This is a genomic window from Bacillus sp. NPDC077027 (assembly GCF_050269555.1).
Taxonomy (GTDB): Bacteria; Bacillota; Bacilli; order Bacillales; family Bacillaceae; genus Bacillus.
Genome location: NZ_JBNNIO010000007.1, coordinates 1 through 115,343, shown reverse-complemented (window position 1 = coordinate 115,343; position 115,343 = coordinate 1). Strand labels below are relative to the sequence as shown.

Here is a 115,343-nt window from a genome sequence, read left to right as displayed (position 1 = left end):
TCCTTTGAAGCAAAGCTTCTTTAATGTGATTAGAATTCTCAGTAATGACGGTTTGTTCAATCGGAATTCTTGCTTTCAGTTCATCAAGAGTGAGGTGCGCCTCCTTTGATTGACGAAGGACCACTCATTAAAGAACGATGGAAAAAAAGTCGAACGAGATAGTTCATTTATACAATCGGATAAAGTGGATAACTTGAAATACTGGAGAAGAATCATAGACAGTTTTTTCTTATTTCTTTTCACCAATAGGCTCAGCTCCTTTCACAATATATGGCTCTATTATCCAACGTTTCCACTGAATGCATGTAAAAGAAGCGTCCAGAACAATTAACTGGACGCTTCTTTTACATGGGTTGCTGCTTCTAATAGCAACTCAGCAATATGGACAGCTCTGACGTTTGAGGTGAGACCTTCTCGTTCTATGCCTGCTTTCATTTGCAGATGGCAACCGGGATTTGAAGTCACAATGGTTGTACACGCTGTTTTTTTCACTTCTGTCATTTTATGATCAAGGATTTGTGTAGACATTTCAGGCTGCGTCAGGTTGTAAATGCCAGCAGATCCGCAGCAGCGATCAGCATCTTTCATTTCTTGAAAATGAACCCCTTCAATGGCACTAATTAATTGTCTTGGCTCTTGATGAACGCCCATTCCATTCCGCAGATGACAAGAATCCTGATATGTCACAATTTGATCTGGTAATGATAAAGTAGTACGGTTGAGAAAATCAAGCTCAACTAGCACTTCAGATATATCCTTTAGTTTCGCTGTGAAGGTTTTACTTCGCTCACTAAAATCAGGATCATCTTTTAATAAATGATCATAATCAAGTAAGAATGCGCCACAGCCACCTGCATTGATCACAAATGTGTCTGCCTCTATTTGCTCAAATGCCGCAATATTTCGTTTGGCTAATTCTCTTGCCCCATCTTTTTCGCCACTATGACCATGGAGTGCTCCGCAGCAAGTTTGAAGAGGAGGGGCAACCACATCACAGCCGGCAAGCTGAAGCAATTTAATTGTCGCTTGATTTGTCCTTAAAAAGACGGTATCCATTAAACAACCGGAAAAAAAGGCGACCCGTTTTCTCTTGACACCAATGGCTTCGTATTCGCTCGGTTTATTTTTCATCTCCTTTATACTTGGCACTTGCGGGAGTACGCGTTCCATCACTTGAAGATGGGAGGGGAGCAGTTTGAGCATCCCTGTTTTTTGAGCTGCTTTTTGTATTCCGGATCGCTGATAAAAGCGAAGGAAACCAGTTGCCGTTCTCATTCGGCTTTGAGAAGGAAATAAACCGTTAAAGACGATTTTACGCACCATTTTAACGGGAAAAGAATGTTTTTTGTTTTGGTGAATGATGTCTCTTGCATCTTCAAGCAATCTGCCATATTTCACGCCAGATGGGCAAACTGGTTCACATGCACGGCAGCCAAGACATAAATTCAAAGAATGCTCGACATCTTCATCTGGTTCAATGACACCGTCTACTACAGCTTTCATTAAAGCAATTCGCCCTCTTGGAGAGTGTGTCTCTTGATGACCTGATTCAATGTAAGTGGGACAGGAGGGGAGACAAAAACCGCAGCGCATACAATTGAGTAACTCTTTCTCATCCATGTGCTTTTGAAATTGCTTTTGGATTTGTTGTTTTTCTTGTGCGGATGTCATGAGATCACCACTCGCTTCCTAGATTCGTTTGCAAAAATCTTCCCTGGATTCATGATGTTGGCTGGATCGAGTGCATTTTTCACTGCCTTCATTGCAGCAATTCCCTCTTTTTTTAGTTTCAGCTCTAAATAAGGTGCCTTCATCACACCAACTCCATGCTCACCCGTAATTGTGCCTCCAAGCGCAACAGCTTTTTCAAAAATAGCAGCAAATGCTTGCTCGACTCGTTCCATTTCTTCTGCATTTCTTGCGTCTGTCGCACACGTTGGGTGTAAATTCCCATCTCCTGCATGACCAAACGTACAGATTTTCACTTGATACTCGTCGGCAATCTTTTCAATAGCTCGCACCATATTGGCGATTTCTGATCTTGGTACTGTGGCATCCTCTAATATCGTCGTCGGGCTTAAACGCGCGAGGGCAGAGAGCGCCGAACGTCTTGCACTTAACAAATCTTCTGCTTTTTTCTCAGATTGTGCGATCTCGACACTTTTTGCGCCATGGGCTTTGCAAATTTCAGCCATCTCATATATGTCACGTTTGACCGCTTCAGGCACACCATCTTGCTCAATTAACAAAACGGCCTTCACATCAGTGGGGAGTCCAATTTTCGCAAAATCCTCGACGACTTCTAATGTGGGCTGATCCATAAACTCAAGGGTCGCTGGAATGATGCGCTTTGCGATAATGGCTGACACAGATGTAGCTGCTTCCTCTAAACTTTCATATAAACAAAGCATCGTTTGTTTTGTTTGAGGAAGCGGAACGAGCTTCAAGATTGCTTCTGTGATGATGCCAAGTGTTCCTTCTGAGCCAACAAATAAGCGTGTCATATCATAGCCTGCGACATCTTTGGCAAGTTTTCCGCCAGTTTTGATCATATCGCCATTCGGCAAAACAACCTCAAGTCCGAGAACGTAATCTCTTGTCACACCATACTTTAATCCTCTTAATCCACCTGAATTCTCATTGATATTCCCGCCAATTGTCGAGATTTTCATTGAGCTAGGGTCAGGGGGATAGAAGAGCCCTCTTTCCTCAACGAGTTTGATTAATTCCTGTGTGATAATGCCCGGTTCAACAGTGACAGTTAAGTTCTCTTCATCGATTTCAATCACCTGATTCATGCGTTTAAATAGCAACACGATGCCACCTTCAGTCGGGCATGTACCTGCACATAAATTTGTACCAGACCCTCTAGGAATGATTGGCACCTTATATTCAGCACATACACGGACGATTTTTTGTATCTCATCTTTGTTTCCTGGGCTTACAACAGCATCTGGCATCGCCTGAAAATTTGGTGTGGCATCATAGGAGTAAGCGAGTCTATCCGCCTTACTTTCTTGCACATACTGACTGCCAACAATTTCTTTTAATTTGTTTAAACATATAGATTTCCCCATCCAGATCAACTCCATCTATCAAGACATTTAACTACCTTTAGTATAAAAAAAGAATCGCCCTGGTTCCTACGGACGATTCTCTAAAAATTCATGTTGTTCTGTGATTTTTTTTGTATCTTCATCTAAAATCAGGAAAGCCAAAAAGAATAACACAGCATCTTGCATCTGCTTCGGATCTAATCCAGTTAACTCCTCTACACGTTTCAGCCGATAGTGGAGGGTATTGATATGAATATGCATGACCTCTGCGGTTTGTTTGAGCGAATGATTTTGTTTTATGAACATGCAAATCGTTTTCATTAATTCCTGGTGGGGCAGAAGATGTGAAATGGTCCTTTCCAAAAATGAATGCTTCGCCTCATCACTTAAATCTTCTATTAAAAGCTCAAGCATCAAATCCTCATCAAAAAGAATAGGTGTGACATGATCGGCCTGCTTTAATGCTCGTTCAGCCTGAAAAAAGGAAGTCTTTATCTTTGCACAAGAAGTTGCCTGTCCGGCACCCATTAAAATGTCTGCCTGTAAATATCGAGAAAGGAGGGTATGCATTTCAACAAGTCGACACTCAAGGGAATGACGTTTTTCTCCATCTGTTTCAAGAATCAGTAGTAGGCGTGAACGTCCCCACCTTACTATGACATCATGTTTTCTTAAATGAAGCATGGATTGAACAGCTTTGAATTGATCTCGCTTCATCAGCTTTTCCCCTCGGCAGTCAACAAGGATAATCATGCGATCCTTCGTCACATCTAACTGAAGGAGCTCGGCTTTTTCATGAAAATCTTTGGTCGCTTGCGGCATATGAAGCCAGTCAAAAACAAAAGCCTCAAGCTGCCTGTCATGACTTTCTGTTTCTTGTGAAAATTCATTCTCTTTAATCAATAGCTCTGTCATTTTTCTAAGGATTTCTCCAAAGGGGGAGACATGCTCTGGGTCGCCTGTCATGCCAATAACGCCAATGACATCTTGCTGAAAATAAATCGGCAAGTTAATGCCTGCCTTCACACCTTTCAAACGCTGCTCATCTTCCTTTGTCAACACACGTTTTTGACCTTGAGAGGAGGTTAAAAATGCGCCTTCATGAAATCGACCAATACGTGATGTATCTGTTCCTGCAATGATTGTACCGTTTGTCTGGGTGATGATGATTTCTTCTTTTAGAACTTTTTTTACCTCATCTACAATTTTTTCTGCTAGTGCCAACGTCAGCAAGAGCATCCCCTCCGTGACCAATTGCTTTTTTTCATATCATACCATCCTCTTATCAAAAGTGGCACCCATCTTATCTTTCTTTTCACATTCGTTATGTTAAAATAAAAACGCATGTTGATCAGAAAAAGGAGGCATCTACATGTTGATGCAGCGATTAAATGACTTAGTGAAAAAAGGATATACGCTCACAGATTTTGAACATGAACAGGCACTTGCATGCGACTGGACATTAGAAGGAGAGAGGGCAGAGGAGAAGGACCGCTTTCGAGATGTCTATATCGAACGAGTTGAAAAGGAAGCAGAAGCATTCATACAATCAGAAGAGCCTCCATTCTTACAGGAACCTCTTACGTATGTCAAAAACCACAAGAATGAGTTTATCTATATTGAATCTCCGTGGTTTGACATTGTACAAATAGATGGTGTCGCAATCGAATGGGATGATGTATTCCAAACTTATACCGCCCTTTTTGGTTTCATGAGACGGAAAAAAGAAACAGGGAAGCTGAAAGAGATTCTTTCAGATGTAAAAGGTGCACAGCTCCAATTTAACGGGCAGGATGGTCTATTTGAGATGAACCTTCAGCTACTTGAAATCGGGGAAATAAAAGAAGAGATGGCACTAGCTGAAGTGCTTTCACATCTTTATCAATTTTTGTTTCAAGTCGTTTTAAAGCTTGAATCAGATAAATAAAGAAAATGGCTCTGTCCATAGAGCCATTCAGATTGTTGACTCACTGCACTGATGCCAATCTATCAACTGTTTTGATAAGTTTAGGTGGTTGGTGTGACGAAGCGGACATCATGATTTTCACCGTATTCGAGATAAGCTTGTGGTGGCTGTTGATTTGTGACAACAACATCAATTTCTTTTAATTCACAAAAGGTCGTGAGGGCGTATTGATCAAATTTGCTATCATCCACCATTAAAAATGTCATCGCACTTTTGGTCACAACCGTTCGTTTAATATCGGTTTCAAGTGGTGAGGAATTGGTGAGGCCGTTTTCTATTGAAATCCCTGTAGAAGCAATAAATGCCTTGTTCATATTATACGTTTTGAGCCGTTCAACACTTTGAAAGCCAACAAATGAATTTGTTTTTCTTTCGAGCATTCCACCCGTGGAAAAAATCGTTAAGTTTGGATGAGATATGGCTTGGTTAATAAAATCAACATTGTTTGTGACAACAGTCAACTGTTTATCAGTAATAAATGGGAGGATCTCTAATGTGGTTGTCCCAGAATCAACAAAAATGACATCGCCATCTTCGACAAAACGAGCAGCAGCCTGTCCGATTTCTTGCTTCTTGTTTAAATTTCGCGTTTTTCGATCTTGGTAGACAACAAGTGTTGAATGGTTTACAGCAACGCCGCCATACACCTTATTGAGTACACCTGATTCAACCAATGACTGGACATCTCGCCTGATGGTGTTTTTTGACACGCCGAAGTGTTCAACAAGTTCATCCAGAGAGGCTGATTCCTGATCAAAAACATATTCTTTCATAAGCTGAATTCGTTTCGTTTTTAGCATAAGATTTTCTCCAATCAACTCGTTTATCACGAATTCTTTCTGCTGACTTTATTATACCAATAATGAGTTAGTAATCCATGTGAAGGTGATAAAATGATCGTTAAGTTGTAAAACTTCCAGATGATGATATTTCTTTTCTCCTTTTTTAAAAAGGCGTATGATGAAGGAAAAGATAGTGAAAAAAGAGAGGATTACAGCTCGATGAATAGACAACATATACATTTTTCAAAGCTTGCAAATTTCAGAGAAGTAGGCGGGCTCAATACAGAAGAAGGGAAGTTGCTGAAGCCTGGAATGATTTTTAGATCGGCAAATTTATCTCGTTTAACAAAAGACGATATTCATACATTCTCACAATTAGGGATTCAGCTTATTTGTGATCTTCGAACAGCCTCTGAGCGAAAATCGCATCCATCAAAAATGCAACATGATGACAAGGTCAAACTTATGCATATTTCTATGCAGCCAGATAGTAAAATACCGAGTAAGTTCAGCATGTTTCGAATGCTTACAACACAAGCAAAATCGCTGTCATTTATACCAATCATGAAAGACATGTATGCCAGTATGGTCAATGAACGTCATAAAGAAATTCAGCAGTTTTTCAATTTGCTATCAGATGAGAGGCACTATCCCGTTCTAATCCATTGCACGAGCGGAAAGGATCGAACTGGATTTTTATCAGCACTTGTCCAGTTACTAGTAGGTGTGCCGAAGAACAAGGTTTTATCACAATATATGCTCTCGAATGATGGAGTCAAAATACTCATCAAACAACAGGAACGCTTAATTCGTATGATGAGTTTATACCGAGTTTCAAAACTACAGACAAAGCCTTTACTTGAGGTGCAACAAGATTATCTAGAAGATGCTTTAAATCAGATCATTGATACATATGGAACTGTCGAACAGTTTCTCATAGAAGCATGTCATATCCCTAAAGAACAAATTGAAAAAATAAAAGATATTTTGCTCAAGCCCTAAACTGGCATTCCATATTTAGCAATTGAATAGGCTGATATGGGGTGAGATACCGATGAGATTTTACAAAAGGAAGTGTTTGATAATCTGTACAACCGTTTTTATGCTAAGTTTTCTTTCAATTCCATCAAGCGGACTGGCCCGTCCTGTCCAGCTAAACCTTGATGGGAATAGGGAAATGCGTGCCGTGTGGATTGCATCTGTGCTAAACCTTGATTGGCCATCGAAGAAAGGTCGATCTGTTAAGGAACAAAAAGATGAATTGATTCAGCGTCTTGACGAAGTGAAAGACATGAACATGAACGCAGTCGTTGTACAAATTAAACCAACAGCTGATGCATTTTATCCGTCACAATACGGACCTTGGTCAGAATATTTAACGGGCATTCAAGGTAAAGATCCTGGCTATGATCCGCTTGAATTTATGATCAATGAAGCGCATAAACGGAATCTTGAATTTCATGCTTGGTTTAACCCTTATCGCATCACAATGAACCATACAGATTTGAACCGCTTGTCCTCAGATCATCCTGCAAGAAAACATCCTGAATGGACCTTAGCATACGGTCATCAGCTTTATTACAACCCTGGAATTCCAAAAGTACGTACGTTCATTGTGGAAGGAATTGAAGAGGTTGTGAAGCAATATGATATTGATGCGGTTCATATGGATGATTATTTTTATCCGTATAAAATAGCAGGCGTCGAATTTCCTGATCAAGATACTTATAAAGAATATGGAAAGGATCGGTTTTCAAAAATTGCTGATTGGCGTAGACACAATGTGAACGAATTAGTTAAACAAATCAAACAAATGATTCAAGCTGAAAAACCGTTCGTTAAGTTTGGAATTAGTCCCTTTGGTGTATGGCGCAATATGAAGGATGATCCAACCGGCTCTAACACAACGGCTGGCATGACAAATTATGATGATCTTTATGCAGATACAAGAGAATGGATCAAACAGCATTGGATTGATTATGTCACACCACAAATTTATTGGAGTATTGGATTTCAAGCAGCTGCCTATGACGTTCTAATCAATTGGTGGTCAAATGAAGTAAGGGAGCACCCAGTTCACTTCTATGTAGGGCAGGCCACATATAAAATCAATCAAAACAGTGATCCCGCTTGGTCTGATCCTGAAGAATATATAAGACAAATCACACTAAACCGAGGATCACCGCTCGTACAAGGAAGCATGCATTTCAGCCTAAAAGACGTAAACCGTAATCCCCTTCAAATAAAGGATCGTTTGATAAATGAACTCTATCAAAAGCCAGCCCTTATTCCTGATATGCCGTGGCTTCATCAAAACGTGCCCCAAAAACCCATCATCAGCCATCTAAAAAGGACAAAAGAGGGCATGTCTCTTCATATCAAAAATAATCCACACTCTTCAGCTACTTATTATGCCATCTATCGGTCAGAGAATAAGCAAAAACCACAACTCATTGATACTGTTCGCCAAGTAAAAGGACCTACAACAGCATTTATTGACCAAACAACGAACATAAATAAAAGCTATACGTATCAAGTTACTGCACTCAATCGACTACATGCAGAAAGTAAGCCTTCACCCAAACATTATGTCAAATAAGGAATTGAAAAAGCATGAACAGAGAAGTCTCTGATTTCATGCTTTTTTGATGTGATTCTATTTCGCTTGATATAACGACTAGAAATGAGCAGGAATTCCCTTTGTTCATAGACGACTACCTATACTCTCAATCTATTTTTAAATTTTCTGAATTTATTCAGGTGGCATGAAGCTGCTTGATAATTAATAAATATGATAGAAAGCAAGTAAAGGGGGCAACAACATGCATTTTGAATTAACAAAGGAACAACAGATGATTCGAGACATGGCAAAAGATTTTGCAAAAACGGAAATCGCACCACATGCAAGAAAAATTGATGAAACGGCACAGTTTCCTTTACACACCTTCCAGAAGATGGGCGAACTTGGTTTTATGGGAATTCCTTTTCCTGAAAAATATGGGGGCTCTGGTGGAGATACGATATCTTATGCGCTTGCCGTAGAAGAAATCGGCAAAAAATGTGCGAGTACAGGCCTTAGCTATGCAGCTGCTGTGTCACTCGGTGCAAGTCCCCTATATTATTTCGGAACTGAACAACAAAAAGAAGAGTACCTCATTCCGCTTGCCTCTGGGAAAGCACTTGGCTCCTTCGGTTTAACTGAATCTAATGCCGGCTCAGATGCTGGTGGTACTAGAACAAAAGCTGTCAAAGACGGACAAGAGTATGTGATCAGTGGTGAGAAGTGCTGGATTACAAATGCGAATTTTGCCCGTACTATTATCGTCACTGCCGTCACAGATCAAGATGCACAAGGAAAACCCATCATATCAGCCTTTATTGTAGAAAAAGAGCAGGAAGGGCTCACCATCACTAACCCTTACGACAAAATGGGGGTGCGTGGTTCTGATACAGCCGAAATTATTTTAGACTGTGTCCGCGTTCCATCATCCAATCTGTTAGGTGATCCAGCAAAAGGCTTTAAACAATTTTTATATACACTTGACGGAGGAAGAATTTCAATTGCTGCACTTTCTGTAGGAATTGCTCAGGCAGCACTGGATGCTGCAATAGCGTATGCAAAAGAGAGAAAGCAATTCGGAAAAACGATCTCCTCCTTTCAAGCCATCCAGTTCAAATTAGCCGACATGGCCATGCAAATTGAATTAGCTAGACAAATGGTCTGGAAGGCAGCATGGCTGAAAGACCAAGGGAAACCTTTTACAAAAGAAGCTGCCTACGCCAAGCTTTTCGCCTCTGAAATGGCGACAAAAGTGAGCCTTGATGCCGTACAAATTCATGGGGGATCAGGATATATGAAGGAGTATGGGATAGAGCGCCTCGTTCGTGATGCAAAGCTCATGGAAATTGGAGAAGGCACATCAGAAATTCAAAGAATGGTCATCGCAAGACAGCTTTTACAATAAATGAAAACGCTTACTCATTTTTTGTGTAAGGAGGGGGAAAATGACACAAGTTCCACCACAAACAATCGGCTTTATGTTAAAGGAAAAGGCAGCAAAGCTTCCGAACCATGAGGCCATTGTCTATTCAGACCGACATCTGCGTTATTCTTATGAACAATTTTATTTCCGTGTAAAAGAAATAGGCAAAGGCTTAATGGCGCTTGGTATTCAAAAAGGGGATCATATTGCCATCATGGCACCAAATGTTCCTGAGTGGCTCATCCTTCAGTTTGCATGCGCCACAATCGGAGCGGTACTTGTGACGGTGAATACAAATTTTCAATCACAGGAGCTTGCCTATTTGCTGAAGCATTCAGATAGTAAAATGTTCTTTTTAGTCAAAGGGGTAAAAGGGACTTCTTATGTCAATATGCTGAATGAATTACTACCAGAGCTCCGCACTTCTACACCTGGGATGCTTGTGTCACAGCAGTTTCCTTATTTGAAAGGGTGTGTATACATCGGAGATCATGCGCCGCTAGGTATGCTTAGCTGGGATCGTATCAAAAGCCTTGCCAAGGATGTAACTGATGACAAGTGGCAAGAGCGAATGAATCAGCTCTCACCTGATGATGTCGTGAATATGCAGTACACATCTGGCACGACGGGCTATCCAAAAGGAGTCATGCTCACTCATACGAATATTGCCGGAAATGCGAAACAAATTGCCGATTGTATGAAATTAACCCATCACGACCGAATGTGTATTCCTGTCCCTTTTTTTCATTGCTTCGGTTCAGTGCTTGGTGTTTTAGCCTGTGTGTCAAAAGGGGGGACCATTGTCCCACTTGAATCCTTTCATCCAGAACGAGTACTTCAAACAGTCGAAAAAGAAAAATGCACTGTCTTGCACGGGGTACCAACGATGTTTATTGCTGAGCTCGCTCATCCACATTTCAGTCAATATTCTTTGTCCACATTGCGTACAGGAATTATGGCTGGTTCTAACTGTCCTGCCCACGTGATGAAAGCAGTCATCGAACAAATGGGATTAAAGGAGATGACGATTGCATATGGTCAAACAGAAACCTCACCTGTCATTACCCAAACAAGAACAGATGATTCTTTTGAACGAAGAGTGAAAACGGTGGGGCGAGCACTTCCGAATATCGAAGTGAAAATTGTCGAACCAGGAACGACAAATGAGCTAAAAAGCGGGATGCAGGGCGAGCTATGTACACGAGGCTATCATGTGATGAAGGGCTACTACAAAAACGAGGAAGCCACCAAAGAAGTGATTGACAAAGACGGATGGCTTCATACAGGAGATTTAGCTGAAATGGATCAAGATGGATATATCACCATTACTGGTCGCTTAAAGGATATGGTCATCAGGGGTGGTGAAAATATATATCCAAAGGAAATAGAGGACGTACTTTATGAGCATCCTTTCATTCTTGATGCCCAGGTAGTTGGCGTCCCAGATCAGAAATACGGGGAAGAAACTGCTGCTTTTGTTCGCTTAAAAAATAGCGCCAAGATCACGATTGATGAACTGACAGACTATTGTTTAAAGAAAATGGCTCGCTACAAGGTACCGCGATATTTTTTCATCATAGAGGATTATCCGATGACCGCTTCTGGGAAAATCCAAAAATTTAAACTAAGAAAACAAGCGCTTGATTTGATAAAGGAGTGACTCACCATATGTTTCAGAAAGTGCTCATTGCCAATCGGGGAGAAATTGCCCTCAGAATCATTCGAACGTGTAAACGCCTCGACATACAAACAGTTGCTGTTTATTCAGAGGCAGATCAGGAAGCGCTTCATGTCAAAGCAGCGGATGAAGCTTACAAGATTGGGAAGTCAAGAGTATCTGAAAGTTACTTAAATATCGACACCATCATCGAAGTAGCGAAAAAAACGAAGGTAGATGCCATTCATCCAGGGTATGGATTATTATCTGAGAATCCTGCATTTGCCGAGCGTTGCCAAGAAGAAGGGATTACATTTATCGGACCGTCCCCACAGGTGATTGCACAAATGGGAAATAAAATCACAGCGAGAAAAGCGATGTATCAAGCTGGTATTTCAGTAGTTCCTGGCATTTTCACAGCACTTCATGACGTAAATGAGGCAGCCAAACAGGCAGAAAAACTCGGATACCCTGTCATGCTCAAGGCATCAAGTGGTGGTGGTGGCATTGGCATGCAGATTGTCCAAAATAAGGAAGATTTATGTAAAGCGTTTGAAGGAAATAAAAAAAGAGCACAAAGTTTTTTCAAAGATGACACCTTGTATATGGAAAAAGTCATTGAAAATGCTCGCCATATCGAAATTCAAGTTCTTTGTGATTCATACGGGAATGGTGTTCATTTATTTGAACGAGATTGTTCTCTCCAGCGCAGACATCAAAAAATCATTGAGGAAGCACCGGCATCGTTTCTCGATGAACCGCTTAGAAAGAAAATGGGAGAAACCGCAATTTTGGCAGCGGGGGCTATTGGTTATGAGAATGCAGGGACGATTGAATGCTTAGTAGATGAGCATAAACAATTTTATTTCCTCGAAATGAATACAAGATTACAAGTTGAGCATCCAGTCACAGAAGAAATCACCGGTTTAGATTTAGTTGAACAGCAACTATGCATCGCAGCTGGTAAAAGTCTCTCGTTTCAGCAAAAAGACATCACAAAACAAGGTCATGCCATTGAAGTCAGAATTTACGCAGAGGACCCTGCCACATTTTTCCCATCACCAGGTACGATCACACATTTATCCTATTTGGAACAGCCCTATATTCGGCATGAATGCAGTGTCGAAGCAGGCAGTGTCGTTACACCGTTTTATGACCCGATGATTGCCAAAATGATTGTACGAGGTGAAACGAGAGACATCACGATTGAAAGATTAAAAGAAGCACTGAACGCATATGAAATCAAAGGCATCAAAACCAATGTACCGCTTTTACGAAAAATTGTTGCTTCAACAGCCTTTTTACAAGGAGACATCACAACTGATTTTCTCATCAAACAGAAGGAGGGAAACCATTCATGAAAACAGTCACCATTCAAATGGCAGGCAACCTATGGAAAGTACTAGTGAAACAAGGGGACAACGTGCAAAAGGGGCAGGAAGTTGCCATTTTAGAATCAATGAAAATGGAGATTCCAATACTTGCTGAAGACGATGGAACAGTCGCACATATTCATAAACAGGAAGGAGAATTTGTCGATGAAGGAGAGATCCTTTTAGAGCTATCAGAATAGGGGGAGAGATCATTGGCATTACCAAAAAAGGTGCAAATTCGAGAAGTCGGACCAAGAGATGGTCTACAAAATGAACCGATTTGGGTTGAGACGGCAGATAAAAAGCAATGGATCGACATGCTAAGAGAGGCGCACCTTTCTTATATTGAAGTCACATCCTTTGTCCATCCAGCATGGGTGCCAGCATTAAAGGACGCCAAAAAACTTGCGGCTTCTTTAAAGAAAAATCAAGAATTGACCTATGCCGCCCTGATCCCAAACGAAAAAGGCATGGAAGATTTTCTTGAATCAAATCTCGATGAAGGCGCCATGTTTATCTCTGCCAGTGAAACACATAACCAGAAAAATATGAATCAATCAATTGACGACACACTCCCTGTCATCAAACGCATCACCTCTCAACTAAAAGCGCAAAAAATCCGAACACGAGCTTATATCTCAACCGTCTTTGGTTGCCCATATGAAAAACATATATCAATTGATCGAGTCATCCGTTTAACAGATACTTTATTTGCCTATGACGTGGATGAAATTTCCCTCGGAGATACGATTGGCGAAGCGCACCCACTGCAAGTGGAAAGACTTTTGGACATTCTACTTGCACGATTCCCTGCTGATAAGATTGCCCTTCATTTTCATGATACAAAAGGGCTGGCACTTGCCAATTTATACACTGCTTTAAAAATGGGAATCACCATATTTGATTCGTCAACGGGCGGACTAGGCGGCTGTCCTTATGCGCCCGGTTCAAGCGGAAATGTGGCAACAGAAGATGTGGTTCATATGCTTCAAAAAACAGGCATTGAGACAGGTATTGACCAACCGGCATTATTAAAGGCTGCTCACTGGATCGAATCAAAGGTTAAACGGACACTACCAAGCCATTGTTTACGTGCCTCTGCACACCAACAATTTAACGAAGGATGAGCTTATATGGAACAAACCATTCAATTTTCAATGCTAGAAAAGCACATTGCGATGATGACGCTGAATCGTCCTGAAAAAGCAAACTCGTTATCAGCCAAGCTACTTAGTGACATTCAGTGTACCATTCGTAGCATCACACAAGATGAGCGCATTCGTTGTCTTCTTGTGACCGGTGCAGGAACCAACGTATTTTGTGCGGGGGCTGACTTAAAAGAAAGGTTATCAATGACTGAAATCGAAGCAAAAGAAGCCGTACTCACCATTCAGCAAACTTTCACAGCGATTGAGCACCTGTCTATACCAACTCTCGCTGTGATCAATGGTCATGCCCTTGGAGGCGGTCTTGAACTTGCCCTAGCCTGTGACATCCGAATCGCCAAAGAAGAAGCAAAGCTTGGTCTTCCAGAAACAGGACTAGCTATCATCCCTGGTGCTGGTGGTACTCAACGACTGCCACGATTAATCGGATCTGGAAAAGCGAAAGAGTTAATTTACACAGGCGCAACCATTACAGCAAAAGAAGCCAAAACAATTGGGCTCATTGAGCATGTCTCATCAAGCGATGCTCTTTTAAATGATGCACTGCAACTAGCTGAAAAAATCGCAGTGAACGGACCAATTGCACTAAGAGAAGCCAAAAAAGCAATCAATTCAGGTAGAGATCAAGACATTCAATCAGGGTTAGCACTTGAGTATGATTCGTATCTCCGTCTGTTTAGTACAGAAGATAGGATTGAGGGGTTAAAAGCTTTTCAAGAAAAACGCTCTCCTCAATATAAAGGCAAATAAAAAGGGGGCTTTACATGATGAAAGAAGAACAAGAAGACAAAAGAAGAAAACAGCGCATCTTAACAGGTGGTGCTGAAAAATACCATGTGAAAAATCAAGAAAAAGGAAAGTTATTCGTGCGTGACAGGCTAGCACTTTTGCTTGATGAAGCCTCCTTCATTGAGGATGCACTATTTGCAGAATGTATGGACGATACCCTTCCTTGTGACGGTGTCGTGACAGGCACTGGGATGATGAATGGACAAACGGTGTGTGTGATGGCAAACGATTCGACTGTAAAAGCAGGATCGTGGGGCGTAAAAACCGTAGAAAAAATCATTAGAATACAAGAAACGGCTGAAAAACTCAACTGCCCTATGCTGTATCTCGTGGATTCAGCGGGCGCAAGAATTACAGATCAAGTCGCCATGTTTCCTGGCAGAAGAGGAGCAGGACGTATCTTTTATCAGCAAGTGAAACTTTCGGGCCGCATCCCCCAAATATGTCTTTTATTCGGACCTTCCGCAGCTGGAGGTGCGTACATTCCTGCTTTTTGTGATGTTGTTGTAATGGTGGAAGGAAATGCATCAATGTATTTAGGCTCTCCACGAATGGCAGAGATGGTCATCGGGGAAAAGGTATCACTTGAAGAGATGGGTGGTGCACGCATGCATTGTACCGTCTCAGGTTGTGGTGATATTTTAGCTAAAAGTGAAGAAGAGGCCATCCGAATTGCACGTAGTTATTTAGGCTATATGCCTGCAAATTATACAGAAAAACCGCCTGTCACAGCCGCAAGAGAACCTAAGACCTCTGACCTTCCAATACAAGAACTCATTCCAGCAGGACAAAACGCTCCATTTAATATGTATGACCTCATTGATCAGCTTATAGATGAAGGCTCTTTTTTTGAAATCAAAAAACTCTTTGCCCCCGAATTAATAACAGGTTTCTGTCGGTTGAACGGACAGCCTGTCGGAATCATTGCCAATCAACCAAAGGTAAAGGGCGGTGTACTATTTCATGACTCCGCTGATAAAGCAGCCAAATTCATTCAGCTTTGCGACGCTTTCCACATCCCACTCTTATTCCTTGCTGATATTCCAGGCTTTATGATTGGTACAAAAGTCGAACAAGCGGGCATTATTCGTCATGGTGCGAAAATGATTTCCGCCATGGCAGAAGCAACCGTTCCAAAAATGTCAGTCATCGTCAGAAAAGCTTATGGGGCTGGATTATATGCCATGGCAGGACCTGCCTTTGAGCCTGATTGCTGCCTTGCACTTCCTACTGCTCAAATCGCAGTGATGGGCCCAGAAGCGGCGATTAATGCCGTATATGCCAATAAAATTGCCGAACTTTCGACTGAAGAAAGAAGTGCATTTATTCAGGCAAAACGTCAGGAATATCAAGAAGATATCAATATTTATCGCCTAGCATCAGAAATGATCATAGATGCTGTTGTTCCGGCTGACCTTTTAAGAACAGAGCTTTGTGCAAGATTACGTGCATACACGTCAAAAGAGATGACATTTACGAAAAGAAAACATCCGGTTTATCCGGTATAAGGAGGCACATAAGGTGAAGCAAAAGCCATCATGGGTGCCAGATGAAAAGATGATCAAACAAACTCGCCTTTACAAGTGGATGCGTTCACTTGGATTTAGCTCCTACGATGATTTTTACGATGCCAGTATTCAAAAGATCGACTGGTTTTGGAAAGTAGCAGAACAAGCAGTTGGCATACAGTGGGAAACCCCGTATGACAAAGTGTTAAATGATCATCGTCACTTCATGTGGCCACAATGGTTCCAAGGAGCAAAACTGAATATCGTTCAAAGTGCCGTTGAAAAATGGGCATTACGAGAAGATACAAAAAATCAACCAGCCATCATTTGGGAGAATGAGGCAGGAGAAAAACAGGAAGTGACTTTTGCCGATTTACATGATCAAGTGAACCGGCTAGCATCAGGACTGATCAAAGAAGGCTTAAAAAAAGGGGACATCGCCATCCTGTATATGCCCATGCTCCCCGAGACAGTGATGACCATGCTCGCTTTTGCTAAGATTGGCGTGATCTTTAGTCCTGTTTTTTCTGGTTACGGAAGTGAAGCGCTCTCCGTACGTTTGCGCGCGTCAGGTGCACGCATTTTGGTTACATGTGATGTGATGAAAAGAAGAGGCACAACGATTGATATGAGAGCTGAAGCTCAGCAGGCACTAAACAAAATAACTTCTATTGAAAAAGTCATTGTTCATTCACCAACCGAAGCCACGTATGAAGGCGATATTTTATTTCATTCACTTTTAAAAGAAAAGCCATCTACTCAAACAACATATCTCACAAGCGAAGAACCTCTCATGCTTTTGTATACGTCTGGCACAACAGGCATTCCAAAGGGCGCTGTTCATACACATGCAGGTTTTCCGATAAAGGCCGCCTTTGACGCAGGGCTATGTATGGATGTAAAGCAAGGGGATCGGCTCTTTTGGCTAACGGATATGGGCTGGATGATGGGGCCATTTCTTGTCTTTGGCGGACTCATCAATGGAGCAACGATCGTCTTATATGATGGTGCACCTGATTATCCGAGCAAAAATCGGATATGGACGTTCATCTCAGATCATCAGGTGACACACTTTGGCCTATCGCCATCATTTGTTCGATCCGCTATGCGTCACCATCAGAAAGAGGATGCCATAGATATATCACACGTCAAAGTTATCATTTCAACTGGTGAGCCCTGGAATGATGAGCCATGGAATTGGCTTTTTGAGACAATAGGCAAGAAACAAATTCCCATCTTAAACTATTCTGGTGGGACAGAGGTATCTGGCGGTATTTTAGGAAGTACATTGCTTCGTCCAATATATCCAGTTCATTTTAATGCAGCTATTCTGGGAATGGATGTAGCCGTTTATGATGAAAAGGGGGAAGAAGTGAGAGATACAGTAGGCGAACTTGTAGTCGAAAAACCATGGGTAGGTATGACTAGAGGTTTTTGGCAAGATCCATTGCGCTATGAAGCCACATATTTCAAACGATTTCCGCAAGTCTGGACCCATGGGGATTGGGCGATTCATGGTAGAAAAGAAGATTTTCAGATCACCGGGAGATCTGATGATGTGATGAATATAGCCGGCAAACGGGTAGGTCCTGCTGAGATTGAATCAATCCTTGTCAGCCACCCGCTCGTTCATGAAGCAGCTGTCATCGGCACAACAGATGATGTAAAAGGAGAGGCGATCATTTGCTTTGTTGTTCTAAAGGAAAAACAGCCACATCTATCTGAATCACTGCTTATTCAACAACTAACAGGACATGTAGCGAATAAAGCAGGGAAAGCACTCTCGCCAAAAGAAATTCATTTGACGAAAGCATTGCCAAAAACACGAAATGGTAAAATTGTTCGCCGCCTCTTAAAAGATGCCTATGAAAATAAACCAGCGAACGATCTTTCGGCTTTAGAAAACCCCGCTATTTATACAGACATAGCAAAAATGATCGAAAAAAATGAAGCACACAAAAAAGACAGGAAATGACCCTGTCTTTTTTCGTTATTGCACATGAAAATTTGTACCATCCGTTGTTTCTTTCACAATACCTGCTCGAATGACAAAATCACCGAAATGTTCATTTTCTTCGCGCTCTTTTGCATAGCGAGGTAGAATGATGTTTAGCTCATTTAAAATGTCTGCCTCACCGACATTTTCACGGTATATTTTACTTAAGCGGCTGCCATCAAAGGCGGCGCCTAAATACATATTATATTTGCCAGGTGATTTACCGATAAAGCCAATTTCACCTAATGCATGTCTTGCACACCCGTTTGGACAGCCTGTCATGCGAATCGTGATTTCTTTATCACTTAATCCATTTTCTTCAACGATGTCCTCAATTTTATCGATCAGGCGAGGGAGGTAACGTTCAGCCTCTGCCATTGCCAATCCACAAGTTGGCAGGGAAACACATGACATTGAGCTACGTCGCAGTGCAGAATGTTGTTTTCCATCCGAAAGTCCAAACTGCTCGATCAACTGTTCGATTTTTTTCTTCTTTTGCGTTGTGACATTACCAATAATTAAATTTTGGTTAGCTGTTAAACGAAAATCACCAGTATGAATGTTGGCGATCTCACGAATGCCTGACATTAATTGATAATCGTCATAATCTGTCACACGTCCGCCTTCAACAAACATGGTGAAATGCCATTTTCCATTGATGCCTTTCACCCAGCCATAGCGATCGCCATTATGGTCAAAGTGATACTCTCTTGCTTCAGCAAGCGTATAGCCGAGTCTATGCTCAAGCTCCTGTTTCACATTCTCAAGACCGAGTCGATCCACTGTATATTTGAATCTTGCATTTTTTCGAACAGAGCGATTACCATAATCTCGCTGGATGGTGATGATATTTTTGGCAATATCAATGACTTGTTCAGGTGGACAAAAGCCAATAACCTTCGCAAGCTGTGGATATGTTGCAACATCTCCATGAGTCATACCCATTCCACCGCCAATCGCAACGTTAAAGCCAATCAGCTTATCGTCTTCAAGAATGGCAATAAAGCCAAGATCCTGAGAAAAAACATCAATATCGTTAGAAGGGGGGACAGCTACACCGATTTTAAATTTTCTTGGTAAATAAAGCGGGCCGTACATAGGCTCTACTTCCGTATCAGGCGTGCTAGCGACTTTTTCCTCATCAAGCCAAATTTCATGATACGCTCTCGTTTGAGGAAGCAGATCATCACTTAGTCTTTTTGCCCATTCGTATACCTCACTATGAATCTTTGACTGATAAGGATTTGATGTACACATCACATTACGGTTGACGTCTCCACATGCAGCGATTGTATCAAGCATCGTCGCATTAATGTCTTTGATCGTCTTTTTCATGTTCCATTTTAATATGCCATGAAGCTGAAAAGTTTCGCGCGTCGTCAGCTTTAAGGTGCCATTCCCATATTTTTGGGCAAGATCATCCATGACAAGCCATTGTTTCGGTGTCGCAACCCCTCCAGGAAGGCGAACACGAAGCATAAATTGATATGCAGGTTCTAGCTTTTGTTTTTGGCGTTCGTTTCGAAGATCACGGTCATCCTGCAAGTAACTGCCATGATGCTTCATTAAACGGTTATCATCATCTGGAATACCTGCTGAAATAGGGTCTAGCATGACTTCCTTTAATGTTCCGCGTAAATAATCACTTTTTTCCTTAATTTCTTCCACATCGCTCGGAGGTCCGTCCGGCGCTTTTAACGCTGTCTTCAACATGTGGTCAAAACTCCTTTCTTTCGGGCATCAATATACGTCACGCTGATAGCGTTTTTGCTGCTGCAGGTTCGCAACATAACTCTCTGCTTGTTCTTTGCTCATGCTACCTTCGTCTTGAATAATAGAGAGGAGGGTCTCGTGGACATCATGTGCCATATGTTTTTCATCACCACAAACATAAACATATGCTCCTTGCTCAAGCCATTGAAACAGCTCATTGCTATTTTCCTTCATGCGATGCTGCACGTACACTTTTTCCTCTGTATCGCGAGAGAAGGCGACATCCATTTTTGTTAAAATGCCATCTTTTAACCATTTTTGCCATTCAGTTTGATATAAGAAATCTGTGACAAAATGCTGATCGCCAAAGAATAGCCACGATTTACCACTTACGCCTGTTTCCTCACGTTCTTGTATAAATGAACGGAACGGCGCAATACCAGTGCCAGGTCCGACCATAATGATCGGGACATCTGGGTTACTTGGCAACTTAAAGTTTTGGTTGTGTTGAATATACACAGGGATTTGATCACCTGGCTTTAATCGTTCTGCACAAAGAATAGAGCACACACCACTTCGTTTTCTGCCATGCGCTTCATATCTCACCGCACCAATCGTAAGATGGACCTCTTCAGGATTGGCTTCAAGACTACTCGCAATTGAATAAAGACGTGCAGGCATTTTTCTTAGAATGGATGTGAAATCAGAGGCAGATGCCTCAAAAGGACCGAAATCACGCACAAGATCTAATAAATCGCGACCTTCTAAATAGGCTTTGGCACTTTCCTCATTGCCTTCTTGTAAAAGCGTATGAAGTGCTTCATTTTTCGTAAACTGAAGTACTTTTTGAAGAAACGGTTTTGTTATCACCGTTATTTCAAAATGAGATGTCAGTGCTTCTTTTAACGATAGGGTATCGCCATTCTTATGAATAACAATGGATTCGCTTGCGTCCCATTTGCATTCACTGATTAATTCATCAACCAACTCTGAATCATTTGTTGGATAAATCCCTAGACTATCGCCCGGCTCATATATAAGCCCAGATCCTTCGAGAGATAATTCTAAATGGCGTGTTTCCTTATTAGAACCGCGACCATTTAGGTTTAAGTTTTCAAGTACCTCTGCGTAAAATGGGTTGGTTCTCGAGTAAACAGATTCAGTCAAGCTTGAAGCTTCTGGTGCAGTGACCCCAGTACTAGTAGAAGTACCTGTTTCACCGAGCCCAGCGGTCACTGCACCTAGCCAATCTGAGAACGGCTCATCATAATCAAGATCACAATCTACACGATCAGCAAGACGTTTCCCACCAAGCTCTTCAAGACGCTGGTCAAACTCTTTACCCGTTTGACAGAAGAATTCATATGAACTATCTCCAAGCGATAGCACTGAAAACCGAAGATGATCAAGATTAGGTGCACGTCTTCCGTGTAAATATTCATGGAAAGAGATCGCGTTATCTGGTGGATCTCCTTCGCCATGTGTACTCACGATCACAAGTAAATTGTCTATTTTTTTCAGACTATTCGGTTTAAACTCTGGCATTGAAGATAGGGTAACATGAAAGCCTTTCTCTTCAAGGGTACTTGCTGTCTTTTTTGCCAATCCTTCTGAGTTACCGGTTTGTGAACCATATAAAACGGTCACTTCTTTAGAAACTGGTTGTTCAGGTGCTGCCGTAGAAGAGGCTTGCACCGATGTATTCGGATTTAAGACTGTAGCTTGAGTAGCTGCTAGATAGCCGCTTAACCAAACTTTTTGTTGATCTGTCAGTGTTGGCAACAGTTGATTTAATTGCTCTGCCTGCTCCTGACTAAACGGACTGTTCAATACATGAAGTTGCAACGATATCCACCTCACAAGGAATATAAACATAGATTAATTCGATAGGAATTATATATATAGGTTCAATTTGAACTTTACCGAAAGTTTGCCATTAAGTAAAATATATAATGTTGATCATAACGATTAAGATTTCTAATGACTTTACAATATGCTTGTCAATTTCCGATGGAATATAATGAAATACTTAACTTTAATTTCATCACAGATGAAAGAGCTATCATTTCATATTTTAAAGGTAAAGGAGTTGTAAAAAATCAAAAATATTAAAATTTTAGTCGTCCTCTTTACCGTTCTACTAGTAGGTTGCAATCATATCAATGAAAATAAAACCGATACTGAAACTAATAAAGAAAAAAAGGAAATATCTTTTTCAGAAAAAGGGATACTGTTATATAAAGACGAAAAATTTGGTTTACTTCTTATCAATAATAAAATCCCTGAAAAAAGCGATTATTTTTTGCAATCTGATATTCTTGTTGATCAGTACAATCTTGATCTCATCGTGATCGATCTCTCAAAAGTAAATGATAAAGAATTGATACAGGGACAAAAGATAGAAATATGGTTTGATGCACTAAAAGAGTCTAAACCGCCTAAAGCAACAGTTAAAAAATACGAAATCATCTCTATTCTTCAAGTGAACACGGGGACCTAGGTTTTTTTCTATACGAAAAAGGGAGAAAACGACTCTCGCTTTCTCCCTTTCAAAATTATGCAGTTGGAAGGCCCATCACAGCTTTGACTTCTAAATACTCCTCAATACCGAAATCTCCCCATTCTCTTCCAAGACCTGATTGCTTAAAGCTTCCAAACGGGGCAAAGTAATCTGTTTCTGCATTGTTGATGGTCATTTGTCCGGCACGAATGTTTTCGGCAACATATTTCAGTGTTTTTGCATCATTTCCCACACCTGCAAGACCATAGATCGTATCATTAGCAATTTGTAATGCATGATCGAGGTCTTGATAAGTGATAACAGACATCACAGGGCCAAAAATTTCCTCCTGTGCGATGACCATATCATTTTTCACGTTCGTAAAGATCGTATGCTGAGCAAAGTAGCCCTTATCAAGTCCATCAGGTTTGCCAGTTCCGCCTGCAAGTAGAGTCGCACCCTCTTCCATTCCTTTTTTCATATAAGATTGAACAGTGTCCTATTGCGTTTTCGATACGAGTGGCCCAGTGTCATGGTCTTCCTGGGGATCACCAACTGTGAAAGAAGGGAGGGCCTTCAGTAATGCATCTTCAAACGACTTTTTCATTGGTGCAGGAATGAGCACTCTTGTTGCCGCTGAACAAACCTGACCTGTATTCATGGCATTATGAGAAATAGCGATTTTCGCAGCTTCCTCCACATTGGCATCATCAAGAATAATGAGCGGCGATTTTCCACCAAGTTCAAGCGCCATTTTCTTTATGTTGTTTGCTGCATTTTTCATAATTTTAGATCCGACCGCACCAGAACCAGTAAAGGAGACAAAGTCAATATCAGGATGTGAGCTAATTCCATCACCTATCACATCTCCCGTCCCATTTACTAAATTAAAAGCACTTTTTGGAACACCAGCTTCATCTATAATTTCAGCTAAAATCATCGCAGCAAACGGTGTGATTAAACCACTTGCACCAATTGCTTCTTTGATAATTGTGTGCCCGCCACGATCTTCTGTAAATGTGTATGTCTTCAGTGCCTCGGCTGCTTTTGAGAAATGCTCATGCCCCATTGTAAAATGAACTTCCTCTGACACCTTAAGTGGCGCACCCAATTCTAACGTCAAGACCTCAACAAGCTCATCTTTTCACTTCGCATAACCATGCACAATTTTTTCTAGCAATTCAATCCGCTCTTCACGTGATGTTTTTGAGAATGAAGGGAAGGTAGCACGTGCCGCTTTCACTGCTTTATTTAAGTCTTCCTTTGTCCCCAGACTAATTGTGCCAATTACTTCTTCAGTTGCAGGGTTGATGACCTCTGCTGTGTCATGACCTGTAGATGTTACCCATTCTCCATTCATAAAATGCTTTTCTTGGTTTCTCATAAAACATGTCTCCTTTATTCAATCAATTTAGTCGGCTATTCTATTTTTAGTTGACACTAAACTGATATCCAGAGTGAAAAATCTAAAACAAAGAAACTGTAAATGAAGCATGAGACATTTCATCAAGAGAGTGAACATTTTTGATATAATACGCAAAGTGGGACATATGTCCTTTTCAATACGGGTCATTTATCATTTAATCTAATTACACAAACATGAGAAGGAGCATATGGACGATGAAGGGAGTTATTTTTGCCTTTTTAGGAGGCGCCTGCATTACAATACAAGGGGTTGCCAATGCAAGAATTAGTGAAGACATTGGCACTTGGCAGGCTGCAACCATTACACAGTTGACAGGATTTATACTAGCACTGTCAATCTTACTGATTGTCAAAGACGGCCACATTCGCGACGTGAAAAAAGTTCATCCTCTTTATGTAATAGGTGGGGCATTTGCAGCCATCATTATTTTCAATGAAGTCACTGCTATTCAAACAATAGGCGTGACACTGACGATTGCAGCATTATTAATTGCACAACTCGTATTCACCTTTGTGATTGATGCAAAAGGGTGGTTTGGTGTGAAAAAGAAGAAAATGAAATGGCCACATTATTTAGGCATCGCACTAATGATCCTTGGTGTTGTCATCTTGAAATTTTAAAAAAGGGGGAACCATGATGGACGAGCTTCATGATCCAAAGCTTTTTTCCTCTTATTTAAGAGACTTTCAATTAAATGACGTGTTTCATGGCCACATATTGACCCATTTATCACTTTGGCACTGCCAACAAGGGGAGGTCATTTGTTCAAAAGGAGATAATAGAAAATATCTCTATCTACTCGTAAAAGGAAAGTTGAAAATATTTACGACCACAAAAGAAGGGAAAACTTTTATTCTCTGCTTTAAAAATCCGCTAGAAGCGATCGGAGATATTGAGTACGTTCAAAAGACAGAAATGGTCAATACAGTAGAGGCTGTGACAGACGTTCACATGCTTCGTATTTCTCACGATGCACTTTCAGCACATGCAAGCGATGATCCTGCATTTTTAATGTTTTTACTAAAGGGCATAACAAATAAGTTTTACATCAAATCAAATGACTTAAGCTTTCATCTTTTATATCCTGTCGAGGTGAGACTCGCCAGTTATCTACTATCTGTCTTTTTTGACGAAAAGAACGTTTCTTATAAAATGACGACAAATACATTCCGTTTAACCGATGCAGCGAGTTTAATTGGCACGAGTTACCGTCATATCAATCGGGTCATTCAGCAGTTTTGTGATAAAGGTCTGATTGAACGAAAAAAAGGGGAGATCATAATTAAAGATCGGGAAGGGTTGATGCAAATTGCAGAACACAATATTTATGAATAATAAAAAAGAGGGGATTTGTGCATGATATTTGGCTTATTGTTAGCAACAGCAGCAGGAGCACTTGTCAGTTTACAAACGATCTTTAACAGTAAGGTGAATGAGCGGACAGGTTCATGGGCAACGACCACTCTCGTTCTTGGAATGGGCTTTCTTGCATCCTTCACCATGAGTTTACTGCTTGAAGGGGCGGATACCTTTCAAATCAGACATGTACAGGCATGGTACTGGGTAAGTGGCATCATTGGCGTTGGTGTTGTCATCTGTCTCGTTCAAGGCATCAAACGGCTTGGGCCGACTTTCGGCATATCAATCGTCCTGACATCCCAGCTTGGATTCGCTTTACTTTTCGACTCGTTTGGTTGGTTAGGTCTTGAGAAGGTACATTTTTCGTTGACGAAATTACTCGGCGTTCTCATTATTATTGTCGGCATCTTAGTCTTTAAATTAACGAAGATGGAAAGTGAAGAAAAGGCTACTAACACATAGACAGCCTTTTTTTAAATAAATCTTCGCCAAAGTACGGTGATCATCGATAACCCATTAAGAAGCACACGCTTTACATAAGGTTGCTTTTTTTGACCATATGCTTCATCGTTCATCTGTTTTCCGTCTTTTGCAACGAGATAGCTATAAGCCATTTTTCGTTCAATCGCATTTGTCAGCTCTAAAGCAAACGGTGCACTGTCAATCACTAAAATAGATTCCGTATTTAAAAAACTTGACCTAGCATCAAGATTATACGTGCCAATCACACTTAAGTAATCATCAATGACCATCGATTTTGCATGAATGGAGTACCGGCCTTCATATTCATATAAGTGCACACCTGTTTCAATCAGCTCACGTTTTGTACTCAAATATCCCGCAAATGCTAGTGGATTAGGAGTGGAGATTAAAGAATTGGTGACAATGGTCGTTTGAATTTTTTTAGATAGCGGTGTGACATCACCCTTCATCGGCCTTGTTGGAATCACATAAGGCGTTTGAATGAGCAGTGATCGTTTGGATCTGTGTGCCAACTCATTCAACTTCTTTAAAACCACCGGTCGTTTATTAAAGCGTTCGATTGGATTCGTAAAAAACGAGATTTGCCTCACATTTATTGTATCTTCAGACCAGCGAAATCTTGGACACGTAAAAGCTTCACGAGTTCGTATTGCCTCTTCATAAGAACGAATCAAGGTTGCATTTAGTTTTTTTCCTTTCCTCGCTTTTTGTTTCGAGAGCACATCTTTTGTTTTTTGTGTGAATGGATGTTTCCATAAATAAACAAAATATTGTTCCATCTCATCTAAAACTTTTCCTTTTTTAGGATTGTACAGAAAAATATCTCGATCATAGGCAAAATCCTTCGGAGGTTTGTCTGCAAAATACTTATCTCCAATGTTACGTCCGCCCATGACTGCAAATTTGCCATCTGTGATGATTAGCTTATCGTGAAGGCGATTGTGCCATGTCCATGGTTTTAAAAAACGAAACGGTTCATAAAACCTAATCGCCATATTTGGATGAAGGGCAACCGCATAACGTAAATCACGTAAAGGTCCTCGTAAGCTATGGCAAATTCCATCTAATAAAATTTGCACTTTCACCCCGCGATCTGCGGCTTGAAATAATGCGCCTAACATCCATTCAGCCGTTTTTCCTTTTTGAATGGAGTAATAGCTTAAACGAATCATTTTTTGTGCTTCTTGAATCATTTGCATACGCACTTGCCCTGATTCAAAACCATCATCTAGCAAAAGCACTTTGTTCATTCCTTGGTCTTCTCCAGAAATAGATGAGGCTTTATAAATACATTGTTCCTTGCATTTTTTTCCAATGGGCAAATAAAATAGGACAACTGCTGTAAGTACGGCATACATCACATAAAGTAACAACAGGAAAACAATGAGATGAAGCATTCTGTAAGCTCCCTTCCAAGCATTGGTTTACTTTATCTTATGTCAAAATAAAAATTTCACTCATAAAACAGGAGAATGTCATACCATCATAAATTTCATAAATACAGGACGAAAGAATCACCTTGTTTTTATGAGCCATTTAATTATAGTATGAAACAAAGAGGGGGAATCAATTTGAATGAACCGCTATTTAACATTCCAAGTGATGTATATCAATCATTAAGTGAAACAGAACGATATTTACTCAACTATATCCATCAGCATTTAGAGGACATCTCCACCTTATCAATCGTCACATTAAGCGAACGAGCAAATGTTTCAACAGCCACAATTGTCAGGTTGATGAAAAAGATCGGATACAATGGCTATACATCGTTCAAATATCGCTTAAAGCAAGAAAAGAAAATGGTCGATTATAGCGATCAATTGCAAAACATTGATGAAGACATTAAACAAGCCATCCGAAAAAATGAAGAAGAGGTTCTAAAAACAATACAACTGCAAAGTATCGGTCAAATTGAAGATGCCGTTCAAAAAATACATGACGCAGATAAGATTTATATTTTTGGCAGGGGCTTCTCAGAGATGATTGCAAAAGAAATGACCATTAAATTACAGCTCATTGGAAAAACGTGTGAAGTCCATGACGATCCCAACATCATTCGACTAAAATCTCGTGAAATAGGTAAAAATGAGCTAGCCATCTTTGTTTCATTAAATGGCGAAACAGCGGAACTCGTAGAAGCTTGCCAAAATTTGAGTATGAAACAAGTCAGTACAATTACAATTACAACAAGAATTGATTCATCATTAAGTAAACGCTCCGATATGACGTTAGTCGGGTATAAAGGAGAACAATCCTTCTTCCCAGAATACGAAGTAAGATCCCGCCTTTCACTTCATGTCATTGCTCGTATTTTGCTAGATGCCTACGTCATTCGAATGAAATAATTTCATGCTGAAGCCTTCCAGTCTATCTATTGGAAGGCTTTTTTGATGAAAACCTTTACACAATCTGAAAACATTTTACCTGATTCGTATGAGATACTTTCTATAGAGAAAAGAAAGTAGGTGAAACCAATTGATCTATACTTGCACCTTAAATCCTGCTATAGACCTATATATTGCTGTGAAAGAGATGCGGGCGAATACCGTAAACCGCACAGAGGATGAAGATTATCAGCCAAACGGGAAAGGCGTCAATGTCTCGATTATGCTAAAAAAATATGGCTTTGATAGTACCGCACTTGGATTTATTGCTGGGTTTTCTGGTTCTTATATTGAGCAATCCCTAAAAGACCTTGCCATTCATACAGATTTCATCCCAGTAAACGGAATCACACGCATTAATGTATTCATTAATACAACAGAGGAATACAAGTTAGTCAATCAAGGACCTGCAATTAAAGAGGATGTGCTTCAGGCATTCCGGCAAAAAATTAATGCGATTCCGGCAGATGGAATCTTGATTATGTCCGGGAGTCTGCCAAGAGGTGTACCTACTAGCATTTTTGCTGAAGTGGCTGCTATTTGTCACAACAACAACGTCAAGTTTATTTTAGATACTAGCTCAGAAGCAGTTCTCGATACACTTGCGTACAAGCCATATTTATTAAAACCAAATGAAGAAGAAATCGCCGCCTTCTTTGGTAAAACACATCCTTTATCAGAAAAAGAGTTAATTCACTCTGGACAAAAGCTGGTGCAAATGGGGGCAAAGCAAGTACTCATTTCTCGTGGAGAGCAAGGGGCGATGTTGATTACAGCTCAATCCGTTCTAAAAGGTAATGCACCGTCAGGGACGGTTGTGAATACAGCTTGTTCTGGAGATGCAATGCTTGCAGCGTTTATCAGTAAACAGCTTGAGGGAGAAAATGCCGAAAATTGTTTACGCTACGGCATTGCAACTGGGGCATCAACTGCATTTTCTAAAGGCTTAAGCGATTTAAAAGACATCAAGCAACTGATCAATCAAATACACATTGATACGATATAAGGGGGATCTAGAGATGAGTCGTAAAAAAATAGTAGCCGCAACTGGTTGTCCAACCGGCATTGCTCATACATTTATGGCAGCAGAGGCATTAAAAATAGCTGCTGAAAAATTAGGTGTTGATATAAAAGTAGAAACGCATGGTCAGGTAGGAATTGAAAACGCTTTAACAAATGAGGATATTATGAATGCAGATGGTGTCATCGTCGCAGCTGATAAGGATGTTCAAACAGAGCGTTTTCACGGAAAACCATTGATTGAAGTACCCGTTTCAAAAGGAATTAGAACACCCGATGAACTGATCCAAACTATTTTAAACGGTCATGCTCCTATTCACCAAGTAAAAGGAAAATCAGCTGTTAAGGATGCGGAACAAGCGCCATCTCAAGCAACTCAGCCAAATAAATGGATTCATACAATTTATAAGCACTTGATGAATGGTGTATCACATATGTTGCCATTTGTTGTGGGTGGCGGGGTTCTGATTGCGATTTCCTTCCTATTTGGAATCTATTCAGCTGACCCTGAACATGAAACCTATAATGCTTTTGCTGCCTTTTTGAAAAATATCGGGGCGTTAGGCTTTAGCTTAATGGTTCCAATTCTAGCAGCGTTTATAGCTGATTCCATTGCGAAACGGCCGGGCCTAGTCGTAGGGTTTATCGGTGGATTGCTTGCAAACGATGGTGGAGCAGGATTTTTAGGAGGCATCCTCGCTGGTTTTGCGGCAGGATATATCATCCTTTTGCTTCAATTGATCCTGCAAAAATTACCTGCATCACTTGATGGATTAAAGTCCATTTTCATCTATCCAGTTTTCGGAATTTTCTTGATAGGTGCAGTCATGACACCACTTGTAGTACCAATAACAGGTTTAAATAATTCATTAATGGATTTTCTCTCTTCAGTTCAATCAACTAGTCCGCTGCTCTTAGGGCTCATTGTTGGGGCAATGTGCGGATTTGATATGGGTGGTCCTTTTAATAAAGCAGCATATGTGACAGGTACTGCTTTACTAGCAGAAGGAAATCTTTATTTCATGGCTGGTGTATCAGCAGCATGTATTACACCTCCCTTAATTATTGCGATTGCGACAACCATTTTCCGTAAATATTTCACGCCTCAGGAACGAAATGCAGGTGCGATTAACTACATTTTAGGTGCAACACACATTACAGAAGGGGCGATTCCATTTGCTGCAAAGAATCCAGTCGTTGTTTTACCGATTATCATGTTCGGTTCAGCCATCTCTGCGATTCTGACTTATATGTTTGGCGTTCAAGTTCCAGCACCACATGGCGGATTCCTCGTTCTTCCAGTCGTAACAGGAGCATTTCAATGGGTGTTATCCATCCTTATTGGTTCAGTGACTGGCGCTATTTTATACGGACTATATCGCAAAAAATCAGCCGAAACCGCAATCTAACAGGGGGAATGACAATTGATTAAACATATCTATATGAACCTTAATGAAACAGCGTCATCACAAGCAGGCGTTTTTGCCGCCATCTCTGACATTGCACATCAAGCAGGCATTTGTACATCACCAAGTGATGTCAGTCAAGGATTAGCTGAAAGAGAATCCCTAAGCACAACTGGCTTTCAGGATGGATTTGCGATTCCGCATACACAGACAGATGCCATTACAAAGCCAGCGCTTGTCATCATTCGCACAGAAACGGGAATTGAATGGGATGCTTTTGATGGAAAGCCTTGCTTTTTCTTCTTATCTTTACTTATTCCAAAAAATGAGGCTGGCACAACTCATTTACAAGCACTCTCTACACTTTCAAGAGGATTAATGGATGAAGCGAAACGACAAAAGCTCCTTGAAGCACGAACAAATGAAGAGATGCTAGCTGTACTGACAAATGAAATTTTTAGCAGAGAGGATGTTTAAACATGGCTTTACTTTCAACAACACCGATGCTTCAAGTCGCAAAAGAAGAAAAATACGGAATTGTCGCATTTAATGTGCACTCCTTTGATAGCATCTATTGGGTGCTCGAAGCAGCGGCTGAACTGAAGTCGCCTGTTATTTTACAAACAACGGTTGGAACGGTTCACTCTCTTGGGGCCAAAGCCATAGCAGATACAGTAAAAGCAGCAGCAGATCAATACCAAATTCCAATCGGACTTCATCTTGACCATTGCACTGACTTTGATGTCATTCTCACTTGTATTAGAGCTGGTTATACATCAGTAATGATTGATGCGTCAATGCATTCGTATGAAGAAAATGTGCGCAGAACAAAAGAAGTAGTCGATCTCGCATTAAAAATAGGAGTGAATGTAGAGGCTGAATTAGGAAAGGTTGGCGGAGTAGAAGACGACATTGTTGTTGACGAAAAGGATGCCCAAAAAGCCATTCCAGCAGAATGCCGTCAATTTGTAGAAGAAACAGGCGTTCCAACATTAGCACCAGCAATCGGAACAGCCCACGGCATATATAAAGGGGTACCAGATATTGATTTTGAACGTATCGAACAAATTGCCAATCTCGTTGACGTTCCACTTGTACTTCATGGTGGATCAGCCGTACCTGATCAGGATGTAAAGAGATGTGTAGCACTTGGTATGGCAAAGGTAAATGTCTCAACTGAATTGAAAAATGCCTATTCAGAAGCCATTCGTGATCATTTTTCTGACGAACCAGAAAGCTTGGATCCGCGCATGTACTTACAGAAAGCAAAGAAAGCAGCAAAGGACATGGTCAAATCCAAAATCCGTATGGTTGGCAGTGAAGGAAAGGCCAACGTTTTATATCAATTATAAACAAAAAAGCAGAGCCACTTATCGCTCTGCTTTCTTTTATTGTTCCTTTTCTTTTGTTTCATGTGACATGCGAACACGAGCATTGCCCATAAATAAAACAGTGATCGCTGCTAGGACAATTGGAAATAGTGCAAGCATAAACACATACGTAATACTTTGAGACATGGCATCAATGATCTTAGTTAAGATGTCATGTGGAATTTGAGCCCTCGCTCCTGCTTGGAAAATTTCCTGAGGATTACCGAGCTGATTAGCAGCACCTTTCATACCACTAAAAGCATCTTCTAAACGGTTTGAGAGAACATTCGTTTGAATCGTTCCAAATATGGTCACGCCAAGCGTCATCCCAAGTGATCTCATAAATGAATTCGTTGAGTTGGCACTCCCGCGAAATCGAGGTTCCAAATCGTTCATAGAAGCTGATGGCAGAAGTGAGAAGCTAAAGCCAACACCAAAGCCAGTTACCATCATAAATAAGGTCAGCCACATTCTTTTTGTTTCAGGTGTCATATTAGCAAGTAGTAGCATGCCAACAAAGAAGGAGATGACCGAAATGATCATTAAGCGACGGAATGGGACTTTTGTTTGCATCGTCCCGCCAATCATACTTCCAATCACAGAACCAATCATCATCGGTGTTAGAATAAACCCAGCACTTGTTGCTGACTCTCCGTACACTGCTTGCACAAAAATCGGAATAAATACAGCTAAAATAATGAAAGTACCGCCATATAAAAACGCTAAAATTTGTGATGTAGCAAATAGACGATTTTTAAACATCCAAAATGAAATAATCGGCTCTTCAGCTTTTCGTTCAACGATGAAAAAGACAACTGAAAAAACGAGAAACACAACAAATAGTGTGATGATTTGAACAGAATCCCATGCATATGACTTGCCACCAAGCTCAAGAGCAAACATTAAACTGACAACAGCCACAACGAGCGTAATCGCTCCTGACCAATCAATTTTCTTCTTGCTATGCTCAGCAGACTCTCGGTAATAGCGGGCAATGAAAAAGATTGCAAAGGCACCGATTGGCACATTAATATAAAATACCCAATGCCACCCGATTGAATCAGTGATAAGAGCACCTAACAAAGGACCAAGTACACTTGATAACCCGAAAACAGCACCAAACATACCTGACATCTTTCCTCGTTTTTCAGGTGGGAAAATATCGAAAATAATCGTAAATGCAATCGGCAGAAGTGCGCCGCCACCTAAACCTTGAATTGCTCGATAAATAATGAGCTGATCCATCGTTTGTGCAATTCCGCAAAGAGCAGAACCAAATAAAAAGAAAATAAGTCCAAACAGAAAAAAACGCTTTCGACCATACATATCAGAAAGCTTCCCATAAATCGGCATACCTGCCATAACAGCGACCATATAAGAAGCGGTCACCCATGCAAACTTATCAAAGCTTCCTAAGTCCGCAACAATGCTTCCCATCGCTGTTGCCACAATTGTGTTATCCATTGCTGCCATGAAAATACCTAAAAGTAGTCCGATGACAACAAAGCGAGTCGACACATGGCTTTTGTCCACGTGGTTCATTCATTTACCTCCTACTTACGTTCTCTCCTTATTTTTGCTATGATCAAAAGATTAGGTAAGAGAACATTTATCTTGATGATCAAGATAAATAGATTTTAAAGGGAGGACAATGAGTTGTCAACAAGCAATACAAGAAATGAAAGCGATGACCTAATCATACATACCCTTCGTCGACTGGCGACACGGACAGTCCTATTTCATCAGGTAGCCGCACAGTCACTCGGCCTTTTTCCAACAGATTTAAAATCAGCCGATCTCTTAAATGAGTTAGGCCCTATGACAGCAGGAGAGCTCAGTGAAAAGACAGGTTTAAGTACTGGATCAGTAACAGCACTCATTGATCGTCTAGAAAAGGCAGGCTATGCGAAAAGGGAAAAAGATCCGCAAGACGGAAGACGGGTCATCATCGTCCCGCTTACGAATGGAAAAACACAAGTGAAGCAATTGTTCCAATCATTATCTGCTTCTACTATTACGCTATCAAAAAAATATGACAAAGAAGAGCTAGAGCGCACGATCGATTTCATTTCAAAAACGGCTGATTTAATGGATCAAGAACTTAAAGCACTGAAATCAAACATGTAAAAGCACAGCCATTATGGTGTGCTTTTTATTTGTGCAACACAGACCTTGCCTGCCCAACCTTTGCACGAGAACCTCTGCATACATTTGTACTTCTTTAGTACCGATTCTTCTATTAGACTGAAATTCAAGGAGAGAAAGGAGGGATTTAGATGTTTCTAACAAAGCGGGGCACGAACCTACTCATGATGCTTCTTTATACGCCGTCTCGTCTTTCAATGGAGGACATGCAAAATGCACTAAATGTATCTACCCGCACGATCTATTATGAGATTAACCGAATAAACGACTGGCTTAAAAGCAACAAGCATAGCTTGATACAGCGTGAGCATCGCAGCGGATATTATGTAAAGCCCGACGAAAAAGAAGCCATTAAAAAAAATGCAGAGACACTTCATGTAGGTGAAAGCTATGAACTTTGTATGGAGGAGCGGAGAGCCCTGCTGATCCTGTCAATCGCATGCCACTCAAAACCGTTGTTTGTAGAAGATTTGAGCTCGTTCGCAAAAGTCAGCCGAAACACGATCCTTGATGACATCAAACAATTAAAACAAGCGCTTTCCAGTCAGCAAATCATGCTTCATTTTAACGTGACATCCGGTTATTTTTTATCCGGTGCTGAAATGAGCATTCGACATGCGCTCAGATCCTATATTCATCGCATTCGGCCGATACTCGTAAATAAAGAAAAGATATCGCTTTCAACATGGATAGATGGACCAATCTCACGTAAACGAATGAGAGCACTCCTTATACAATGCGAGCTTGAGTTAGAAATAGAATTTGCGGATGACATGCTAGAACAATTATCTTTGGATCTTTTTTTCTACTTAAAACGGATCAAATTAGGAAAAGATGCAGACATGAGCGCAGAAGAAAAAAGCACGCTACAAGAAACAAGGGAATTCTTTGCCGCCATTCGCTTCATGACGCGGGTACAAGAGGAAAGCGGTCTACGAGTAAAAGATGATGAAGTTTATTTCCTTAGCACACTCTTTCTCAGTGCAAAAAAACAAAAGCTCACACAACCAAAAAGTGATCAAGAACATCATCTCATCCGCTCCATTGCCAGAAAAATGATATTTGACTTTCAGCGCTATGCGTGCATTTCTTTTCAGGAACAAAGTGAATTAGAACGAAATTTAATGATGCACCTTAAGCCCGCCTACTATCGAATGAAATACAAGATCAAGGTTATCAATGAATTAACCGATTCGGTCAGAAACGCGCAACCAGAAGTCTTCGGGATGACAAAAAAAGTGGCAATCCACCTAGAACAAGCCACTTGCGGAATAGCCAGTGACCATGAAATTGCCTACCTCGCCATGCACTTTGGTGGCTGGATGAGAAGAGAAGGCATTTCTACGATGAAAAGACAATCTGTCATCATCGTTTGTGCAGAAGGAATTGGCACAAGCCATATGCTCAAAACGCAGTTACTCGATTTAATTGCTTACATTGAGATTCGCGGCATGATTTCAAAGCGCGAATACGAATGTTTACAAACAATTGACGCAGATTTCATTGTCTCGACAACACCCATTTCATCAAAGGGAAAACCAGTACATATCGTTCATCCCATTTTAACGCCATATGAAAAAAAGACACTTCTGCGTTATGGCGAAGGCGGTGATTTCTCCTCAGATGAACACATGTTAGAAGACATTCTCACAGCCATTCACAAGCATACAATCGTGCAAAATGAACAGGCACTGCTTCAAGACATCAAGGAGCTTCTTCAGCCATCTTTTGCATCAAGACAGAAAGGGTGGAAACCAGTGTTAAATGATTTATTAAAAAGAGAAACGATACAACTCAAACAAACAGCGCAAACATGGCAAGATGCCATCACGAAAGCAGCACAGCCATTACTAAGCAATCATTCGATTGAAGAGACGTATATTGATGCCATGATTCAATCTGTTCATCAAAATGGACCATACATTGTCATTGCACCCGAGGTTGCGATTCCGCATGCCAGACCAGAAGATGGGGTCAATACTTTGGGAATGTCATTGATGTCGTTAAAAGAACCTGTCTACTTTTCAGAAAAAGAGGAAAAGCCGGTACGCCTCATCATTGTGCTTGCGGCAATTGACAGTGTGACCCATTTAAAGGCACTTCAGCAACTAACGACGCTGCTTAGTGACCAGAAACACATTGAACAATTAAGTACAACGAATCGCTTGACTGACGTACAATCACTCATTCAGCACTTTTCAACCATTTAAGGAGGAAGATCAAATGAAAAAAATACTTGTCGTATGTGGAAATGGATTAGGAAGCAGTTTTATCGTTGAAATGAATGTCAAAAAAGCATTAGAAGAGCTAGGACTCTCTGCGGATGTAGACCACACTGATCTCAGCACAGGCAAAAGTCAGTCCGCTGATTTGTATTTAGGAGCAAAGGATATTATTGATCAGCTAGATGATGGAACAAGAAATGTAGTTGGACTAAACAACCTACTGGATCAAGAAGCGATTAAAGCCATTCTTCGCGAGCATATATAGACCATTTACAAGGGGGAAGAGAAGCATGATTGAGCTTATCATGAACGATATTTTAGGAACACCAGCCATCCTCATCGGCTTATTTGCACTACTTGGTCTACTTTTACAAAAAAAATCAGCGACAGACACCATATCAGGCACATTAAAAACTACCATGGGCTTTTTAATCCTCGGTGCCGGGGCTGCCGTTGTATCTGATTCACTTGGCATCTTTCGGAAAATGTTTGAAGCGGCATTTCAAATTCAAGGTGTTGTCCCAAATACAGATGCGATGGCTGCAATTGCACAAAAAGAATTTGGAACTCAAACAGCACTGATCATGATTTTTGGCATGATCGTCAATCTTCTACTTGCAAGATTCACACCGTTCAAGTATGTCTTTTTAACAGGTCACCACACGCTTTACATGGCGGCTATGCTTGCTGTCGTCTTATCGACAGCTGGTGTCAATGGTTCGCTTCTCGTCATCATCGGCTCGATCATTTTAGGGACTGCAATGGTCATTGCACCAGCAATTCTTCAACCGTTTACACGAAAGGTTACCGGAAACGATGATCTCGCTCTCGGCCATTTCAGTACATTTGGTTATTTTACAGCTGGTTTGATTGGAAAACTTGTTGGTAACCCTGAGAAGTCCACTGAAACGATTCGCATCCCAAAATCGTTAGGCTTTCTTCGAGATACATCAGTCGCCATTTCCATCACAATGGCATTACTATTCTTTGCGATCGCTCCATTTGCAGGTCGTTCATATATTGAGGATTTAAGTGGGGGAACAAACTTTGCTGTCTTTATCCTCATTCAAGCGATCACATTTGCAGCGGGAGTCTACATTATTTTAGCTGGAGTACGTATGGCCATTGGAGAAATTGTTCCAGCTTTTAAAGGGATTGCCGATCGTTTCGTCAAAGGGGCAAAGCCAGCACTTGATGCTCCAACTGTGTTCCCATTTGCACCTAATGCCGTCATCATTGGCTTTTTATGTAGTTTTGCAGGAGGAGTTCTATCTATCTTTCTACTTCCGCTATTTGGTTTAACTGTTATCGTTCCAGGACTTGTTCCGCATTTTTTCTGTGGGGCGACAGCCGGGGTATACGGAAATGCAACAGGTGGCTTAAAAGGAGCTGTCCTCGGATCTTTTGTCAACGGCTTACTCCTGTCATTTTTACCTGCATTTTTACTACCGGTTCTTGGTTCATTAGGGTTTGAAGGTACAACGTTTGGTGATACGGATTTTGGTATTATTGGTATTCTCATTGGCTTCATCAAACTAATTTTAGGACATTAAAGGAGGCGATCAGTTGATGAAGCCAGCATTCTCACCATCACTGATGTGCATGGATTTAACAAGGTTTCGTGAGCAAATCGAAGCATTAAACAAGCGTGCCGATATGTATCATGTCGACATTATGGATGGGCACTATGTTAAAAACATAACGTTATCACCATTTTTTATCGAACAGCTTCGTAAAATAACGACGCTACCTATTGATGTTCATATTATGGCAGAAAAACCAAATGATTTTCTTATAGATGCATGTATTGATGCAGGTGCCTCGATCATCAGCCTGCACCCAGAAGTCGTCCAATCAGAGGTATTTCGCACGATTCGGCATATTCATGAGCGAAATTGTCAGGTCGGATTTGTCTTAAATCCTGCCACACCCTTACAAATCCTTGAACCATTTATTCACCTAATTGATAAGGTAACCATTATGACAATTGATCCTGGCTTTGCAGGGCAGCCATTTTTAACTGAAATGCTAGGTAAAATCAAAGAAGCAAAACAGCTAAAACAAAAAGGCGGGTACACATTTTCCATTGAAGTGGATGGCTCTTGTAATGAAAAGACCTTTCGCTTGCTTGCTGAAGCAGGTAATGAAATCTTTATCGTTGGCACCTCAGGCTTATTCGGTTTAAATGAAGAGATTCACATTGCATGGGAAAACATGCAAAACATTTTCCTTGAACAAACCAAAACAACTCAATTTACACATGAGTGAGGGGATGGGACACCATCCTCTTTTTTAGTAAATTTACTAAAAATACCGATATTCAATTAAAAGATGCTCATAAACTCATCAAAAATAAGAAAGAAGATATTGAAAGCGCTTTATTTATGTGGTAATCTTCAAATAGATTTAGTAAATATTTAGTCAAAATAGTTGAAGCCATGAGGAGTTTACCTATGACGACATTAAAAGATATCGCTCTTTACGCAAATGTATCCGTTTCCACTGTGTCTCGCGTCTTAAATCACGATCACACTCTTTCTGTATCAGAAATGACGAGAGAAAAGATTTTAGACATTGCAAAAGAGATGAATTATACGCCAGTAAGAGCAAGAAAACCTGATAAAAATGAAGCAAAGAAAACCAATCGTGATTCACCTATCATTGGAATCGTTGTTGCTCAGTCGATTGAAGAAGAACTGAATGACCCATTTTTCTCATCCATCCGGCAAGGCATTGAGAAAGAGTGTGCTAGGCGAGGCATTTCCACCATCAACACATTTCGCCTAAGAAGTATGGATCACAGGCAGATACTAAAAGGAATGGACGGACTCCTTGTCATCGGAAGAATTAGTCCAGAAACCGTTGAAAAGATGACAGATCATATGGAGCATATTGTGTTTATCAATCATCATGCAGATGAAGATTTATATGATAGCGTTCATTTAGATTTTGTTAAAGCGGTAAATCGGGCGATCGATCATTTGTTTGCACTTGGCTACGAGCATATTGGCTATATTGGTGGGAAAGAGCGAGAGCATTTTTTTGAGGGTAAATCGGTCATTGAAGATGAAAGGCAAACGACATTTGTAAAACGAATGCAGGAAAAAGGGACGTTTAAAGCTGACGATGTGCATATTGGTGAATATTCGATGCAACAAGGCTATGAACTCATGCATCATGCGATGAAAAAGGGAGATTTGCCTGGAGCGTTTTTTATCGCGAGTGATTCAATGGCAATTGGCGCTATGCGTGCCCTTCACGAAGCAGGACTTCACGTTCCACAAGATGTATCCATTGTTAGCTTTAACGACATTGATGCAGCGTCCTTTTCAAGCCCGCCATTAACAACTGTAAAAGTTCACACAGAGCAGATGGGAGAGGTAGGACTCAACCTATTATTGGAGCGGGTCACCGGGAGAAAGCTTCCATTAAAAGTGATCGTCCCTACAAAACTCATTGAGAGAGAAAGTACATGTCCTAAGCACACTTAGGCGATGAAACAGGAAGGGAGGTGATACACTGTCTGCTGTCGGAAGAAGAAAAAGAGACAAAAAAGGAAACGGAAGATTGCTGAACATGATGGCTAGATCATGTTCAATTAGGCACCTTACCGAAACACTTTCTCATCTCTTTGAAAAGAATAGAATTCCAGTATAATGGACTTCTTTTGATTGTGCAACTGAATGAACGCCGCTTTATTTAGACTGAATTTTCAGTTATTAAAAGGAGGATATGATGAAAAAAACGACAGGTGTACTGTTTGTCGCTTTTGTCTTTATGATCGTACTAGCTGGCTGTGGCAACGGGGGAAGCTCTGACGCAAATGGTAAGGTCACACTTACACTGTTTTCAACGATGAGTAATAGTGGTGAAAAAAAGGCATTTGAAGAAGTGATCCATGATTTTGAGAAGGAGCATCAGCAAATTAAAATCGATGCGAACTTTCCAGGCAACAGTTATGAAGACATGTTGCGTGTCAAAATGGGCGCAAATGACATGCCTGACCTTTTCGACACACATGGCTGGGCAAAACTGCGCTATAGCGAGTATGTCGCTGATTTACAAGAGATGGACTGGATTAACAAGATGGATCCAGCGCTTGACAACATCTTAAAAGATGAAAGCGGCAAAGTCTATGCCTATCCACTTAATCAAGCAAAAGACGGAATTAGTTATAACGCAACAATGTTAAAGGAATATGGCATTGACATCCCTCGAACGCTAGATGAATTCAAACGTGCCCTTCAAGCTGTCAAGGAAAAAAGCAATGGAGAAGTGGTGCCGCTTTGGATACCAGGAGGGGATAATTCAAATATTGCACAAATATTCGATGAACTGGCAACACCATTATTGATTACTGATAAACAAAACAGTTATGGAAAAGCCCTTGAGAACGGAACATTTGATTGGTCAACATATACGCCACTTGCACAAACCATGAAAGAATTTAAAGACAATGACCTTTTAAACAAAGATGTGCTAACTGCTAAACTCTCTCAAGCGCCAGAACTCATGGCACAAAATAAAATCGCTTTTACTTTCGTCGGAGGCTCTCTTGGTCCTGAAACAACCACACTAAACCCATCAGTTAAAGTAGGAACAATGCCTGTCCCTTCCATCCATGAAGGAGGTCAACAAAGCTGGATTGGCGGTGAAAGATTTACAGTGGCTGCCTGGAAGGATTCAAAGCATCTAAAAGAAGCAAAGCAATTCATCGACTTTCTAGCACAGCCTAAAAATGCAAAGAAAATCGCAGAGGGCTCATCATCCGAAACGGCATTAAAGAACGTAAAAGCAACCAACTATTACTCCGAATTTTATCAAAATTATCAAGACATCAAAATCGAACCCTATTTTGATCGGAAATACTTACCTAGCGGAATGTGGGCAGTCATGTCAACAACAGGTCAAGAACTTTTAGCAGGCTCCATCACACCCGCACAGCTTTCAAAAAAGATGGAAGAGGAATACAACCGCCTTAGAAAACAGTAACGACAACACAACATCATACAGAAAGCTGAAACAGGAGTGAAGCCAATGAGTGAAGTAATCAAGAAAAAACAGGCTGCTGCATTCAAACCACTTCAGAAAACGAAAGGGAAAACAAAAAGAACCTCATCACTTTGGTGGATGTATGCACCGGCAGTATTGATTGTGACCGTTTTTATCATCTATCCCTTTTTGAATGGGATTCAACTTTCTTTTACGAATTGGAATGGGTTTTCACAATATTATAGCTGGATTGGTCTTGAGCAGTATAAACGACTTCTCAGTGATCCAACAACATGGCTAGTCGTAAAAAACACCTTGCTGTACGGAATTGGTAGTACGTTATTACAGAACATCATTGGGCTTTGCTATGCGCTGTTACTCAATCACAGCTTGAAAATGAGAACTATAACAAGAACAATTGTCTATTTACCTGTGATGATCAGCCCAATCGCAATGGGATACATTTGGTACTTTATCTTTGCCTATCAGGGTGGCGCGCTAAATGATATGTTCATGTTGTTAGGCTTTGATCAAATCAATGTACTTAGCAGCCCAAATATGAATTCGTGGATCATTGTCCTTGTCAATACGTATCAATTTGTCGGTATTGCGATGATCATTTATTTAGCTGGTTTACAAAGCATACCCAAAGATTATTATGAAGCAGCACAGCTAGATGGGGCTTCAGCACTTCAGCAATTTAAACAGATCACCTTGCCACTGCTCATGCCTTCTATCACAATTAATATTGTCCTCAATATCATTGGTGGCTTGAAACTATTTGATGTCATTATTGCATTGACAGGCGGTGGGCCAGGAGATGCTTCGCAATCAATGTCCACCTTTATGTATGATTTATATTTCAAACGACAAGATGCAGGCTATGCCGCCACTCAAGGCGTATTCATGGCACTGATTATTCTTGTCATTAGTGTGGCTGCGTTACTTTACTTCAAACGAAAGGAGACAGAAGTATAATGGAGGCCGCCTACAAACGGAAAAAGAGATGGTTATCCGCGCTTGCATTTTTGATCACACTGCTACATTTGGTTCCATTTTATATTTTAGTGACTACTTCACTGAAAGGCTTGGGAGATTTTAGTTCAAAATGGGTGTTTCCTCAAGCGCTACACTTTGAAAATTTTACCCTGGCTTGGACTGAAGCCAATTTAGGACAGTCATTTCTTAACACATTCATCATTACGAGTAGCTCAGCGATCCTACTCATTTTACTAGGATCACTTGCAGCCTATCCGCTTGCAAGAAGACAAACAAAACTGAATAAAAGCATCTACATTTTATTTATCGCGATCATGGTCATTCCACCTTTAACGGCACTTGTCCCACTCTATAAAATGGTCGTCAGTCTAGGGATGATGAATACATACCAAATTGCGATTTTAAATAATGTAGCTGCCTTTCTGCCACTTACCATTTTTTTATATGCTGGTTTTATCCGTTCAACCATTCCGAAAGAACTGGAAGAAGCTGCTCGAATTGATGGCGCAAGTACCTTAAAGGTCTTTTTCAGTGTTGTTTTCCCGCTTCTTAAGCCGATCACAGCATCTGTTTTAATTATTGCTTGTGTATATATTTGGAATGACTATCAATTTGCGATTTTCTTCCTACAAGATAAAGAAATGCATACACTAACGGTCGCACTGTCGAATTTCTTTGGCCAAAATCAACATCAACTACATCTAGTTGGCGCTGCCACAATCATTGCCATGCTGCCGATGGTCACGATGTTTTTACTATTGCAAAAATATTTTATTGCCGGCCTCGCTCAAGGCTCTGTCAAAGGATAAAAATCAATGGGTGTTGGAAAAAGGAGAGAAGTCTATGTCTAAAATTACATTTATCGGAGCAGGAAGCACAGTTTTTGCGAAAAATATTTTAGGAGACTGCATGTTTGTTCCAGCTTTGGCTGGATTTGAATTCGCTTTATTCGATATAGACGCAGCACGCCTCAAAGAATCGGAAACAATGCTTCATCATCTAAAAGAGAACTATAACGTACAAGTGACGATCCGCTCATATGATGACCGTAAAGATGCACTAAGGGGTGCAAAATATGTCATCAATGCAATTCAAGTCGGCGGCTATAAACCAAGTACAGTCATCGATTTTGACATTCCTAAAAAATACGGACTTAGGCAGACCATTGCAGACACAGTAGGCATTGGAGGCATATTTCGATCCCTTAGAACAATTCCAGTCATGCTCGATTTCGCAAAGGATATGGAAGAAGTTTGCCCATATGCATTGTTTTTAAATTATACAAATCCAATGGCCACTCTTACTGGCACAATGCTACGTTATACGAATATCCAAACTATCGGCCTTTGTCACAGTGTTCAAGTCTGTACAAAAGAACTGCTTGAAGCACTTGAAATGGATCATGAAGGAATCGAAGAAAAAATTGCCGGTATTAACCATATGGCTTGGCTTTTAGAGGTGAAACGAGACGGAAAAGATTTATACCCCGAAATCAAAAGAAGGGCGAAAGAAAAACAAAAAAGCCGTCACCACGACATGGTGCGATTTGAATTAATGGACAAATTCGGCTATTACATTACAGAATCTTCTGAGCACAATGCAGAATATCATCCGTATTTTATTAAATCACGCTATCCAGAGCTAATCGATCAATTTAACATTCCACTTGATGAATATCCGCGTCGATGTGAGGAACAAATTAAAAACTGGAACTCAATGAAAAAAGACATCGTCAACAATAGTCAGCTCAGCCATACACGTTCAAAAGAATACGGTTCGCGTATCATCGAAGCCATTGAAACAAATCGTCCATTTAAGTTTGGCGGAAACGTACTCAACACAGGAGGCCTCATCCGAAATCTTCCTGAAAAAGCGTGTGTTGAAGTCCCATGTATCGCTGATCGAAGCGGGATTATGCCTTGCTATATCGGCGAAATCCCAGAACAACTAGCTGGGCTCAATCGCACAAACATCAGCTCTCAGCTTATGACCATTGAAGCAGCGATCACAAAGAAAAAAGAGCATATTTACCAAGCCGCATTACTTGACCCACATACAAGTGCTGAATTATCAATGGACGATATCATTCGTCTATGTGATGATCTCATTGAAGCACATGGGGATATGCTACCAGATTATACGAATTCCCAATACACCACTTCTTTACCATCGTAAAACAAGCACCCTCATCATAGATGGGGGTCTTTTGTTTCAACAAAAGAAACCTCTCACCTTGCTGAAGTTTCTTAAGAACTGTGAGTTTACTAAATTTAAGCATTAAATGAACAGTAAAATTTAAAGGACTTTTCATAAACATTTAGTAAACCTCTGATAATAATACTTAATGGAGAATCCATTTGAAGTGAGTGGTCAATCACTTGTTGGTAACTTCGCACCTTATCGATCTTTTCTAAGTTCAAATCTGGGTTCTGCACATACTTGCGATTACGCTCAAGTAATTTTTCAGGCAAAACGCTTTCATAAGCAAGTTCTTTAAATTCAGCTGCTGCATCCACCAAGATGACACCTGTTATGTCTTTAGGATAAATACTTGCAAATAACCTAACAATCAGACCTTCAAAAGAATGGCCTACCATTATATAAGGAGGGGGTATTTCAAGTGAAATTAATAAATCAGAGAGTTCTTCCACTAAATCGAGAAGGGACTGAGGCTTTATCTGAGTTTTTACAAACACTCGACCTAGTGTAAGAAAGGGTTGAAATCTCCTGTAACATTAATTCATTTTGAATCTCTTTCCATGTATCGTAACTGTCGCCAAGTCCTGCTATAAAGATAATGGTCTGCTGACTTTTCTATGAAAAATTATGATATCTATATTCATTGTATTTTGTCATATATGATCTCCTCACTCAATGATTCATTGTAAAGCAAATGCTCCGAATATTCAAAACTACTCAGGGATTCAATTTGGGTAACAACATAACTCATTATTCAAAAAGAAAGCTCTTTTCATGACCTATTAAACAACCATTTCACCAATTAATGTACCAAATTTTGTGTCTAAACCTAATACAATGAAAAAGAGTCCTTAACTGTTCATATAAAAACAGTTAAGGATTTTTTCATGAAAATTCTTTGATATATAAGTAATGCATGTTATATTACAAATATAACATGTAATATACAGAGAGGAGTGTGGATTCCTTTGATTATTCATTTAGAATTTGAGTCTAAAACACCAATTTATATACAGCTTATCCATCGTATTATTGCAGGTATTGCAAAGCAGGAGCTTGTTCCAAGTGAACGATTACCATCTGTTCGTTCATTAGCAGCAGATATAGGAATCAATTTACACACGGTGAACAAAGCCTATAAAGAGCTAGAACAAAAAGGATTTATTTTAAATCATCGTCAAAAAGGAGTTGTGGTTAATCCAGAGGGAGTTCCAAAGGCAGATGTATATTTTCAGAAAGAAATGAAAGAAATATTACATCCCCTTATTGCAGAGGCCATTTGTCGAGATGTAAATAAAGAAGATTTTATGAAGCTTTGTGAAGTGATTTTTACTTCATATGTTCACGAGGGAGGAAGCTAACCGATGGATCATATCATGTGGATTTCAATTATTTTATTCATACCTATTTTTATTACTTTGATTGGTATGCCGTATTGGACACGACGTACAGAGAGTTTTGGCGTTTCTATTCCGTCTGATGTCTATATGGATGAAAAACTAAAAAAAATGCGAAAACTATATGCTTCATCTATGACAGTTTTTAGTATTGTTATACTGTTTATTTTTTATATTATCGTAGGAAAGTATTCTCCGAACGATGGAGAGACAATGGGGTTCGTTTTATCAATAACTATACTCGGTTTTATAATGATTTCATTTTTAATCTATTTAGTGTTTCATAAGCAAATGAAACAACTCAAAGAAAAAGAGAAATGGCATGAACAAAGACAACAGAAAATTGTACTACAAACAAATTTTTATCAACAAAAATTAATTCATTCTAATTACTGGTTTTTAATTGGTTTTGCTTTAGTAGCTGTCACGCTATTTATTACCTTTACGCAGTATGGTAGAATTCCTGAACGAATTCCAATGCAATATGATTTCTTTGGTGAGGTTACCAATTGGTCAGTAAAATCATATCGCTCTGTCTTAATCATGCCAATCACACAAATCTATATGATTGCTTTATTCATGTTTATTAATTGGGTGGTTGGAAGATCAAAACAACAGCTGAATGCTCAAAATCCAGATGAATCAATAGAACAAAACATTATTTTTCGTAGAAGATGGTCGGTTTTCCTAATTGCTAGTGGAATATCGCTCACAGTTCTTTTCAGTGTAATCCAGCTATCATTTATTTATTCGATTTTAACAACCTATGTGACTGTCATTTCGTTAATGATTACAGCAATCATGATTATTGGTGCGATTGTACTTGCCATTACAACTGGGCAGGGTGGAAGTCGTGTGAAAAATGGAAGAACGACAGATGGTAAAGTGATAAATCGCGATGACGATCATTATTGGAAGCTTGGTCAATTTTATTTTAATCGAAAAGATCCCTCATTGTTTTTAGAAAAACGTTTTGGTGTTGGCTGGACAATAAATTTAGCAAATCCACTTGCTTGGTTAATTTTAATCGGAATTATTGTAATAGCTGCTGGTATACCAATATTACTAAGTATATAGGAGAGGGAAAAGTGGATGTTTTTGCAGAGATAAATTGACCTCGACTAATCTATGTTCTTTTGTAATATAACAAAAACTGCTAAAGGTTGAATCAAATAAAATTGTGCTTGCTATGAAAATAGACTATTCCTGATCTCGAATGAAAGTGGCCACAGGGAATGGAGCAACCACTTTACAACTTTATATCGTTATTTAGAGAAAGAAACGTTATCCAGTAAGGATGTATAGCAAAATGGCAACACACGTAACACTGTTCAAATTCTTGAATGGTGTTATGTGTGTTTCATGTCTCCAATGTACTTAAATTTGTGCCCTCGTATGTACCAAGACAAGAAAAAGGGTATGTTTGTGCGAGTCTAAATAAGCAGTATAAACGAACAACTTGACACCATACTATATTCAAGGATATTATAGACACGAAAAGTCTATGAAGGAGGTGCTATTATGAAATTTACAAAAGCTACGAATTATGCTCTACATACTATGCTCACACTTGTCACTGTTTCTCCAGCAAAACCTATTGGCGTTCAGCAGTTAGCCGAAGCACAAGGTGTTTCACCGACCTATCTTTCCAAAATTTTAACTAAGCTAGCGAAGGCTGGGATGATTGAATCAATTTCCGGAGCCAATGGGGGATATCGTCTATCTCTTACTCAAGGTGATATTACGTTTTTAGATATTATTCATGCAATTGAAGGCACCGCCTCATTATTTGAATGTAACTTTGTCCACGGGGATGAATGTTCCATTCAAGCTGTTATGAAGGAAGCCGAAGAGAAAATGCAGAATCATCTTAGAAATACTAAATTAGCGGACTTGGTTCAAAGGCAACCATAAGTTTAAGTCACTTAATGATGAAAGGAGGGATTTGAACCGTTATATAGATCATTTTTTCGTATTAATAATAGATATAAAGAGTCTGTAATGTCTATCAAAGGTAGATGTACTTTTTCAAGGTCTAATAAAAAGTATGGGAGAAAAATGAATGCAACTTATATAAATAGGTTGTCTTATATTCAAGTTTTAAGAGAATTATTTTGTATTCACAGGACTAGTTTTACTATGTAAGTGAGTATTTTTTCAGACATATTACAGATATAAATACTCTGTAATATCTATTTTGGAGGAGATGAGTGTTTTGATTTACGATTGCGCTATTATTGGTGGGGGTCCCGCTGGATTGAATGCTGCGCTTGTGCTTGGAAGGGCAAAAAGAAGTGTGGCTTTAATTGACAACAATCAGCCTAGAAATTCAGTTACGCATGCGTCTCATGGTTTTATCACAAGAGATGGTGTAACACCAGCCGAGTTCCGTCGTATTGCTTATGAAGAAGTATTAGGTTATCCATCTGTCGATCATCTGCAAATAAAGACCATTTCCATAAATAAAATTGAATCTGGTTTTGAAGTGTTTGATTCATTAGGACTGTGCGTTCAAGCACGAAAAGTAATCTTAGCGACGGGTGTAAAGGAGATATTTCCTGATATCGAAGGGTTTTATCCACTATACGGTAAAAGTTTGTTTAATTGTCCTTATTGCGACGGGTGGGAGCTTAGGAACCAACCTCTTGTTGTTGTTTCCGAATTACCCTCTGTTTTTCATACTGCCAAACTGCTGCACAATTGGAGTAAGGATTTGATCGTCTGTACAAACGGACAAAAGCCCCTTTCGGATGAACAAAAAAAACGTCTTCAATTGAACGGAATTATGGTGATAGAGAATCGTATTGCTGCTTTTATAGGTCAAAACGGGATTCTTGAGCATGTTCGCTTTGAGGATGGTACTCAAATTGTAAGGTCAGGCGGCTTCGCAACCCCCACATTTATCCAAAATATGAAATTTAGAGATAGTTTAGGTTTCGAAATGACGGAATTTGGCGGAATCAAGACAGATGCATCAGGGAGAACTTCAATACAAGGTCTTTATTCTGCTGGGGATGCTTCATACATTAATCCATCGCAAGTGGTTTTTGCTGCAGCTGACGGTAGTCGAACTGCTATGGGGATAAATATGGATTTGACTGACGAAGATTTTAAATGATGTACTATTTGGCTGTATAACAGTTTATTGCTAACAAATTAAGTAAAAAGGAGATGAGATAATGAATCGAATTGCCATTTATTTATTAGCTTTAGGTGCTTTTGGTGTAGGGACAGCTGAATTTATTGTTTCGGGCATTTTGGAAGTGATTTCTAATGATTTGAATGTTCCAGTTTCATTGGCTGGACAATTAGTAACTGTATATGCCTTATCGCATGCATTTGGTGCACTGGTACTCGTTATACTAACTACAAAGTTTGAAAGAAAAAGAGTTTTGTTATCTTCAATGCTGGTTTTTATAATAGGAAATATCGTCGCATTCTTTAGTTATCATTTTGGCATGCTGATGTTTTCACGTATTGTACTAGCTATGAGTGGTGGACTATATTTCGTTGTTGCAACCATTTACGCAGCTCAACTTGCTGAGCCTGCCAAACGAGGCAGCGCAATTGCAACAGTCATTACTGGATTTACAGTTTCTTTAGTATTGGGTGTACCAATTGGAACTTTCATTGCTTCATTTATGGATTGGCGTTATGTTTTCTTATTTATTGCATCTATTACACTGATTGATTTGTTATTACTAAATAAATATATTCCAAAAATATTAAAGGGAAATAAATCAATTTCTTTGAAGCAACAATTGTTAGTCATTCGAGATAAGCAAATAATCAGTGGTTTATTCACCACATTATTTTGGATTTTTGGCTACACAATGGTCTTTACGTATATTGCTCCGCTTTTAAACAAATTAGCTGATTTTTCTATAGAAAAAATTAGTACAGCACTATTAGTCTTAGGCGTCTTTGCTTTCATAGGCTCTCGTTTTGGTGGGTATGCAGCTGATAAATGGGGACCTGTTCGCACTATTTATTTTAGTTTAATCATTCACTCAGTAGCATTGTTCTTTTTGACGGCAACATCCATTTCAACTATTGGTGTCTTCATAATTATTATGGTTTGGGGAACTGCCGCATGGACAACAACTCCTGCAAATCAATTTTATCTAATTTCCTTAAAACCACAATCATCAGAAATTGTTTTGAGTTTCAATACGGCAATTATGAATATTGGTATGACATTAGGCGCAGGTATAGGGGGATTGGTAATAGAATACGCATCTGTTCTGAATCTAGGTTGGATTGGTGGAATAACAGTATTAATGGCACTAGTTACTGCATCTTTTTCGTTTGCGATAAATAAAAGGAAAAAAGAAAGTGAATCTCGTTTAAATAGTTGAACTGAGATTTAAGTCCAAGAAAGATTATCCTTTTTATATACAGTTAAATCAAGGATTTATAGTGATTTATAATTAATCTTTATTCTAAACCAACACTTTAAAAGGGTTTGTATTTATAGTGCAAAATAGCATTAAAACAAGTGCAAATTATCTCCCAAAGCGACAGTGTACCCTATTGAGAAGAAATCATTTCCTTGATATTGTTAGTCTCATAGACTCTCAATAACACTTTTCAAAATTTATCGTAGACTAAAATAATCGTAAAGGGGGAATATAATGTACACTATAGGCAAATTTTCTGAAATATGTCATATTCCTGTTAAAACGTTACGCTACTATAGCGACATTGGATTACTAAAACCTTCTTATATAGATCCTGTAACAAACTATCGGTATTATGACTACGAAAAAATTCAAATCATGAAAAAAATTATGCTTCTAAAAAGCTGTCAATTTCCCTTAACTACGATTAAGGAATTTATTGAAAACCCTGATCAAGTACAGTGGAAAAGCATATTAGAGCATAAAATATATGAGCTTGAGGATCAAAAAGAACAAATCTCCAAACAAATAAAAGAAATGAATCTGTTAAAAATACAAATAGAAAAGAATGCATCTATAATTCCTGGGCCGGTTATATCTAGCTGTTATATTGAAAATCGAGAGGGAATAACAGTTTATTCTGTTCGTGAGAAAATAAAGATAAAATTTATAGATAAGTTGGTAAAAAATTTATTTGATCGAGTTTATGCTTTTAATCTTGTGATAAATGGAAATCTAATGGCAATCTTTCATGATAGAGATTTGAATCAAAAGGAGGCAGACGTAGAGCTTCTTCTTCCAGTAAAAGATACGAATAAAACAGACAATTGTAGGATTTTAGACAAAGGGATATACGCATGTCTGACTGTTAAAGGTCCCTATTCAGAGTTGGATGTAGGATATGAAATATTGAAAAATTGGATACTGGAACAGAATCTAATCCAGAGCGGAAAAGCAATAGAGATTTATGAAAAAGGTATTGTTCCTTCTAATATTAATTTAAGAGACATACGACCAGATTTAAATAGACATCCATCAGAGTTTATTACGAAAATATGTACTCCAGTTATCAAGAACTATAGTTAAAAGTTATTGATATCGAAACAGGGTAAACCCTCCACTTACTGGAGGGTTTATTCTATATATACAAAAGTATAAACGGAGGGAGTTACTATGTATCATCCGAGGTTAAAAGGAAATGTTTATCAGGCAGGCAAGCATTATGCAGAACTTCTTTATAAAAATGGGTTTCGATTTCCACAAATAACAGAGGAAAAATTAAAATTTGGGGAGTTATGCAAACCTATTCTTACTGAATTTGACCCTTCTATCGTTAAGGAAATACAAGGATTTGCTGATGGCTGCCATTCTTCTTTTGAAGAAGTAAGTGCATTTCTCTTAAGTATAGGTGTATTTGAATTGACTGGTCAATGTAGCATCTTTTCAGCATTCAATGGAGAAGAAATGATTGTTGGACGTAATTATGATATGCTCTTAAATTTAAAGAAAATAACAGAGTCCTCATTAGTTTGTTTTGAAGACAAAAATAAATATGTAGGTCATTCAGATTGTTTTATTGGAAAAGTTGATGGTATCAATCAACATGGTTTATTTGTAGGAATTACATCGGTTCCCCAAGGGGGAATTAAGCCAGGATTGAATTTTTATTTTGCTGTTAAATATATTTTAGAAAACTGTTGTACGGTGGAAGAAGGAATAGAAGTGTTAAAAAGATTCCCAAGTTCGGTAGCCAATAACTACTTGTTAGCAGATCCATTAGGGAATATGGCTGTTGTAGAAGTTACCCCTAATGACTATCAAGTGCGTCTTCCCACCAATCATTATATTCATTGTACCAATCACCATGAAAGTACATTAGTATCTGAAAACTGGAATTGGAGCAAATCAAAAGAACGTTTTGAAACATTAGATATACGTCTTAAAGAAAACGTCAATAAAATGACTCTTTCCATTGCACAATCAATTATGTCAGAAACAAAGGGACATGTTTGTTTAAATTTAAAAAAACATAATTTTGGTACGCTCTTCTCTGTTGTAGCAAACTTAAATACATTAGATATAAACAGAGCTGAGGGACAACCAAACAGAGCAAAATATGTATCGGATAGACGACTGATAGATGCCGTTTCAATAGGGACACCTTAAGTATTACCACGATATTAATCAATAAAAATGTCGTTTTATTATCCTAACCAATAGATGAGGCGAAATTTAAGGATATGGAAAAATGAATGAACCAGTTTTGTCTGGTTTAATCGAAGAATTACAAGGGTTTGCAGAATGTAAAGCCTAGTTATCGGAATCTTTTTGATCAAGCTCGATATTGATTTAGAATAGGCGTTTAGAAAAAAGAGTGAGATAAATAAATATAGGAATCCGGTTTTCGTTTTGAAGACCGGATCATTTACGAACATTTTCTTACCACCGTTGTAAATCCGCATTTCCTGACGAGTGGTGAGATATTAAATAGCTCAAGTAATTATTCAAGCAAGTAAATGTGAATCCATTAGAAGTGTTTGTTTACAAGTTTTTATTGTTTGTAGGAAAACACAACAAATCTGGATCCATAATGTTCAGTGGACAACAAAAGTAGAACATATGGAAGGAACAATGACAATGAGCAAAAAACAAAAGGCATTTGAAAGACTAAATTATTTATTGCTTTTAACTGTTATAATCACATGTTTTGTGATTGCTAAAATCATTAAGTAGGCTTATAAATAGTCTGTTGCAAATCGTTCTCTTGTATAGATTTTAAATGGATCAATGTGCCGCCATGATGAAGAAATTAATAATGGGGTGAATAACAATGGATCCATATTTACCTTATTGTACATTCTGAGAGGACCCTTGTTCATGTCCCTGTACAATATCTGAATTCAATTGAAATGAAACAACCAGTCACCGAAAGAGTTTCGACAACTGGCTGTTTCATAAAGGGATTTTGACCCCCTAAAGGGGATTTTTCCACACTTACTTTTTGTCAGTTAAGTGATTCAAACGTTTTCGAAGAACTAGGGATGAGACAGTGAAAACTGTACATGCTCCTGCTGATCCAGCAGCAAACATCAGCTCAAAGTTTTCGGTTGGGGATTTGAATAACAAAGAGACTGAGAAAATTAAAGCGGCACCACTAATGCCCAATCCTAATATCGACATTGCTAATAATTTATTCATAGAAACCCCCTCAGACTCACAATTTGAAACAAGCTACTACCGACCGCAATTAAATAAGCTACACCTCTCGCCGTTTTCATACAGTATCATCTCATTTCTATCATTATTCAGTTAATTAGTTCAATTATATATCAATAGAGTGTAGGAGACTGATAAAATCATAGTTAAGAGCGCCTCTTAAGACTTGTCTCAAAGATGTGGTAATATTTTGCGAAAAATCGGTTATATACGTGTCAGTTCAACTATGCAGTAAAGCTTTATAAAGAGGGCGATATGACTGTAAATCAAATTTGTGAAATTACAAATGTGTCTAGGGCCTCATTATACAGAAAACTATCGGAAAGGAACAGTCGATGAGTTACACCAAAAGTAGGAAATGTATATTAGGGGATGAATCCCATATAGAGGTGGAAGTGTATGCCTAAAATTGACAATATGTTAGCAATTCTATGGATGCTTCGTTCAGGTGAAAAAATGACTGCGAAACAAATTTCAGAAAAGTTAGAGATGAATATAAGGACTGTGTATCGTTATATTGATACAATTTCAACAAGTGGCGTACCTATAATTTCTGAACCAGGACATAACGGTGGATACACTTTATTGAACAATTTTATTGAGGCTCCTCTTTTTTTTGATTTTGAGGAGCAAACTTCACTATTTCACGCTGCTGTTTTTGCAGAAGAAGCCGGATATTATGGAGGCGAAGCACTAAATAGGGCCATTTCAAAACTAAGTAAATACTCAAATCAAGAGCAGGAAACAAAGATAAACCAACATTTATCTAGTCTTGAAGTAATAAGTCGATTAAGTTCACTCTCTATGGAACCTTTTTTGAAGGAGTTGGAGCAGGCCGTAACTGACGGGTACTCAGTAAAAATTCTTTACCATAAAAGTGGCGAAAAGCAATTAAATTATAGATTGGTCGATCCGTACAGAATGATCTATTGGAATAATAAGTGGTATGTGATTGGATTTTGTCATCTTAGGAATGATATCCGTAGTTTTAGAGTAGATCGAATTGAAAGTCTAATGCTAACCGAAAATAAGTTTAACCGGCCAGAAAATTTTTCAGCACGTGACTTTTTTATGAAAAATCTTCTTCCAACTATAGAAGATAAGGAAGGGATTATTTCTTTGGTTATTAATGGGGATAAAAGTGTATTAGCTGATATTTGCCAACATTGGTTTTTAGGACATTATTTACAAGAGTGCACTTCAAATCAAGCAGTATTTCTTCTTGAGAAGGATATGATACATACATATGTACCTTATTTACTTTTAACGTACGGTAAATCTATTCGAGTTGTTGAGCCAATCAGTCTTAAGAAAAGAATGATTGAAGTTTTGTCGGAATTAATAAAATTTCATCAAATTTGATTAATTCCCTGACGCTAGTTGTCAGGGAGGTAATGTTATAGTTGGCTATATCAATTGTGATTGGAGTGTTATTAAATGCAAACAAAAAAAGTTTTTCTATATGTATTTAATACAATGTCGGACTGGGAATATGGATATTTAATTGCTGAACTAAACTCCGGAAGATATTTCAAAAAAGATTTAGCACCTTTAAAAGTAATTACAGTAGGAGCTAATAGAGAAATCATTACAACTATGGGAGGACTGAGCATAAAACCAGATATTTCCCTTGATGATTGTACTCTTGAGAGTAAAGATCTTTTAATTTTACCAGGAGGGACTACTTGGAGTGAAGAAATTCATCAACCTATCTTGGAAAGAATTGGCCAAGCTTTAAAGCTTGGCACTATTGTTGCTGCAATTTGTGGTGCAACTGAGGGCCTCGCGAATATGGGATACTTAGATACTAGAAAGCATACAAGTAATAACTTAGAATATACTAAAATGGTATGTCCTAACTATAAAGGAGAAAAATTCTACGAGTTGGAATCTGCGGTAGCTGATGCGAATTTAGTTACTGCATCGGGAATAGCTCCTCTGGAATTTGCAATGGAGGTACTGAAAAAAATAGATGTATTTACACCAGATGCATTACATTCATGGTATAACCTAAATAAGACTCATAAACCCGAATATTTTTTCCGGTTAATGGATTCAATAAATAGATGAGCTAAAAAAAGCAACTTAGCAGATTTATATGAGTTTAAATAATTACCATGCTTTAGAGAATGTCAAAGCATGGTTTTTGAATATTACCTAAAAATGCTTAAGGAGTAATGAAAATTCCTTAACGTTGTAAATCCGCATTTTCCTGACGGTATCCCAATGAGAGAAATTAATATGAATGTTCATAGAAGGGAATAGAAAAGAAGTATGTATATGTATTTGTCCATTAACATTAAAAGGAGCAGCAAGCGGCTTCATCAAAATGCGTATACTCTAGTTTACATAATATATATTCTAGGAAGTTAATGATGAACTTCATTTTCTCCGTCTCAAAATTAAGTATACTTATCTTATTGAGATAAAATGAATATTTTCCTATTTAAGTAGTTTTCTTTTTCAGTGATTCCAATGAAGCTCAACCGAGATTATTTTTTTTGCCATAACTACTGGCTAACCGATTATTAAATTCTTTTCACATTCCTTCTATAAAATAAATGCTGAATTACTCCTGCAATATTCGGTCGTTCAATCTCAATTAAAATGAACATGTGGTAGTGATAACAATTTTAGTATCGTTCCATGCCCTCAAGTGACAGCAGAACGATATGATGTCATCTTCTTGCACCCTCTTCCTTTTCTTTTTAATTTTTGTCATGTTATTTACGAAACAATCTTACTCATATATAATCAAATGGTTTCATTTGGCTTTATTCTTATTAAAATGTGCGAGGTATATGATGGAAAAACAGTGGTATAAAGCGATTATTATTATTTTTGCAATGTCGGGGATCACGATTTCTACCTGGTTCTCCCGAACACCTGAGATTAGAGATATTTTACATGCCACTACTGGGACAATGGGATTGATTTTACTGGCTTTATCAGCCGGGTCCATTGTAGGTCTGATTTTATCGAATCTATTTGTTCGTTCAAAAGGCGGTAAATATGCTATTGTGATCAGTGCTTTTTTTATGTTCGGTGGCTTCTCTCTTCTTGCCGCAGGATCACAGGTTGCAACTACAGTCATAGTGGCAATAGGGCTTTTCCTTTTTGGTATTGGTTCAGGGATGTGTAATGTTGCCATGAACCTAGAAGGCACTGAAATTGAATATAGAATCAACAAAACCATATTACCAATCTTACATGCCTCATTTAGTATTGGAACCTTGCTTGGTGCAGGTGCTGGGATATTCTTTATTCACGCTGGAATATCTGTCATGATTCATTTCATCATCATCGCCTTTCTATTCTTTTGCACCATTCTCACTTGTACACGGTATATTCCTCGTGGGACAGGAAAAGACACTATTCAGGTGAAAAACAATGAAAAAAATGCCGAGCCCGTCTCTTGGCTCAATAAACGAACGATGTCGCTGGCTGTCATTGCCCTCTGTCTCTCCTTTGTAGAAGGCTCAGCAAACGATTGGATTCCTTTGGCAATGGTTGATGGGTACAATGTATCTCATAGCTTAAGCACTGTTATTTACGCTCTTTTCCTATGTGGAATGATTACAGGGAGACTTCTCAGTGGACAGTTCATTGATCGTTTTGGCAGAGTCTTATTATTAAGAGCAGCGATCATCTCAGCTGCGGTTGGTCTATTATTGGTGATCTTAAACATATCTCTTGTTGTCTGCATGTTTTCTATTTTCTTATGGGGACTCGGTGCATCCTTAGGATTCCCTTTAACGATATCTGCCGCAGGAGATGACAGCAGATTTGCGGTAAAACGAGTCAGTATTGTGACACTATCAGGATATAGTGCAGCGCTTTCTGGCCCTCCTATTTTAGGGCTTTTAGCGAACCATATAGGCTTACTAAATGCCTTTATTTTCGTTCTAATGGCTATTTGTATAGCTGGAATATTTGCAAAAGCAGTTGGTAAACAGGGAGCAGCATTGAGCAAATAAATTTGACGATCTAGTTAAAAAAATAAATCCTAAACGAAACTTTTCATAAAGTGAATCAGTCTTATACATGTCACCATGTTTGAACATTTTATGAACAGGGAATAGAAAAAATAAAACTTTTCAATTAACTGAAAACGTGGTAAGATCATGAAAATACCTAGGAAGGGGTGAGAAAAATGAAAAAAACTACGCTTTTGAAATTCGCAGTCTTATTAATAGCACTGGCAAGTTTTCATTTATTCTCAATGCCTCATTCCGTTCAAGTAAGCCATCATACAAAAGTGGTAGCTGATCAAGAAACACATGAATTTAAAATCGTTCAGACAAGTGGCGATGAAAAGAAACATGTGAGTGCCGTATTTAGTGCCTTTACAGCATTGCTGGTAATCGCTAGCTTAACAGCTGGATTTGTACTGATCACATGTACTGGTCAATTTGATCGGATGAAAAAGCATTTGTTCGCAGTTTTCTATCAATCTTCTTATTTTGAAACAGCTCGTGTTTAACCCAATTATCTTCAATATTTAAAACAACAATTGGGAGGTTTTACACGATGTTATTTTTCTTAAGATTATTCATTCTAGGTCTATTTTCAGTCACTTCGCTTTCTTTATTTGTTTACCAAGGAATTGAAGTCATGCATGCCATTACAAGTTTATTTAGCAACCACGAGAGCTAAGTTGGATATCTCTTTGTATATAAACACCCCCTGTTCATTGAAACAGGGGGTTTACTTTATTTCTCGTTTTCTTGATCTATTGTTGGGCTTAAGATGACATCAATTACTTCGCCTTGCTCTTCTTCATCTAACACAAATGAACCGTTGCTATAGCGATCATTTGCACGTAAACCAGAAATAACAACTGGAACCGTTATCCCCTTCTCGGTATCAACTTCAATTGTTTGATGAAGTGTCGCTACAACAACTGAAATAATCCGATGTGGATTTTTCTTCAGTTCTCTGAGCATGATAACGCCTCGTTTGGCTCTTGACGTTTTATCAAATTCAGAGAAATTCATTCGTTTGACGGCTCCTCTTTGTGTGACAAGGACAAGCACATCCTTTTGTTCATTCACCAATTGCCCAGAGACGACTTCATCTCCGTCTTTCAGGTTAATCCCCTTGACTCCTGCCGCTCTCGGACCAACGATACTCACTTCTTCTTCATTAAACCATAAACCATATCCATTTCTTGTGGCAATAAACAGGTCATGTTGCCCTGTGGTCACATGTACATCCACCAGTTCATCATCACCCTTTAAGTTCAAGGCAACGAGCGGTTTGGAATAACGTTGCGCTTTATATTGAAGAAGTTCAGTTTTCTTCACCATACCGCCTTTAGTAAAGAACACAAGATACGATGATTCTTCAAATTCTTTAATTGGAATTGCCTTTTGAATCGTTTCATCTCGATCAATCGCAATAATGTTGGTGATATGTTGTCCCATATCTTTCCAGCGTATATCTGGTAGCTGATGAACTGGACAGTAAATGTAGCTGCCCTTATTCGTAAATAAGAGAAGTACGTCTGTTGTGTTTATTTCGAACTGATGAATGAGCCGATCTGTATCCTTCATACCAAAGTCTTTACCGTTAGAAGCAGCAAAAGATCGCTGGCTTGTTCTTTTAATGTACCCGTCTTTTGTGACAGTAACATACACGTCTTCAGATGCTATCATCACTTCGAGATTGATTTTAATTTCTTCTATTTTCTCTTCAATCACAGAGCGTCTATCGCTAGCATAGGTTTTTTTCATCTTTTTCAGATTGCCTATAATGACCTTTAGCAGTTTTTTCTCATGAGCAAGAATATCTTCAAGCTCTTGTATACTCTGATCAAGCTCTTTTGCCTCTGCCCTTAATTGCGTGATATCTGTGTTCGTTAAACGATAAAGCTGGAGAGAGACAATCGCTTCAGATTGTGCTTCTGTAAAGTCGTATTTCCCAATTAAATTGTTTTTCGCATCACGTTTATCGCTTGATGCACGAATGGTTGCGATGACTTCATCCAGGATGGATAATGCTTTAATTAAACCATCGACAATATGATGACGTTCTTTCGCTTTTCGCAGCTCATATGTCGAACGATTGGTCACCACTTCTTTTTGATGCGCGATGTAAGCATCTAAAATAGAGGGTAATGTCATTAATGTCGGTCTTCGATTATGTATCGCTACCATATTAAAGTTATAAGGAATTTGTAAATCTGTGTTTTTATATAAGAAATGTAACACACCGGTTGCGTCGGCTTCTTTTTTCAGTTCGACAACAATCCGAAGTCCTGTACGATCTGTTTCATCACGTACCTCAGAAATCCCCTCTACCTTTCTTTCAATTCTCAACTCATCCATCTTTTTCACTAGATTGGCTTTATTGACTTCAAAAGGGATTTCTGTAATCACGATTTGCTGACGACCGCCTCGAATGGTTTCGATCTCAGCCTTACCGCGAATCATGATTTTTCCTTTTCCAGTTTCATACGCTTTTTTGATTCCGTCTACCCCTTGAATGATTCCGCTAGTAGGGAAATCTGGTCCTTTAATAATGGTCATTAAATCATCTACTGTACAAGACGGCTCTTCAATACGTTTAATGACCCCATCAATGACTTCACCTAGATGATGAGGTGGGATATCTGTCGCATATCCAGCAGAAATACCTGTTGAACCATTGGCTAAAAGATTCGGGAACATTGCTGGTAACACAACAGGCTCTTTACTCGTATCATCAAAGTTGGAAACAAATTCAACGGTTTCTTTGTCTAAATCCTTTAATAACTCTGAAGCAATAGCAGAGAGTCTCGCCTCTGTATAACGCATGGCAGCAGGAGGATCGCCATCAATACTCCCGTTATTTCCGTGCATTTCAATGAGTACATTTCGTACTTTCCAATCCTGACTCATACGCACCATTGCTTCATACACAGATGAATCTCCATGAGGGTGGTAATTCCCGATCACGTTCCCAACCGTTTTCGCTGCCTTACGGAAGTTTTTATCTTGTGTGTTTCCATCTGAATACATTGCAAATAAAATTCTTCGTTGTACTGGTTTTAAACCATCACGTGCATCAGGTAGCGCTCTGTCTTGAATAATATACTTACTATAACGACCAAAACGGTCACCGATGACTTCTTCTAATGGTAAATCGTGAAATCGTTCTTGTGCCATGTTTAAACCTCCTCAGCAACCGACAAGTTTTCGTTTTCAAGAATGTTGCTTTCCTCATCTAGTCCAAAGGCGACATTCTTTTCAATCCATTTTCTCCTTGGTTCTACCTTGTCCCCCATCAGTGTTGTGACACGGCGCTCAACTCTTGCGGCATCATCAATTTTCACTCTGACAAGTGTTCTTGAATCTGGATTCATTGTCGTCTCCCAAAGCTGGTCGGCATTCATTTCACCCAAGCCTTTATAACGCTGAATCGTATAGCCTTTCCCAACTTTTTTGAGCACATCGGCCATCTCTTCATCAGACCAAGCATATTCAATGATCTCTTTCTTACCTGAGCCTTTACTTACTTTATATAAAGGCGGTAGCGCAATAAAAATTTTTCCGTGTTCAATCAGTGGTTTCATATAACGATAGAAGAATGTCAGCAGAAGCACTTGAATATGCGCACCGTCTGTATCAGCATCTGTCATAATGATAATCTTGTCATAGTTGATGTCTTCCACATTAAAATCTACACCGACACCCCCGCCAACGGCATGAATAATCGTATTAATCTCTTCATTTTTGAAAATATCTGCGAGTTTTGCCTTCTCGGTGTTAATGACCTTACCACGAAGAGGCAGTACCGCTTGGAACTTACGATCACGACCTTGCTTTGCAGAGCCTCCCGCAGAATCACCCTCAACTAAGTAAAGTTCATTTTTCGCTGGGTTTCTTGATTGGGCAGGTGTCAATTTTCCGCTTAATGTTGCTTCGGATTTTTTGCGCTTCTTGCCACTTCTTGCTTCTTCTCTTGCCTTTCTTGCTGCTTCTCTCGCTTGCTGTGCTTTGATTGCTTTTTTCACAAGCAATGTAGCTGTTTCACGATTTTCTTCAAGGAAATAGGCAAGCTTTTCTGAAATAACGGCATCCACAGCTGATCTTGCTTCACTCGTCCCAAGCTTTCCTTTCGTCTGTCCTTCAAATTGAAGAAGCTCTTCAGGTATTCTTACGGATATAACAGCAGAGAGTCCTTCTCGAATATCCGTACCCTCTAAGTTTTTGTCTTTTTCTTTCAAAAGGACGACTTTTCGTGCATATTCATTAAAGGCCCTTGTCATCGCTGTTTTTGCACCTGATTCATGAGTTCCGCCATCTTTTGTTCTGACGTTATTGACAAAGGAAAGGATATTTTCTGAATATCCATCATTAAATTGAAAGGCAAAATCCACTTCAATTGATTGGTGCTCTCCTTCAAAGGAGACAACGTCACTTAGTGCATCCTTTTCTTCGTTTAAATAGGCAACAAATGCTTCAATACCCGTCTCATAAAGGAATGTCTCTTTTACATCGTGTCGTTCATCAATTAATTCAATTTTAAGACCTTTAATCAGAAAAGCCGATTCCCTTAAACGCTCTGAAAGGGTATCAAAATTATACGTGATTGTATGAAACATCGTTTCATCTGGTTTAAAATGAATAAGCGTTCCCGTTTTTTTCGTTTTCCCAATTTTCTCTAGGGATGTGGCAGGTTTACCACCATTTTCAAAGCGCTGTTCATAAATATACCCATCGCGTTCTATCGTGACAATCAGCCATTCTGAGAGAGCATTTACAACAGAGGCACCTACACCATGTAGACCACCACTTGTTTTATAGCCTCCCTGACCGAATTTTCCTCCTGCATGAAGAATGGTTAGGATAATCTCTGGTGTCGGTTTTCCAAGCTTATGCATGCCTGTTGGCATTCCTCGCCCTTTATCTTGAACAGAAATGCTATTATCTTTATGTATTTTAACAATAATATGATCCCCATAGCCAGCGAGCACTTCATCGACAGAGTTGTCTACAATCTCATAGACAAGATGATGAAGACCGCGTGTATCAGTAGAACCGATATACATCCCTGGACGTTTACGGACGGCTTCAAGGCCCTCTAGCACCTGAATAGAATCATCATTATAATCTGCTTGCTGCTTTTTAACCAAATGCTTAATCCCCTTTCAATAAACAAACCTGACAGGATAATCACCAATGATATCTCATTAATTAATGATGATCATGCTGCTCATTAATTTTTCATTTTAATAAGCTGCATCATCACCATGCATCTCGATCATGCACGAATGTAATTCTGCATAGATGCGGTGATTCCTTTATTTCTTTCTAGCTAAACTAGAAGTCCATTATAAACAAGACCACATCATAAGCCAAATTGGCTCATTATGCAAAGAATTTAAAAAAAGAACGAGTGTTCCTGTTATTCTATCGCTCATTTTCTTCTGTTTCAAGACCAACTACATTTCCCTGTCGCCTTATTTTATCGCTTTCTCCTCGAATCGCAAATATTTTTCTCGTACAAAAAAGGAAAAACCCTTGAAAAACAAGGATTTTTGACGATTTAATGAGTTTTTGTTAGTGCATGGGCTACTTTTATGCATAAATCCATGATAGCGACCTTCCCATTTTCCTCAATAAGTTCTCGTGCCTCTTCATTGTGAATACCTTGCTGTGCCCAAAAAACGGGCGCATCCATTTTTATAAACTCTTTTGCCACTTCAGGTAAATATTCAGAACGTCTAAAGACATTAACAATATCAACTTTGCCCTCAATGTCTTTTAACGAGCCTACTGCTTTTACACCAAGCGCTTCATCAATTGTCGGGTTTACAGGAATGATCTCGTAACCAGCATTTTGCATGGCCTGAGATACTAAATATGATGTTCGTTCAGGCTGATTAGATAACCCAACAACAGCGATACGTCTGCTTTCCTTTAATATTGTTCCAATTTCTTCTTTACTAGGATTACTCATCCTGCCACACCTCTTTCCTTCTATTTTATCGAATTTCTACTTAAAAACAAAGCAGAAATCAAAGGTTGTCCTTTTTTTCAAAAAAGATCCCCATGTTTTTCTTCATAACATGTTAAAATATAAGACAAGAGGGAGAACGAAAAGGAGATATGCAGATGTTAATTGCTTTGATGTTTATTTTAGCTTATCTTCTCGGCAGTATTCCATCGGGTTTAATTGTCGGGAAAGCTGCAAAGGGAATTGATATTCGAGAACATGGTAGTGGAAACCTTGGTGCAACCAATGCATTCCGTACACTTGGTGTGAAGGCAGGCTCTATTGTCATTACAGCAGACATTTTAAAAGGGACACTCGCTTCCGCACTGCCCATTCTGATGAATATTGATATTCATCCCTTACTAGTAGGAGTTGTTGCTGTCATTGGCCACATCTTCCCTGTGTTTGCAAAATTTAAAGGGGGAAAAGCAGTCGCTACGTCTGGCGGAGTTTTGCTATTTTATGCCCCATTTTTATTTATCACAATGATTGCTGCCTTTTTCTTATTTTTATACATTACTAAATATGTTTCTTTATCATCAATCCTTACAGGAATCTATACACTCATATATAGTTTTTTCACGAAAGAACTGTTGTTAATTGTTGTTGTCGCAGTTCTTTCAAGCTTTGTGATTTACAGACATATTGCCAACCTCAAAAGAATTATCAACAAAACAGAACCGAAAGTAAAATGGCTGTAAGTCGTTTGAATTGAATCAATACGTGGTACTACTACAGAAAAGCTGTTTTAACATCATTCCACTGTTTAAAAACAGCATTACTTTCAAAAAGGGGCGATCACATTGAATTTAACAATCAAAGAAGACGCATTGAAATGGTATATGGACGAGTTAGATTTAAAAAAAGGTGATCATGTTCGCTTTTTTGTAAGATATGGCGGATGCAGTAATGTGCAAAAAGGCTTTTCACTTGGTGTTGCGAAGGATGAACCTCAAAATATTGGCTCAACAGCTGAAGTTGGTGGCATCACATTTTTCGTTGAAGAAAGCGATATTTGGTATTTTGACAACCATGACCTGCATATTGATTATAACGAGTCAGTAAAAGAACCAGAGTTTCATTATGAGTAACCAAAAAAGATACCTCTTCCCTCGGGTATCTTTTTTGGTTTAATTCTTGATTTGCAAACCATATAATCTGATCTTTCCTAATGCACGTTCTTTTTCAATAATTCGTTTTTGCGTATGACCAATGAGATCGAAATGAGGGAAATCTTCACGGTCATGAACCCACTCTTTTTTTAGACCATGCCCTTCTCCCCACTTAATAAGTTGAACAATGTCCTGACAAGCAGCCTTTGTGACGGTATTTGCTTCTGGAAAACGATCATCGAGCCAGTAATGTGTTAAAAATGCGACCTCGCCATTTTTAACAGCTGTTTTCCATGCCTCTAAGTCTTGCCTTTTCAAACCAAATGCCATTACTGTGCCTGCTTTTTCGATTGTTCATAGACACGATGCCACTCAGGAAAGGCTTTACGGAATTGAAGTGGTTTAAAGGTCTTTTGGTCAACACAAATATGTGAGGTAGTACCTGTAATCGCTGTTTCGCCATTAGGCTTTCTAATCTCATACCCATACACAGTTTTAAAGCCATTATATTCGTCGATCCATGTATGTACTGTAGCGGTTTCCCCATACAATAGTGGTTTCTTATATTGAACCTGAAGATCCACAACAGGTGCTAAAACGCCCTCTGCTTCAAGCTGTGCATAGGAAAAACCGAGTTCTTTTATAAGAGCTGTTCTTCCAACTTCCATCCAAATTAAGTAATTCGCATGATACACAATTCCCATCTGATCTGTTTCTGCATATCGTACTTCTATCTCTTTTTCTGATACATACACTTTTCATCGCTCTCCTATCGAATCCTATCGAAACAAAAGTTCTCTGCCATTTTACCACATTCCTATAGTTTCTTCTAAAAAGAACCAATAAAATAAACCAGGAAACCCTGGTTTATTGAGTAAAGCCATTTTTTCGTGCGTCATCTTCATCCTTGATCTCTTTGCGCATTGCTTCAATGCTCATTTGACGATTTTCATTCTTTTGCCGAATCATCGTCTGTTCTTCCTCTGTTGCAAGAGGAAGGGCTTCTTCGGCTTCGTCGATGTTTTTCATTGTGTTCTCAATCATATCTTGAAGCTTTTCAACATTGTCAGAACGATCATCTGGATGAGACTGATATGACTTTTGACTCATTTGGTTCTCCTCCTCCTGTTTATTCACCTTTTGTTTGTATCACATCAGGCTGTTCATTGGATTTATTATGCATTTTTTTCCCTTTATTTCGTTTATAAGCTACAGGTTTTGTCCCTAAATGATCTGGTGTGAATTGTGCCTGTTTATCATGCTCTTTGCCCATCTTCTATCCCTCCTCCTTTTTAGGATGAACAAAACATGGGCAAATCATGATTTATTTCTGTCTAAAACGTTCTTCCAACTTTTCTTCTAGTTGGTTTAAAAATTCTTCATTGTTTAGTAATTCTTTTTTATTTTCTAGTACTAATTCTTCAAATGAACGTCTTTTTCTTTTTTTCATTCCGTTCACCTCCAACCTTGTTTGGTTACATCCTTGCCAAAATGTTTAGAAAATAAGCAAAAAGCTGGATATTATATACCCAGCTCCTGCTCCATCTCTTTTTTTGTCAGCATCTGATGTTTAACAGATAAAATACGACCTTGTTCATCAAGTATGTAAGTCGTAGGATAAGTAAGCACTTGATACCTTGCCTGAACGCCTTTTTCATCCAATAAAATAGGAAATGTCAACTTAAGCTCTTTGCTGAATTTAGCGACATGTTCCACGCTTTTTTCTGTCGTTGTTAAGTTAACTGCAAGCACTTCCACTTTGTTATTCTCACTTCGAACGGCATCTAGGTCAGGCATTTCCGTTCGGCAGGGCTTGCACCACGTTGCCCAAAAATTCAGCAGAATTTTTTTACCTCGATAATCTGCTAATGACACAACTTTTCCATCAAGTGTTTCTAATTGAAAATCAGGTGCTTGATCTCCTTTTTCAAGACCAATAGCCGGCTCCTTTGGCCCAAGGACATTCCAAGCCAACAAACCGATCAAGACAAGTAAAAAAGCACTTGCAACAATCTTTTTCCACATGATTGATCCTCCACTATTTTAAAAAAGAAGAGAAAGCTAACAGGCTCCCTCTTCTATCATGTCTTATTTGCTTGCCAGTTTTTCACGAAGTACCATTTGAAGGATTCCACCATGACGGTAGTAATCAATTTCCACTTCACTATCAAAGCGTACAACTACTTCAAATGTTTTTACATTGCCGTCAGCGTCAGTCGCTCTAACCGTTACCAGGTCACGAGGACGAACTGTTTCGTCAACATCTACTTCAAATGTTTCTGTTCCTGTTAAACCATATGTTTCTGCGCTTTCCCCATCTTTGAATTGTAATGGAAGAACACCCATAAACACAAGGTTACTTCTGTGAATACGCTCAAAACTTTCAGCAAGAACAAATCTGATACCAAGTAGGTTTGTTCCTTTTGCTGCCCAGTCACGTGAAGAACCCATTCCGTAGTCTTTACCAGCAAGGATAGCAAGACCTGTGCCATCTTCTTTATAGCGCATGCATGCATCATAGATAGACGTCACTTCACCGGTTGGCCAGTAAGTCGTGTATCCCCCCTCTGTACCTGGTGCAATTTGGTTCTTAATACGGATGTTTGCGAAAGTACCTCTCATCATTACATGGTGGTTACCACGACGAGAACCATATGAGTTAAAGTCTCTAGGAGATACGCCTCTTTCTTGTAAATATTTACCCGCAGGTGTATCCTTACCAATTGCTCCTGCTGGAGAAATATGATCAGTTGTTACAGAATCACCGAATTTCGCAACAACGCGAAGTCCTTTAAGTGGCTCAACTTTGCCAGGTTCAACTGAAAGGTTTTCGAAGAATGGTGGATTATCAATATAAGTTGAATCCTCATCCCATTTGTATAGTGCATCATCAGTTGTTTGAATTTCATTCCAGCGATCGTTATTGTCAAAGACAGTTTCATACTCTGAACGGAATAATTCAGGTGTTACTGTGCTCTTAACAACACTGTTGATTTCGTCCATCGTTGGCCAAATGTCATTGAAATAGACGTTTTTACCATCCTTATCTACACCGATCGGATCCGTTGTTAGATCGATATCTACAGTACCAGCAAGTGCATATGCCACTACTAGTGGTGGTGATGCAAGGTAGTTTCCTTTGACAAGCGGATGGATACGACCTTCGAAGTTTCGGTTTCCAGAAAGAACAGACGTGATAAGCAGATCGTTTTCTGCAACTGCTTCTTCAATTTCTTTTTCAAGTGGACCAGAGTTTCCGATACAAGTTGTACAACCATAACCTACAATGTTGAATCCAAGATCTCTTAAATAAGGAAGCAGACCTGAATTTACTAAATAGCCCGTTACAACTTTAGAGCCTGGTGCAAGTGATGTTTTGACATAGTTAGGTACTTTCATGCCAAGTTCACTTGCTTTTTTTGCAACAAGTCCAGCACCAATTAAAACATACGGGTTGGACGTGTTTGTACAGCTTGTGATAGCTGCAATTGCAATCGCACCTGTCTTCATCACAGCTTTTTCACCATTTCGAAGATCAAACTCAATTTGTTTATCTATTTCAGTTGCTTCTAAACCAAAGCCTTGGTTACCAGCAGGGCTTACAAGATGATTATGGAAGGTATCTTTCATATCAGATAGTGGGATCAAATCTTGCGGACGTTTCGGTCCAGACAAGTTCGATTCAATTTTAGAAAGATCGATCTCTACAATATCTGTAAAAATTGGTTCTTCTGCATCTGGTGTATAGAATAATCCGTTTGCACGAGAATATTCTTCAACGATATTAATTTGTTCTTCATCACGTCCTGTTAGACGCATGTAAGCAAGTGCTTCTGAATCTACTGGGAAGAAGCCACAAGTTGCCCCATATTCAGGTGCCATGTTGGCAATTGTTGCTCGGTCAGCTAGCGGCAATTGAGCAACACCAGGACCGAAGAATTCAACAAATTTGTTAACAACGCCTTTTTCACGAAGTACTTGAGTCACTTTAAGCGCTAAGTCAGTTGCAGTTGTTCCGTTTGGAAGCTCACCAATTAACTTGGCTCCAACCACTTCAGGAACAGGGAAATATGAAGGCTGACCAAGCATTCCTGCTTCTGCTTCAATACCGCCAACTCCCCAACCAAGTACGCCAATACCATTAATCATTGTTGTATGGGAGTCTGTTCCAACAAGTGTATCAGGATACGTAATAAGTTCACCATCTTCTTCGATCGCATGAACAACGCTTGCAAGATACTCAAGGTTTACCTGGTGAACAATACCTGTTGCAGGCGGAACCGCTTGATAATTGTTAAACGCTTTCTTTGCCCAGCTAAGGAAATTGTAACGCTCTGCATTACGCTCAAATTCTAAATCCATATTAATGTCTAATGCATCTTCAGTTCCAGCTTTGTCTACTTGTACAGAGTGGTCAATAACAAGGTCAACTGGAATTTCAGGGTTAATTTTATCAGGATCTCCACCTACATCAGCCATTGCTTTTCTTAATGAAGCAAGGTCAACAACGGCCGGTACACCCGTGAAATCCTGCAAGATTACGCGTGATGGTTTAAACGGAACATCAATCTCTTTAACGTCGGCAGTTCCCCATTTTGCCAAGTTCTCAACATGTTCCTTTTTAATCACTCTACCGTCTACTTGACGAAGCACTGATTCCAAAAGCACCTTAATAGAATAAGGCAGCTTCGAAACATTTCCGATTCCTTGTTTTTCAAGTGCATCTAACGAATAATAGTGATAAGTCTTCCCATTTGTCGAAAACGTTTTTCTAGATTGAAAAGCGTCTTGTTTAGCGGCTTGCTGCTGTTTCGACATGTCCAAAATCCCCCTTTTGATGATCAAGATCAATTTCATTCTCAGAAAAATCGTCGTATTTCACCACAATTTTCTCACAATTTCATCTTAAAACAAATTCATACATAAGTAAATAACAATGCTTTTATTAAATTCAATAAGTTTAACTTATCATTAGGAAATAAATACTCACCTCATAAACATAAAGGAACAAGCTCATACTAATTTTGAGGTGAATGATATGACCAAAAGAAAAGCCAATCATGTAATTGATGGAATGAATGCTGCCAAAAGCCAAGGTAAAGGCGCAGGCTATATTGAAAATGATCAACTCGTTTTAACAGAAGAAGAACGTCAGAACAATAAAAAGCGTAAAAAGAACCAATAGAAAGGAAAAAAGACAATGACAAACAAAAATTCAGGGAAAGACATTCGTCAAAACTCCCCTAAAGAGCATGAAAACGGTCAACCCGAACCTCTCTCGGGCAGCAAAAAAGTGAAAAATCGCAATCATTCAAGACAAAAGCATAACACTCATCATGATATGTAATCCATTTTAAGTCATCCCGTTTACAAACGGGATGTTTTAGGTCTTTCACACATTTCTCAAGCCCATCATATGATTTAATAAGAGATGTGATGGAGGAGTGTTTAATGGATAATGAAAAACAAGAGAATTCCTCTGATTTTCTTAGGACAGACGACTGGCTCCATTTATTATTGGATGACCCATTTGCATGGTATGATGAACAACTACCAATTGATCTATATGAAACAAGTTGTGAATATATTATAGAAGTAGATATCTCTGCTTTATCAATAAGGGAATTAAAGCTGACATTCTCCGGCCATGAGCTCATCCTTAGTTACGCAGAAAATCGTCCAAAGCATGAAGACAAGATGATCGAAAAAAGTATAATGCTCCCCTTTTACTTAAATGATAAAAAAATTGAAACTGAATGTGAAAACCGGATATTATCAATCAAAATTCAAAGAGACACACTTCATAATGATGGCATTTTCTCATTTCAAATGTCGCATTTAGATACGTTATAATATGCTGAAAGCCCGCCAAGATATCGGCGGGCTTCTTCCGTTCGTTTCAAGTCTCATACCTCGCGCATTCCACCATGGCCAAATAGTAGAGTCGCTATATGATAGAGTATTCTTTTCCTACTCTTTTGATTGGGCGATTCTCGTGATTAGGTAGCACATTGTAAAAATGAGAGATTTCAGCTTTGAATAACGCGTATTAAACTCCCGGTTTTGTTATTTTCTTCTATCGGGAATTCGTGTAAAATAAGGAGTGATAAAGGGGTGATGAGATGCTGAGCGGCTGGTTTTTATGGTTTATTTTATTTTGGGGAACAGTCATGATAGGGTTGCTAGCCATCGGTGGCTTTTTTATGTTTCGCAAGTTTTTAAAGCGGTTACCAAAAGAGGATGGCATGTCAGAGCTTGATTGGCAGGATGAGTATATTCAAAAAAGCCTTCATCTATGGAAAGATGAAGATAAGCAACTTTTAAACGAACTCGTTTTACCTGTTCCTGAATTATTCCGAGATGTGGCCAAGGAGAAAATTGCAGGTAAAATCGGAGAATTAGCACTAAAAGAAAAAGCAGACTCCATTAATCTAGACTTAATCATTAGAGGCTATATGATCGCAACACCAAAACGCGATCATAAATTTCTCATGAAACGATTGCAGGAAAAAAATATCGATTATACACCGTATCAATCACTATTAAAATAACCTCCTTTTGATAAAGGAGGTTTAATTCATTTGCATATTTTGTGCATGCAGTTGTTTGGACATTTTTCGGAAGGACAGGTACATAGCTACACGCCAAGGCACGATCATACCAAACGCAAGAATCCAAAACATGCCGCTTAAAGCACCATAATCAATGGTAGTACTTAATACAGTTTTCATTCCAATACGCAAAACCAACAGCCCAATTAAAATGAAAACAAATGCTTTCGAACGTTTTAAGTAAATTTCATTGTCTCTTATTTCAAACTTTGATGTTTTAATTAAAAAGATAGAGAAAAACATCCCTACTGTGATCGCCTCTAAAAACTCGCTTCCCGTCACCTGAAAAAAGGGGACGAAAAACATCAATGCACCTGTACTCATGAAGATAGGCGGTAAAATAATTTTTTTAGCTGTTGCTGGTTTTTCTGATGATTTAATACGAATAAACATCACAGCCACAGCCATACATACTGCAATAATTGAAGAGATAACGATCATCATATCGAATCATTCCTTTATTCTATAAGGTCAACCTATGTATAATATACTCTAATTCACATAAAAAAACCAATTGCCACGACCATTTTAGTGAAAACGATTTCAAAAAGCTGTGAATCCTCCAAATAATGAAGAGAACATGATGATGATCCATGTTAATAGATCAAAAAATAACAGCACCCCAACCACAATCATCACAATACCCCCTACTCTCATCATGAGTTGCTGACGCTTGCGAATCCAAGATAACTTGGTAATAAAAAACGAAAGCACAAAAAAAGGGATCGCAAAACCAAGCACATATGTCACCATATAAGTAACAGCAGACTCTGGATTGTTGCCAGCAAGTGTAATAACAGCAGATAAAATCGGACCTGTGCACGGTGTCCATCCAGCGGAAAAGCCCATACCGATCAGAATTGATCCTATATATCCAGTAGGCCTATTCTTAAATTGTAGCCTTTTCTCTCTCATGAGAAAAGTTGGCTTGAACACACCTAAAATCATAAAACCAAAGAAAATAATGAGGATGGCCCCGACTTGACGAATTGCTTGCTGATATTCAAAAAAGAATGAACCAACCATTGACGTTCCAAAACCAATCGCAATAAAAATAATCGAAAACCCAATGAGAAAAAAGAGCGTATGAAGCAAACTTCTCTTTTGGAGCATCACCTTCTCTGACTTCACCTCATCCATGCTCACCCCTGTAATATAGGATAAGAACGCTGGATATAGAGGTAAACAACATGGCGATATAAATGATAGAACCCCTGCCCCAAAAGCCAAGAAATAATTAAGATCCGACATAAAAACACCCCCCTCCTTACAATATACAATAATAGATGACAAATTCATTTCATTTTTTTTACATATTAGAAATAAAGATGGTCTATTCATGAAAAACCTTATATAATTTAATTTGACATCAAGATTTCGAATCCTTTAAATTTGAAAATAAACCTTAAAATGGATATAATAGAAGCGATTCTTTTTATCAAGATTTGCATGAAAGGAACATTACTTTGGTAAAAACTTCTTTATTGACTCAGATTGAAGAAAAAAGAGAAGAGCTGATGAAAGTTGTATTACACAATGGAATGACCTCCAATGTCACCATTGAGCATAGTCAGCAACTGGATCACCTCCTCTTGCAATATCAACGACACTTACACTCAAATACTGCAAATTAATCATACTTGATAAAAACACTTTATACCAGTAAACAACGATCTTAGAACAGTTGATAGTATACTTGAATACATCAAAACAAAACCTCTTTTTAGGGGTTTTTGTTTTGATCTACACCTCACCAGAGCATTCCCTTTTGTTTCATTCCTGTAAAACAAGGGTTTGGTAGCTCAGAAATGTTTTATCATCACTTCTTCTACCTCCATACAAAAAAACCACCTTCCCCAGTGCATTTCTCTTCACAGGTTCAGTGGTTTTCATTTGGTTGATGAAGGTTTAAGCAAATTCGAGTTACTAAAGAGTCATCCTACAATTAGCGCGGATACACCTCTCGCCTGAATTTGTTATTCATAAAGACAGAACAAAAGCTTGTCCTCTCATTATGACCATGTTCCATCTATGTTCATAATATCTAACGTATTATTTCGCTTGGTTGTTCATGGCTTTCATCATTTGATTGATTTTCTTTTGGGACGGTTTCATGCCCATTTGCATCATCATCATTCGAAGCATTTGTTCATTAATTGGTGGGTTCTTTTTCAAATAGCTCATCATATACTTACGAGCGATAAAGAATCCGAGTGCAACTCCTGCAAGCAACGCAATAACGCCTACAAGGATGACAACCCATAAATCCATAATTCTTCCTCCTTCATGTTGTCTCGTATAAAGTGTACTAAACAAAAGGCTATTATACAACATTTCACGTTCAATTTTATTTTTTTAAACAAAATTCCTTACTTTCACTGGATTCAGCCATCCGTGTTTTTTAGAAGCAAAATCCATCGCAAGAAAACATGGGCTAATTTTACGAAGCACCTCAAAAAAAACAGTTTCGGCTTCGTAGCTGCCTGTTGCAGACATTAGAATATACCTGTCCTTTAAAATAAAGGAAGCTGTCCCTTTTCCATCTGGTAAAGAAGCACTGTATATTGAGCCGATTTGCGTATAATGAATGTTTGTTAAATTGGTCATTAGTCGCTGGTGCATGTGAAAAGCAGGGATTTGTTTTGTCACATACTCGACTTGCTTTACAGTCGTCACCAATTCCTCATCGGTTAGGTCTGTCCAATGTAAGGACTCAAACAAATGAAACAATATTGATTCTCTGCCAAAATAATGATTGGCAAATTCATCCTCAATCCAATAAATATAATAATGGCGTTCCATATCTATCCCTTCCTTTCACATTTCGTCAATCTCGCATATTGCTTGTATTATACAAAAGTGTGAAAGAAAGAATTGTCTATATATGAAGCAAGAAGAAACTAGTTTTGTCAAAAAAACAAGAAAAACAGAAAAAAGTTTGCAGAGCTTGTCTACATCGCTCTGCAAACTTTTAGCAAAAGAGAATAATACTTATACCACTTACTTATTCAATTTTGCCTTTACACGGCTCACAACATTGCCTACCGTGAAACCATATTTATCTATAATCGTTTCTCCTGGTGCAGAAGCCCCAAATTTGTCGATCGCAATGATATCGCCATCAAGTCCAGTGTATCGATCCCATCCTAAAGAAGAACCCATTTCAATGGCAACTCTTGCTTTTACAGAAGAAGGAAGAACTGATTCTTTATAATCTTGAGGTTGCTGATCGAAACGATCCCATGCTGGAAGGCTGACAACTGATGCACGAATTCCTTCTTTTTCAAGCGCTTTTTGTGCTTCGATTGCTAGACCGACCTCAGATCCAGATGCTAATAGAAGAGCTTCTGGTTTATTGTCTGCCGCTTCAACAACAACATACCCGCCTTTTTCAACACCTTCGAATGCTCTCTCAGGTGTTTGGTCAATCGTAGGAAGGTTTTGACGAGTTAACACAAGAGCTGTTGGCTTGTCAGTTGAAGATACAGCTAACTTCCATGCTGCAGCTGTTTCATTCCCGTCAGCTGGACGAATGACAGAAAGATTTGGCATTGCACGAAGTGATGCTAGTTGTTCAACTGGCTCATGTGTAGGTCCATCTTCACCAACTGCAATACTGTCATGAGTAAAGACATACGTCACAGGTAGACCCATTAATGCAGCAAGACGAATAGCTGGTCTTAAGTAATCAGAGAAAACAAAGAATGTTCCACCAAATACACGAAGTCCTCCGTGTAACGCCATACCATTTAAAGCGGCACCCATCGCAAATTCCCTAACACCAAACCAAATGTTCTTTCCAGCATAATTATTTCTACCGAAATCATCTGTATTCTTAATCGTCGTTTTATTAGATCCAGCAAGATCCGCAGAGCCTCCGATAAAGAATGGCACTTGTTTCGCAATGCCATTTAATACTTCTCCAGATGAAGCACGAGAGGCAAGGCTTGATCCTGCTTCGTATACAGGAATCTCTTGATCCCAGTTCTCTGGTAGTTTCCCTTCGATTGCAAGCTCAAGTTGTTTTGCTAGCTCTGGGTATTCTTTTTGATAAGAAGCGAAAAGTTCATTCCAGTCTGCTTCTTTTTTCTTTCCAGCGTCCTTAACAGCAGCTTGGAAATGATCGTACACTTCAGAAGGTACATGGAAATCTTCTTCAAATGTCCAAGAATACGCTTCTTTCGTCAGTTTTGCTTCATCGCTACCAAGTGGTGCTCCATGAACACCTGAAGTACCAGCACGGTTAGGAGATCCAAAACCGATTGTTGTTTTCACTTCGATCAATGTAGGCTTGTCTACACTTTGCTTCGCCTTTTCAACAGCGGCAGTAATTTCTTCAATATTATTGCCGTCTTCTACGTACAGCACTTCCCAATTCATTGCTTCAAAGCGATTCTTCACATTTTCAGAGAATGAACGATCTAAGTCACCATCTAAAGAAATGTCGTTAGAATCATAAAGAACGATTAAGCGGCCGAGCCCTAAATGACCAGCTAAAGAAGAGGCTTCAGAGGATATGCCCTCCATTAAATCACCGTCTCCACAAATACTGTATGTATAGTGATCAACGACATTAAAATTGTCTTTATTATAAGTGGCAGCAAGATGTCTTTCGGCTAGTGCCATTCCAACAGCCATGGCAATTCCTTGTCCTAGTGGGCCAGTTGTTGCATCAACACCCTCAGTATGACCAAATTCAGGGTGACCTGGAGTTTTGCTTCCCCATTGACGGAATTGTTTTAAATCATCAATGCTCAAATTGTATCCGCTTAAATGCAGCATGCTGTATAGAAGCATTGATCCATGACCAGCAGATAAAACAAAACGGTCTCTATTAAACCAGCTTGGATTTTCTGGACTAACGTTTAAATGCTTTGTCCATAAAGCATATGCCATAGGAGCAGCACCCATTGGCATTCCAGGGTGACCGGAATTAGCTTTTTCAATTGCGTCTATGGAGAGCGTACGTATTGTTGCAATAGATTTCAATTCAATCGTTTCCATATAAATCCCCTTCCGTAACTTGTGTACACCATTATCATAAATCTACTGGCCTTTTTTCACAACTATTTCACGCCGAAAAATGCAGTATTTTGTCTCATTTAGTTTATCGATCGTTTTAAAACTTATGCAAACACGAAAAGATGAGACATATCCTCTCATCTTTTCAAAAAATAAGAAATCAAATGTATATTAATGGAGATGTTGATTTCTTTCATTTTTTAATTTTTCTGGTGTGACATCATTTCCTTCTGGATCAATGATTTTCACCGTTTTTAATGTATTTTTCATGGACGAACGGAAGGCTTTTAAATATTCATCTCGTAAATGCTTCTGTTCTACTTTTTCCTCATCTGTTAAACCAGTCTCTTTGGATTTTTTTGAAAGTTCATTAATCCTTGCAAGCTGTTCTTTAGAAATCATGACAAACTCCTTTTAAATTTTTTCTCTTCATACTACTAAATATCTTTGTTTTTTACAACAAATCAGGCTTTAAGGAAGGAGTCCACTTTCATATTCTTGATAGCGCCTGTGAACGGTTGCTCTTGAGATATCAAAACCAAGCCCTTGAAGGGTAGCTGCAATTTCAGCAAATGTCATTTTATTTTTTCGAAGACGTACAATTTCTGAAATAGGCACTTCAATACGATCCCGTCCTTGTGCATGGTGGTGATGTTTTAAATTAAGCTCTGGCCGATACCCTCGTTCAACTGCTTTTTTCATACCACGTTTAATTTTCAGATTATGAATTTTACGCTGATACTCTTCGACCACTCCTACGATCTCTATCACCATTTCATCAGCTTCAGACAGTTCAAGCTCTCCTCTATGAAAAACACTGTATACTTTCACATTTTCTTTAAACAGGCAGTGGAGCAACGCGATTTTCGCCTTACCTCTTCCTAGACGTGTTTCATCTTGAATTAACACAGCATCAATCTCTTCTTCTTTTATTGTTGTGAGCATTTCAAAAACACCGTCACGGTCAAGATCATATCCACTTGCTCTTTCTTTAATCACTTTTATGACATTCATCTGATGAGCAACAGCTAAATTTAGTAGCTCATCTTCCTGTCTATTGAGCGAAGTTTCTTGTACTTCTTTCACTGTACTAACTCTCGCATAAATTATTGCATTCATTCAATCAATCGACCTTTCTATTGGACTGTCGCGAGTTCATATAAAGCTGGGTGCTCCTTCTTGACAGGAATCACAAGTACATCTCCTGGCTGAATATCTGTAGAAGCTAGATCATTATTCTCTGTTACCCAATCAATAAATGCATTTTTGTCAATTGATTTTCCATCATTCACTTGATCGGCAATTCCCCAAAGAGTATCACCATTTTGCACCTCTATTTTAACATATTGATTCATATCATTTTGACCTGTTAAAGCAATAAGCGAGATAAGTACACCGACGATTAACGAAAACAACCCAACGAAAATAAAAGATTCTTTTATACTCATACTAAATCTCTCCTAACAGAATGTCTGTTCGTAATATTAATTTTATTATAAATACGAACAAATGTTTCTGTCAACAGCTTTTTTCGAACCTATGTTTGTACTACAAGGAAAAACATGCTATAATTTCTTTAAAATTGACGTTTTGAGGTGCAAAAGATGACGAAGCTATCAAAAAGACAACTCGATATTCTTAGTTTCATCAAGGAAGAAGTAAGAAGTAAGGGCTATCCACCTTCTGTTCGTGAAATTGGTGAAGCTGTCGGTCTTGCATCCAGCTCTACTGTCCATGGACATTTAGCAAGACTAGAGACGAAAGGTTTGATTAGAAGAGACCCAACGAAGCCAAGAGCAATTGAAATACTTGATGATGAAAATATGAATATACCTAAAAGCACTGTGATGAATGTTCCTATCATTGGAAAAGTAACGGCTGGACTGCCGATTACTGCTATTGAAAATGTAGAGGAATACTTCCCATTGCCTGAAACGTTTGCAGCACCTGATGAACAAGTATTTATGCTAGAAATTATGGGTGAAAGTATGATTGACGCAGGCATTTTGGACAAGGACTATGTCATCGTGCGTCAGCAAAGCACTGCAAACAACGGGGATATTGTGGTGGCAATGACAGAGGAAGATGAAGCAACTGTTAAACGTTTCTATAAAGAAGAAACACATTTTAGACTTCAACCAGAGAACCCATCTATGGAACCAATTATTTTACAGAATGTCAGTATACTAGGAAAAGTGATTGGTGTATTTAGAAATATTCATTAATAAATGACTACACGCGATATGAACTGCATCCCAATTGTTAGGCACGATCGAACAATTGGCAGTGCGGTTTTTTTGTGTCTAAAATTACTTTAAATACCAACAAATTTCATAATAGAAACAAACCCTATCTATCTCGTATTCTTGTTTTATATAATGGTGAAATCATTATGAGAACTAATATTGTCACCCGCATTTGCACACAAAACTTCGAATAAAATGGCGCTTTAAGCTTGTATAAAAGTGAACTGTGTCACAACAATATTCTAACCAAAAACCAGTTGATCTCGATCAACTGGTTCTATAAGTGTTTTATCTTGGATATTCGTTCAACCAAATGATGGCTTGTTCATAATTATCAAAAAATTGTACAGATTCTTTTGTGTTAGATTGTTGTAAATAATCCATTATCTCTCCTTTTTCAAGAAGAAACGCTATTGCCTTACTGTGATTCAAAATAGTTTCATTAAAGAATTTATCTTTCCATGTTTTTTGGACTGAAAAATGATCTGGTTCGTATCCTTTTCTATCAACCAACAACTTGTATTTCCTGCCCTCAGCAATGAATTGCTGACAAACCCGCTCGAAGTGATTAAACCATTCAATCACATCATCTGTTTTAATCTTTCCTATTAGATGGGTTACAATTAAATCCTCTGAAACTGTTGTGCTGATATTCTGTTTCCTCAACTTAGAATCATCTCCCTAAGTGACAATTATGCGCAAAAAAATCCTTAAAATCAATATGGATACATTTTTACGCAATATAGATAAAAGCCGGTATTTCATCATATCTGATGAAAGCCGGCTTTTATTTCGTTCTAAGAACAAGAATATGCAAGAATACTAGAACTTGGGAAGGAACCAAATGTGAAGTTAGGCCAAATAAAACCAGTTGTCCGCCCAAAAGGCTGTGATGACAACACATACATTAAAAATACTTGACCATTCCTCAGAAAAACGATTGTCCAGCGTCTATTACATCCAGCTGCGAATTGAACTGTTTGTTGGCCTCCGCCCTGATGAGCTGCAAATTGTTGCGCTCCTTGTGGCTGTGTCAATGCCTGCTGATACTGTGAAATAATCTGTTGGCCAGGTGCTGGCGGCAGCGATTGCCCTCCTGCACCTGGAGTTGTGCCTCCTCCACCGATTGGAAAAGTAGGAAGTCCTCCTCCCTGTGGAGTTGGCAGTGACTGCCATCCTGGAAACTGTCTACTATATTGGTATCCATCCCACGACATTTCATACGGATAATACATATTTAGCACCACTTTCTGATACATTCATCACGACATTATATGAACCGAAAGCAAAAAAGTTCTGAACAAAATAAAGAAATCGTTCTGAAAGACGTTTAGTTCTTCTTTAGAAAGGTTAAAGATAACTAGAAAATAAAATAAAAAATGAAAACTTTTATCCTTCCTCAAACGTTATATAAGTAGATGACAAGAAATAAAAAACATTTATATTTAACACTTGTAATCTAACTGTAATTATTGTAACATTTGTAACATAAGAAGTTTTCATTAAAAAAGGAGGCAATCGCCTTGAAAAAAATATTTGTTCTTTTAACAGCAGTTATTCTGATGATTTCTTTACAAACAACTACATTAGCCGCTTCCAAGAAACCAGTAACCTTAACAAATAAAGAAGCGTTACATATCGCACTTAATGCAAGAGAACACTTTTGGAGTGCAATGTCTGGTTATAAAATCAATGACAAACATCCAGAATACACATTAAAAACGTTCAATTATAAAAACATGCAGTATAACTACTTATCAAAAACGTTTAACACGAAGAAAAAATTGAACAGCTACTTAGCTGAAGTTTTCACAAAAAAAGCAATTAACAATGGATTAACAGAATATAACTTTATTGTTCATAAAGGACAAATGGCTGTTCCAGTTGGCGACGGTGACAACATGTTAAATTGGGATAAAGCTACACCTAAGATTGTTTCTAAAAAAGCCAGCATTCGCACATACGAATTTACAGTGCCAACACTCGATGGACGAAAAGTCAAACGAACTGTTACTTATGAAAAAGTCCAAAACAAGTGGAAAATCACAAAAATTGACGCTGTCATCTAACACGCAAAAAAACAGGTTCCTATTAAAAAGAGACCTGTTTTTATTTTGCTGAAAACTCGATCATACGCTCTATTGCCTGCGCTAAAGATGAAGCGGTATTAAATTCATTAAATGGGAGACCTAACTGTACAGCCGTCTGCGCAATTTCTGGTCTAATCCCTGAAATCGTTGTATCTACCCCAATTAAACGAAGTGATGTCACAAGATCAAATATCTGATGGGCTACCATCGTATCAATAATGACGACACCAGATAAATCAATACATAAATGTTGAACACCCTTTTGAGAGCATTGCTTTAATGTATTTTCTAAAATGGTTATTGCTCTTGCTGTGTCAATGTCACCAACTAATGGCAATAAAGCAATATTACTTTTTAACACAATGACTGGAGAGCTAAGTTCGTAGATCAAATCCCGCTGGGCCATCAGTTTTTCTGTCGTGTTTTTGACATATTGCTGTATAAAGACATGGATAGAGATATTATAAGCTTCAGCAATTAAGTCGTACCAATAAAAAATTCGGTCAATGTCAATATCACCTTGTCGTTGTGTGATGAATTTTTTTAGGTAACTAAGTACCACTCTTTGATTTGACATATATTCTCGAATCACATAGTCAAGCGGAGTATTTAAATGTTTTGGATCATTCGCTAAATTTTCTGACCATTGTTTAAATTCACTGTGCAAATAGGTTTTATCTTCAATTAGCGCACGGATAAAATGCTGATAAAAATCTTGATTTTGGTGTTTTAATTCAGACACTACGGTCGGGTCTGTCGATCGATAAACTGATTCAGGATCATCATCCTCAATTGATTCATACCATTTCTCCGTTAGCTCCGTAGCATGATCAATTAAAAATTGATATAATTCACGATTCTTATCCATAGGCTCTTTCCCCTTCAATTTCAATTGTCTTCACTTTTTTCTATTGATCAATATCTGATAAGTCTATTTTACTCGTTCTTTGATTGTACCACTGAATCTTTTTCGCATGCTATATCAAATAGGCTTAAACAAGACATAAAAAAGACTCTCACTAACCCTTCTTTGAATTCTCGTTATCTCACAATAAACAATACTCGCTTTCCATCAGGGTAGCCGCTTATCTGATGGGAAACCCATGAGCCTGCTCCCCTATTATCAGATGGTGTCACATACCTGACACTTGCTCCTTTTCCACCTTCCAAGCAAACAGCCATCGGCCACTCATCTCGATCATACCCAGGTTTTGTAGGAATCCCCTTTAATGATTCCTTTCTTCGGGCATCTGCCCCATCTCGATCAATTGTACACACATCAGAGTGACCTTGACTGATCGCATCTTGAATGTGAGCACCAGTTTCAGGATAGCGTTGCTTCGGAAAATAAACGACATCATCAAATCGATCAGCTCCTTTGACCTGATGAATAGGCCCCCATCCCAAAACGAACATACCAAATAAGACCACACAACAAAGTACAACTGTGACCAACCGACTTTTCATCACATTCACAGGTACTTGAACCTCCTTCGCTCATTTCAATGAACCGAAGCAGTCTGTTTAAAAGACCAGATCCAGTCTCTTCAATGTATGTACCTGTTTTTTGCAAGATGCTATTGAACGTGAAAAATAGCCGTAAACAAAGGGCACTTTATATTGATCAATCCAAAAGAAAAGCTACCCTAGCTTTTCTCGGGTAGCTTAATCATTTAAGCTCACTTCATATAACGTCCCACTTTGTGAGCCCATATTAGGCATTTGTGTGCTAGTGTTGTTAGATGAAGTAGTGCTGTATTGTTCAGATGAAATTTCTGTTCCGTTCTTTTGAATCCACTCAACTAGTTCAGTGTTTCCTGAATTGTGACCAGATAGAAGAAAGTATTTCACTTTTCCTTCTTTTATCAGTTCCTTAAGTTCACTAACTGTCAAAATGGGGTCCGTTCCATTAAATCCTCCAAGTGCCATGACATTTTCATCAGCATCAATGATATATGGTGCCGCTGTAACTGTTGTTAAGGTTGCAAATAAGTATTCTTCACCTGTATTGTTCTTTCTTAAATAAGAGAGAAGTCCTTCATCTGTGGAAGAAGTAAACATGTTTCCTCCTTGCGAGGATGCTAGTTGAGCTCCTGCCTCTGGAAGTACACTGTTCCCCCCATAAATCATCGGAGTTGCCGACCAAAAGCCTGGTGTTAAAAGTAAGACAGTAAAAGCAATGGCTGGTAGGCGTTTCTGGATGGCGTTCTTCCCTCTCATGACAATCAGTGCGACGGCAAGCCCAATACCAACAATTGCGATAACATACATCCAAAGGCTACCGATTTGAGAAGTATAACCACTTAAGATATATGCTTGGAAAAGGGCTGTCACAGTGATTGCACTTGGCAACAGATAAGCCGTCGAAGTTATATTCTGTTTGAATAGTTCATTCATTTTATACCAGCCAATTCCACACAGAGCTGCTATCGGCGGAGCAAGCATAATGAGATAATAATGATGGAAAAATCCTGCAATGCTAAAGAATCCTGCAACTGGTACAAGCCACGCTGTCCATAAAAGGGTTTCTTTCATTTCGTCTGATTGACGTTTGCGATCCTTCCACCAGCTAATGATCATGCCAAGTAGTCCAAATAATGCAAATGGGAGCATCCAGCTAATTTGTCCTGACAAGGCTGACTGGAACAATCTAAAGACACCTGGATCGCCTGTACCATACATATTCATGGTTTGGCTTCCGCCTCCAGTACCACCCGGCCCACCTTGCATTCCGTTTTGACCTTGACCGCTACCTCCTTGCTGTGGCGGCGTTCCCATGCCTCCACCATCATTCGTATTCGCCCCGCCATTGTCTTGATTTGGTGGTTGCGGCATTTGATTTCCATTCTGCTGGCCATTGGTTGTATTTGAAGAGGGCATATTTACAGTTGCATCATTTGTTTCTGAGCCACTTGGCATCATTCCAGCGCCTCCACCATTCATTTCGCCAAAGGCTTTTCCTGTTGTTTGACCAAGTAAACGTTCGGTGCCATTGTAACCAAAGGCTAACTCTAAAACAGAGTTTGTCTGACTGCTACCAACATAAGGGCGATTGCTAGCAGATGTATAATCAACAAAGAGCGCCCATGACAATGATAAACTCATTAACACAACAACTGAAAGCATGAGTGAGAGTAATTTCTTCTTAAGAGAAACACGTGCTGCTATGAGATAAAAGAGTAGAAATGCAGGAAGTACCATAAATGCTTGAAGCATCTTCATATTGAAGCCAATACCTACAAGGGCAAATGCTAATAAAAGCAAGATTATCTTTCCTTTTTTAACAGCTCGTATTAAACAATATGTGCCGAGAAGTAGTGTGAAAACGAGCATACTATCCATATTATTTGTTCTGCTGACAGCGGAAGCAATAGGTGTTAATGCCATCACTAGTGCTGCTACTCGTGCAGCACCTTTATCGAATGTCGGTTTAATCATTCGATAGAGTAACCAAACAGATCCAACTCCAGCTAATGCTTGTGGAAGAATGACACTCCACGTATGTACCCCAAATATAAGTGCACTGATTGTCTGAATCCAGAGGACGACTGGTGGTTTATCGACTGTTACAAACCCAGAGGCATCAAATGAGGCAAAGAAAAAATTATGGAAGCTTTTTGTCATACTTTTTACAGCTGCTAAATAATATTGATTGGCACTGTCATCTTGCCAAATTTGATACGTATAGAGAATAGCTGCCCCTAATAAAATTGCGATCAATATGAGGTCAATTTGTCTCTTTTTCATCATTATCTCTTCTTTCATTTCTGGATGTGTTTAGCTTAAACAACAATTATGAACAAGATATGAATGAAAAAAGAAGGTTTCCGGAAATTTATACGATCAAATGCGTCTTTTACAGAAAAAAAGCTTGTCTCCATTTTTAGGAAACAAGCTGAAACTGCCTTGAAAGACAGATTTTCTTTCATTTAACTCCAGACATCTTTTACGTATCTGTTTTCACTCATAAGTGATGTGAGCCATTCATTGGCTTCCCTTTTGGTGCACTTCGTGTGCATCTGATAAATATCCATTAATGTATTCTCAACATCTGGCGCCATGGCTTTTCCATCTCCACAAATATAAATATGAGCACCATTTTCAAGTAATCCAAAAATTAGTGTGCTGTCATCCTTGATTAAATCTTGTACATAGGTCTTTTGATCTTGATAACGCGAATATGCCTTGTGAATGGTCACAAGATCATTCTGCTCAGCTTGTTGCATTTCTTTGTGATAAAGATCATCTTCATTTGGATGGCGACATCCAAAATATAAATGTGCTTCTCCTAGTACTTTCCCTTGCTTTTTATCTTGTTCTCTTGCTTGGATAAAGCCCCTGAAAGGTGCAATTCCAGTACCTGGTCCAACCATAATGATTGGTGTTTCTGTTGATTTTGGTAAATGGAAGCCTGATTGCGCTGAGTGAAGGAAGCAAGCAACTTCTTCACCTTCGCATAGGCCATTTAAATAATTCGAAGCGACTCCTGCATATTCTCCGTTGCCACTCCATGCCTCGCCTTTTACAACAGCCACAGTTATACTCACTATCTGTTGATTTACCTTTGGTGAGCTTGAAATAGAGTAATAGCGAGGCTTCAAGCCCGGAAGTAGTGATAAAAAGCGCTCAAATGATAACTCACATGCTTCATATCGTTCGAGTAAATCAAGCATTGTCACTCGTTTGTTTAGCACCTCTTCTTGATACCGTTCACCTCCCATCTGTTCAAGCTCAATGCGGTGTGGCGGGCAAACTGTATATTGTGCCATCTCTCTTAGCTGCGAGCGTGTGGCGGGCTCCTGTAATTCTACATGGGACGCAAGCAAATCATCTATTTGAATGGCATGCTTAAGCGGCAAATGCGTAACCGCTCTATCTGATGAAAGTCTAATTTGATGCACTGGATTCAGCTTGAATCGTTTGATCACTCGATTCACCAATTTTTCACTGTTTTTGGGCACAATGCCAAGATGATCCCCTTCTTGATAACTGACACCTTGAGGTAGTTTCAGCTCAATATGACGCGTATGACGTTTACTTATTTCAGATTGTAGCTCTTCATTTTTCAATACGAAGGCCGTAAATGCACTGTAGGCTTTCGCAACTGGTCTTTCAATTAATTCGTTTGTATATTCCATTTGCAGGCTCGGTTTTGAAGACCTTTCCTCGTGTAAGGTCAGGTGAAATTGGTTTGCCAATTCTTGAAAGATGATTTGCTGAAACTGTTCTTTCACTTCTTCTATATCTCCACCTGCATCACCCTCACCGATTTCAATCAACCGCATAGCTCCTTTTTTTTCAAGGCCTTCGTCAATGAGACGCGGAATACGCTGATACGTACTTGCCCAATTTCGATCTCCACATCCAAATACTGCGTATCGAACATTCGATAAGTCCGCTTCACGATCACGTTCTATCCACTCTACAAATTGTTTTGCATTATCTGGTGGTAATCCATTATAGGATGAGGTAATGATCAGAACAGCTCCTTCATTTGGAAGTTGGTTCACATACCCATCAAGCGGCGCAACGATGACGTCAAACCCTTTCGCTTTCCCATCATCTGCTAACTCATTTGCCATTTGCTGAGCTGTTCCCATATTAGAGCCATATAACACAAAAAGTGGCGTGCCGTGGCTTGGTATTGTTGTTTGTTTCACTGAAGAACGTTCGTCTTCTTTTGGCTCTCTTGGAAGCGTCATAAAAAACTGCTGCTTTCTTGGCCGAACTTTGATTTTAAAGTCATCTGGTTTAATGGTAAGTGATTCTTTAATATTCAGTTCATATGATGTATGGTCAATTAATTCAAAGTGATGCAATACCATCGCAAGAACAATCGTTGCTTCATGTAGAGCAAACTGCATACCAATGCAAGCGCGCTGTCCGTTACCGAATGGTTTATACGCATGGTTTGGAATGTTTTCTGGGTGCATAAAACGGTCAGGTTTAAATTCTTCTGCATCCTCTCCCCAAACAGCCTGATCTCGGTGTAGCTTTGGAATTAAGACGGTCACACTTTGATTTTTAGCAATCGGGTATTTTCCCCCTATGACTGTATCCTCTTTTGCATAAACAGAAATAACTGGTGCTGTTGGCCATAATCTAAGGGCTTCATTTAAAATCATACGGATGTAGGTTAATTTTTGTACTTGCTTAAAGGTTGGTAGTTCTCCTTTTAACACTTCATCGGCTTCTGCTACAGCTTTTTTCAATTTGTCTGGATGCTTGAGTAAAAAATAAATAGCAAAAGATAAAAGCCCACTTGTGGTTTCGTGTCCTGCAATTAAGAAAGTGATAATTTGATAGCGAATATTTTCATCTGACAGCCGCTCACCTGTTTCTGGGTCTTTCGCATGAAGCATGAGTGATAATAAATCTTCGCCTATTTCATCTTTCTTTTTTCGTTCCTGAATGATGTCATCGACTAAATCTTTCATAAAATCGACATTTTGCTGGAACTCCCTTTTGCTTTTGACCATCATTTTATCGGCAATAGGCAGACGACTTGACTGGTTCATCGCTTCACTTAGCCCATTGACCATGCTCTCGACAAATGGGTGCTGATTTTCTTTATAAAAACTGTTAAAACGAAAATCAAAACCACATAAACCAATCGTATCTAAAGTGAGCTTAGTCATATCTTCTGCCACTTCAATTTCCTCATCATGATTGAGCCTTTGCCACTTTTGAATTAATTGCATCGCAATATCAAGCATCATATTATGATAGCCTTTCATTGCTTTTTGACTAAAGGCAGGCATTAAAATTTGGTGTGCTTTTTTCCAGTTTGGTTCATCAGTCCAGCTTGTAAATAACCCATCTCCAGCAAAGGCCCTTACTTTATTTAAACTGATCCCAATATATTTATCGAACCGGCTCTCGTCACACACCTCTTTGACAAGCTCGTGATTGGATACGAAGATACTTGTCTGTCCAGTAAATTCAAATTGAAATATTGGTCCTAGCTCATCGGCTAATCGCCAAAATGTTTGAGACAGTTCACCTTTTTTTAAGATAGGTAAATTTTTTAACGGACCATATGTTTTGGGTTTTGGGATAATTGATGCTTGTTTCATGTTTCCACTCCCTTTTCATCGCTCATCATTAAACGCTGATGGCACGCCATAGACAATGTTCAATATCTTCTATGAATTCAAGCGTTGGTTCTTTTTCGTCTGACTGTATTTGTTTATGAAGCTGCACAAATGCACCAAATACAATAGATAGAATGGTTTTTCCTGACAGGTTCGGATGAATGCCGTCCTTTTTCCCTTGCTCAAAGATCATCAAAAGGTTATCTAGAAGTGACTGCATTTTCACCTTACTTTCCTCATCCAAAAAATGCGAGCGCTTATCAATTTCCAGAAAATATAATCCATATGGGTTTTCCTTTGTAAATCTGACAAGACAATAAAAAATATGTCGGAAAAACCCTCTTATATCCGTTTGTGGATCTGGGCAACCTGTTTCTATTTTGTTGATAAATGACGCTAAACTCTTCTGATATAAAATATTGACTAGCGCCTCTTTGCTTTCAAAGTACCGATATATTGTACCTGCACCGACATTCGCTTTTTTAGCAATCATCGGCATCGTTGCTCCATCAAAGCCCCTTTCAATAAATAATTCAAGAGAAGCCTGCATGATCTGCTCTTTTTTTTCAATGGTGGCTGTCATAAAGCCCTCCTCTCCTGTCATCAATCTACGGAATGAATATTCATTCCGTTTACGGTAACACTATATTAATATTTTTAATTCTTCCTCTTTATACTTAATCATAGTTATTTTTATTCGTCATCACATTTTCTGAAAATAATAATAATTGAGAAGGTATACCTATTTTCGTCCTTATACAAAGGGCTTATAAAGAATGTCATTTATGTGTCACAAGATGTCTTGTGAACTATTGCCTTCACTATTCTTGATCGATCGGCGATTCAATCTGATCATTATATGTATCTATATATAAGCTGCCGTTACTTGCACGAACCGCATAAACAACTTCTTGTAGTGTTAGTTGTCTCTGTTGAAGCTGCTTTTGTATCCACTCTTCAGTCAGGTTGTTTTCTTGTAGATTTTTCTGAATGAGCTTTCCATCCATAATCACTTCAATAGGCATATAGTGCTCAGCTTGTTTAAACAGATTTAAGTCCTTTCTTGTGACGGCTTCATATGAAGGATACTTTTTTAATGACATAGAACCATCCGTTTCAACAATCGCAAATTCCACTTCAGTAATATCGAAAACGTCTTTTTCCCTCAGCTGTTGGTTTAAATAATCGAGTGTGTATCTCATTCTTTTCATATTGTGTTCAAGTATTTTCCCGTTTTGAATAACAAGGGTCGGCTTCCCTGCCATAAATCCTCTAATCTTTCTGCTTCTTAAAGCAACAATTGAAATCATATAAATTATCAAAACAAGACAGACAAAGGCAATACCAGTATGATGAACAGGAATATCTGTATTAAAGGAAACGTTTGCCGCAATGGCACCGAGACTAATAGAAGCAATAAAATCAAAAATATTCATTTGTGCAATCGTTTGTTTTCCTAAAAGACGAGCTCCGGCAAATAAAATGGCAAAAGCAAGGAACGTGCGCAGGATTACTTCAACATGATCAGGCATACGTGTCTCCCCTCTTTATCAATCACATAAAAAACAGCCATTTCCATTTGGAAAGGCTGTTTTTATCCTGTGCAATTCGACCATATTTTATTCGTGTATAGCGGATTCTCTCTCTACAAAACGGCGACGAAGCTCGATGATTGAGCTTCTTCCCACTTCGTCCGGATCTTGATTCAGTAGCCATGTATAAAAACGCGCATGTTCTGCTGTTTGAAGTGCCTGAATGTATTTTTGTGGGGATCGCTTCTGAGCGACTCGCTGTTTAATTCCACGCATTTGCTTCCAAAATTGATAATATGGTAGCTTTAGTTTTGTCATGAACCCGTGATCATCTTCAATCACAAAACCTTCTTCTTTAATGGTTTCATCTGTTGATACTGAGTGGTACCACTTATAAAATAAAGTCCAATCGTTAAATACAGCAATTTCTTTTTTACACAAAATATCTAATTGCTCACTCAACCTTTTGACTTCACTGTACGGTAACTTTTCATACTTTAGTTGACGCTTGACAATATCAAGAAGGATGAGATGATCATGGTCATAATCAATGATGTGAGGATCTTTTTCCGGTAAAATGACTTCAAATACAAGCGAAACCTGATGTTTATGCAAATAGTTTTTTAAATAATCGACCTGTACATCATCAAATGTTTGATAAAAAAGTGTTTCAACCCATGATGCATGTTGATTTTGTTTCACATGCGATGTATAAGACTTCGATGTGAAAATCAATTCATCTTCCATATCATTGAAACCGACCGTTCCTAAATAACCATTCGCTTTATCATAAACAGTAACAGGGAACTGAAGGTGATTGACCAAATGCTGCATTCTTGTCTCTGGACGTTCATCAATATTGAAGAATTTATTATAGCTCCTCGAGACAATTTCCTTTGACACCATATTCACAAAAAGACCCCGTGCTTTGACATTTACATCATCCCACTGTCGCTCACTAAACGCTTTTTTCGTAAAATTAAAGGATGAAATATGATTCGGCAGCTTTAATTCCTGCACATATTCGTGCTGATCCAAATGATTTAAGAAATCATCAAGTGATATGTCCGGTGCGATAGAGGGCGCTTGATTCTTTGTCGATGGCTTAAATACATGGTTTTCAATTTCATGCGTATTTATCCCCTGATCAGTAAGTGAAACAACTCTTAATTTCCCTCCAAATTCGACCTGTCCCTCTAAATTATAAGAACGTTCTGCCGCTTTTATTGGAAGCCTGTATAAATTTCTATGCCCATGAATTTGAATGACATCTTGTCCTTTTGTGTTTTGATCAAACAAGTGATCTATATCGTCTGAGTATTCACCTACGCCATGAATGAGCTGCTGTGTTGAGATGTGCAAAAGCTCCTTTGGTAAGTGAGAAAGTCCACCGTGCGTAATAAGAAACGTTTGACCATGGTACGTAAAATAGGCAAGCTGATGAAAGGTTCTTACAAACTTTCTTACTTCTTTTAAATCAATCTGTGCCTCTTCAATTTGTGGAGCTGTGTGACGATTAAACATGTTACTTCTCACTTCATCGCCATGGGCAAATTTATATAAATGTTGATCATGATTCCCCTCTATGACAATCACATTTGGACAGTCTTTATGGGCTAACATCCATTCCAGAACCTTTACATTTTCAATTCCTCTATCAAGTAAGTCACCTGTGAATATATACAGTTCATCTTCTTTTATATCACCTTGCATATATGTCATGAATGCTGTATAACACCCATGAATGTCTCCAAATAGATGAATTGCTTCATATTGATCATAAGATCTAGGCTTATAGGTCATCACATGTTGATATTCCTCTGGGCTTAACACAGTCACCCAAGAAGGTACTTTCTCGCTTTTTAACCGTTCACTCATTTGATACAGCACTTTTTCTGGGACTATCTTGTGAGGTTCTCTTGAACGATTTTGCAGAAGTGCAGTTTCAAGCGGTACACTTGTAAAATCTACCACAAACACTCTGTAGCGATATGTGGTTGCTAGTGATTTATATTGAGAAATAGACTTACTCGTTACATGCGTTGCATCAATAACAGTGAAGTCCCCTCGCTCCATTCTTGCTTTAAGTAAATCGAATAGTAATGACCAAACTTTGTGATCATGTTTGCTTGTAATTTCAAGCTTTCCATTTACCGTTAACTGTGGAGGTTGTCTGAGAAGTCGGATTTGGTCTGCTGATAATGTATACGGATCTAATTTTTGCTCTTTTATCCACGTCGATTTCCCAACGCCTGGGAGACCTCGTAGAAGGACTAAAGTTCTCATAATGGTTCCCCTTTAACTTATGATATTTTTACTATTATAGATAAAAATAGCCTTTATAACAATGTTTTCTTTAATATGGTAATATATAAGTGGAGGAGGTCGGTATACATGGTGAATTTCGGTGATATCATTTTTCAAATTATCTCTTTTTTAGGTCTAGCTTTCATCATTAGTGTCATTGTCATCACATTTCGATCAATTAGAAAAAAACAAGCTGACGTGAAAAAAATAGAGGATAGATTGAACAATGTGATTGAAAAAAATCATCTGCATGAGTAAGAAAATCCGGTTTTAGCCGGATTTTTTTGTTTTGATGACACGACCTTGTCTTTGCTGCATCAAAAAGAAGAAGACGCCCGCAAGAACTAGTAGTCCACCCATTATTTGCAATGTCGTCACCTGCTCATGTAGCAGCAATACAGCTAAAATTGTGGCCCCGACAGGTTCACCGAGAATACTCATTGATATTGTTGTGGCATTTACATAGGTTAATAGCCAATTATTGATTACATGAGACATGGTTGGAATAATGGCAAGTAGCAAAAAAATAAGCCATTCTTTCTCTGAATAACCGGCTAAGTGCGACTGCTGTAAAAGATTAAATAGGACTAAAAAAAGACCTGCAAATCCAAACACACAAAAGCTATAAATCCAATGGGAAATCTTTTTAACAGCCTGTTGCCCGATCAGCAAATAACAAACAACCGCTATCACACTTAAAAAGGACAGGACATCCCCAACAATCGCTTCTTGACTATGACCAACATCTCCCCATCCAATCATAAATGCGCCAACGATCGCTGCGCACATGGTCATGACTGCTGGTAAACTTGTCCGTTCTCGATACAGCAAATATCCCCCTAACAATGAGATGATCGGCTGAAGAGCGATAATAATGGTGGAACTTGCAACAGTTGTCAATTTAAGTGAACCAAACCAAAGTACAAAGTGAAGCCCCAGAAAAAAACCTGACATGCACAGGAACATCCAGTCTTTCAAAGCGATTTGTTGAAATTCTTTTTTTCGCTTCAATACAAACGGTAACATCAATATAGACGCAAATACCATCCTGTACATGCTTAAAATAGACGCTGGTGCTTCTGACCACTTGACGATGATGGCAGAAAAAGAAATCGCAATAATTGAAATCACGAGTGGAAATACGATAGATTTTTTCGTGGTGATTATTTCTCGTTCCATTAAACAGCATCCTTTACTACATCAGTAACACGCAAGCATACCGCTTGCATGTCGTAATCTTACTATGCAGATCGTCTAGCAATCAAGACTCATTTAGAAAAAGCCTTATGCACAATCTTACATAAAGCTTTTGTTTGTGTGCTTATCGATCCGACAAGCATTGCAGGATTCCTTCCCTTGGCTCAACATTAAACGTACAGGCAAGCTCGTAAAGCTGATCGTCTGTAATGGTTTGTTTCATACCACCTTGTACACACGTCAGTGTATACACCTCTGCTGCTTTTTCCATCGTTTCAATGAGACCAAAGGCCTCATCCAAATCTTTTCCCGAAGCAAAAATACCGTGATGTGGCCAAATGACGGCACGAACCGCTTGCATTTTTGCTGAAGTGGCTTTTCCAATCGCATCTGTCCCTGGAACCATCCATGGAATCACACCAACTCCTTCTGGAAAGACAACGATACATTCTGTACACATTTGCCAAAGGGTTTTTGTTAATTTTTCCTCATCTAAAGGATGTGTAAAGGTCATGGCTATTAAATGAGTTGCATGACAGTGAATAATCACTCGATGCTGGGAATCCTTCTTTAGTCTCTCTATATGGCTCATCAAGTGTGTTGGCAATTCGCTTGTTGGCATCCCATCTCCCTCTAAACCCCATAAAAGTTCGAGAAATGTCCCATCATCTGAAACGCGAATCAAACCAAGACTCTTTTCTGGGGAGGATGCAACATTTTTAAAATATACGCCAGATCCAGTAACAAGAAAAGAACGCCCATGTAGAGCACTTGCATCAAAAGACATCGGGATGACCCGCTTTACCTTATACCCGTCCATAAGAACTGCTTCTTCTTTACTTAATAGGTAGCTAATGTTTCCTCCATTACGTTCATCCCAGCCAAGTCGATATAGATTTGAAGTCAATTGAATCATTTCCTGAAAGAAGGTTGATTCAATCATATTTTCGTGCCTCATATGCTTTGACACATCTATCTACTCTCCTCCATATTGAAGAATTCGATATGCTTACACTTTATATGTTACGATAAAACAAACAGAAATCAACAATACTTTTTTGTTTATGTTGTTTTATTTCCCTTTGCAATGATAAAATCAACATAGAAAGAAAGGAAGTCATCAACATGTTTGCTTTAGAAAGACAGCAGAAAATCATTGAGCTTGTTAACCGTAAAGACAGTGTCAAAGTCTCAGAGCTAAGTCGCCTTTTCTCCGTCACTGAAGAAACCATCCGAAGAGACCTTGAAAAGCTTGAAAAACAACAGCAACTTCGCAGAAGTCATGGCGGTGCAATCAGTATAGAACGTGAAGAACAAGAGCTTGATTTTTCCGATAGGGAAATCATGCATATATTCGAAAAAAAGGCGATTGCCAAAGAAGCTGTTCATTTGATTGATGAAGGCGACACTTTTATTTTAGACGCTAGTACAACTGCATGGAACATGGCAAAAGCCTTGCCAAATATTCCGCTCGTTGTGATTACGAATGCGATAAAAGTTGCAATTGAATTAAGCAAAAAAGAAAAAATTGAAGTCATTTCAACCGGTGGAAAACTATTGTCCCGATCGTTATCATACACAGGACCACTTGCAGAACGTTCTCTTGAGCAATATCATGTCAGCAAAGTCTTTTTATCTTGTAAAGGCATTGATTTAGAGGATGGATTAAGTGATGCAAATGAGTCACAGGCATTATTAAAACGAAAAATGATTGAACGCTCTGACAAGGTGATCCTGATGGCAGACTCGAGTAAATTCGGCAGACGGGAATTCTCAAAAATTACTGATATCACTTGTGTGGATCAAATCATTTGTGATCAAGCCATTCCAAACAATTTTAGACAAGCATTAACCGATCGAGGACTTTCCCTCACGAGTGTTGGTATCATATAAAGGATAAGGACAGACGTTCACGTTTGTCTTTTTTATGACCTGCTTTCCTACAATCAAACATAAAACAAAATAACTGGTGTTTATTCTTTTGTTTTATCATAGGATCACTTTATATCAGTTTGTATAAGGGAGATGAAACGAAATGATTCGTAAAGCTCACATCATGTATCTCGATGTAAAGAAAATAGCGGAATATAAACAGAGGCATGATCATATTTGGCCAGAAATGATTGAGACATTAAAAACTCACGGTGTGCACAATTATTCTATTTTTTTAGATGAAGAGACAGGTAGACTTTTTGCATATGTGGAAATTGAAGATGAACAAATCTGGGGAAACATTTCTAAAACTGAGGTTTGTCAGCGTTGGTGGGACTATATGGCACCATTGATGAAAACAAATCCTGATCACAGCCCAGTATCTGATGAGCTAAAACCGATGTTTTATCTTGCATAAAGGAAAAGAACTTTCAAATCGAAAGCCCTTTTTCATCATCTATCACCACATAAATCGCCTTAACTGGTCCATGAACACCAACAACCAAATTCATCTCAATATCAGCGGAATTACTCGGGCCAGAAATAAAATGAATCGCACTTGCAGGTGAATTTCCTGCTACCACACTTTTGTTTAAGTCAAAAGTTGCTTGAATCATTCTAGGGACAATGGTGCTTTTTTCTATACAAACTATATAGATCATCGGTAAAAAATGGATTGCTCTCCCTTGTCCTTGATGCGCCTTCACTACAATTGTCCCTGATTCAGCCAATGTATAATCACTAAAGACGATTCCATATTTCGCCTTTTCAGCAAGCTGCAGATTCTTGCTTCTTGTCTGGTCAGGATCCCATATGGATACGTCGGTTCCCTCTTTTTTCAACCGCTGAAACAATGAAGTCAGCTTATATTGTTTAAACCGCTCGTCCTTTGAAGTCATGATCGCACCTAGACCATTTTGTTTGATAAGCGACTCAAGTACATGTGCCGTTTCTTTTTTGGATGTGTCGATCACATCTGTATGAATTTGCGCACATTGTATTTTAAATTGTTCTAGTAGCTCCTCTTGTGATGCCTCGCTAAGTGTTTCCCAATTTACTTGATGTTTCCATTTTGGGCGCATGACTCCTTCTTTTCTGTTCCTTCCAAGTTTGTTTGCGATATCCTTTAAAAAAGAATCTCGATTGTAAACAGAGCCTTTCATGATTGGTCCTCCTTTTTCTGATGCTGTTTCAACCAATCTCTAAATCGTTCCTTACTCGGTGCAGGAAATTCGCGAATTTCCGTCCAGTTTTTTAAAGGACCGACTCCTTTTGTTACCCTGTCATTTGAAACAATCGGCTTCATTGCAAGAGGTGCTATTTTTGTGCCAAATTGATACATATTGAAGGACGAAGCGCCCAAGCCAAACATTTTCATGGTAAACTTTTCTGCCTTTGTTGCTCTGCCTTCTTTTTCTACAATGACTTGTCTATGCTTAAGAAGTAATTCGTGAAGTGGTATTTTAACTGGACAGGCATCTGTACAAGCTGCACATAAACTAGATGCATATGGTAACTCCTTGTAATCATCATAGCCTCCTAGAAGTGGCGATAGTACAGCCCCAATTGGGCCAGGATAAATCGAACCATACGAATGACCGCCGATATGACGATACACAGGACAAACATTGATGCAAGCCGCACAGCGAATACATTGCAGAACTTGCTGAAACTCAGAACCTAATATATTGGATCTGCCGTTATCGACAATGACTAAATGGAATTCATCCGGGCCATCTACTTCTTCCTCTTTTTTCGGTCCAACAACTGAAATATAACTGGTCAGCTTTTGTCCTACAGCACTTCGGCAAAGCAAGCCTACTAAGACATCCAACTCTTCCATGGTCGGGACAAGCCGCTCCATCCCCATCACGACAATTTGTGTCTTCGGTAGAGCAGTCACAAGGTCAGCATTCCCTTCGTTTGTTACAAGGCAAATGGAACCTGTGTTGGCAACGGCAAAATTACAGCCAGTCACGCCAATATCGGCTTCAAGAAACTTTTCCCTTAAGATCGCTCGAACAAAGGTTGTCATCTCCTCAGGTGTCTCAGACATTTCATAACCTAATTTTTGCTGAAACACATCACGAATTTGTTCTTTCGTCATATGAAGAGCAGGTGCCACAATATGTGATGGCGGTTCATGGTCATCCACCTGCAAAATATACTCACCAAGGTCGCTTTCCACTACCTCACAGCCAATTTCCTCAAGGGATTGATTCATTTCGATTTCTTCTGTGACCATCGACTTTGATTTAACGACCTTTTTGGCTTCCTTCTTTTTTGCTACATCTTGAATATATGTGGCGGCTTCTTCTTTTGTTTTCGCAAAAAAGACATGCCCTCCCCGCTCACTGACATTTTCACTCAGTTGCATTAAATAATAATCAAGATGGTTTAATGTATGCTGCCTAATTTCCTCACCAAGCTCTCGCCACTTTTCCCAATCGCCCAGCTCCTCACTCGCTTTGATTCGTCTGGAGTAAAGGCGTTCCTGCGCTGAGGAAACAGCATCTCTCATCACAGTATCGCGAATTCCAGCCCCAATCCGCTCTTTAAAACCTTTTTCTCCAATTTTCATGCTCATCTCTGTTCCCCCTTCAAGTTGTCATCGACTGTTTAACACTTCTGCAATATGTAGCATTTTCACTTGCTTCTCAAGCCGCTCAGCTCTTCCTCCAATATTAAGCAAACAGCCACAATCTGCACTTATCAAATAGTCTGCTTTTGTCGCCTCCACGTTTTTTACCTTCTCGTCGACCATTTGCTCTGAAATTGGCATCATTTTGACAGAAAATGTCCCGCCAAAGCCACAGCAATTTTCAGCACCAGGGAGTTTCTTTACTTTCAAATTTTTCACATGAGATAATAATGTAAAAGGGGCTTCCTTCACACCAAGTAATCGTGTCATGTGGCAAGACGTATGATATGTAGCCGTTCCTTTTAAACTAGCTCCTACATCTGTCACTTTTAAAATATCGACTATAAATTCTGTTAATTCATACGTTTTTTCAGCAAGCTGCTGTGCACGCACCGTCCATTGGTGATCCGCTTTAAAAAGATGAGGATATTCCTTGAACATCGTCGCACAGGAGCCAGATGGTGTCACAACATATTCAGCATCCGCAAAAGCATTGATCATATTTCTTGCCGCCTGTTTCGCTTCTTTGACATAGCCACTATTATATGCCGGCTGTCCGCAACAAACTTGTGATTCAGGAAATGAAATCTCACAACCGAGACGTTCAAGCACTTCTACTGTCGCCTTTCCTACATTAGGCTGTAATGTGTCAATCAAGCATGTAATAAATAGACTCACTTTCATTGGCGAACTTCCCTTCTTCAGTTGCTTGTCATCGCATTAAGATCAGGTCATCAGATGACTAGATCATCATTTGATCTCCTGATTTCATTTTAATTATAATATTCAGATATTTCAATCGGTTTATTTGTCTAAACATGGGGAAATAGGAGAAGTGAATCTTTCCCCTATGACTATGACCATCGTTTATTTAATATCGTTTGTTCATATGCTTTCACTTCATCAAGCCACAATTCTCTTTGAGGGACATTCATTCGTTCACAATAATCATCCCAAATCATTCCAAAAGGATAGGTCTTCAACTCCTCTCTTAACGCAAGACAATCTGTATATTGGCCATTCTCTTGAAATTGCCTGAATGTTTCATGTGGGGTCAGCATGGCATACAGGAGTGCCTTTAGCATATTTCTTGTTCCGATCACCCATGCTGCGACTCGATTAATACTGGCATCAAAGAAATCAAGTCCAATCTTCACACGATCAAGTGCATCATTCCGAACGATTTCATGGGCAATTTCTTGCAGTTCATCATCAAGTATAACGACATGATCGCTATCCCATCGCACCGGTCGTGATACATGGAGAGCTAATTGTTCCTTAAAGAGAAGCAATGATGAGATTTTGTTAGAAACCGTCTCGGTTGGGTGAAAATGCCCCGTATCTAAAAGGTAGAGCACATCATGCTTTATTGCATAGGCTAAGTAAAATTCATGCGATCCTGCCACATATGCTTCCGATCCTATGCCAAACAACTTGCTTTCAACCGAATCAATTAAATAGCTCCGGTCTATCCGTTCACTGAAAATGGTGTCAAGTGCATCCTTCAAACGCTTTCTCGGTCCTAGCCTGTCACTTGGAATGTCCTTAAAGCCGTCAGGAATCCAAATATTCGTCACAGCAGGTGTTTTCAATTCTCGACCAAAATACTCTCCGATTTTTCGGCACGCAATACAATGTCTGATCCAAAACGAACGAATGTCTTCATCTGGGTGAGTTAATGTGAATCCATCTTCTGCTTTTTCATGAGAAAATAGAGTTGGATTGAAATCTAAGCCAACCTCTTGCACCTTTGCCCACTCTACCCATTTTTGAAAATGGATAGGAAGCAATTGATCTCGATCGACAGCCTCTCCTGCCGTTTCCGCATATATGGCATGTAAATTAATACGGTGCTTCCCTGGTATTAAAGCGAGCGCGCTCTCAAGATCCGCACGAAGCTCCTCAGGTGTTCTTGCTTTTCCAGGATATCGTCCAGTCACATCTATACCGCCTGAAAGTGCTCTTTTTTTCGTTTCAAATCCGCCAATATCATCACCTTGCCAGCAGTGTATCGAGATCGGGATTTTTTGCAATGTATGAAATGCTTCTTCTACGTCTATCCCCCATTTGGCATATGCTTTTTTTGCCTCTTCAATCCCATTTAAACGGGTCATTTTCCTTCACCCTCTCTTTCGGTAGAAATTCTTTGATATGGAAGGATTGACGGACGATTTCCCTTGCCTTCCCGACATCTTTCACTTCATTTAAACTGATCATTTGAATGATTAAATTACCTATCGCTGTAGCTTCAATTGGCCCTGAAAAAACCTGCTTGTTTGTATCATCAGCAAGCAGCTGGTTAAGCAGCTCATTTTGACAGCCGCCGCCCACGACATGTATAGTCTCATACGTATTTCCTGTGATCTCTTCAATTTGATACACCGCTTCAAGATAGCTTTTTGCTAAACTTAAATACACACATTTTGCGGCCTGGCCAGGTGTTTTTGGTGAAGGTTGATTTGTCTCCTTACATGCACGCTTGATTTCATCTAGCATACGCTCCGGCATTAAAAACCTTGAATCATTGACTTCAATCACTGAATGAAATGCTGTCTCTTCAGCAGCAAGCCTTGTCAACTCTTCAAAGGAAAGATGATCAAATTCGGTTCGTTTCATTTCTTGAAGCATCCATAACCCCATGATATTCTTCAAAAAACGATAACTTCCATTCACTCCTCCTTCGTTTGTGAAACCATACAGCAATGCTTTCTCGTCACAGATCGGCTTTTTGCTTTCGATTCCAATGAGTGACCATGTGCCAGAGCTTAAATATATCGTTTCACTAGATGACGGTACTGCTACAATCGCAGATGCCGTATCATGTGTTGCTGGGAGAATAAGTTCTACATCAAATCCAAGCTCGGTGATGAGTGCAGATTTTAAGCCACCGATCTTTGTTCCTGGCTGATAAATAGGGGAAAATAGCTCAGGTTTAATGCCAAGCATGTGTAAAATGCCGTGATCCCACCCCTTTGTTTCAAGGTTGAGAAGCTGCGTCGATGATGCATTTGTGTATTCATGTGTCCGTTTTCCTGTCAATAAGAAGTGCAAGTAATCTGGAATCATTAAAAATGAATGCACATTTGCTAGTTGAGTTGGCTGTGTTTTCTTTAATGCAGCAAGCTGATAAATTGTATTAAATGGCTGAAACTGAATCCCTGTCGAGTGATATAGCTCTTCTTTAGAAATGAGCGCTAATACTTCGTTCATCATTCCTTCTGTCCGTCGATCACGATATGTGACTGCTTCTGTTAAACGGTTTCCTTTTTCATCTAATAGCACAAAGTCGACAGCCCATGTATCAATTCCCATTGATCTTGGTCTCATATCATGTTTTTTGCATACTCGCAGACCCATTAAGATTTCTTCAAATAATGTATCAATTGGCCAGCATAGCATGTTCTTTCTTTTCTCCATTTGATTTTGAAATCGGTGAATCTCTTTTGTCCTCAATTGCTCTCCTTCAAGCCATCCTGCAACCATTCTGCCACTTGATGCGCCAATATCTACAGCGAGACAAACATTGATCATCCCATCACCTCATTATCGAAAGCGCTATCTTTATTAATCATAACGAATCATGGCAAAACAACCTATAACCACAATCGCTTTTTTATTGTCGTTATGTGCACCTATGCCCTTGTATTCTCAACTGTTTTGGGGTTTTTCCAAATGTCTGTTTGAAAATGCGATAAAAATGACTGATGTTTTCATAGCCGATGAATGCTGCAATATTTACAATTGATAGCTCTGTTTCTTCTAGCAATTCTTTTGCTTTTGCTAAGCGTTTTTCCTGGAGAAGCGCTTTAAATGTGTAACCGGTACTCTTTTTGATTTTCTTGCTTAAAAGATAATGAGGTAGGTGTAGGTACTGGGATAGCTCGTTTAAAGTTCCATTTTTAAAATGGGTATCGATGTATTTTAATGTTTCGACAATCACATAATGATCTGATGTTTCTTGTTTTAAGTGACCTGTCTTGTCGGCATGTTTCACAAGCTCGATCACCAGTAAACCCATGTGGAGCTTTACGATTTCGTTTGACATAAAACTTGGCTTTAACATATCAAGGATGATTCGTTTCACCAATGCTTGAATCTCTGGTATATCTGCCACTTGAAAATAAATATATTGTCCATTTTTCGTTGTTTCGTACAAGCTATTAATTAAGAAGTTCCTCATTGGGTTTTCAGTCGTTAAAAAGGAGAAAATAAATGTAAAGAATTGTGGTTGAATAATAAAGTTAAGGATGATGTCTTCTTTTTGACATGCCTCTATTTCGTGTTCAATCTGTTGATTTAAAAATAAAAGCTCACCTTTTTTTAAATGGATGCGCTGATGACCAACATGCTGTTTTAGCTCTCCTTTCAGAACATAATTAATCTCGATATAATTGTGTTTATGACGTGGAAAATGGACAAATCGCGTATGCTTTCGTATGACAATCATTTCATTTTCCGAAAGAAATTTTTCACTCTGGATGACAAAGTCTGTTAGATTTGTGTACGTGCTTTTATGAATCGGCTGATGCTTCTCGAGAATCATACGCTCTTCTTCTGTTAATTCCTCCAATTGCTTGAACTCTTCCATAGGAATACCTCCTATCGTTCGATCTATCCTATATATTCGTTACAAAACAGCAGTCGCCTTCATTCAATAAAAAAAGCGGCCCGCCAAAACGAACAGCAGGACGCTTACTTCTGTTTATTTAGAAATGATACGACGAATACCTTCTTGAAGTGGTGTCAATTGATGTTCAAGTATTTTCTCGAAATCACTGCTTTCTACTGCTAATGCCCCTTCACGAATTCCGCTTTGGATTGCTTTAACAAATGGAACAGCCTCTTGTGGGACACCGTTATTTGCAAGAATATCACCATATGTTTCAACATCTACATGCTGAACCGTGATGTCCTTGCCACTTACTTCTCTTATGATTACTGCAAGTTCATCATGTGTCAATAATGGGCCTGAAAGCTCATAAACTGTGTTTTCATGTCCTTCTCCAGCTAACACATTTGCGGCAGCTTCTGCATAATCACGTCTCGTCGCCCAGCCAACTTTCCCATCACCGATCGGCGTTAAAAATGGTGCGGCATTTAAAGACGCCTGTATGATGTCTGCTTCATTTTCTAAGTACCAGTTATTGCGTAAAAAAGAATAGGGGATGCCTGAGGCCAATATGACTTCTTCTGTTTTTGCATGATCTTGTGCAAGAACTAACTGACTCTTCGTTGCATTCACAACACTTGTGTACGCGATCAATTGAACGTTCGCTTCTTTAGCAGCGTTCACTGCAGCTGTATGCTGCTTCACTCGATCACCATCTGCTGTAGATATGATGAGTAAGCGATCAATGCCTTTAAACGTCGAAACAAGTGACTCAGGATGATGAAAATCTCCCTGACGCACCTCTATCCCTGCTTCTTTGAGATGTTCTGCTTTTTTTGGATCACGCACGCTTACGACTATATTTTCTACAGGAACTTTTTTCAATAAATGTTCTACTACTAACGAACCTAGCTGTCCAGTTGCACCTGTAACTAATAATTTCATGTGTTTGGCCTCCTTATTGTGTAAATAAAACGGCGATTTTCCCATAATGAGACGAAATGGCGAGTAGGTTCTGTTAAACCCAAATTGATTATAACCGAATCAGTTACAACAAGTCTAATAAAAAAAGCTCAGATTTTGAGCTTCATCTATTTAGGTTCTGTCAATAACTGCTGGATCGTAACGTTTTTCAAATGATTTTCAAGCGCAGCCTGTGCTTCTTGAAGCTCCACACGCAGTTTTGTATCCATTGCTTTTCCGACAGGGCAAGCAATGACAGGATGATGAAAATTAAAAAGTTGTTCATCCTCAATTACATCTACTGCTCGATACACATCAAGCAAAGTAATTTCCTCTGCTGGTCGCTTCAAATAAGCACCACCAACACCACGCCTTACATCGATCAATCCTGCTCGCTTTAGCATTGCTATCATTTTGCGAACAATGACAGGATTTGAATTAACGCTTTCAGCAATAAAATCACCTGTACATTCTTGAGGTACACTAGCAATAAACGACAGAATATGTACGGAAATTGTATATCTACTACTAATTTGTTTCATATTCATCACCACCGTTGTAAACAATATAGTTACTACGAGGATGACTGTCAAGAGTTTTAGATCATTTACTGATACCATTGTTAAACGGACTGTGTTTCTGTTCCCAGTCCGCAAATGTCATCATCTGAATATCATGGGCTGTATCAAGCTCAAGTGGCGCCATACATTCCAATAGATTTCCATCAGGGTCCGTAAAATAAATCGCAGCATGAGCTTGTGGTGGATTATCCAGTACAAGCGGTTGTTGATCGGCTGTATAACCAAATTGTGTATGAATCTGAATGCCCTTTTCTAAAAGCCAATTTTTCACATCGTTTACGGATTGTTTCTCAATACGAAACGCCACGTGACGAATGGAAGGATGATAAGGTGTTTCCGCAACATTCGTTTCCCATAAAGCAAGCCAGCTAAGCCCCTTTTCAAGCCAGAAAAAAGCAACTCTTTCATTTTGATAAGCAAGCTCCAATTCTAATTTTTCATAGAAAGCAACAGATGTTTTCAAATCTTTAACAGGTAAATGGGCTTCATAAAGTCCTTTTATCATTAAAATTCACTCCTTTTCTACATTCATTATCTACCAATAAACAAACTAAAGCATCATTAAAAAGATGTATTTTTCATCAACAAATAGGCGTTTATACCTTTATAAGGAGTTGACTTGTAGAAGTCCTTCATCATGAAAAAGACCACCAATAAGCAATCTTTTGAATTTTACGCATTTTTCTCTTTTTTAGTTGGTGTTTTGCGTTTTTTCGGTGCTGCCTTTTTTGGTTGTGTGCGATCAATTGAAGCTTGAAGGGCAGCCATTAAGTCAGTGGCGTTTGTTGGCTGTCCTTTTTTCACAGTTGTTTCTGGCTGTACTGTATGTTCTCCTGATATTTTTTCACCAATGAGATCCATCAGTTGCTCCCTGTACTCATCCTTATAGGCAGCAGGATCAAATGTGGTTGTCAGTTGGTCGATCAATAGAAGGGCTGTGTCGAGTTCTTTTTTGACAATCTGTTCTTCTTGCGGGATATTCGGTACATCTTGAACTTGTCTAATTTCATCTGGAAAATGAATCGTCTCCATCAGTAGAATCTGCTCATATACCCTAACAATCGCCAGTTGTTCCTTAGAACGAATCATGATTTTTGCCACACCAATTTTCCCAGACTTCTCTAATGCTTTTCGCAATAAAGAGTAGGCTTTTGCTCCACCTGTATCTGGAGAAAGAAAATAACTTTTTTCATAATAAATCGGGTCAATTTCTTCAATTTTCACAAAGTCAATAATTTCTACAGCTTTTTCTTCATTTTCTTTTCTTAATCTTTCTAGCTCTTCGTGATCAAGCTCAATAAATTTGTTTTTAGCATATTCATATGCTTTAACAATTTGATCAGATGCTACTTCTTCTCCACAATTCGCACACACTTTTTTGTAATTTATCGGTGTATGGCACTCTTTATGTAGCTGTCTCAATTTGATATCTTTATTTTCTGTCGCAGTAAATAGCTTGACCGGAATATTCACAAGCCCAAAGCTAATGCCACCCTTCCACACTGTATGCATGTCCATGCCTCCGTTCTTTTTATCTTACTATGCAATGTTTTAGCATCCATTATGTATGAATATGAAAAATTCATCTCACTCTAAAGACAACTGACATAGGGGAGTGACAACACATGAAACCGATGCTTTTAACAGCTACAAATCAAATACCTGATGGACCTGATTGGCTTTATGAGCTGAAATATGATGGATTTCGTTCGATTCTTGAATGGGACGTAAAGCAGGTTCGGCTCATCAGCAGGACAGGTAAACTGTTAAATGACCAGTTTCCTGAGATCATCTTTTTTTGTCAAAGTCATTATGAAACCATCGCCCCTTTTCTCCCATTAACTCTTGATGGCGAGATTGTTTATTTAATCAGCGAACAACAGAGTGATTTTTCGAAAGTCCAGCAAAGAGGCAGATTAAAAAGAACGGAATTGATTCAAAAACAATCAGCGCAATTTCCTTGTCATCTTGTTGTGTTTGACCTACTACAAATTAAAGGAGGGTCGCTTGAAGATGTTCCACTGATTCAACGAAAGATCATTTTAAAGCAATTTTTTCAGGACGCACAGCTACCACTAGCCGTTCAACTCAATCGAACAGAGCGTGTACAGATCATTAAAGCAAGTGACGAACGAAGCCACATGCAAGATGATATGTTAACCTATTTAGCTGAAGGTCTGGTTGCAAAGAAAAAGCAGAGTAAATGGGTCCCAAATAGCCGAACAAAGGAATGGCTGAAGTTCAAAAATTGGCTGTATGTTTCTGTCATCATCACGCAATTTGATCACGAGAATGGATATTTTCATGGCTCTGTTTTCAAGGATGAGCTGTTATTAGATATTGTCCATTTTAAGCACGGCCTAACGGCTGATGAAGAACAGACACTTCGTACATTATTTCAGTCAAAGGGAATCAAAATAAGCAAACACGTATATGAACTTCCTCCCTCTATTTGCGGGCAAATTGCCTGCATTTCCTTTGATGGCACGAAATTAAGAGAACCCCGTTTTGCTTCTTTTTTACTTGAAGCAGATCCGTACGATTGCACGTTTCACAACATGCAAAAAAGTCTTGATCCACTTCCGGAAGTCATTGAAGTGACACACCCTGACAAGCCAGTTATCCCTAAATTACACTTGAATAAAGATGACTATTTACTTTATTTACGAAAAATGTCACCTTATATGTTGCCATTTTTACAAGAACGGTTATTGACGTGTATTCGTTTCCCGCATGGAGTAGGCGACGAGTATTTTTATCAAAAATCATGTCCAGATTATGCACCAAGCTTTATTCAGACAGACAACTCTCAAGATATTTCTTATATTGTATGCAATGATCCAAAAACACTGCTATGGCTAGGAAACCAGCTAGCAATGGAATTTCATATCCCTTTTCAGACGCGAGATACGTCCTGTCCTACGGAAATTGTTTTTGACCTTGATCCTCCATCTGTTGATGCGTTTCATCTTGCGATTAATGCCGCAAAACGTTTGAAAACCATTCTTGATGGTCTATCCCTCACCTCTTTTGTGAAAACGAGTGGCGGCAAAGGACTTCAGCTTTATATACCACTTAAAAAAAATGCATTTACTTATAACGAAACTAGGACTTTCACTTCGGTTTTGTGCCAGTTTCTATGTGAGCAAGCACCTGATTTATTTACACTTGAACGACTGAAAAAAAATCGCGGAAAGCGTTTATATTTGGATTATCTTCAGCATGACGAAGGTAAAACGATGATTGCACCGTATTCTCCACGCGGAAATGAACAAGGTCTTGTTGCAACACCACTTTTTTGGGAAGAGATCAACGATGATCTTCATCCTTCGTTGTTTACGATGCCGTCTGTACTGGAGCGCTTAAAACAGCAAGGTGACCCTTTTCGCCTTATGAGACAAACAGCCAATCACCTTGAATTCAGACAAGTATTACAAAAATTAAAACAAATCTGAGGCGTAAATTCTTATAGACATTCATAGCCAACAAGCGATAAACTTGTTCGTTAGAGAACAAAGAAAGGGATGACATTCTTGACCGCACATTTTTATCGGCATATCGCTCTACTTCTATTATGTCTATCAGCTGGGATAGTAGATGTGATTGGCTATTTAAGCTTAGGGCATGTCTTTACGGCGAATATGACAGGAAACATTGTCTTACTTGGGATTGCGGCGGGCGGTTCCTTAAAGCTAACAGCCCTTCATTCAGTAACCGCTCTTGGTGGGTTTGTTCTTGGTGTTTTGATCGCCTCTGTCATTGGCGGAAAGCACGAGGGTAGCTTTTGGCCTGTTGCGGTGACGCGTATTTTTATCATCGAAGGCTTTATTTTATTACTTTTTGCACTCATGACGCTGTTCCCATTTACACAGGGTGCTATATTTATGCTTATTATCCTGCTTAGTATGGCAATGGGCATGCAAACAACAGCCGCTCGTAAATTAAATGTTGATGGCATTTCAACTACCGTGCTGACAAATACATTGGCTAACTTATTTGAGGAACTTGCTGCTTGTATATACGATCGAAAAAAAAGAAAAACTTCTTTTCGTACAGTGAACGTATTACGAATCAGCTCGATCGTTTTTTACTGTATTGGTGCAGCATTAACAACGTTTATTGATGCATATGACCCGTATATTATCATCTGGGTTCCTATTTGTATTCTATGTACAATCATTGTTTTTTCAAAAATAAACTCGTTTAGCCAATTGAAATAGCCCTCTTTAGCTGAAGGGCTATTTCTCTAGCACAAATTTGTACTCTTTCTATAGGTTGTTCAGATTAAATTAACTTACACTCATTTAATACCTAACATAAAATCCAGGAGGATGCCCCATCAAAAAGGAAGAATAATACGGATACCCCGCAAATTCTCCGTAACCACTATAGCCTGGGTAACCGCCCAACCCTGAAAAAACGCCAGGACCAAGATAAGAACCGGAAAATCCCCCATGAATCCCCACCGTACCCAGATGAACTCCACTAGGACCAATCCCACCGAATCCCCCACCATGATACCCACCAAATGCACGATCCTGCATAAGAAACCACCTCTTTCATTCACGCCTATTGATGTCATCTTATGCTAGCGCTATTGCGATTGTGTTGCTATTTGTACCATAATAGCTGTCACCCCGCGGGACACTGTGCTTCAATAATAAAATTTGAATGAAAAGTCCTGCAAATAATTAAACAAACCAAAGAAAGGTGACCTTTATAACTTGTTTGGGCAGATGATTTTTATTTAGAATGAGAAGGCAGGCATCAAACCTGCACCCCCTTTGTTGCAGATTCTTCTTATTAAGCGTCTTCGTCTTATCAAGCGTTTAATAAGAAGAGCCTTTTTATCGAAATAAAAAACCCTGCTGATTGAATCAACAAGGGTAAATGAGATCTGGGTGGCATTAGCCTCCAATGATTTTTTCTGCGACATCGAATGACGACACAACGTTCTCACTTATTACTGACGCTGCGATTGCCAATCCTACAATGAGTAATACTTTCAATCCTGTTTTCATGTTACATCAACCCCATTCTTTTCATATGTAAATCTGCGTCTAAGCTTTTATTTAAGTAAAAGACAGCTTGTTGATAAAGTACTTGTTTTTCAAAAAAATTTGCCACAAAACGCGAAAGTTCTTTTACTTCATGATATTCATTTCTTTGCTCTAACTTTCTCAATTTCTTCTCAATCTTCTGAAATCTTTGTGGATTAGTGCTTACGTATAGGTCACTGATAACACCCATTTTCAATCGAAATATCTCGTGGGAATCATCTGTCATCCTTGCATAAGCATCGTCCATATACTGACTCGCTCGACTATTTTCACCTATGAGACATAGCTCCCTGCTTATAAGATAGGTAGAATGGAAAAAGAAGTCCGAGTCATAATATTCTTGATGAGATAATGCCTTTTTTAGATGGTGAATCGACTCTTTTGATTTATTCCAAAAAGAATATAATATTGCCACATTGTGATGATGCTGTGCTATCATAAACTCGTCCTGTTCGCTGACAAGTACTTCTTCAGCAAGTTGATAATCCGTAAGCGCCTCTTCATACCTTCCCATTTCCGTCAGGTTTGCTGCAATTAATGAATAGGAAAGTGCTGTTCTTTTCCCATAATGTGCATATCTTTTATACACATTAAGCGCTCTACGAATATAACTTAATGATAACATCAAATGACTGAGTCGGTAGTAAAGCCATGCAACCTTAAAATCAAAATCTGCCCGCTCAATTTCATTTGGAATCTTGTCTAAAAGCCTTTCAGCACTTCTATACATTTGCAAAGCAACCTCATAATTTCCTTGATGTTGCTCATACACACCTTCATAAAAATCAAAATAGTAGGCTAGCCTATTTGACATGTGCTCCTCTTTTATTTCATGTTGACTTTCCTTCATACTTTCATATGTAACATCACCCTTTTGTCCCCTTAGGTTATACATTAAAATGTGATGTCTTTTTTCAAGTAAAGAATAGTACATGAGAATATCTGGATCATTCATTTCTTTGACTGTCCTAGCCGCTTTTATAAAAAGTCTCTCCGCTTCATCTGCATTATCTTTCTTAATTTCCATATTCCAATCATTTAGTAAAGCTGCTACTTCCGCAACAGGAACTGTGCTCATTCTACACCCCCAAACTTTGGAAACTGATGTTCTATTTCATATCTAAACAAATAAGGTACTTTTTTATTGGCAATTGCCAATAAATCCATTTGACAACATTTTAATATGATTTTCTATTTTCTTCAATGACATATTGGAAATGATGAAATTATGATAAAATTAATTCGTATCATATTTGACTTTCCTTCATTATCGCATGAACAAAAATCATTAGTCAGATGTTTTATTTTATCAACCTTTCTACTGATTCATCATAAAGTTTAGCACTGTCAATAAGTATAAGTTTGCGGAAACAGATCATTTTATTTTGGAGGGAACAGCATGGAAGTGTTTACAGAATATTTAGAGCGTATTGAAAATCCGCAACATCGAGCCAGAACGGAAGACATGTTGAAATGGGTTCAACACACATTCCCGAATTTAGTGCCGAAAATCGCTTGGAATCAACCGATGTTTACAGATCACGGGACTTTTATTATTGGATTCAGTGTCGCCAAACACCATTTATCTATTGCACCTGAAGGACAGGCATTGAGCATTTTTCCCATGACATCATTCAGGCAGGATATGATCATGGTAAGAAGTTTTTACGGATTAAGTGGGATCTTCCGGTTGATTACCCATTACTTACAAAAATGATCGAATATAATATTGTGGACAAAGCTGACTGTACAACGTTTTGGCGAAGATAAAATCAAAAAAGATCTGAAATGAATCAGGTCTTTTTTTGCTTTTTAAAAAAACAATCAGTCGGTTAACCAGTTCTATTATAAAAGTCCTTTTTTTGACTTACTTCTTTGATTAAATCGTGCCATTAAAGATAGAAATGGTCACCATTAGAAAAAAGAAAGTACATTAAAATTGAGAGTTTAGGAGCGAGAGTATTTTGCTAGTAGCGTGACGAAATGGAATTGTATTTCCCTTTTCTAATGACTCTCTTTCACTTATATATGTTCACATACCTATTTGTATATAAAATGAAAGAAGTGATGATTTGACACATACCAAAAACACTTTGTTGAATAAACTACTTTAGTGAGAAAACAATAAAGACCAGATTTTCACAATATCTGTTCATCTTATCTATGTTGAACCTAGTCATGTAAATCTAGTCATTTACGTTTATAATAGCGCAGTAAAATAACTGGAGGAGAGATTAATAATGGAAAATGTGTCTGAACGTTCATCAGATTTAGATATTCCACAAAATGGTAGTACCTTATTCAATTCTTCAACTGGATTTCGAAACCTATTTTCAAGCCTTCAACCAGGCACCGTATTAACAATTGGTACTGATTCTGGTAACTTCTTTGGCCCCGCTCAATTTGTCTCTTTTAATCAATCAACGGGAATAATCTCTATTACTGAATCAGCAGGTATTACACCAGTTGGCACCTCTACCATTTTAATAGATGTAAACAAAGTAGAAACTGTCACTTTTACTAGTTAAAAAAGATGTACTAGACGACAACAAGTTAAATTTAATGAGCATCTAAGAGTTGTCCACTTAACATTCATTAAACATCAGTCTCATAAGCCCCTCCAACCGGAAGGGCTTATTATCATTTCAAGATGTTTTCTAATTAACTGTTGTCTTCGGTCATTCCCATGAGTTTTGCATGACAAATTGATTTCTTTTCGTCTCACCGTATTTTAAATCACTTGCTTCTACTTTGACAATCCGTCCATAATGTACTGAACAAGTCACTTTCATTCGTTTATAAAACTTGAGTCGTATATTGAAAATCTCAAGAGTTTATTTTCACTGATCAATCTTGGGTTCGAATTCTTCACTTTGTTGTTTGTATAAGTATTAGTTACGGCTTGTTTGAGTCGTGCAACATGCTCAGGCAACATCATAGCTGTCCATTTCATCGTTCCTCTGTCTCTAAGCATTTAATCACTCCTTCTTGAAGGATTAAATAGTAACAGAACAAACGTTCTTTATCGATATGTTACAAGAACTTTTGTTCGATGTGAATATTGGCATATAAAAACCCTCCTTTAACTGGAGGGTGGTAAGCTAGTTGTTACTTTATCCTTTGTCTTTAGTATATTGATCAAGAAATTCCCTGACTGATTTTCTTTTAGGAAGTATTCCAAGATTTTCGTAAGCCCATATTGCTCTTCTTTGAGACCCGTTAATTCCTTGATTCAATACATCTTCATAATCTAAGTCTAAGGAAAATTTACCATTTACATCTAATTTCAAAGTCAAATTTGTCCATTTTTCTGGATTAATTAATTCATATGCTTGTTGTAGCTCTTCAAACAAATCATGTAATTTTATTAAAAACTCATTATAGATTGACTTACTTACATGATGGTCTTCAGGTATATTATGCGAGTAAAGAAATGCTGTTTCTCCCTTTAATCTATAATAAAAATTAATCTCTGCAGAGTCGTCTAATATTTCGGCATATAAACAAACTTCATCCCACTCTTTTGGTATCATTTCATTAACAGTTTGTGCAATTTCACCATACAGAGTATCTAGTTTCTCTAATTCCATTGTTTATCCACCTTTTTGATTTTTAATAATTGATCTTTGTAATTCGTCATTACCTATTTTAAATTCAACAACAAAACGTTCTGGTCTCAATGAATCACTTTTATAAACTGGTTCTATTGAAACAGAAACTTTCTCAGGAGGAACTTCTTTTAATGCAGCCAACCACTCCTGCTCCATCTGATACCATTTCCCGCCACTACGATTAATCTGTGAATTTATTAAAAATAGATTATCAATATCCCCAGATCCTTTAAAAATAGATGCGATTAAATGACCTCCATCATCATCTAGTAATCGATCCGGTTTGCCTGAATTGGATTGGGCGTATTGGTTTCTTTTGATCTCTCCGTATTTTAAATCACTTGCTTCTACTTTGACAATGCGTCCATAATGATCTGTGGTAAAGGTGTAACCTTGTTTAGTTGTATAGACGACATTTGGTTTTAATACTTTTTTGCGTTTCCATCTCACATAGTGATCTCCGTATTTGACAACGGTCGGTGGTGATTTTGGTGCTGGTAATCATCTGCCTGTTTGCGAGACACCATAACTTGGTGAGTTGTCTAAGCGTTTTGCCATTGAGAGAAGTTTATTTTTAATATTTTCTCCATCAAACACGTTATATGGAAGCTTCCCTCCACCAGCTATTCTTTGATCATTAGGAATTTCGAATAGCCTTGAGCTAGTATTAATTTGAAAATATTGGTATTTAAAAACCCTCCTTTAATTTGGAGGGTAGTGTGCGTTAGTTTTTGTTTTTTATATAGTTCAGCACAGCTTCTTTATCTTTCTCGTCTTCTGGTAAAAACCCGAACGTTTTATACTCCCATACGGCTCTTCTCTGGATACCATAAAGCCCTATAGATAAAATATCTTCATATCCATAATCAATCGAGAATTTCCCTGTTTTATCTAATTGGAGGATAGTTGTTGTCCAAGCACCTAAAACATTTTGTGTATATGCTTTTTTCAATTCTTCAAAAGTTTTACTGAGTTCGTATAATAAATGAATGTATGTTGATTTACTTACATTATATTTAAGTGGAATTTCATGTCCATAAACATACTCTTCACTATTAGTCTCGTTGAAACAAAATGTAATTCCAGCCGAATCATCAAGTATTTCTGCATACATCCAAACTTTTTCCCAATCACATGGTATTATTTCATTAATTGTTTCTGCTATTTTTTTGTAATTCACTTCTAATTCTTCCATTTCTTTTAACCTCCAGGTTGATTCTTGATAAATTCTTGAACATAACTTTTTCCGATTTTATATTCCACAAAAAAACTATCAGGTCTTAACAAATCACCCTGATAAATAGGTTTAATACTTACCTCTACATGTTTAGGTGGAATCTCTTTTAGTGCAGCTAACCATTCCTGCTCCATGTTGTACCATTTCCCACCACTACGATTAATCTGTGAATTCATTGGAAGTAGATTATCAATATCCCCAGATCCTTTAAAAATAGATGCGATTAAATGACCTCCATCATCATCTAGTAATCGATCCGGTTTGCCTGAATTGGATTGGGCGTATTGGTTTCTTTTGATCTCTCCGTATTTTAAATTACTTGCTTCTACTTTGACAATCCGTCCATAATGTACTGAACAAGTCACTTTCATTCGTTTATAAAACTTGAGTCGTATATTGAAAATCTCAAGAGTTTATTTTCACTGATCAATCTTGGGTTCGAATTCTTCACTTTGTTGTTTGTATAAGTATTAGTTACGGCTTTTTGAGTCGTGCAACATGCTCAGGCAACATCATAGCTGTCCATTTCATCGTTCCTCTGTCTCTAAGCATTTAATCACTCCTTCTTGAAGGATTAAATAGTAACAGAACAAACGTTCTTTATCGACGAGTTTTAAGAACTTTTGTTCGATGTGAATATTGGCATACAAAAAACCCTCCAATTTAAAGGAGAGTCATGTGCTAGTTATTGTTTTCTTCTTTATTTTTAATATAATTTAATACAATTTCTTTGTTTTTTTCATTTTTAGGTAGAATTCCAAAAGTTTCATATTCCCAAACCTCTATTCTCTGAATGCCATAAAGCCCTATATTGAGAATGTCTTCGTAACCATAATCAATTGCGAATTTTCCCGATTTCTCCAATTGAACGGTAGCTGTTGTCCAAGCTCCCAAATCATTTTTTATATATTCATTTTTCAATTCTTCAAAGGCTTCACAGAGCTCAACTAATAAATGATCATAAACGGAGTCACTTACTCTATATCGTTCGGGAATATCGTCTCCATAGACACGTTCTTCACTATTAGTCTCGTTGAAACAAAATGTAATTCCAGCCGAATCATCAAGTATTTCTGCATACATCCAAACTTTATCCCAATCACACGGGATCATTTTATCAGTTGTTTCTGCTATTTTTTTATAGTATTGTTCTAATTCTTCCATTGAGTTTTAACCTCCAGGTTGATTTTTAATAGTTTCACGTTTGGTACGTTCTCCAATTTTATATCGCACTACGAACCTTTCAGGTCTTAATGAATCATCTTTATAGATAGGTCGAATACTAACCTCTACATGTTGAGGCGGAACCTCTTTCAATGCTGTCAACCACTCCTGCTCCATGGTATACCACTTCCCACCACTACGATTGATCTGTGAATTCATCGGAAGCAGGTTATCAATATCACCTGAACCTTTAAAAATTGACGCAATTAAATGACCTCCATCATCATCTAGTAATCGATCCGGTTTGCCTGAATTGGATTGGGCGTATTGGTTTCTTTTGATCTCTCCGTATTTTAAATCACTTGCTTCAACCTTGACAATCCTGCCATAGTGGTCAGTTGTATAGCTGTAGCCTTGTTTTGTTGTATAAACGATATTGGGTTTTAACACTTTTTTGCGTTTCCATCTCACATAGTGATCTCCGTATTTGACGACGGTCGGTGGTGATTTTGGTGCTGGTAATCGTCTGCCTGTTTGCGAGACACCATAACTTGGTGAGTTGTCTAAGCGTTTTGCCATTGAGAGAAGTTTATTTTTAATATTTTCTCCATCAAACACGTTATATGGAAGCTTCCCTCCACCAGCTATTTGAAACTTTGGTGAATATGGCAATAGATTCGGAATGGAGACATTATCTATTGATTTTGCGACTTTTTCAAGTCCCTTTTTAACAGTTGTTTTTGCTGAAGCTGTCCCCGTTTTTGCAAATGCTCCTGCACCTTTTGAGCCAAAGGCAATCTCAGCAAGTGAGCCTGTTGCATAGGCAAACCAATGTGCTCT

The 115,343-nt window shown here is 38.7% G+C and carries 113 protein-coding genes and 5 pseudogenes; 59 read left to right on the top strand and 59 right to left on the bottom strand.

Annotation, left to right across the window (positions count from 1 at the left end; translation table 11 throughout):
- Nucleotides 1-327: 327 nt before the first annotated feature.
- From ACQKEZ_RS18425 to ACQKEZ_RS18415, 3 genes are all read right to left on the bottom strand, one after another.
- Entirely contained in the window at nt 328-1,671 is a 1,344-nt protein-coding gene (locus ACQKEZ_RS18425; RefSeq protein ID WP_427303294.1) for a (Fe-S)-binding protein, read from the bottom strand.
- The gene (gene glcD / locus ACQKEZ_RS18420; protein ID WP_427303292.1) at nt 1,668-3,077 is read right to left on the bottom strand and encodes a glycolate oxidase subunit GlcD; all 1,410 of its coding nucleotides are present in this window, start codon (nt 3,075-3,077) and stop codon (nt 1,668-1,670) included. The genes ACQKEZ_RS18425 and glcD overlap by 4 nt, the downstream gene beginning before the upstream one ends.
- Nucleotides 3,078-3,143: 66 nt before the next feature.
- Nucleotides 3,144-4,289 (bottom strand): CdaR family transcriptional regulator, encoded by a 1,146-nt coding sequence (locus ACQKEZ_RS18415; protein WP_427303290.1) that lies wholly within the window; start codon nt 4,287-4,289, stop codon nt 3,144-3,146.
- 139 nt (nt 4,290-4,428) lie between these two features.
- On the opposite strand from ACQKEZ_RS18415, the gene ACQKEZ_RS18410 reads away from it, so the two are divergent.
- Complete coding sequence (locus tag ACQKEZ_RS18410) at nt 4,429-4,983, top strand: branched-chain amino acid aminotransferase (RefSeq protein WP_427303288.1); 555 nt, start codon at nt 4,429-4,431, stop codon at nt 4,981-4,983.
- Nucleotides 4,984-5,063: 80 nt separating this feature from the next.
- Here ACQKEZ_RS18410 and ACQKEZ_RS18405 read toward each other — a convergent pair whose 3' ends face one another.
- Entirely contained in the window at nt 5,064-5,822 is a 759-nt protein-coding gene (locus ACQKEZ_RS18405) for a DeoR/GlpR family DNA-binding transcription regulator (RefSeq protein ID WP_427303286.1), read from the bottom strand.
- A gap of 201 nt (nt 5,823-6,023) precedes the next feature.
- On the opposite strand from ACQKEZ_RS18405, the gene ACQKEZ_RS18400 reads away from it, so the two are divergent.
- From ACQKEZ_RS18400 to ACQKEZ_RS18355, 10 genes are all read left to right on the top strand, one after another.
- Nucleotides 6,024-6,806, top strand: a complete 783-nt coding sequence (locus tag ACQKEZ_RS18400) for a tyrosine-protein phosphatase (protein ID WP_427303284.1) — start codon at nt 6,024-6,026, stop codon at nt 6,804-6,806.
- 76 nt (nt 6,807-6,882) lie between these two features.
- Entirely contained in the window at nt 6,883-8,403 is a 1,521-nt protein-coding gene (locus tag ACQKEZ_RS18395; protein WP_427303328.1) for a glycoside hydrolase family 10 protein, read from the top strand.
- Between the two features lie 223 nt (nt 8,404-8,626).
- Entirely contained in the window at nt 8,627-9,769 is a 1,143-nt protein-coding gene (locus tag ACQKEZ_RS18390; RefSeq protein ID WP_427303282.1) for an acyl-CoA dehydrogenase family protein, read from the top strand.
- A 40-nt stretch (nt 9,770-9,809) separates the two neighbouring features.
- Nucleotides 9,810-11,447, top strand: coding sequence for an AMP-binding protein (locus ACQKEZ_RS18385; protein WP_427303280.1), 1,638 nt, complete (start codon nt 9,810-9,812; stop codon nt 11,445-11,447).
- Nucleotides 11,448-11,455: 8 nt separating this feature from the next.
- Complete coding sequence (locus ACQKEZ_RS18380; RefSeq protein ID WP_427303278.1) at nt 11,456-12,805, top strand: acetyl-CoA carboxylase biotin carboxylase subunit; 1,350 nt, start codon at nt 11,456-11,458, stop codon at nt 12,803-12,805.
- Nucleotides 12,802-13,017 carry an acetyl-CoA carboxylase biotin carboxyl carrier protein subunit gene (locus tag ACQKEZ_RS18375; protein ID WP_427303277.1) on the top strand — a complete coding sequence of 72 codons (216 nt, stop codon included), beginning with the start codon at nt 12,802-12,804 and terminating at the stop codon, nt 13,015-13,017. Before ACQKEZ_RS18380 ends, ACQKEZ_RS18375 begins: the two co-directional genes overlap by 4 nt.
- Nucleotides 13,018-13,029: 12 nt before the next feature.
- Entirely contained in the window at nt 13,030-13,944 is a 915-nt protein-coding gene (locus tag ACQKEZ_RS18370) for a hydroxymethylglutaryl-CoA lyase (RefSeq protein ID WP_427303275.1), read from the top strand.
- Nucleotides 13,945-13,950: 6 nt separating this feature from the next.
- Nucleotides 13,951-14,733, top strand: coding sequence for an enoyl-CoA hydratase (locus ACQKEZ_RS18365; RefSeq protein ID WP_427303273.1), 783 nt, complete (start codon nt 13,951-13,953; stop codon nt 14,731-14,733).
- 17 nt (nt 14,734-14,750) lie between these two features.
- Nucleotides 14,751-16,280: an acyl-CoA carboxylase subunit beta gene (locus ACQKEZ_RS18360; RefSeq protein ID WP_427303326.1), complete on the top strand. Its 1,530-nt coding sequence runs from the start codon at nt 14,751-14,753 to the stop codon at nt 16,278-16,280.
- A 49-nt stretch (nt 16,281-16,329) separates the two neighbouring features.
- Nucleotides 16,330-18,255, top strand: coding sequence for an AMP-binding protein (locus ACQKEZ_RS18355; protein ID WP_427303324.1), 1,926 nt, complete (start codon nt 16,330-16,332; stop codon nt 18,253-18,255).
- Nucleotides 18,256-18,270: 15 nt separating this feature from the next.
- Here the strand turns inward: ACQKEZ_RS18355 and cysI are convergent, their stop codons facing one another.
- Together cysI and ACQKEZ_RS18345 are read right to left on the bottom strand one after the other, a co-directional pair.
- A complete protein-coding gene (cysI, locus tag ACQKEZ_RS18350) occupies nt 18,271-19,989 on the bottom strand; it encodes an assimilatory sulfite reductase (NADPH) hemoprotein subunit (RefSeq protein ID WP_427303271.1) in 1,719 nt (572 codons plus the stop codon).
- Nucleotides 19,990-20,016: 27 nt separating this feature from the next.
- Nucleotides 20,017-21,834 (bottom strand): assimilatory sulfite reductase (NADPH) flavoprotein subunit, encoded by a 1,818-nt coding sequence (locus ACQKEZ_RS18345; RefSeq protein ID WP_427303269.1) that lies wholly within the window; start codon nt 21,832-21,834, stop codon nt 20,017-20,019.
- A 253-nt stretch (nt 21,835-22,087) separates the two neighbouring features.
- Here ACQKEZ_RS18345 and ACQKEZ_RS18340 point away from each other — a divergent pair, with 253 nt between their 5' ends.
- On the top strand, nt 22,088-22,489 hold the full coding sequence (locus ACQKEZ_RS18340; protein ID WP_427303322.1) for a DUF3221 domain-containing protein: 402 nt from the start codon (nt 22,088-22,090) through the stop codon (nt 22,487-22,489).
- Between the two features lie 55 nt (nt 22,490-22,544).
- On the opposite strand, the pseudogene ACQKEZ_RS18335 reads toward ACQKEZ_RS18340, so the two are convergent.
- A pseudogene (locus tag ACQKEZ_RS18335) lies at nt 22,545-23,873 on the bottom strand (aldehyde dehydrogenase family protein).
- Nucleotides 23,874-24,109: 236 nt separating this feature from the next.
- Here ACQKEZ_RS18335 and ACQKEZ_RS18330 point away from each other — a divergent pair.
- From ACQKEZ_RS18330 to ACQKEZ_RS18320, 3 genes are read left to right on the top strand one after another with little or no spacing between them, the layout of a single operon-like run.
- Entirely contained in the window at nt 24,110-24,535 is a 426-nt protein-coding gene (locus ACQKEZ_RS18330; RefSeq protein ID WP_427303267.1) for a DMT family transporter, read from the top strand.
- Nucleotides 24,536-24,551: 16 nt separating this feature from the next.
- A complete protein-coding gene (locus ACQKEZ_RS18325; RefSeq protein WP_427303321.1) occupies nt 24,552-25,250 on the top strand; it encodes a Crp/Fnr family transcriptional regulator in 699 nt (232 codons plus the stop codon).
- A gap of 21 nt (nt 25,251-25,271) precedes the next feature.
- A complete protein-coding gene (locus tag ACQKEZ_RS18320; protein ID WP_427303265.1) occupies nt 25,272-25,736 on the top strand; it encodes a DMT family transporter in 465 nt (154 codons plus the stop codon).
- An 11-nt stretch (nt 25,737-25,747) separates the two neighbouring features.
- Here the strand turns inward: ACQKEZ_RS18320 and ACQKEZ_RS18315 are convergent, their stop codons facing one another.
- A complete protein-coding gene (locus ACQKEZ_RS18315) occupies nt 25,748-27,154 on the bottom strand; it encodes a phospholipase D-like domain-containing protein (protein WP_427303263.1) in 1,407 nt (468 codons plus the stop codon).
- 174 nt (nt 27,155-27,328) lie between these two features.
- Here ACQKEZ_RS18315 and ACQKEZ_RS18310 point away from each other — a divergent pair, with 174 nt between their 5' ends.
- The 5 genes from ACQKEZ_RS18310 (at nt 27,329) to ACQKEZ_RS18290 (ending at nt 31,922) form a co-directional block, all read left to right on the top strand.
- Nucleotides 27,329-28,105, top strand: a complete 777-nt coding sequence (locus ACQKEZ_RS18310) for a MurR/RpiR family transcriptional regulator (protein ID WP_427303261.1) — start codon at nt 27,329-27,331, stop codon at nt 28,103-28,105.
- 130 nt (nt 28,106-28,235) lie between these two features.
- Entirely contained in the window at nt 28,236-29,150 is a 915-nt protein-coding gene (gene pfkB / locus ACQKEZ_RS18305) for a 1-phosphofructokinase (RefSeq protein WP_427303259.1), read from the top strand.
- 13 nt (nt 29,151-29,163) lie between these two features.
- Nucleotides 29,164-30,573, top strand: coding sequence for a PTS fructose transporter subunit IIC (locus ACQKEZ_RS18300; protein ID WP_427303257.1), 1,410 nt, complete (start codon nt 29,164-29,166; stop codon nt 30,571-30,573).
- Between the two features lie 15 nt (nt 30,574-30,588).
- Nucleotides 30,589-31,047, top strand: coding sequence for a PTS sugar transporter subunit IIA (locus ACQKEZ_RS18295; protein ID WP_427303255.1), 459 nt, complete (start codon nt 30,589-30,591; stop codon nt 31,045-31,047).
- A gap of 2 nt (nt 31,048-31,049) precedes the next feature.
- Nucleotides 31,050-31,922 (top strand): class II fructose-bisphosphate aldolase, encoded by an 873-nt coding sequence (locus tag ACQKEZ_RS18290; protein ID WP_427303253.1) that lies wholly within the window; start codon nt 31,050-31,052, stop codon nt 31,920-31,922.
- A gap of 36 nt (nt 31,923-31,958) precedes the next feature.
- On the opposite strand, the gene ACQKEZ_RS18285 is transcribed toward ACQKEZ_RS18290, so the two are convergent.
- Nucleotides 31,959-33,482: an MDR family MFS transporter gene (locus ACQKEZ_RS18285; RefSeq protein WP_427303251.1), complete on the bottom strand. Its 1,524-nt coding sequence runs from the start codon at nt 33,480-33,482 to the stop codon at nt 31,959-31,961.
- A gap of 114 nt (nt 33,483-33,596) precedes the next feature.
- Here ACQKEZ_RS18285 and ACQKEZ_RS18280 point away from each other — a divergent pair, with 114 nt between their 5' ends.
- From ACQKEZ_RS18280 to ACQKEZ_RS18235, 10 genes are all read left to right on the top strand, one after another.
- Nucleotides 33,597-34,067: a MarR family winged helix-turn-helix transcriptional regulator gene (locus ACQKEZ_RS18280; RefSeq protein WP_427303249.1), complete on the top strand. Its 471-nt coding sequence runs from the start codon at nt 33,597-33,599 to the stop codon at nt 34,065-34,067.
- Nucleotides 34,068-34,216: 149 nt separating this feature from the next.
- Nucleotides 34,217-36,295 carry a BglG family transcription antiterminator gene (locus ACQKEZ_RS18275; RefSeq protein ID WP_427303247.1) on the top strand — a complete coding sequence of 693 codons (2,079 nt, stop codon included), beginning with the start codon at nt 34,217-34,219 and terminating at the stop codon, nt 36,293-36,295.
- Nucleotides 36,296-36,308: 13 nt separating this feature from the next.
- On the top strand, nt 36,309-36,575 hold the full coding sequence (locus tag ACQKEZ_RS18270) for a PTS sugar transporter subunit IIB (RefSeq protein ID WP_427303245.1): 267 nt from the start codon (nt 36,309-36,311) through the stop codon (nt 36,573-36,575).
- Between the two features lie 25 nt (nt 36,576-36,600).
- Nucleotides 36,601-37,863 (top strand): PTS ascorbate transporter subunit IIC, encoded by a 1,263-nt coding sequence (locus tag ACQKEZ_RS18265; protein ID WP_427303243.1) that lies wholly within the window; start codon nt 36,601-36,603, stop codon nt 37,861-37,863.
- A 16-nt stretch (nt 37,864-37,879) separates the two neighbouring features.
- On the top strand, nt 37,880-38,578 hold the full coding sequence (alsE, locus tag ACQKEZ_RS18260; RefSeq protein WP_427303319.1) for a D-allulose 6-phosphate 3-epimerase: 699 nt from the start codon (nt 37,880-37,882) through the stop codon (nt 38,576-38,578).
- Between the two features lie 185 nt (nt 38,579-38,763).
- The gene (locus ACQKEZ_RS18255; RefSeq protein ID WP_427303241.1) at nt 38,764-39,801 is read left to right on the top strand and encodes a LacI family DNA-binding transcriptional regulator; all 1,038 of its coding nucleotides are present in this window, start codon (nt 38,764-38,766) and stop codon (nt 39,799-39,801) included.
- 244 nt (nt 39,802-40,045) lie between these two features.
- Complete coding sequence (locus tag ACQKEZ_RS18250; protein WP_427303317.1) at nt 40,046-41,302, top strand: ABC transporter substrate-binding protein; 1,257 nt, start codon at nt 40,046-40,048, stop codon at nt 41,300-41,302.
- A gap of 45 nt (nt 41,303-41,347) precedes the next feature.
- Nucleotides 41,348-42,280 carry a carbohydrate ABC transporter permease gene (locus ACQKEZ_RS18245; RefSeq protein WP_427303239.1) on the top strand — a complete coding sequence of 311 codons (933 nt, stop codon included), beginning with the start codon at nt 41,348-41,350 and terminating at the stop codon, nt 42,278-42,280.
- Nucleotides 42,280-43,110, top strand: coding sequence for a carbohydrate ABC transporter permease (locus ACQKEZ_RS18240; protein ID WP_427303237.1), 831 nt, complete (start codon nt 42,280-42,282; stop codon nt 43,108-43,110). The genes ACQKEZ_RS18245 and ACQKEZ_RS18240 overlap by 1 nt, the downstream gene beginning before the upstream one ends.
- Nucleotides 43,111-43,144: 34 nt before the next feature.
- Nucleotides 43,145-44,476 carry an alpha-glucosidase/alpha-galactosidase gene (locus tag ACQKEZ_RS18235; protein ID WP_427303235.1) on the top strand — a complete coding sequence of 444 codons (1,332 nt, stop codon included), beginning with the start codon at nt 43,145-43,147 and terminating at the stop codon, nt 44,474-44,476.
- Nucleotides 44,477-44,571: 95 nt separating this feature from the next.
- Here ACQKEZ_RS18235 and ACQKEZ_RS18230 read toward each other — a convergent pair whose 3' ends face one another.
- A complete protein-coding gene (locus tag ACQKEZ_RS18230) occupies nt 44,572-44,997 on the bottom strand; it encodes an alpha/beta fold hydrolase (protein ID WP_427303233.1) in 426 nt (141 codons plus the stop codon).
- 471 nt (nt 44,998-45,468) lie between these two features.
- Here ACQKEZ_RS18230 and ACQKEZ_RS18225 point away from each other — a divergent pair, with 471 nt between their 5' ends.
- From ACQKEZ_RS18225 to ACQKEZ_RS18195, 7 genes are all read left to right on the top strand, one after another.
- Nucleotides 45,469-45,861, top strand: a complete 393-nt coding sequence (locus ACQKEZ_RS18225) for a GntR family transcriptional regulator (protein WP_427303231.1) — start codon at nt 45,469-45,471, stop codon at nt 45,859-45,861.
- A gap of 3 nt (nt 45,862-45,864) precedes the next feature.
- Nucleotides 45,865-46,974: a DUF1648 domain-containing protein gene (locus ACQKEZ_RS18220; protein WP_427303229.1), complete on the top strand. Its 1,110-nt coding sequence runs from the start codon at nt 45,865-45,867 to the stop codon at nt 46,972-46,974.
- Nucleotides 46,975-47,418: 444 nt separating this feature from the next.
- The gene (locus ACQKEZ_RS18215; protein WP_427303227.1) at nt 47,419-47,811 is read left to right on the top strand and encodes an Rrf2 family transcriptional regulator; all 393 of its coding nucleotides are present in this window, start codon (nt 47,419-47,421) and stop codon (nt 47,809-47,811) included.
- A 301-nt stretch (nt 47,812-48,112) separates the two neighbouring features.
- Nucleotides 48,113-49,015, top strand: coding sequence for an NAD(P)/FAD-dependent oxidoreductase (locus ACQKEZ_RS18210; RefSeq protein ID WP_427303225.1), 903 nt, complete (start codon nt 48,113-48,115; stop codon nt 49,013-49,015).
- 61 nt (nt 49,016-49,076) lie between these two features.
- Complete coding sequence (locus ACQKEZ_RS18205) at nt 49,077-50,255, top strand: MFS transporter (protein ID WP_427303223.1); 1,179 nt, start codon at nt 49,077-49,079, stop codon at nt 50,253-50,255.
- Nucleotides 50,256-50,531: 276 nt separating this feature from the next.
- Nucleotides 50,532-51,383 carry a MerR family transcriptional regulator gene (locus ACQKEZ_RS18200; RefSeq protein ID WP_427303221.1) on the top strand — a complete coding sequence of 284 codons (852 nt, stop codon included), beginning with the start codon at nt 50,532-50,534 and terminating at the stop codon, nt 51,381-51,383.
- An 87-nt stretch (nt 51,384-51,470) separates the two neighbouring features.
- A complete protein-coding gene (locus ACQKEZ_RS18195) occupies nt 51,471-52,463 on the top strand; it encodes a C45 family autoproteolytic acyltransferase/hydolase (RefSeq protein WP_427303219.1) in 993 nt (330 codons plus the stop codon).
- A gap of 569 nt (nt 52,464-53,032) precedes the next feature.
- Here the strand turns inward: ACQKEZ_RS18195 and ACQKEZ_RS18190 are convergent.
- Entirely contained in the window at nt 53,033-53,155 is a 123-nt protein-coding gene (locus ACQKEZ_RS18190; protein WP_427303217.1) for a hypothetical protein, read from the bottom strand.
- Nucleotides 53,156-53,291: 136 nt separating this feature from the next.
- Nucleotides 53,292-53,495 carry a hypothetical protein gene (locus tag ACQKEZ_RS18185; protein ID WP_427303215.1) on the bottom strand — a complete coding sequence of 68 codons (204 nt, stop codon included), beginning with the start codon at nt 53,493-53,495 and terminating at the stop codon, nt 53,292-53,294.
- 240 nt (nt 53,496-53,735) lie between these two features.
- Here ACQKEZ_RS18185 and ACQKEZ_RS18180 point away from each other — a divergent pair.
- From ACQKEZ_RS18180 to ACQKEZ_RS18155, 6 genes and pseudogenes are all read left to right on the top strand, one after another.
- Nucleotides 53,736-53,852, top strand: a pseudogene (locus ACQKEZ_RS18180) (helix-turn-helix domain-containing protein); the annotation flags it as partial.
- 60 nt (nt 53,853-53,912) lie between these two features.
- A complete protein-coding gene (locus tag ACQKEZ_RS18175) occupies nt 53,913-54,875 on the top strand; it encodes a helix-turn-helix transcriptional regulator (RefSeq protein ID WP_427303213.1) in 963 nt (320 codons plus the stop codon).
- Between the two features lie 75 nt (nt 54,876-54,950).
- Nucleotides 54,951-55,583, top strand: a complete 633-nt coding sequence (locus tag ACQKEZ_RS18170; RefSeq protein ID WP_427303211.1) for a type 1 glutamine amidotransferase family protein — start codon at nt 54,951-54,953, stop codon at nt 55,581-55,583.
- A 731-nt stretch (nt 55,584-56,314) separates the two neighbouring features.
- Nucleotides 56,315-57,490, top strand: a complete 1,176-nt coding sequence (locus tag ACQKEZ_RS18165; RefSeq protein ID WP_427303210.1) for an MFS transporter — start codon at nt 56,315-56,317, stop codon at nt 57,488-57,490.
- Between the two features lie 176 nt (nt 57,491-57,666).
- The gene (locus tag ACQKEZ_RS18160; RefSeq protein ID WP_427303208.1) at nt 57,667-57,996 is read left to right on the top strand and encodes a hypothetical protein; all 330 of its coding nucleotides are present in this window, start codon (nt 57,667-57,669) and stop codon (nt 57,994-57,996) included.
- A 47-nt stretch (nt 57,997-58,043) separates the two neighbouring features.
- Nucleotides 58,044-58,169, top strand: coding sequence for a hypothetical protein (locus ACQKEZ_RS18155; RefSeq protein ID WP_427303206.1), 126 nt, complete (start codon nt 58,044-58,046; stop codon nt 58,167-58,169).
- Nucleotides 58,170-58,225: 56 nt separating this feature from the next.
- Here the strand turns inward: ACQKEZ_RS18155 and parC are convergent, their stop codons facing one another.
- The 3 genes from parC to ACQKEZ_RS18140 form a co-directional block, all read right to left on the bottom strand.
- A complete protein-coding gene (gene parC / locus ACQKEZ_RS18150) occupies nt 58,226-60,661 on the bottom strand; it encodes a DNA topoisomerase IV subunit A (protein ID WP_427303204.1) in 2,436 nt (811 codons plus the stop codon).
- A gap of 2 nt (nt 60,662-60,663) precedes the next feature.
- Nucleotides 60,664-62,631, bottom strand: a complete 1,968-nt coding sequence (gene parE, locus ACQKEZ_RS18145; protein ID WP_427303202.1) for a DNA topoisomerase IV subunit B — start codon at nt 62,629-62,631, stop codon at nt 60,664-60,666.
- Between the two features lie 413 nt (nt 62,632-63,044).
- A complete protein-coding gene (locus ACQKEZ_RS18140; protein ID WP_427303200.1) occupies nt 63,045-63,458 on the bottom strand; it encodes a CoA-binding protein in 414 nt (137 codons plus the stop codon).
- Between the two features lie 155 nt (nt 63,459-63,613).
- Here ACQKEZ_RS18140 and plsY point away from each other — a divergent pair, with 155 nt between their 5' ends.
- Both plsY and ACQKEZ_RS18130 read left to right on the top strand, forming a co-directional pair.
- Nucleotides 63,614-64,195, top strand: a complete 582-nt coding sequence (gene plsY, locus ACQKEZ_RS18135) for a glycerol-3-phosphate 1-O-acyltransferase PlsY (RefSeq protein ID WP_427303198.1) — start codon at nt 63,614-63,616, stop codon at nt 64,193-64,195.
- A 102-nt stretch (nt 64,196-64,297) separates the two neighbouring features.
- Entirely contained in the window at nt 64,298-64,585 is a 288-nt protein-coding gene (locus ACQKEZ_RS18130; RefSeq protein WP_427303196.1) for a HesB/YadR/YfhF family protein, read from the top strand.
- A 39-nt stretch (nt 64,586-64,624) separates the two neighbouring features.
- Here ACQKEZ_RS18130 and ACQKEZ_RS18125 read toward each other — a convergent pair whose 3' ends face one another.
- The 7 genes from ACQKEZ_RS18125 to acnA form a co-directional block, all read right to left on the bottom strand.
- Nucleotides 64,625-64,936, bottom strand: coding sequence for a hypothetical protein (locus ACQKEZ_RS18125; protein WP_427303194.1), 312 nt, complete (start codon nt 64,934-64,936; stop codon nt 64,625-64,627).
- Complete coding sequence (locus ACQKEZ_RS18120; protein WP_427303192.1) at nt 64,936-65,361, bottom strand: acyl-CoA thioesterase; 426 nt, start codon at nt 65,359-65,361, stop codon at nt 64,936-64,938. Before ACQKEZ_RS18120 ends, ACQKEZ_RS18125 begins: the two co-directional genes overlap by 1 nt.
- Nucleotides 65,362-65,473: 112 nt before the next feature.
- The gene (gene tlp, locus ACQKEZ_RS18115) at nt 65,474-65,716 is read right to left on the bottom strand and encodes a small acid-soluble spore protein Tlp (RefSeq protein WP_427303190.1); all 243 of its coding nucleotides are present in this window, start codon (nt 65,714-65,716) and stop codon (nt 65,474-65,476) included.
- A 19-nt stretch (nt 65,717-65,735) separates the two neighbouring features.
- The gene (locus ACQKEZ_RS18110) at nt 65,736-65,879 is read right to left on the bottom strand and encodes an acid-soluble spore protein N (protein WP_034323724.1); all 144 of its coding nucleotides are present in this window, start codon (nt 65,877-65,879) and stop codon (nt 65,736-65,738) included.
- Nucleotides 65,880-65,930: 51 nt separating this feature from the next.
- Nucleotides 65,931-66,056 (bottom strand): FbpB family small basic protein, encoded by a 126-nt coding sequence (locus tag ACQKEZ_RS18105; protein WP_427303188.1) that lies wholly within the window; start codon nt 66,054-66,056, stop codon nt 65,931-65,933.
- Nucleotides 66,057-66,127: 71 nt separating this feature from the next.
- Entirely contained in the window at nt 66,128-66,631 is a 504-nt protein-coding gene (locus ACQKEZ_RS18100) for a TlpA family protein disulfide reductase (RefSeq protein WP_427303186.1), read from the bottom strand.
- 63 nt (nt 66,632-66,694) lie between these two features.
- The gene (gene acnA, locus ACQKEZ_RS18095) at nt 66,695-69,424 is read right to left on the bottom strand and encodes an aconitate hydratase AcnA (RefSeq protein WP_427303184.1); all 2,730 of its coding nucleotides are present in this window, start codon (nt 69,422-69,424) and stop codon (nt 66,695-66,697) included.
- A gap of 220 nt (nt 69,425-69,644) precedes the next feature.
- Between acnA and sspO the strand changes: the two genes are divergently transcribed.
- From sspO to ACQKEZ_RS18075, 4 genes are all read left to right on the top strand, one after another.
- On the top strand, nt 69,645-69,791 hold the full coding sequence (gene sspO / locus ACQKEZ_RS18090; RefSeq protein ID WP_427303182.1) for a small acid-soluble spore protein O: 147 nt from the start codon (nt 69,645-69,647) through the stop codon (nt 69,789-69,791).
- A gap of 15 nt (nt 69,792-69,806) precedes the next feature.
- The gene (locus ACQKEZ_RS18085) at nt 69,807-69,953 is read left to right on the top strand and encodes a small acid-soluble spore protein P (RefSeq protein ID WP_427303180.1); all 147 of its coding nucleotides are present in this window, start codon (nt 69,807-69,809) and stop codon (nt 69,951-69,953) included.
- 104 nt (nt 69,954-70,057) lie between these two features.
- On the top strand, nt 70,058-70,459 hold the full coding sequence (locus tag ACQKEZ_RS18080) for an Hsp20/alpha crystallin family protein (RefSeq protein WP_427303179.1): 402 nt from the start codon (nt 70,058-70,060) through the stop codon (nt 70,457-70,459).
- A 269-nt stretch (nt 70,460-70,728) separates the two neighbouring features.
- Nucleotides 70,729-71,157: a DUF2621 domain-containing protein gene (locus ACQKEZ_RS18075; protein ID WP_427303177.1), complete on the top strand. Its 429-nt coding sequence runs from the start codon at nt 70,729-70,731 to the stop codon at nt 71,155-71,157.
- A gap of 21 nt (nt 71,158-71,178) precedes the next feature.
- On the opposite strand, the gene ACQKEZ_RS18070 is transcribed toward ACQKEZ_RS18075, so the two are convergent.
- Together ACQKEZ_RS18070 and ACQKEZ_RS18065 are read right to left on the bottom strand one after the other, a co-directional pair.
- The gene (locus ACQKEZ_RS18070; protein ID WP_427303175.1) at nt 71,179-71,661 is read right to left on the bottom strand and encodes a CcdC family protein; all 483 of its coding nucleotides are present in this window, start codon (nt 71,659-71,661) and stop codon (nt 71,179-71,181) included.
- Nucleotides 71,662-71,760: 99 nt separating this feature from the next.
- The gene (locus ACQKEZ_RS18065; RefSeq protein ID WP_427303173.1) at nt 71,761-72,468 is read right to left on the bottom strand and encodes a cytochrome c biogenesis CcdA family protein; all 708 of its coding nucleotides are present in this window, start codon (nt 72,466-72,468) and stop codon (nt 71,761-71,763) included.
- A gap of 215 nt (nt 72,469-72,683) precedes the next feature.
- On the opposite strand from ACQKEZ_RS18065, the gene ACQKEZ_RS18060 reads away from it, so the two are divergent.
- A complete protein-coding gene (locus ACQKEZ_RS18060; RefSeq protein WP_427303171.1) occupies nt 72,684-72,851 on the top strand; it encodes an aspartyl-phosphate phosphatase Spo0E family protein in 168 nt (55 codons plus the stop codon).
- Nucleotides 72,852-73,269: 418 nt separating this feature from the next.
- Here the strand turns inward: ACQKEZ_RS18060 and ACQKEZ_RS18055 are convergent, their stop codons facing one another.
- The 6 genes from ACQKEZ_RS18055 to yneA all read right to left on the bottom strand — a co-directional run bounded on the left by ACQKEZ_RS18055 (nt 73,270) and on the right by yneA (nt 77,687).
- Nucleotides 73,270-73,488, bottom strand: a complete 219-nt coding sequence (locus ACQKEZ_RS18055) for a YneF family protein (RefSeq protein ID WP_427303170.1) — start codon at nt 73,486-73,488, stop codon at nt 73,270-73,272.
- 84 nt (nt 73,489-73,572) lie between these two features.
- Complete coding sequence (sirA, locus tag ACQKEZ_RS18050; RefSeq protein WP_427303168.1) at nt 73,573-74,019, bottom strand: sporulation inhibitor of replication protein SirA; 447 nt, start codon at nt 74,017-74,019, stop codon at nt 73,573-73,575.
- A 198-nt stretch (nt 74,020-74,217) separates the two neighbouring features.
- Nucleotides 74,218-76,221, bottom strand: coding sequence for a transketolase (gene tkt / locus ACQKEZ_RS18045; protein ID WP_427303166.1), 2,004 nt, complete (start codon nt 76,219-76,221; stop codon nt 74,218-74,220).
- A gap of 189 nt (nt 76,222-76,410) precedes the next feature.
- Nucleotides 76,411-76,641, bottom strand: a complete 231-nt coding sequence (locus ACQKEZ_RS18040) for a DUF896 domain-containing protein (protein WP_427303164.1) — start codon at nt 76,639-76,641, stop codon at nt 76,411-76,413.
- A gap of 69 nt (nt 76,642-76,710) precedes the next feature.
- On the bottom strand, nt 76,711-77,358 hold the full coding sequence (locus tag ACQKEZ_RS18035) for a YneB family resolvase-like protein (protein WP_427303162.1): 648 nt from the start codon (nt 77,356-77,358) through the stop codon (nt 76,711-76,713).
- Between the two features lie 17 nt (nt 77,359-77,375).
- Nucleotides 77,376-77,687: a cell division suppressor protein YneA gene (gene yneA, locus ACQKEZ_RS18030; RefSeq protein ID WP_427303160.1), complete on the bottom strand. Its 312-nt coding sequence runs from the start codon at nt 77,685-77,687 to the stop codon at nt 77,376-77,378.
- Nucleotides 77,688-77,843: 156 nt separating this feature from the next.
- Between yneA and lexA the strand changes: the two genes are divergently transcribed.
- Nucleotides 77,844-78,464 (top strand): transcriptional repressor LexA, encoded by a 621-nt coding sequence (lexA, locus tag ACQKEZ_RS18025; RefSeq protein WP_427303158.1) that lies wholly within the window; start codon nt 77,844-77,846, stop codon nt 78,462-78,464.
- A 309-nt stretch (nt 78,465-78,773) separates the two neighbouring features.
- Here the strand turns inward: lexA and ACQKEZ_RS18020 are convergent, their stop codons facing one another.
- Nucleotides 78,774-79,151: an STAS/SEC14 domain-containing protein gene (locus tag ACQKEZ_RS18020; RefSeq protein WP_427303156.1), complete on the bottom strand. Its 378-nt coding sequence runs from the start codon at nt 79,149-79,151 to the stop codon at nt 78,774-78,776.
- 131 nt (nt 79,152-79,282) lie between these two features.
- The gene (locus ACQKEZ_RS18015) at nt 79,283-79,720 is read right to left on the bottom strand and encodes a hypothetical protein (protein WP_427303155.1); all 438 of its coding nucleotides are present in this window, start codon (nt 79,718-79,720) and stop codon (nt 79,283-79,285) included.
- 288 nt (nt 79,721-80,008) lie between these two features.
- Here ACQKEZ_RS18015 and ACQKEZ_RS18010 point away from each other — a divergent pair, with 288 nt between their 5' ends.
- Nucleotides 80,009-80,554, top strand: coding sequence for an IseA DL-endopeptidase inhibitor family protein (locus tag ACQKEZ_RS18010; RefSeq protein WP_427303154.1), 546 nt, complete (start codon nt 80,009-80,011; stop codon nt 80,552-80,554).
- Nucleotides 80,555-80,594: 40 nt separating this feature from the next.
- Here ACQKEZ_RS18010 and ACQKEZ_RS18005 read toward each other — a convergent pair whose 3' ends face one another.
- The 7 genes from ACQKEZ_RS18005 to ACQKEZ_RS17975 all read right to left on the bottom strand — a co-directional run bounded on the left by ACQKEZ_RS18005 (nt 80,595) and on the right by ACQKEZ_RS17975 (nt 91,487).
- Nucleotides 80,595-81,443: an STAS domain-containing protein gene (locus ACQKEZ_RS18005; protein WP_427303152.1), complete on the bottom strand. Its 849-nt coding sequence runs from the start codon at nt 81,441-81,443 to the stop codon at nt 80,595-80,597.
- 173 nt (nt 81,444-81,616) lie between these two features.
- A complete protein-coding gene (locus ACQKEZ_RS18000; RefSeq protein WP_427303315.1) occupies nt 81,617-81,991 on the bottom strand; it encodes a NucA/NucB deoxyribonuclease domain-containing protein in 375 nt (124 codons plus the stop codon).
- A gap of 249 nt (nt 81,992-82,240) precedes the next feature.
- Complete coding sequence (locus ACQKEZ_RS17995; RefSeq protein ID WP_427303313.1) at nt 82,241-84,322, bottom strand: glycosyltransferase family 39 protein; 2,082 nt, start codon at nt 84,320-84,322, stop codon at nt 82,241-82,243.
- A gap of 182 nt (nt 84,323-84,504) precedes the next feature.
- Nucleotides 84,505-87,651, bottom strand: coding sequence for a bifunctional cytochrome P450/NADPH--P450 reductase (locus ACQKEZ_RS17990; protein WP_427303150.1), 3,147 nt, complete (start codon nt 87,649-87,651; stop codon nt 84,505-84,507).
- Between the two features lie 28 nt (nt 87,652-87,679).
- Nucleotides 87,680-88,252: a TetR/AcrR family transcriptional regulator gene (locus tag ACQKEZ_RS17985; RefSeq protein ID WP_427303148.1), complete on the bottom strand. Its 573-nt coding sequence runs from the start codon at nt 88,250-88,252 to the stop codon at nt 87,680-87,682.
- A gap of 238 nt (nt 88,253-88,490) precedes the next feature.
- Entirely contained in the window at nt 88,491-89,201 is a 711-nt protein-coding gene (locus ACQKEZ_RS17980; protein WP_427303146.1) for a DUF421 domain-containing protein, read from the bottom strand.
- An 87-nt stretch (nt 89,202-89,288) separates the two neighbouring features.
- The gene (locus ACQKEZ_RS17975; RefSeq protein WP_427303145.1) at nt 89,289-91,487 is read right to left on the bottom strand and encodes an RNA ligase; all 2,199 of its coding nucleotides are present in this window, start codon (nt 91,485-91,487) and stop codon (nt 89,289-89,291) included.
- Between the two features lie 108 nt (nt 91,488-91,595).
- Here ACQKEZ_RS17975 and ACQKEZ_RS17970 point away from each other — a divergent pair, with 108 nt between their 5' ends.
- The gene (locus ACQKEZ_RS17970; protein ID WP_427303143.1) at nt 91,596-91,766 is read left to right on the top strand and encodes a hypothetical protein; all 171 of its coding nucleotides are present in this window, start codon (nt 91,596-91,598) and stop codon (nt 91,764-91,766) included.
- Nucleotides 91,767-91,778: 12 nt separating this feature from the next.
- Here ACQKEZ_RS17970 and ACQKEZ_RS17965 read toward each other — a convergent pair whose 3' ends face one another.
- Both ACQKEZ_RS17965 and rhaD read right to left on the bottom strand, forming a co-directional pair.
- A complete protein-coding gene (locus ACQKEZ_RS17965; protein WP_427303311.1) occupies nt 91,779-92,672 on the bottom strand; it encodes a DMT family transporter in 894 nt (297 codons plus the stop codon).
- Nucleotides 92,673-92,829: 157 nt separating this feature from the next.
- Entirely contained in the window at nt 92,830-93,663 is an 834-nt protein-coding gene (gene rhaD / locus ACQKEZ_RS17960; protein ID WP_427303309.1) for a rhamnulose-1-phosphate aldolase, read from the bottom strand.
- Between the two features lie 167 nt (nt 93,664-93,830).
- On the opposite strand from rhaD, the gene ACQKEZ_RS17955 reads away from it, so the two are divergent.
- Both ACQKEZ_RS17955 and rhaM read left to right on the top strand, forming a co-directional pair.
- Nucleotides 93,831-94,598 carry a DeoR/GlpR family DNA-binding transcription regulator gene (locus ACQKEZ_RS17955; protein WP_427303141.1) on the top strand — a complete coding sequence of 256 codons (768 nt, stop codon included), beginning with the start codon at nt 93,831-93,833 and terminating at the stop codon, nt 94,596-94,598.
- A 142-nt stretch (nt 94,599-94,740) separates the two neighbouring features.
- Nucleotides 94,741-95,055 (top strand): L-rhamnose mutarotase, encoded by a 315-nt coding sequence (gene rhaM, locus ACQKEZ_RS17950; protein WP_427303139.1) that lies wholly within the window; start codon nt 94,741-94,743, stop codon nt 95,053-95,055.
- 13 nt (nt 95,056-95,068) lie between these two features.
- Here rhaM and ACQKEZ_RS17945 read toward each other — a convergent pair whose 3' ends face one another.
- The 10 genes from ACQKEZ_RS17945 to ACQKEZ_RS17900 form a co-directional block, all read right to left on the bottom strand.
- A complete protein-coding gene (locus tag ACQKEZ_RS17945; RefSeq protein WP_427303137.1) occupies nt 95,069-95,800 on the bottom strand; it encodes a LutC/YkgG family protein in 732 nt (243 codons plus the stop codon).
- Entirely contained in the window at nt 95,797-97,224 is a 1,428-nt protein-coding gene (locus ACQKEZ_RS17940; protein ID WP_427303135.1) for a LutB/LldF family L-lactate oxidation iron-sulfur protein, read from the bottom strand. The genes ACQKEZ_RS17945 and ACQKEZ_RS17940 overlap by 4 nt, the downstream gene beginning before the upstream one ends.
- A 21-nt stretch (nt 97,225-97,245) precedes the next feature.
- Nucleotides 97,246-97,962 (bottom strand): (Fe-S)-binding protein, encoded by a 717-nt coding sequence (locus ACQKEZ_RS17935; RefSeq protein ID WP_427303133.1) that lies wholly within the window; start codon nt 97,960-97,962, stop codon nt 97,246-97,248.
- A 170-nt stretch (nt 97,963-98,132) separates the two neighbouring features.
- Nucleotides 98,133-99,392 carry an L-rhamnose isomerase gene (gene rhaA, locus ACQKEZ_RS17930; protein ID WP_427303131.1) on the bottom strand — a complete coding sequence of 420 codons (1,260 nt, stop codon included), beginning with the start codon at nt 99,390-99,392 and terminating at the stop codon, nt 98,133-98,135.
- On the bottom strand, nt 99,370-100,809 hold the full coding sequence (gene rhaB, locus ACQKEZ_RS17925) for a rhamnulokinase (protein ID WP_427303129.1): 1,440 nt from the start codon (nt 100,807-100,809) through the stop codon (nt 99,370-99,372). Before rhaB ends, rhaA begins: the two co-directional genes overlap by 23 nt.
- 91 nt (nt 100,810-100,900) lie before the next feature.
- Nucleotides 100,901-101,866: an AraC family transcriptional regulator gene (locus ACQKEZ_RS17920; protein WP_427303127.1), complete on the bottom strand. Its 966-nt coding sequence runs from the start codon at nt 101,864-101,866 to the stop codon at nt 100,901-100,903.
- A gap of 114 nt (nt 101,867-101,980) precedes the next feature.
- Nucleotides 101,981-102,832, bottom strand: a complete 852-nt coding sequence (locus ACQKEZ_RS17915) for an SDR family oxidoreductase (RefSeq protein ID WP_427303125.1) — start codon at nt 102,830-102,832, stop codon at nt 101,981-101,983.
- Between the two features lie 146 nt (nt 102,833-102,978).
- On the bottom strand, nt 102,979-103,392 hold the full coding sequence (locus ACQKEZ_RS17910; RefSeq protein ID WP_427303123.1) for an Rrf2 family transcriptional regulator: 414 nt from the start codon (nt 103,390-103,392) through the stop codon (nt 102,979-102,981).
- 61 nt (nt 103,393-103,453) lie between these two features.
- Complete coding sequence (locus tag ACQKEZ_RS17905) at nt 103,454-103,936, bottom strand: VOC family protein (protein WP_427303121.1); 483 nt, start codon at nt 103,934-103,936, stop codon at nt 103,454-103,456.
- Between the two features lie 167 nt (nt 103,937-104,103).
- Nucleotides 104,104-104,943: a Ku protein gene (locus tag ACQKEZ_RS17900; protein ID WP_427303119.1), complete on the bottom strand. Its 840-nt coding sequence runs from the start codon at nt 104,941-104,943 to the stop codon at nt 104,104-104,106.
- A 113-nt stretch (nt 104,944-105,056) separates the two neighbouring features.
- Here ACQKEZ_RS17900 and ACQKEZ_RS17895 point away from each other — a divergent pair, with 113 nt between their 5' ends.
- A complete protein-coding gene (locus tag ACQKEZ_RS17895) occupies nt 105,057-106,886 on the top strand; it encodes a DNA ligase D (protein WP_427303117.1) in 1,830 nt (609 codons plus the stop codon).
- Nucleotides 106,887-106,955: 69 nt separating this feature from the next.
- Complete coding sequence (locus tag ACQKEZ_RS17890) at nt 106,956-107,651, top strand: YoaK family protein (RefSeq protein WP_427303115.1); 696 nt, start codon at nt 106,956-106,958, stop codon at nt 107,649-107,651.
- A gap of 84 nt (nt 107,652-107,735) precedes the next feature.
- Here ACQKEZ_RS17890 and ACQKEZ_RS17885 read toward each other — a convergent pair whose 3' ends face one another.
- Both ACQKEZ_RS17885 and ACQKEZ_RS17880 read right to left on the bottom strand, forming a co-directional pair.
- Entirely contained in the window at nt 107,736-107,975 is a 240-nt protein-coding gene (locus tag ACQKEZ_RS17885; RefSeq protein ID WP_427303114.1) for a hypothetical protein, read from the bottom strand.
- A 478-nt stretch (nt 107,976-108,453) separates the two neighbouring features.
- Nucleotides 108,454-109,569 (bottom strand): tetratricopeptide repeat protein, encoded by a 1,116-nt coding sequence (locus ACQKEZ_RS17880; protein ID WP_427303113.1) that lies wholly within the window; start codon nt 109,567-109,569, stop codon nt 108,454-108,456.
- A 321-nt stretch (nt 109,570-109,890) separates the two neighbouring features.
- On the opposite strand from ACQKEZ_RS17880, the pseudogene ACQKEZ_RS17875 reads away from it, so the two are divergent.
- Nucleotides 109,891-110,261, top strand: a pseudogene (locus ACQKEZ_RS17875) (iron chaperone).
- A gap of 470 nt (nt 110,262-110,731) precedes the next feature.
- Nucleotides 110,732-111,019 (top strand): hypothetical protein, encoded by a 288-nt coding sequence (locus ACQKEZ_RS17870; RefSeq protein ID WP_427303111.1) that lies wholly within the window; start codon nt 110,732-110,734, stop codon nt 111,017-111,019.
- A gap of 585 nt (nt 111,020-111,604) precedes the next feature.
- Here ACQKEZ_RS17870 and ACQKEZ_RS17865 read toward each other — a convergent pair.
- The 6 genes and pseudogenes from ACQKEZ_RS17865 to ACQKEZ_RS17840 all read right to left on the bottom strand — a co-directional run.
- Nucleotides 111,605-112,081 carry an immunity protein YezG family protein gene (locus ACQKEZ_RS17865; RefSeq protein WP_427303110.1) on the bottom strand — a complete coding sequence of 159 codons (477 nt, stop codon included), beginning with the start codon at nt 112,079-112,081 and terminating at the stop codon, nt 111,605-111,607.
- A gap of 3 nt (nt 112,082-112,084) precedes the next feature.
- Nucleotides 112,085-112,732, bottom strand: a pseudogene (locus ACQKEZ_RS17860) (DNA/RNA non-specific endonuclease); the annotation flags it as partial.
- Between the two features lie 94 nt (nt 112,733-112,826).
- Nucleotides 112,827-113,297: an immunity protein YezG family protein gene (locus ACQKEZ_RS17855; RefSeq protein WP_427303108.1), complete on the bottom strand. Its 471-nt coding sequence runs from the start codon at nt 113,295-113,297 to the stop codon at nt 112,827-112,829.
- 5 nt (nt 113,298-113,302) lie between these two features.
- Nucleotides 113,303-113,689, bottom strand: a pseudogene (locus ACQKEZ_RS17850) (DNA/RNA non-specific endonuclease); the annotation flags it as partial.
- Nucleotides 113,690-114,020: 331 nt separating this feature from the next.
- Nucleotides 114,021-114,503 (bottom strand): immunity protein YezG family protein, encoded by a 483-nt coding sequence (locus ACQKEZ_RS17845; RefSeq protein ID WP_427303106.1) that lies wholly within the window; start codon nt 114,501-114,503, stop codon nt 114,021-114,023.
- Nucleotides 114,504-114,509: 6 nt separating this feature from the next.
- The coding region (locus tag ACQKEZ_RS17840; protein WP_427303104.1) for a DNA/RNA non-specific endonuclease at nt 114,510-115,343 on the bottom strand (834 nt) is incomplete at its 5' end.

Bases quoted from the DNA above. Each gene is read 5' to 3' on its own strand.
- ACQKEZ_RS18425 (WP_427303294.1), bottom strand. From the start codon at position 1,671: ATGACATCCGCACAAGAAAAACAACAAATCCAAAAGCAATTTCAAAAG.
- glcD (WP_427303292.1), bottom strand. From the start codon at position 3,077: ATGGGGAAATCTATATGTTTAAACAAATTAAAAGAAATTGTTGGCAGT.
- ACQKEZ_RS18410 (WP_427303288.1), top strand. From the start codon at position 4,429: ATGTTGATGCAGCGATTAAATGACTTAGTGAAAAAAGGATATACGCTC.
- ACQKEZ_RS18405 (WP_427303286.1), bottom strand. From the start codon at position 5,822: ATGCTAAAAACGAAACGAATTCAGCTTATGAAAGAATATGTTTTTGAT.
- ACQKEZ_RS18400 (WP_427303284.1), top strand. From the start codon at position 6,024: ATGAATAGACAACATATACATTTTTCAAAGCTTGCAAATTTCAGAGAA.
- ACQKEZ_RS18390 (WP_427303282.1), top strand. From the start codon at position 8,627: ATGCATTTTGAATTAACAAAGGAACAACAGATGATTCGAGACATGGCA.
- ACQKEZ_RS18385 (WP_427303280.1), top strand. From the start codon at position 9,810: ATGACACAAGTTCCACCACAAACAATCGGCTTTATGTTAAAGGAAAAG.
- ACQKEZ_RS18380 (WP_427303278.1), top strand. From the start codon at position 11,456: ATGTTTCAGAAAGTGCTCATTGCCAATCGGGGAGAAATTGCCCTCAGA.
- ACQKEZ_RS18375 (WP_427303277.1), top strand. From the start codon at position 12,802: ATGAAAACAGTCACCATTCAAATGGCAGGCAACCTATGGAAAGTACTA.
- ACQKEZ_RS18365 (WP_427303273.1), top strand. From the start codon at position 13,951: ATGGAACAAACCATTCAATTTTCAATGCTAGAAAAGCACATTGCGATG.
- ACQKEZ_RS18360 (WP_427303326.1), top strand. From the start codon at position 14,751: ATGAAAGAAGAACAAGAAGACAAAAGAAGAAAACAGCGCATCTTAACA.
- ACQKEZ_RS18355 (WP_427303324.1), top strand. From the start codon at position 16,330: ATGATCAAACAAACTCGCCTTTACAAGTGGATGCGTTCACTTGGATTT.
- cysI (WP_427303271.1), bottom strand. From the start codon at position 19,989: ATGTTGAAGACAGCGTTAAAAGCGCCGGACGGACCTCCGAGCGATGTG.
- ACQKEZ_RS18330 (WP_427303267.1), top strand. From the start codon at position 24,110: ATGAAGGGAGTTATTTTTGCCTTTTTAGGAGGCGCCTGCATTACAATA.
- ACQKEZ_RS18325 (WP_427303321.1), top strand. From the start codon at position 24,552: ATGGACGAGCTTCATGATCCAAAGCTTTTTTCCTCTTATTTAAGAGAC.
- ACQKEZ_RS18320 (WP_427303265.1), top strand. From the start codon at position 25,272: ATGATATTTGGCTTATTGTTAGCAACAGCAGCAGGAGCACTTGTCAGT.
- ACQKEZ_RS18315 (WP_427303263.1), bottom strand. From the start codon at position 27,154: ATGCTTCATCTCATTGTTTTCCTGTTGTTACTTTATGTGATGTATGCC.
- ACQKEZ_RS18300 (WP_427303257.1), top strand. From the start codon at position 29,164: ATGAGTCGTAAAAAAATAGTAGCCGCAACTGGTTGTCCAACCGGCATT.
- ACQKEZ_RS18290 (WP_427303253.1), top strand. From the start codon at position 31,050: ATGGCTTTACTTTCAACAACACCGATGCTTCAAGTCGCAAAAGAAGAA.
- ACQKEZ_RS18285 (WP_427303251.1), bottom strand. From the start codon at position 33,482: ATGAACCACGTGGACAAAAGCCATGTGTCGACTCGCTTTGTTGTCATC.
- ACQKEZ_RS18275 (WP_427303247.1), top strand. From the start codon at position 34,217: ATGTTTCTAACAAAGCGGGGCACGAACCTACTCATGATGCTTCTTTAT.
- ACQKEZ_RS18270 (WP_427303245.1), top strand. From the start codon at position 36,309: ATGAAAAAAATACTTGTCGTATGTGGAAATGGATTAGGAAGCAGTTTT.
- ACQKEZ_RS18265 (WP_427303243.1), top strand. From the start codon at position 36,601: ATGATTGAGCTTATCATGAACGATATTTTAGGAACACCAGCCATCCTC.
- alsE (WP_427303319.1), top strand. From the start codon at position 37,880: ATGAAGCCAGCATTCTCACCATCACTGATGTGCATGGATTTAACAAGG.
- ACQKEZ_RS18255 (WP_427303241.1), top strand. From the start codon at position 38,764: ATGACGACATTAAAAGATATCGCTCTTTACGCAAATGTATCCGTTTCC.
- ACQKEZ_RS18250 (WP_427303317.1), top strand. From the start codon at position 40,046: ATGAAAAAAACGACAGGTGTACTGTTTGTCGCTTTTGTCTTTATGATC.
- ACQKEZ_RS18245 (WP_427303239.1), top strand. From the start codon at position 41,348: ATGAGTGAAGTAATCAAGAAAAAACAGGCTGCTGCATTCAAACCACTT.
- ACQKEZ_RS18240 (WP_427303237.1), top strand. From the start codon at position 42,280: ATGGAGGCCGCCTACAAACGGAAAAAGAGATGGTTATCCGCGCTTGCA.
- ACQKEZ_RS18235 (WP_427303235.1), top strand. From the start codon at position 43,145: ATGTCTAAAATTACATTTATCGGAGCAGGAAGCACAGTTTTTGCGAAA.
- ACQKEZ_RS18220 (WP_427303229.1), top strand. From the start codon at position 45,865: ATGGATCATATCATGTGGATTTCAATTATTTTATTCATACCTATTTTT.
- ACQKEZ_RS18215 (WP_427303227.1), top strand. From the start codon at position 47,419: ATGAAATTTACAAAAGCTACGAATTATGCTCTACATACTATGCTCACA.
- ACQKEZ_RS18205 (WP_427303223.1), top strand. From the start codon at position 49,077: ATGAATCGAATTGCCATTTATTTATTAGCTTTAGGTGCTTTTGGTGTA.
- ACQKEZ_RS18200 (WP_427303221.1), top strand. From the start codon at position 50,532: ATGTACACTATAGGCAAATTTTCTGAAATATGTCATATTCCTGTTAAA.
- ACQKEZ_RS18195 (WP_427303219.1), top strand. From the start codon at position 51,471: ATGTATCATCCGAGGTTAAAAGGAAATGTTTATCAGGCAGGCAAGCAT.
- ACQKEZ_RS18190 (WP_427303217.1), bottom strand. From the start codon at position 53,155: ATGTACAATAAGGTAAATATGGATCCATTGTTATTCACCCCATTATTA.
- ACQKEZ_RS18185 (WP_427303215.1), bottom strand. From the start codon at position 53,495: ATGAATAAATTATTAGCAATGTCGATATTAGGATTGGGCATTAGTGGT.
- ACQKEZ_RS18175 (WP_427303213.1), top strand. From the start codon at position 53,913: ATGCCTAAAATTGACAATATGTTAGCAATTCTATGGATGCTTCGTTCA.
- ACQKEZ_RS18170 (WP_427303211.1), top strand. From the start codon at position 54,951: ATGCAAACAAAAAAAGTTTTTCTATATGTATTTAATACAATGTCGGAC.
- ACQKEZ_RS18165 (WP_427303210.1), top strand. From the start codon at position 56,315: ATGATGGAAAAACAGTGGTATAAAGCGATTATTATTATTTTTGCAATG.
- ACQKEZ_RS18160 (WP_427303208.1), top strand. From the start codon at position 57,667: ATGAAAAAAACTACGCTTTTGAAATTCGCAGTCTTATTAATAGCACTG.
- ACQKEZ_RS18155 (WP_427303206.1), top strand. From the start codon at position 58,044: ATGTTATTTTTCTTAAGATTATTCATTCTAGGTCTATTTTCAGTCACT.
- parC (WP_427303204.1), bottom strand. From the start codon at position 60,661: ATGGCACAAGAACGATTTCACGATTTACCATTAGAAGAAGTCATCGGT.
- ACQKEZ_RS18140 (WP_427303200.1), bottom strand. From the start codon at position 63,458: ATGAGTAATCCTAGTAAAGAAGAAATTGGAACAATATTAAAGGAAAGC.
- plsY (WP_427303198.1), top strand. From the start codon at position 63,614: ATGTTAATTGCTTTGATGTTTATTTTAGCTTATCTTCTCGGCAGTATT.
- ACQKEZ_RS18125 (WP_427303194.1), bottom strand. From the start codon at position 64,936: ATGGCATTTGGTTTGAAAAGGCAAGACTTAGAGGCATGGAAAACAGCT.
- tlp (WP_427303190.1), bottom strand. From the start codon at position 65,716: ATGAGTCAAAAGTCATATCAGTCTCATCCAGATGATCGTTCTGACAAT.
- ACQKEZ_RS18110 (WP_034323724.1), bottom strand. From the start codon at position 65,879: ATGGGCAAAGAGCATGATAAACAGGCACAATTCACACCAGATCATTTA.
- ACQKEZ_RS18105 (WP_427303188.1), bottom strand. From the start codon at position 66,056: ATGAAAAAAAGAAAAAGACGTTCATTTGAAGAATTAGTACTAGAAAAT.
- ACQKEZ_RS18100 (WP_427303186.1), bottom strand. From the start codon at position 66,631: ATGTGGAAAAAGATTGTTGCAAGTGCTTTTTTACTTGTCTTGATCGGT.
- acnA (WP_427303184.1), bottom strand. From the start codon at position 69,424: ATGTCGAAACAGCAGCAAGCCGCTAAACAAGACGCTTTTCAATCTAGA.
- sspO (WP_427303182.1), top strand. From the start codon at position 69,645: ATGACCAAAAGAAAAGCCAATCATGTAATTGATGGAATGAATGCTGCC.
- ACQKEZ_RS18085 (WP_427303180.1), top strand. From the start codon at position 69,807: ATGACAAACAAAAATTCAGGGAAAGACATTCGTCAAAACTCCCCTAAA.
- ACQKEZ_RS18080 (WP_427303179.1), top strand. From the start codon at position 70,058: ATGGATAATGAAAAACAAGAGAATTCCTCTGATTTTCTTAGGACAGAC.
- ACQKEZ_RS18075 (WP_427303177.1), top strand. From the start codon at position 70,729: ATGCTGAGCGGCTGGTTTTTATGGTTTATTTTATTTTGGGGAACAGTC.
- ACQKEZ_RS18070 (WP_427303175.1), bottom strand. From the start codon at position 71,661: ATGATGATCGTTATCTCTTCAATTATTGCAGTATGTATGGCTGTGGCT.
- ACQKEZ_RS18065 (WP_427303173.1), bottom strand. From the start codon at position 72,468: ATGTCGGATCTTAATTATTTCTTGGCTTTTGGGGCAGGGGTTCTATCA.
- ACQKEZ_RS18055 (WP_427303170.1), bottom strand. From the start codon at position 73,488: ATGGATTTATGGGTTGTCATCCTTGTAGGCGTTATTGCGTTGCTTGCA.
- sirA (WP_427303168.1), bottom strand. From the start codon at position 74,019: ATGGAACGCCATTATTATATTTATTGGATTGAGGATGAATTTGCCAAT.
- tkt (WP_427303166.1), bottom strand. From the start codon at position 76,221: ATGGAAACGATTGAATTGAAATCTATTGCAACAATACGTACGCTCTCC.
- ACQKEZ_RS18040 (WP_427303164.1), bottom strand. From the start codon at position 76,641: ATGATTTCTAAAGAACAGCTTGCAAGGATTAATGAACTTTCAAAAAAA.
- ACQKEZ_RS18035 (WP_427303162.1), bottom strand. From the start codon at position 77,358: ATGAATGCAATAATTTATGCGAGAGTTAGTACAGTGAAAGAAGTACAA.
- yneA (WP_427303160.1), bottom strand. From the start codon at position 77,687: ATGAGTATAAAAGAATCTTTTATTTTCGTTGGGTTGTTTTCGTTAATC.
- lexA (WP_427303158.1), top strand. From the start codon at position 77,844: ATGACGAAGCTATCAAAAAGACAACTCGATATTCTTAGTTTCATCAAG.
- ACQKEZ_RS18015 (WP_427303155.1), bottom strand. From the start codon at position 79,720: ATGTATTATCCGTATGAAATGTCGTGGGATGGATACCAATATAGTAGA.
- ACQKEZ_RS18005 (WP_427303152.1), bottom strand. From the start codon at position 81,443: ATGGATAAGAATCGTGAATTATATCAATTTTTAATTGATCATGCTACG.
- ACQKEZ_RS18000 (WP_427303315.1), bottom strand. From the start codon at position 81,991: ATGTTCGTTTTGGGATGGGGGCCTATTCATCAGGTCAAAGGAGCTGAT.
- ACQKEZ_RS17995 (WP_427303313.1), bottom strand. From the start codon at position 84,322: ATGAAAAAGAGACAAATTGACCTCATATTGATCGCAATTTTATTAGGG.
- ACQKEZ_RS17990 (WP_427303150.1), bottom strand. From the start codon at position 87,651: ATGAAACAAGCATCAATTATCCCAAAACCCAAAACATATGGTCCGTTA.
- ACQKEZ_RS17985 (WP_427303148.1), bottom strand. From the start codon at position 88,252: ATGACAGCCACCATTGAAAAAAAAGAGCAGATCATGCAGGCTTCTCTT.
- ACQKEZ_RS17980 (WP_427303146.1), bottom strand. From the start codon at position 89,201: ATGCCTGATCATGTTGAAGTAATCCTGCGCACGTTCCTTGCTTTTGCC.
- ACQKEZ_RS17975 (WP_427303145.1), bottom strand. From the start codon at position 91,487: ATGAGAACTTTAGTCCTTCTACGAGGTCTCCCAGGCGTTGGGAAATCG.
- ACQKEZ_RS17970 (WP_427303143.1), top strand. From the start codon at position 91,596: ATGGTGAATTTCGGTGATATCATTTTTCAAATTATCTCTTTTTTAGGT.
- rhaD (WP_427303309.1), bottom strand. From the start codon at position 93,663: ATGAGGCACGAAAATATGATTGAATCAACCTTCTTTCAGGAAATGATT.
- ACQKEZ_RS17955 (WP_427303141.1), top strand. From the start codon at position 93,831: ATGTTTGCTTTAGAAAGACAGCAGAAAATCATTGAGCTTGTTAACCGT.
- rhaM (WP_427303139.1), top strand. From the start codon at position 94,741: ATGATTCGTAAAGCTCACATCATGTATCTCGATGTAAAGAAAATAGCG.
- ACQKEZ_RS17945 (WP_427303137.1), bottom strand. From the start codon at position 95,800: ATGAAAGGCTCTGTTTACAATCGAGATTCTTTTTTAAAGGATATCGCA.
- ACQKEZ_RS17940 (WP_427303135.1), bottom strand. From the start codon at position 97,224: ATGAGCATGAAAATTGGAGAAAAAGGTTTTAAAGAGCGGATTGGGGCT.
- ACQKEZ_RS17935 (WP_427303133.1), bottom strand. From the start codon at position 97,962: ATGAAAGTGAGTCTATTTATTACATGCTTGATTGACACATTACAGCCT.
- rhaA (WP_427303131.1), bottom strand. From the start codon at position 99,392: ATGACCCGTTTAAATGGGATTGAAGAGGCAAAAAAAGCATATGCCAAA.
- rhaB (WP_427303129.1), bottom strand. From the start codon at position 100,809: ATGATCAATGTTTGTCTCGCTGTAGATATTGGCGCATCAAGTGGCAGA.
- ACQKEZ_RS17920 (WP_427303127.1), bottom strand. From the start codon at position 101,866: ATGGAAGAGTTCAAGCAATTGGAGGAATTAACAGAAGAAGAGCGTATG.
- ACQKEZ_RS17915 (WP_427303125.1), bottom strand. From the start codon at position 102,832: ATGAAATTATTAGTTACAGGTGCAACTGGACAGCTAGGTTCGTTAGTA.
- ACQKEZ_RS17910 (WP_427303123.1), bottom strand. From the start codon at position 103,392: ATGAAACAAATTAGTAGTAGATATACAATTTCCGTACATATTCTGTCG.
- ACQKEZ_RS17905 (WP_427303121.1), bottom strand. From the start codon at position 103,936: ATGATAAAAGGACTTTATGAAGCCCATTTACCTGTTAAAGATTTGAAA.
- ACQKEZ_RS17900 (WP_427303119.1), bottom strand. From the start codon at position 104,943: ATGCATACAGTGTGGAAGGGTGGCATTAGCTTTGGGCTTGTGAATATT.
- ACQKEZ_RS17895 (WP_427303117.1), top strand. From the start codon at position 105,057: ATGAAACCGATGCTTTTAACAGCTACAAATCAAATACCTGATGGACCT.
- ACQKEZ_RS17890 (WP_427303115.1), top strand. From the start codon at position 106,956: ATGACATTCTTGACCGCACATTTTTATCGGCATATCGCTCTACTTCTA.
- ACQKEZ_RS17885 (WP_427303114.1), bottom strand. From the start codon at position 107,975: ATGCAGGATCGTGCATTTGGTGGGTATCATGGTGGGGGATTCGGTGGG.
- ACQKEZ_RS17880 (WP_427303113.1), bottom strand. From the start codon at position 109,569: ATGAGCACAGTTCCTGTTGCGGAAGTAGCAGCTTTACTAAATGATTGG.
- ACQKEZ_RS17870 (WP_427303111.1), top strand. From the start codon at position 110,732: ATGGAAAATGTGTCTGAACGTTCATCAGATTTAGATATTCCACAAAAT.
- ACQKEZ_RS17865 (WP_427303110.1), bottom strand. From the start codon at position 112,081: ATGGAATTAGAGAAACTAGATACTCTGTATGGTGAAATTGCACAAACT.
- ACQKEZ_RS17855 (WP_427303108.1), bottom strand. From the start codon at position 113,297: ATGGAAGAATTAGAAGTGAATTACAAAAAAATAGCAGAAACAATTAAT.
- ACQKEZ_RS17845 (WP_427303106.1), bottom strand. From the start codon at position 114,503: ATGGAAGAATTAGAACAATACTATAAAAAAATAGCAGAAACAACTGAT.